Annotated in this window: 109 protein-coding genes and 2 tRNA genes (2 of these 111 running past the window's edge); 49 read left to right on the forward strand and 62 right to left on the reverse strand. The window is 59.0% G+C overall.

The genetic code is table 11. From position 1 onward, the window contains the following. Positions 1–2434, reverse strand: partial view of an autotransporter outer membrane beta-barrel domain-containing protein gene (locus tag OQ273_RS12320; protein WP_267990798.1) — the beginning only. The gene continues 2687 nt to the left of window position 1, outside the view; 2434 of the gene's 5121 nt are visible here — the first part of the coding sequence; the start codon lies at positions 2432–2434; its stop codon lies off the left edge, out of view. A gap of 665 nt (positions 2435–3099) precedes the next feature. Here OQ273_RS12320 and OQ273_RS12325 point away from each other — a divergent pair. Continuing rightward, positions 3100–4131, forward strand: a complete 1032-nt coding sequence (locus tag OQ273_RS12325) for a helix-turn-helix domain-containing protein (protein ID WP_267990799.1) — start codon at positions 3100–3102, stop codon at positions 4129–4131. 17 nt (positions 4132–4148) lie between these two features. On the opposite strand, the gene OQ273_RS12330 is transcribed toward OQ273_RS12325, so the two are convergent. Continuing rightward, positions 4149–5087, reverse strand: coding sequence for a sugar-binding transcriptional regulator (locus tag OQ273_RS12330; protein ID WP_267990800.1), 939 nt, complete (start codon positions 5085–5087; stop codon positions 4149–4151). An 89-nt stretch (positions 5088–5176) separates the two neighbouring features. Between OQ273_RS12330 and OQ273_RS12335 the strand changes: the two genes are divergently transcribed. The 4 genes from OQ273_RS12335 (at position 5177) to OQ273_RS12350 (ending at position 9848) form a co-directional block, all read left to right on the forward strand. After that, on the forward strand, positions 5177–6217 hold the full coding sequence (locus OQ273_RS12335; RefSeq protein WP_267990801.1) for a 2-hydroxyacid dehydrogenase: 1041 nt from the start codon (positions 5177–5179) through the stop codon (positions 6215–6217). Further along, positions 6211–7794 (forward strand): FGGY family carbohydrate kinase, encoded by a 1584-nt coding sequence (locus OQ273_RS12340; RefSeq protein WP_267990802.1) that lies wholly within the window; start codon positions 6211–6213, stop codon positions 7792–7794. Before OQ273_RS12335 ends, OQ273_RS12340 begins: the two co-directional genes overlap by 7 nt. Before the next feature lie 22 nt (positions 7795–7816). Further along, complete coding sequence (locus OQ273_RS12345) at positions 7817–9085, forward strand: class II aldolase/adducin family protein (RefSeq protein ID WP_267990803.1); 1269 nt, start codon at positions 7817–7819, stop codon at positions 9083–9085. Between the two features lie 151 nt (positions 9086–9236). After that, a complete protein-coding gene (locus tag OQ273_RS12350) occupies positions 9237–9848 on the forward strand; it encodes a L,D-transpeptidase (protein ID WP_267990804.1) in 612 nt (203 codons plus the stop codon). On the opposite strand, the gene OQ273_RS12355 is transcribed toward OQ273_RS12350, so the two are convergent. Further along, positions 9845–11446, reverse strand: coding sequence for a helicase HerA-like C-terminal domain-containing protein (locus OQ273_RS12355; RefSeq protein ID WP_267990805.1), 1602 nt, complete (start codon positions 11444–11446; stop codon positions 9845–9847). The genes OQ273_RS12350 and OQ273_RS12355 overlap by 4 nt on opposite strands. A gap of 178 nt (positions 11447–11624) precedes the next feature. On the opposite strand from OQ273_RS12355, the gene OQ273_RS12360 reads away from it, so the two are divergent. Then, entirely contained in the window at positions 11625–11996 is a 372-nt protein-coding gene (locus tag OQ273_RS12360) for a VOC family protein (RefSeq protein ID WP_267990806.1), read from the forward strand. A gap of 117 nt (positions 11997–12113) precedes the next feature. Continuing rightward, a complete protein-coding gene (locus tag OQ273_RS12365) occupies positions 12114–13487 on the forward strand; it encodes a TIGR03808 family TAT-translocated repetitive protein (protein WP_267990807.1) in 1374 nt (457 codons plus the stop codon). Between the two features lie 107 nt (positions 13488–13594). Here OQ273_RS12365 and OQ273_RS12370 read toward each other — a convergent pair whose 3' ends face one another. After that, positions 13595–14599: an asparaginase gene (locus OQ273_RS12370; protein ID WP_267990808.1), complete on the reverse strand. Its 1005-nt coding sequence runs from the start codon at positions 14597–14599 to the stop codon at positions 13595–13597. A 230-nt stretch (positions 14600–14829) separates the two neighbouring features. Here OQ273_RS12370 and OQ273_RS12375 point away from each other — a divergent pair, with 230 nt between their 5' ends. Beyond that, positions 14830–15603, forward strand: coding sequence for an invasion associated locus B family protein (locus OQ273_RS12375; RefSeq protein WP_267990809.1), 774 nt, complete (start codon positions 14830–14832; stop codon positions 15601–15603). Between the two features lie 44 nt (positions 15604–15647). Here the strand turns inward: OQ273_RS12375 and galE are convergent, their stop codons facing one another. The 3 genes from galE to OQ273_RS12390 all read right to left on the reverse strand — a co-directional run bounded on the left by galE (position 15648) and on the right by OQ273_RS12390 (position 19499). After that, positions 15648–16640 carry a UDP-glucose 4-epimerase GalE gene (gene galE / locus OQ273_RS12380; protein WP_267990810.1) on the reverse strand — a complete coding sequence of 331 codons (993 nt, stop codon included), beginning with the start codon at positions 16638–16640 and terminating at the stop codon, positions 15648–15650. Between the two features lie 76 nt (positions 16641–16716). Beyond that, complete coding sequence (locus OQ273_RS12385; RefSeq protein ID WP_267990811.1) at positions 16717–17883, reverse strand: acetyl-CoA acetyltransferase; 1167 nt, start codon at positions 17881–17883, stop codon at positions 16717–16719. A 188-nt stretch (positions 17884–18071) separates the two neighbouring features. Further along, on the reverse strand, positions 18072–19499 hold the full coding sequence (locus OQ273_RS12390; protein ID WP_267990812.1) for an aldehyde dehydrogenase family protein: 1428 nt from the start codon (positions 19497–19499) through the stop codon (positions 18072–18074). Between the two features lie 237 nt (positions 19500–19736). Here OQ273_RS12390 and betC point away from each other — a divergent pair, with 237 nt between their 5' ends. The 4 genes from betC to OQ273_RS12410 all read left to right on the forward strand — a co-directional run bounded on the left by betC (position 19737) and on the right by OQ273_RS12410 (position 24608). Then, a complete protein-coding gene (gene betC, locus OQ273_RS12395; protein ID WP_267990813.1) occupies positions 19737–21263 on the forward strand; it encodes a choline-sulfatase in 1527 nt (508 codons plus the stop codon). Between the two features lie 10 nt (positions 21264–21273). Further along, a complete protein-coding gene (gene betB, locus OQ273_RS12400; RefSeq protein ID WP_267990814.1) occupies positions 21274–22737 on the forward strand; it encodes a betaine-aldehyde dehydrogenase in 1464 nt (487 codons plus the stop codon). A 19-nt stretch (positions 22738–22756) separates the two neighbouring features. Next, complete coding sequence (betA, locus tag OQ273_RS12405) at positions 22757–24406, forward strand: choline dehydrogenase (protein WP_267990815.1); 1650 nt, start codon at positions 22757–22759, stop codon at positions 24404–24406. A 127-nt stretch (positions 24407–24533) separates the two neighbouring features. After that, a tRNA-Gln gene (locus tag OQ273_RS12410) sits at positions 24534–24608 on the forward strand. A 19-nt stretch (positions 24609–24627) separates the two neighbouring features. On the opposite strand, the gene OQ273_RS12415 is transcribed toward OQ273_RS12410, so the two are convergent. Both OQ273_RS12415 and OQ273_RS12420 read right to left on the reverse strand, forming a co-directional pair. After that, positions 24628–26337 (reverse strand): hypothetical protein, encoded by a 1710-nt coding sequence (locus OQ273_RS12415; RefSeq protein WP_267990816.1) that lies wholly within the window; start codon positions 26335–26337, stop codon positions 24628–24630. Positions 26338–26353: 16 nt separating this feature from the next. Then, entirely contained in the window at positions 26354–26713 is a 360-nt protein-coding gene (locus tag OQ273_RS12420) for a hypothetical protein (protein WP_267990817.1), read from the reverse strand. Between the two features lie 422 nt (positions 26714–27135). Between OQ273_RS12420 and OQ273_RS12425 the strand changes: the two genes are divergently transcribed. Then, positions 27136–27660: a hypothetical protein gene (locus tag OQ273_RS12425; RefSeq protein WP_267990818.1), complete on the forward strand. Its 525-nt coding sequence runs from the start codon at positions 27136–27138 to the stop codon at positions 27658–27660. Positions 27661–27694: 34 nt separating this feature from the next. Further along, positions 27695–29488, forward strand: coding sequence for an ATP-binding protein (locus OQ273_RS12430; RefSeq protein WP_267990819.1), 1794 nt, complete (start codon positions 27695–27697; stop codon positions 29486–29488). On the opposite strand, the gene OQ273_RS12435 is transcribed toward OQ273_RS12430, so the two are convergent. The 6 genes from OQ273_RS12435 to OQ273_RS12460 all read right to left on the reverse strand — a co-directional run bounded on the left by OQ273_RS12435 (position 29485) and on the right by OQ273_RS12460 (position 35934). Further along, the gene (locus OQ273_RS12435; RefSeq protein WP_267990820.1) at positions 29485–30096 is read right to left on the reverse strand and encodes a LuxR C-terminal-related transcriptional regulator; all 612 of its coding nucleotides are present in this window, start codon (positions 30094–30096) and stop codon (positions 29485–29487) included. The genes OQ273_RS12430 and OQ273_RS12435 overlap by 4 nt on opposite strands. Before the next feature lie 96 nt (positions 30097–30192). Next, complete coding sequence (locus OQ273_RS12440; RefSeq protein WP_267990821.1) at positions 30193–31110, reverse strand: ABC transporter permease; 918 nt, start codon at positions 31108–31110, stop codon at positions 30193–30195. Then, positions 31103–32107, reverse strand: a complete 1005-nt coding sequence (locus OQ273_RS12445) for an ABC transporter permease (RefSeq protein WP_267990822.1) — start codon at positions 32105–32107, stop codon at positions 31103–31105. Before OQ273_RS12445 ends, OQ273_RS12440 begins: the two co-directional genes overlap by 8 nt. Before the next feature lie 63 nt (positions 32108–32170). Then, positions 32171–33874, reverse strand: coding sequence for a peptide ABC transporter substrate-binding protein (locus tag OQ273_RS12450; protein ID WP_267990823.1), 1704 nt, complete (start codon positions 33872–33874; stop codon positions 32171–32173). 25 nt (positions 33875–33899) lie between these two features. Further along, complete coding sequence (locus tag OQ273_RS12455) at positions 33900–34937, reverse strand: ABC transporter ATP-binding protein (RefSeq protein WP_267990824.1); 1038 nt, start codon at positions 34935–34937, stop codon at positions 33900–33902. After that, positions 34930–35934 (reverse strand): ABC transporter ATP-binding protein, encoded by a 1005-nt coding sequence (locus OQ273_RS12460; RefSeq protein WP_267990825.1) that lies wholly within the window; start codon positions 35932–35934, stop codon positions 34930–34932. The genes OQ273_RS12455 and OQ273_RS12460 overlap by 8 nt, the downstream gene beginning before the upstream one ends. Positions 35935–36293: 359 nt before the next feature. Between OQ273_RS12460 and OQ273_RS12465 the strand changes: the two genes are divergently transcribed. The 7 genes from OQ273_RS12465 to OQ273_RS12495 all read left to right on the forward strand — a co-directional run bounded on the left by OQ273_RS12465 (position 36294) and on the right by OQ273_RS12495 (position 43207). Beyond that, positions 36294–36935: a TetR/AcrR family transcriptional regulator gene (locus OQ273_RS12465; RefSeq protein WP_267990826.1), complete on the forward strand. Its 642-nt coding sequence runs from the start codon at positions 36294–36296 to the stop codon at positions 36933–36935. A 163-nt stretch (positions 36936–37098) separates the two neighbouring features. Next, positions 37099–37175: transfer RNA gene (locus tag OQ273_RS12470), tRNA-Pro, on the forward strand. A 523-nt stretch (positions 37176–37698) separates the two neighbouring features. Then, positions 37699–38652, forward strand: a complete 954-nt coding sequence (locus OQ273_RS12475; RefSeq protein ID WP_267990827.1) for a nucleoside hydrolase — start codon at positions 37699–37701, stop codon at positions 38650–38652. 43 nt (positions 38653–38695) lie between these two features. Continuing rightward, entirely contained in the window at positions 38696–39712 is a 1017-nt protein-coding gene (locus tag OQ273_RS12480) for a BMP family lipoprotein (protein WP_267990828.1), read from the forward strand. A 29-nt stretch (positions 39713–39741) separates the two neighbouring features. Then, positions 39742–41280 (forward strand): ABC transporter ATP-binding protein, encoded by a 1539-nt coding sequence (locus tag OQ273_RS12485; RefSeq protein WP_267990829.1) that lies wholly within the window; start codon positions 39742–39744, stop codon positions 41278–41280. Further along, on the forward strand, positions 41277–42302 hold the full coding sequence (locus OQ273_RS12490; protein WP_267990830.1) for an ABC transporter permease: 1026 nt from the start codon (positions 41277–41279) through the stop codon (positions 42300–42302). The genes OQ273_RS12485 and OQ273_RS12490 overlap by 4 nt, the downstream gene beginning before the upstream one ends. An 11-nt stretch (positions 42303–42313) precedes the next feature. Next, on the forward strand, positions 42314–43207 hold the full coding sequence (locus OQ273_RS12495) for an ABC transporter permease (RefSeq protein WP_267990831.1): 894 nt from the start codon (positions 42314–42316) through the stop codon (positions 43205–43207). Positions 43208–43256: 49 nt separating this feature from the next. Here the strand turns inward: OQ273_RS12495 and OQ273_RS12500 are convergent, their stop codons facing one another. The 8 genes from OQ273_RS12500 to OQ273_RS12535 all read right to left on the reverse strand — a co-directional run bounded on the left by OQ273_RS12500 (position 43257) and on the right by OQ273_RS12535 (position 50159). Next, complete coding sequence (locus OQ273_RS12500) at positions 43257–43673, reverse strand: universal stress protein (RefSeq protein ID WP_267990832.1); 417 nt, start codon at positions 43671–43673, stop codon at positions 43257–43259. Positions 43674–43697: 24 nt separating this feature from the next. After that, positions 43698–44678: an alcohol dehydrogenase catalytic domain-containing protein gene (locus OQ273_RS12505; protein ID WP_267990833.1), complete on the reverse strand. Its 981-nt coding sequence runs from the start codon at positions 44676–44678 to the stop codon at positions 43698–43700. Beyond that, complete coding sequence (locus tag OQ273_RS12510) at positions 44675–45436, reverse strand: SDR family NAD(P)-dependent oxidoreductase (RefSeq protein ID WP_267990834.1); 762 nt, start codon at positions 45434–45436, stop codon at positions 44675–44677. Before OQ273_RS12510 ends, OQ273_RS12505 begins: the two co-directional genes overlap by 4 nt. Next, a complete protein-coding gene (hisD, locus tag OQ273_RS12515; RefSeq protein WP_267990835.1) occupies positions 45429–46736 on the reverse strand; it encodes a histidinol dehydrogenase in 1308 nt (435 codons plus the stop codon). The genes OQ273_RS12510 and hisD overlap by 8 nt, the downstream gene beginning before the upstream one ends. Before the next feature lie 12 nt (positions 46737–46748). After that, positions 46749–48077, reverse strand: coding sequence for a TRAP transporter large permease (locus OQ273_RS12520; RefSeq protein ID WP_267990836.1), 1329 nt, complete (start codon positions 48075–48077; stop codon positions 46749–46751). A 12-nt stretch (positions 48078–48089) separates the two neighbouring features. After that, positions 48090–48602, reverse strand: coding sequence for a TRAP transporter small permease (locus tag OQ273_RS12525; protein WP_267990837.1), 513 nt, complete (start codon positions 48600–48602; stop codon positions 48090–48092). A 200-nt stretch (positions 48603–48802) separates the two neighbouring features. Beyond that, entirely contained in the window at positions 48803–49951 is a 1149-nt protein-coding gene (locus OQ273_RS12530; protein ID WP_267990838.1) for a TRAP transporter substrate-binding protein, read from the reverse strand. Positions 49952–49973: 22 nt separating this feature from the next. Next, complete coding sequence (locus tag OQ273_RS12535) at positions 49974–50159, reverse strand: hypothetical protein (protein ID WP_267990839.1); 186 nt, start codon at positions 50157–50159, stop codon at positions 49974–49976. A gap of 182 nt (positions 50160–50341) precedes the next feature. Between OQ273_RS12535 and OQ273_RS12540 the strand changes: the two genes are divergently transcribed. The 5 genes from OQ273_RS12540 to OQ273_RS12560 all read left to right on the forward strand — a co-directional run bounded on the left by OQ273_RS12540 (position 50342) and on the right by OQ273_RS12560 (position 55359). Next, on the forward strand, positions 50342–51385 hold the full coding sequence (locus tag OQ273_RS12540; RefSeq protein ID WP_267990840.1) for a LacI family DNA-binding transcriptional regulator: 1044 nt from the start codon (positions 50342–50344) through the stop codon (positions 51383–51385). 135 nt (positions 51386–51520) lie between these two features. Further along, the gene (locus OQ273_RS12545; RefSeq protein ID WP_267990841.1) at positions 51521–52279 is read left to right on the forward strand and encodes a helix-turn-helix domain-containing protein; all 759 of its coding nucleotides are present in this window, start codon (positions 51521–51523) and stop codon (positions 52277–52279) included. Between the two features lie 143 nt (positions 52280–52422). Next, positions 52423–53388 carry an alpha/beta hydrolase gene (locus OQ273_RS12550; protein WP_267990842.1) on the forward strand — a complete coding sequence of 322 codons (966 nt, stop codon included), beginning with the start codon at positions 52423–52425 and terminating at the stop codon, positions 53386–53388. A 68-nt stretch (positions 53389–53456) separates the two neighbouring features. Then, entirely contained in the window at positions 53457–53966 is a 510-nt protein-coding gene (locus tag OQ273_RS12555) for a nuclear transport factor 2 family protein (protein WP_267990843.1), read from the forward strand. Between the two features lie 40 nt (positions 53967–54006). Next, positions 54007–55359 carry an adenylate/guanylate cyclase domain-containing protein gene (locus OQ273_RS12560; RefSeq protein WP_267990844.1) on the forward strand — a complete coding sequence of 451 codons (1353 nt, stop codon included), beginning with the start codon at positions 54007–54009 and terminating at the stop codon, positions 55357–55359. Between the two features lie 66 nt (positions 55360–55425). Here the strand turns inward: OQ273_RS12560 and OQ273_RS12565 are convergent, their stop codons facing one another. The 8 genes from OQ273_RS12565 to OQ273_RS12600 all read right to left on the reverse strand — a co-directional run bounded on the left by OQ273_RS12565 (position 55426) and on the right by OQ273_RS12600 (position 63306). Beyond that, positions 55426–57504: a response regulator gene (locus tag OQ273_RS12565; RefSeq protein ID WP_267990845.1), complete on the reverse strand. Its 2079-nt coding sequence runs from the start codon at positions 57502–57504 to the stop codon at positions 55426–55428. Between the two features lie 127 nt (positions 57505–57631). Then, on the reverse strand, positions 57632–58096 hold the full coding sequence (locus OQ273_RS12570) for an NUDIX hydrolase (RefSeq protein ID WP_267990846.1): 465 nt from the start codon (positions 58094–58096) through the stop codon (positions 57632–57634). Positions 58097–58228: 132 nt separating this feature from the next. Beyond that, the gene (locus OQ273_RS12575) at positions 58229–59164 is read right to left on the reverse strand and encodes a metal ABC transporter permease (RefSeq protein WP_267990847.1); all 936 of its coding nucleotides are present in this window, start codon (positions 59162–59164) and stop codon (positions 58229–58231) included. Then, positions 59164–60381, reverse strand: a complete 1218-nt coding sequence (locus OQ273_RS12580) for a metal ABC transporter permease (protein ID WP_267990848.1) — start codon at positions 60379–60381, stop codon at positions 59164–59166. Before OQ273_RS12580 ends, OQ273_RS12575 begins: the two co-directional genes overlap by 1 nt. Beyond that, positions 60378–61214: a metal ABC transporter ATP-binding protein gene (locus OQ273_RS12585; RefSeq protein ID WP_271292107.1), complete on the reverse strand. Its 837-nt coding sequence runs from the start codon at positions 61212–61214 to the stop codon at positions 60378–60380. Before OQ273_RS12585 ends, OQ273_RS12580 begins: the two co-directional genes overlap by 4 nt. Further along, positions 61214–62170: a metal ABC transporter solute-binding protein, Zn/Mn family gene (locus tag OQ273_RS12590; RefSeq protein WP_267990849.1), complete on the reverse strand. Its 957-nt coding sequence runs from the start codon at positions 62168–62170 to the stop codon at positions 61214–61216. The genes OQ273_RS12585 and OQ273_RS12590 overlap by 1 nt, the downstream gene beginning before the upstream one ends. Before the next feature lie 277 nt (positions 62171–62447). Further along, on the reverse strand, positions 62448–62942 hold the full coding sequence (locus OQ273_RS12595) for an SRPBCC family protein (protein WP_267990850.1): 495 nt from the start codon (positions 62940–62942) through the stop codon (positions 62448–62450). Beyond that, positions 62935–63306, reverse strand: a complete 372-nt coding sequence (locus OQ273_RS12600; protein WP_267990851.1) for an ArsR/SmtB family transcription factor — start codon at positions 63304–63306, stop codon at positions 62935–62937. The genes OQ273_RS12595 and OQ273_RS12600 overlap by 8 nt, the downstream gene beginning before the upstream one ends. 202 nt (positions 63307–63508) lie before the next feature. On the opposite strand from OQ273_RS12600, the gene OQ273_RS12605 reads away from it, so the two are divergent. The 3 genes from OQ273_RS12605 (at position 63509) to OQ273_RS12615 (ending at position 65146) form a co-directional block, all read left to right on the forward strand. After that, the gene (locus tag OQ273_RS12605) at positions 63509–64126 is read left to right on the forward strand and encodes a hypothetical protein (RefSeq protein WP_267990852.1); all 618 of its coding nucleotides are present in this window, start codon (positions 63509–63511) and stop codon (positions 64124–64126) included. Between the two features lie 120 nt (positions 64127–64246). Further along, entirely contained in the window at positions 64247–64432 is a 186-nt protein-coding gene (locus OQ273_RS12610) for a hypothetical protein (protein WP_267990853.1), read from the forward strand. Positions 64433–64528: 96 nt separating this feature from the next. Continuing rightward, a complete protein-coding gene (locus OQ273_RS12615; RefSeq protein WP_267990854.1) occupies positions 64529–65146 on the forward strand; it encodes a glutathione S-transferase family protein in 618 nt (205 codons plus the stop codon). Between the two features lie 6 nt (positions 65147–65152). Here OQ273_RS12615 and OQ273_RS12620 read toward each other — a convergent pair whose 3' ends face one another. From OQ273_RS12620 to OQ273_RS12630, 3 genes are all read right to left on the reverse strand, one after another. Continuing rightward, the gene (locus OQ273_RS12620) at positions 65153–65569 is read right to left on the reverse strand and encodes an Hsp20/alpha crystallin family protein (protein WP_267990855.1); all 417 of its coding nucleotides are present in this window, start codon (positions 65567–65569) and stop codon (positions 65153–65155) included. 130 nt (positions 65570–65699) lie between these two features. Continuing rightward, complete coding sequence (hpaR, locus tag OQ273_RS12625; RefSeq protein ID WP_267990856.1) at positions 65700–66158, reverse strand: homoprotocatechuate degradation operon regulator HpaR; 459 nt, start codon at positions 66156–66158, stop codon at positions 65700–65702. Positions 66159–66314: 156 nt separating this feature from the next. Further along, a complete protein-coding gene (locus tag OQ273_RS12630; RefSeq protein WP_267990857.1) occupies positions 66315–66869 on the reverse strand; it encodes a histidine phosphatase family protein in 555 nt (184 codons plus the stop codon). A gap of 78 nt (positions 66870–66947) precedes the next feature. Here OQ273_RS12630 and OQ273_RS12635 point away from each other — a divergent pair, with 78 nt between their 5' ends. Then, positions 66948–67385 (forward strand): acyl-CoA thioesterase, encoded by a 438-nt coding sequence (locus OQ273_RS12635; protein WP_267990858.1) that lies wholly within the window; start codon positions 66948–66950, stop codon positions 67383–67385. A gap of 30 nt (positions 67386–67415) precedes the next feature. On the opposite strand, the gene OQ273_RS12640 is transcribed toward OQ273_RS12635, so the two are convergent. Beyond that, the gene (locus tag OQ273_RS12640; protein WP_267990859.1) at positions 67416–68582 is read right to left on the reverse strand and encodes a YbfB/YjiJ family MFS transporter; all 1167 of its coding nucleotides are present in this window, start codon (positions 68580–68582) and stop codon (positions 67416–67418) included. A gap of 114 nt (positions 68583–68696) precedes the next feature. On the opposite strand from OQ273_RS12640, the gene OQ273_RS12645 reads away from it, so the two are divergent. The 5 genes from OQ273_RS12645 to OQ273_RS12665 all read left to right on the forward strand — a co-directional run bounded on the left by OQ273_RS12645 (position 68697) and on the right by OQ273_RS12665 (position 73645). Further along, on the forward strand, positions 68697–69569 hold the full coding sequence (locus OQ273_RS12645) for a LysR substrate-binding domain-containing protein (protein WP_267990860.1): 873 nt from the start codon (positions 68697–68699) through the stop codon (positions 69567–69569). A 71-nt stretch (positions 69570–69640) separates the two neighbouring features. Next, on the forward strand, positions 69641–70762 hold the full coding sequence (locus OQ273_RS12650) for an NAD(P)/FAD-dependent oxidoreductase (RefSeq protein ID WP_267990861.1): 1122 nt from the start codon (positions 69641–69643) through the stop codon (positions 70760–70762). A gap of 55 nt (positions 70763–70817) precedes the next feature. Beyond that, positions 70818–71720 (forward strand): 3-deoxy-8-phosphooctulonate synthase, encoded by a 903-nt coding sequence (kdsA, locus tag OQ273_RS12655; protein ID WP_267990862.1) that lies wholly within the window; start codon positions 70818–70820, stop codon positions 71718–71720. Between the two features lie 6 nt (positions 71721–71726). Next, a complete protein-coding gene (locus OQ273_RS12660) occupies positions 71727–72701 on the forward strand; it encodes a KpsF/GutQ family sugar-phosphate isomerase (protein WP_267990863.1) in 975 nt (324 codons plus the stop codon). A gap of 35 nt (positions 72702–72736) precedes the next feature. Beyond that, entirely contained in the window at positions 72737–73645 is a 909-nt protein-coding gene (locus tag OQ273_RS12665) for an MBL fold metallo-hydrolase (protein WP_267990864.1), read from the forward strand. Between the two features lie 4 nt (positions 73646–73649). Here the strand turns inward: OQ273_RS12665 and OQ273_RS12670 are convergent, their stop codons facing one another. Next, entirely contained in the window at positions 73650–74579 is a 930-nt protein-coding gene (locus OQ273_RS12670; RefSeq protein ID WP_267990865.1) for a DUF1499 domain-containing protein, read from the reverse strand. A 176-nt stretch (positions 74580–74755) separates the two neighbouring features. Here OQ273_RS12670 and OQ273_RS12675 point away from each other — a divergent pair, with 176 nt between their 5' ends. Next, positions 74756–74947 carry a hypothetical protein gene (locus OQ273_RS12675; RefSeq protein ID WP_267990866.1) on the forward strand — a complete coding sequence of 64 codons (192 nt, stop codon included), beginning with the start codon at positions 74756–74758 and terminating at the stop codon, positions 74945–74947. A 35-nt stretch (positions 74948–74982) separates the two neighbouring features. On the opposite strand, the gene OQ273_RS12680 is transcribed toward OQ273_RS12675, so the two are convergent. After that, positions 74983–76170, reverse strand: coding sequence for a phytanoyl-CoA dioxygenase family protein (locus tag OQ273_RS12680; protein ID WP_267990867.1), 1188 nt, complete (start codon positions 76168–76170; stop codon positions 74983–74985). Between the two features lie 315 nt (positions 76171–76485). On the opposite strand from OQ273_RS12680, the gene OQ273_RS12685 reads away from it, so the two are divergent. After that, complete coding sequence (locus tag OQ273_RS12685; RefSeq protein ID WP_267990868.1) at positions 76486–77295, forward strand: SDR family oxidoreductase; 810 nt, start codon at positions 76486–76488, stop codon at positions 77293–77295. Between the two features lie 55 nt (positions 77296–77350). Here the strand turns inward: OQ273_RS12685 and OQ273_RS12690 are convergent, their stop codons facing one another. The 4 genes from OQ273_RS12690 to OQ273_RS12705 all read right to left on the reverse strand — a co-directional run bounded on the left by OQ273_RS12690 (position 77351) and on the right by OQ273_RS12705 (position 80709). Further along, positions 77351–78163 carry an ABC transporter permease gene (locus tag OQ273_RS12690; protein ID WP_267990869.1) on the reverse strand — a complete coding sequence of 271 codons (813 nt, stop codon included), beginning with the start codon at positions 78161–78163 and terminating at the stop codon, positions 77351–77353. Then, positions 78156–78923, reverse strand: a complete 768-nt coding sequence (locus tag OQ273_RS12695; RefSeq protein WP_267990870.1) for an ABC transporter ATP-binding protein — start codon at positions 78921–78923, stop codon at positions 78156–78158. The genes OQ273_RS12690 and OQ273_RS12695 overlap by 8 nt, the downstream gene beginning before the upstream one ends. 71 nt (positions 78924–78994) lie before the next feature. Further along, complete coding sequence (locus tag OQ273_RS12700) at positions 78995–80014, reverse strand: ABC transporter substrate-binding protein (protein ID WP_267990871.1); 1020 nt, start codon at positions 80012–80014, stop codon at positions 78995–78997. Between the two features lie 17 nt (positions 80015–80031). Next, positions 80032–80709, reverse strand: coding sequence for a GntR family transcriptional regulator (locus OQ273_RS12705; protein WP_267990872.1), 678 nt, complete (start codon positions 80707–80709; stop codon positions 80032–80034). Between the two features lie 158 nt (positions 80710–80867). On the opposite strand from OQ273_RS12705, the gene OQ273_RS12710 reads away from it, so the two are divergent. Continuing rightward, entirely contained in the window at positions 80868–81506 is a 639-nt protein-coding gene (locus OQ273_RS12710) for a LysE family translocator (RefSeq protein WP_267990873.1), read from the forward strand. Here the strand turns inward: OQ273_RS12710 and ppdK are convergent. From ppdK to OQ273_RS12730, 4 genes are all read right to left on the reverse strand, one after another. After that, positions 81503–84175: a pyruvate, phosphate dikinase gene (ppdK, locus tag OQ273_RS12715; RefSeq protein ID WP_267990874.1), complete on the reverse strand. Its 2673-nt coding sequence runs from the start codon at positions 84173–84175 to the stop codon at positions 81503–81505. The two genes, OQ273_RS12710 and ppdK, sit on opposite strands and share 4 nt — an antisense overlap. Before the next feature lie 177 nt (positions 84176–84352). Further along, complete coding sequence (smc, locus tag OQ273_RS12720) at positions 84353–87814, reverse strand: chromosome segregation protein SMC (RefSeq protein ID WP_267990875.1); 3462 nt, start codon at positions 87812–87814, stop codon at positions 84353–84355. 91 nt (positions 87815–87905) lie between these two features. Then, positions 87906–88631, reverse strand: a complete 726-nt coding sequence (locus OQ273_RS12725; RefSeq protein WP_267990876.1) for a DsbA family protein — start codon at positions 88629–88631, stop codon at positions 87906–87908. A 109-nt stretch (positions 88632–88740) separates the two neighbouring features. Then, positions 88741–89235 carry a DUF721 domain-containing protein gene (locus tag OQ273_RS12730; protein WP_267990877.1) on the reverse strand — a complete coding sequence of 165 codons (495 nt, stop codon included), beginning with the start codon at positions 89233–89235 and terminating at the stop codon, positions 88741–88743. Positions 89236–89340: 105 nt separating this feature from the next. Between OQ273_RS12730 and mutY the strand changes: the two genes are divergently transcribed. After that, positions 89341–90444, forward strand: a complete 1104-nt coding sequence (gene mutY / locus OQ273_RS12735; RefSeq protein WP_267990878.1) for an A/G-specific adenine glycosylase — start codon at positions 89341–89343, stop codon at positions 90442–90444. Continuing rightward, on the forward strand, positions 90441–91058 hold the full coding sequence (locus tag OQ273_RS12740; RefSeq protein ID WP_267990879.1) for an HAD family hydrolase: 618 nt from the start codon (positions 90441–90443) through the stop codon (positions 91056–91058). Before mutY ends, OQ273_RS12740 begins: the two co-directional genes overlap by 4 nt. A gap of 3 nt (positions 91059–91061) precedes the next feature. On the opposite strand, the gene OQ273_RS12745 is transcribed toward OQ273_RS12740, so the two are convergent. Then, positions 91062–92198: a site-specific DNA-methyltransferase gene (locus OQ273_RS12745; protein WP_267990880.1), complete on the reverse strand. Its 1137-nt coding sequence runs from the start codon at positions 92196–92198 to the stop codon at positions 91062–91064. Positions 92199–92348: 150 nt separating this feature from the next. Between OQ273_RS12745 and OQ273_RS12750 the strand changes: the two genes are divergently transcribed. Further along, positions 92349–93038 (forward strand): HAD family hydrolase, encoded by a 690-nt coding sequence (locus tag OQ273_RS12750; RefSeq protein WP_267990881.1) that lies wholly within the window; start codon positions 92349–92351, stop codon positions 93036–93038. 16 nt (positions 93039–93054) lie between these two features. Here the strand turns inward: OQ273_RS12750 and OQ273_RS12755 are convergent, their stop codons facing one another. Continuing rightward, the gene (locus OQ273_RS12755; RefSeq protein WP_267990882.1) at positions 93055–93633 is read right to left on the reverse strand and encodes a hypothetical protein; all 579 of its coding nucleotides are present in this window, start codon (positions 93631–93633) and stop codon (positions 93055–93057) included. Between the two features lie 180 nt (positions 93634–93813). On the opposite strand from OQ273_RS12755, the gene thrC reads away from it, so the two are divergent. Genes thrC through OQ273_RS12775 form a run of 4 tightly spaced genes read left to right on the forward strand, consistent with a single transcriptional unit; the run spans position 93814 to position 100059 of the window. Further along, positions 93814–95211, forward strand: coding sequence for a threonine synthase (thrC, locus tag OQ273_RS12760; protein WP_267990883.1), 1398 nt, complete (start codon positions 93814–93816; stop codon positions 95209–95211). 14 nt (positions 95212–95225) lie between these two features. Continuing rightward, positions 95226–96521 carry a M16 family metallopeptidase gene (locus OQ273_RS12765; protein WP_267990884.1) on the forward strand — a complete coding sequence of 432 codons (1296 nt, stop codon included), beginning with the start codon at positions 95226–95228 and terminating at the stop codon, positions 96519–96521. Between the two features lie 5 nt (positions 96522–96526). Next, positions 96527–97153, forward strand: coding sequence for a GNAT family N-acetyltransferase (locus OQ273_RS12770; RefSeq protein WP_267990885.1), 627 nt, complete (start codon positions 96527–96529; stop codon positions 97151–97153). Positions 97154–97161: 8 nt separating this feature from the next. Next, a complete protein-coding gene (locus OQ273_RS12775) occupies positions 97162–100059 on the forward strand; it encodes an EAL domain-containing protein (RefSeq protein WP_425493377.1) in 2898 nt (965 codons plus the stop codon). A 23-nt stretch (positions 100060–100082) separates the two neighbouring features. Here OQ273_RS12775 and OQ273_RS12780 read toward each other — a convergent pair whose 3' ends face one another. The 3 genes from OQ273_RS12780 to OQ273_RS12790 form a co-directional block, all read right to left on the reverse strand. Further along, positions 100083–100589, reverse strand: coding sequence for an isoprenylcysteine carboxyl methyltransferase family protein (locus OQ273_RS12780; RefSeq protein ID WP_267990886.1), 507 nt, complete (start codon positions 100587–100589; stop codon positions 100083–100085). Next, entirely contained in the window at positions 100582–101637 is a 1056-nt protein-coding gene (locus OQ273_RS12785; protein ID WP_267990887.1) for a type III polyketide synthase, read from the reverse strand. Before OQ273_RS12785 ends, OQ273_RS12780 begins: the two co-directional genes overlap by 8 nt. 148 nt (positions 101638–101785) lie before the next feature. Further along, positions 101786–102397, reverse strand: a complete 612-nt coding sequence (locus OQ273_RS12790; RefSeq protein WP_267990888.1) for a YqgE/AlgH family protein — start codon at positions 102395–102397, stop codon at positions 101786–101788. 222 nt (positions 102398–102619) lie between these two features. Between OQ273_RS12790 and OQ273_RS12795 the strand changes: the two genes are divergently transcribed. Together OQ273_RS12795 and OQ273_RS12800 are read left to right on the forward strand one after the other, a co-directional pair. Beyond that, positions 102620–103456, forward strand: coding sequence for a protein-disulfide reductase DsbD domain-containing protein (locus OQ273_RS12795; RefSeq protein WP_267990889.1), 837 nt, complete (start codon positions 102620–102622; stop codon positions 103454–103456). 170 nt (positions 103457–103626) lie between these two features. Then, a complete protein-coding gene (locus OQ273_RS12800) occupies positions 103627–104112 on the forward strand; it encodes a peroxiredoxin (RefSeq protein WP_267990890.1) in 486 nt (161 codons plus the stop codon). Between the two features lie 4 nt (positions 104113–104116). Here OQ273_RS12800 and rnhA read toward each other — a convergent pair whose 3' ends face one another. From rnhA to coxB, 11 genes are all read right to left on the reverse strand, one after another. After that, entirely contained in the window at positions 104117–104554 is a 438-nt protein-coding gene (gene rnhA, locus OQ273_RS12805; protein ID WP_267990891.1) for a ribonuclease HI, read from the reverse strand. Between the two features lies 1 nt (position 104555). Next, entirely contained in the window at positions 104556–105533 is a 978-nt protein-coding gene (locus OQ273_RS12810; protein WP_267990892.1) for a homoserine kinase, read from the reverse strand. Positions 105534–105571: 38 nt separating this feature from the next. Beyond that, a complete protein-coding gene (ispH, locus tag OQ273_RS12815) occupies positions 105572–106591 on the reverse strand; it encodes a 4-hydroxy-3-methylbut-2-enyl diphosphate reductase (protein WP_267990893.1) in 1020 nt (339 codons plus the stop codon). Between the two features lie 72 nt (positions 106592–106663). After that, complete coding sequence (locus OQ273_RS12820) at positions 106664–107416, reverse strand: SURF1 family protein (protein WP_267990894.1); 753 nt, start codon at positions 107414–107416, stop codon at positions 106664–106666. Next, positions 107409–107795, reverse strand: coding sequence for a DUF983 domain-containing protein (locus OQ273_RS12825; protein WP_267990895.1), 387 nt, complete (start codon positions 107793–107795; stop codon positions 107409–107411). The genes OQ273_RS12820 and OQ273_RS12825 overlap by 8 nt, the downstream gene beginning before the upstream one ends. A 76-nt stretch (positions 107796–107871) precedes the next feature. Further along, the gene (locus OQ273_RS12830; RefSeq protein ID WP_267990896.1) at positions 107872–108750 is read right to left on the reverse strand and encodes a cytochrome c oxidase subunit 3; all 879 of its coding nucleotides are present in this window, start codon (positions 108748–108750) and stop codon (positions 107872–107874) included. A 56-nt stretch (positions 108751–108806) separates the two neighbouring features. Next, positions 108807–109409 carry a cytochrome c oxidase assembly protein gene (locus OQ273_RS12835; protein WP_267990897.1) on the reverse strand — a complete coding sequence of 201 codons (603 nt, stop codon included), beginning with the start codon at positions 109407–109409 and terminating at the stop codon, positions 108807–108809. A 10-nt stretch (positions 109410–109419) separates the two neighbouring features. Further along, entirely contained in the window at positions 109420–109572 is a 153-nt protein-coding gene (locus OQ273_RS12840; protein WP_267993176.1) for a hypothetical protein, read from the reverse strand. A 2-nt stretch (positions 109573–109574) separates the two neighbouring features. Next, a complete protein-coding gene (locus OQ273_RS12845; protein WP_267990898.1) occupies positions 109575–110510 on the reverse strand; it encodes a heme o synthase in 936 nt (311 codons plus the stop codon). Positions 110511–110576: 66 nt separating this feature from the next. After that, positions 110577–112232, reverse strand: a complete 1656-nt coding sequence (ctaD, locus tag OQ273_RS12850; RefSeq protein WP_267990899.1) for a cytochrome c oxidase subunit I — start codon at positions 112230–112232, stop codon at positions 110577–110579. A 4-nt stretch (positions 112233–112236) separates the two neighbouring features. Beyond that, positions 112237–113130, reverse strand: coding sequence for a cytochrome c oxidase subunit II (coxB, locus tag OQ273_RS12855; protein ID WP_267990900.1), 894 nt, complete (start codon positions 113128–113130; stop codon positions 112237–112239). A 374-nt stretch (positions 113131–113504) separates the two neighbouring features. On the opposite strand from coxB, the gene OQ273_RS12860 reads away from it, so the two are divergent. Beyond that, on the forward strand, positions 113505–114020 hold the full coding sequence (locus OQ273_RS12860; RefSeq protein WP_267990901.1) for an invasion associated locus B family protein: 516 nt from the start codon (positions 113505–113507) through the stop codon (positions 114018–114020). A gap of 19 nt (positions 114021–114039) precedes the next feature. On the opposite strand, the gene OQ273_RS12865 is transcribed toward OQ273_RS12860, so the two are convergent. After that, a complete protein-coding gene (locus tag OQ273_RS12865; protein ID WP_267990902.1) occupies positions 114040–114489 on the reverse strand; it encodes a DUF1801 domain-containing protein in 450 nt (149 codons plus the stop codon). A 114-nt stretch (positions 114490–114603) separates the two neighbouring features. Between OQ273_RS12865 and tldD the strand changes: the two genes are divergently transcribed. Beyond that, positions 114604–115343: the 5' portion of a metalloprotease TldD gene (tldD, locus tag OQ273_RS12870; RefSeq protein ID WP_267990903.1), read on the forward strand. 676 nt of this gene lie beyond the right edge of the window; 740 of the gene's 1416 nt are visible here — the first part of the coding sequence; its start codon is at positions 114604–114606; its stop codon lies off the right edge, out of view.

The following is a 115343-nucleotide window of genomic DNA, read 5'->3' on the forward strand; positions in this document are numbered from 1 at the left end:
CGCCGCCGCCGCCGATCGATTGGGCCAGGATGCCGGCAGCACCGGTTCCGCTCGTTGAAATAACTGTATCGGCAACCGTCACAGACACCTCACCGCTCGGGCCGCCCTGCCCGTTATCACCACCGATAGAGGTGCTGAAACTCGCCGAAGTCGGCGTTTCGCCCGATAGCAGGACACTCGCCTCGCCGCCGCCGCCGCCGATTGACTGGGCGAGCACACCGTGGGCATTGAAGCCCTTTGTTGTGATCTGCTCCTGAACGGTGATATCGACCTCTTCTGCCGTATTGCTCGTATTGTTTGCCAAACCGCCGAGCGTGACGCCAACATTGGCGGTTGTTGCCGCCGTGTAGTCGATGATGGCTCCGGAAGATCCGCCGCCGCCGCCGATCGATTGCGCCAGGATGCCGTGGGCAAATTGCCCGGATGTCTCGATGGTGGAGTAGATCCCGCTGGCGGTCACATCGTCGCTGTGTCCGGACGCCCCTCCGGGGGCCTGGCCGACGCCCAAATCTACCGACACGGCCGATCCAATGGACAGGATATTGCTGGCGTCACCGCCGCCGCCGCCGACGGACTGCATCACCAGCCCCCTTGAGCGGTCGCCCGACGTATTGATGTCAACGACGGACGAAGAACTGTTGTGCAGTGTGACTTCGGCCGCGTCGGCGACAGCGCCGTCACTGCTGCCCACTGTCTGCGAAAAGTCAGCGCTCAGAGTCGTTGTGGTGGCGGCGCGCCCACCGCCACCGCCAATGGATTGCATCACGATCCCGTCCGACGCATCGCCCCGGGTTGTAATGCTGGATGCCTTGATCGTCGCCGTCACCACGTTGCCGGATCCGCCGGTTCCGCCGGGCGCGCCGACATTGGTCACACCATCACCGGACTGCACCGAGCCGCCTCCGGCACCAATACTTTGAACCAGGACAGCGATTGCCGAGTCGCCCTGGGTCTCGATCTCAACCCCGTCGTTCAGCGTCAGGGTCGGCTTGTCGGCATCCCCTCCCGCAGAACTATCGGAGCCCAGCGTGGTCACGCTGTCGCTGGTGTTCGCCCAACCGCCACCGCCGCCGATGCTCTGCACGATCAAACCGTCCGCGCCGTCGCCGGCCGTCGTCACATTTGCATTGGCGTCGAGCGTCAGGTCAGCAGTTCCCGCATTGCCTCCGCCTTGATCGCCCGCGCTGAAGGCCGTGGTGCTGACACCGACGCTGGTGTCGAAGCCGCCGATGCTCTGCACAAGAATGCCAACGCTGTCCGTGCCCGCTGTGGTGATCGTGCCGTCATACTCTACAGAAGCAGCCCCGCCGGTTCCGGCATTGAGGTCGCCACCGTTCGAGCCAGGTGAGCCGTCCCCGTTTTCCTTTTCGCCACGCTTGCCACCGGCGGCGCCCAGACTGCGCGCCAGAAGACCGATGGCCCTGTCCGTTGCGGTCGTCACAGTCACATTGGTCAAATCGACGGTCACCGACCCGCCAGTGCCGCCGCCGCCGCCATCACCGCCAACAAGCCCGCCGCTGCTTCCACCGTCACCGCCGGCATCTCCGCCGGCCCCGCCGGCCCCGCCGATCGACTCAACCCAGATGGGGGCAGAAAGACCAGCGCCTATGGCAGTATCAACCTCAAATACGGCGCCATCGCTGAATGACAGGATCAACGAGACCGTGCCGCCGTCACCGCCCGTGCCGCCATCGCCTCCCTGGGCATTCGATCCGCTATTGCCTACCCTGCCTTTGCCTCCTTTTCCGGCATCACCGCCCTGAGAGGACAGAAAGAACAGTGCGCCGTCCGTCGCCTGCATCGCCTTGATGCCGTCGCCGCTCGCCTGAATAGTGATATCGCCGCCGCCGCCGCCATCGCCGCCATCGCCGCCGGTTGCATCCTTCGCCGGTGTGGAGGTCTCGCCGCCATCGCCGCCGGCTCCACCGATCGCTTCAACGGACAGCGTATTGTCGCCCTGAAAGATCCTGGCGTTCTCCAGCGTTACCGTTGCGCCACCACCACTGCCGCCGTCGCCGCCAGCGCCCGCGGTTTTCTTGCCGCCTTCACCGCTGTAGCCCGCGCCGCCCAGAAGATCGATTATCAGAACGTCGCCGCCTGCATTGACGGCACCGTGGGACGAACCGCCATTAAAAGACAAATCCAAAGTCGTCGCATCGGAACCGTTGTCGCCAACTTCATTCGTCCTGCCGGCACCATCAGCGGCCGTTTGAGAGAACCTCATCGACCCCGCATCCTGCGAGAGATTGAAGATGGTGACGTCGGTAATGTCGGTCACATCCAGGTCAACGCCGGACACATCGCCCTGGCAGGAAATTGTACTGCCTGAGGTTGAGCATGATGCGACAGCAGGCACGGTGGCGTAGACAAAAAAGGAGCCGGCAAGCGCCGCAATAGACGCATGCATGCGCGCGTTAAGACTGTCGAACTTCATGTAACACCCCCGCTAGGACACCGCACATTCCTGTCTGTCGAGTTGGAGGCGCACGGGTCACATCCGCATTTCCCGGCTACCCTATCCCCTTGTCCAATTGGCTCTTCGCATCTAGGTTTCGCACCGCCCGACTCCTTATTTATTAGGGGTCAGCGGCTGATTCGTGTCGATGGAGAAATGTCTCGATTTTGCTTGGATATTTGTTGCACAGAGCGGTCTTGCCTCAGTTGGCAGCAAGCAGAAACACAGCAGTACCGGCCCGGCGTTTTGCAATATCTGCAATGACAAGAACAGTAGACACTTGTTTTGCACACAAGCATGCACTTTTAGACTTTGCCAAACGGCAGGCGTTACTTAGAATGCAACTGTCGGCAGTGATTCACCTATGCGGGTACCGCCAGACACTCCGATTGGGGGCGACACGATCCGGCTGGGGAATGTGGGGACAATGAAGCCAAGAACTCGTCCGGTGCGGGCCGATGCGGTATTTCGATCTCCATTGCTTAAAGTTGATATCTTGCCGGACAGAGTCACACGCCGACCGGAACCAGAGGCAATCATCTTCCTGGCAGCAATCAGCAAGTCACAGCGTAAAGAGTGAACCTGGAAGGTATGAACCAAGCATCCTGGATGCGTTGCAGAAAAGAACCTGTTGGACATTTGATATGGAAAACGCAACTTCGCTTCCCTCCCTCCGCCTTGATGCCGAAATGGTCGGTGCCCGACACTGTTACGATGCCTGGCGCGAAACGGTGCGTTGCGTCTACGACGTCAATCCCCTGAACGATGGGACCAGCACGACCGAGCGTCTCGAAGCCTGGCTGCTGGACAATCTGATTTTTTCGGAAACGGCGTTTTCCGAGCAAACGTTCGCGCACAATGCCAGGCATGCGGAGGATTCCAACTATCTGACGCTGCAGATATACAAATCCGGCGGCTCCAAGGGCGTGTTTGGCAATAGGGATTGGCAGATGGAACCCGGTGAGGTTCATATTTACGACTTTTCCCGGGAGTTCCATTCTGTGGCGCAAAACTCAGTGGTTGCCGGCGTGACACTGCCACATTCCGCGATAGGGTACGATCCGGGAAAACACCCGGCTCATATGAGTTACGGCGCCAATTCTCCGATCGGCCAACTACTGAAAAATGCTGTGTTTTTGATGCAAAAACAGGCCCCTGACGTAAAGCCGGATGAGGCGCCCGAGCTGGCACGGGTGTTTTGCGGAATGTTAAGCGGCCTGATCCTGCCGCAAACGGAAGAAAGAGACACCAAAGCGACGAAGAGTCGGGCCGAGCGGCATGCGGACATGCGTGCTTATCTGGAGAGGAATCTTGGCGACCCAACACTTGGCATCGAGCACTTGCTGCGCACCTTTGCCGTATCGCGGCCGGCGATCTATCGCGATTTTGCCGATGTCGGCGGGGTGGCCGCCTATATCAACAAACGCCGGCTCGACCGCGCTTTTCACCAGCTTCTGTCCGCATCAGCAAAAGCTACCCGCGTGAAAGATGTTGCCAATCAGCTTGGCTTCCAGGATCCGGCCTATTTCAGCAGACTGTTTCGCCAACGCTTCGGCATCAGTCCGGTTGGCGCCCTGAATAGCCGGGGCATCTCAACGCCGTACGCTTCACAGGGCGACGCTTCGGACAATCAGTTCGCCGTGCGGGATCTGAGCAACTGGTTCAACACGATCTAGACGCAGCCGAGCAGATTTCAATTCTTCAACAGCCCCTCGGCCGTTGCCGCATCGGAAATCAACTCGGAAAGCAGTCCGGTCTTCAGGACGGCTTTGATCGCCGGAATTTTCGTCTCACCGAACGCCACGGCCGTGTTGCGTTTACCGCGCAGATCGTCGAGCCTGCAGGCCAGCATCCGCTGGCCGACATCACAATCGACCGGCTGACCTCCGGCATCGAGCAAGGTGCCGCACAAATCGGCCACGACGCCCTGCTTTCGCAGCCCGCTGATTTCCTCATCGTTCAGGAGGTTGAAAGCCGACAGAAATGAGCCGTCGTGGAGATGGCCAATGCCGATAAAGGTGCTTCCGGCCTGCCTTATCTTTTGGAAGGCAATCCGGGTGCCGGCCTGCGAAACCAGGACATCGCGATCGGCCTGGCTGTTGGCGAGGATCGGCGCGGCGATCGAATAGCCGGTTCCGCCGGTCCGGTCGGCCAGCCTCCTGATGACATCGGTTGAATGTTCGGTACGGAAAACGGAAAAATCACCGGTCAGACTGACAAATTCCGCAGCCGGAAAACTGACGCGCGGGAACGCAGCGGCCATTGCGGCCAGTGTCCGGCCGGCCCCCAGACCGAATACCACTCCCCTGTTGGCTTCAAGCTGGGCAAGAAGAGACTGCGCGGCCAGGGCAGCGACGCCGTCCGTCACGGATCTGACGTCAGACAGAACCGAAGGCACCAGACGGCAGGTTTCCAGACCGAAGGCACTGACCATGTCACGCTCAAGTTTCACCGTTGAAGCAGGACGCTCGCCGACAAACACGCGCACGGCTCCGCTCTCATGGGCCGCGCGCAGCAGGCGATGGACCGTTGCCTTTGACAGACCGCGCTGTTTGGCGATCTGCGCTTGCGTCAACCCTGCCACATAATGCAGCCAGGCCACGTCCACCGATGCGTCTTCCGGATCGTTCATCAAGGCTCCTCAGCTCAGCGCCCGCCAAAATGGCTTGAAATTTATTTCAGTCAAGATACAAATTTCAAATCGAAGTTGAAGGGGTTCTCATGTCCGATATCACAGACTTGAAGAAAGTGACGATTATCGGGGATCTTTTTATGCGGGCGGATGTTTTTGCAGATGCCTTGCGACAGCTTGACGGGGTCCGCTTCGACATCAGGACTTTCGAAACCGATTGGCCAGACAATCCGTTCGGGCCAGCCTTTGACGGCATCAGGGAATATCAGGGAAGCGCCGAAGCATCGGCTCAGCAGATCGACGATGCCGATATCTGCATCACGCATCTTGCGCCGATCTCCCGCAGCGTCTTCGAACGCTGTCCCAATTTGCGGTATATCGGCGTGTCACGAGGCGGCCCCGTCAACATTGATCTGAAAGCGGCACGCGACTTTGGCGTTACCGTCGCCAATGCCCCAGGCCGGAATGCCTCCGCGGTTGCCGAATTCACGGTTGGGGCAATCCTTTCCCAGACAAGACTGATTACCCAGGCCCATGTGGATTTGCGGCGTGGCGTTTGGCGCGGCGACCTCTACCGCGCCGACCGGACAGGCCGGGAGCTCTCGCAAATGACGGTTGGACTGATCGGCTATTCCGCCGTCGGACGACGGGTCGCCAGGCTCCTGGCGCCCTTTGGCTGCAGGATCATCTATTGCGATCCCTTCGTAGAGTTGTCGGATGACGACAGGGAGCTTGGGGTCCACAAATGCGATCTGGACGACTTGCTGAGCGATGCCGACATCGTGTCGCTTCATGCAAGGCTGACGCCGCAGACGAGGCGGATGATCGACGGCAAAACACTCAGCGCCATGAAACGGGGCGCCTACCTGATCAACACGGCCCGTGGCGAGCTGCTGGATCAGGCGGCGCTGATCGAGGCGCTTGAATCCGGGCAATTGGCAGGCGCTGCACTCGATACCTATGACCCCGAACCCCCCTTCCCGGACGATCCGCTGCTCAAGCTGACGAACATCACCTTGTCCCCGCACATCGCCGGCGCATCGGCTCTTGTGGCCGAACACACTGCACAGCGCATCGCAGCCGATGTGGGCAATTTCCTTGCTGGCAGGGAGTTGAACAATCCATGTTGAAAAGAGACACACCGGGAAACGACCCTTTGGTTCTCGCCCTTGACGGCGGTACAGGCAGCTGCCGTGCCATCCTCTTTGACCTCAAGGGCCGGGAAGTCGCAGTCGGTCAGCGGGAATGGCACCATCCGACAACGCCCGAGGCACCTGGAGGCATGGATTTCGACACGGCGACCAACGGTGTGCTGTTTGACGAGGTCTGTCGGGAGGTCGTGGCGGATATCGACGGTGCCGCAGAGCGTATCAAGGCCATTTCGACGACATCAATGCGTGAAGGCATGGTGCTGTACGATGACGATGGCGCGGTGCTTTGGGCTTGTCCGAATGTCGACGGGCGCGCCCGTGAACAGGCTGAGGAACTGGCGCAATCCGGGATGGCGGCACGCATATTCGAGACCGCCGGCGACTGGGTCTCCCTGACGTCATCCTCGCGGTTTCTCTGGATCCGGCAAAACCAGCCTGAGCTCTTCGATCGCACAAAGGTCTTCGGCCTGATCAGCGACTGGATCGCAACACGCCTGACGGGCGAATACACAACGGAGCCAAGCGCCGGCTCATCATCGGCGCTCTTTGATCTGAAGAAACGAAGCTGGTCAACCGAGCTGATTTCAGACCTCGGCCTTGATCCGGCTATTTGCCCGCGTGTCGTGGAGTCCGGCGAAATCTGCGGTGAGGTTACCGCCGAGGCTGCCGCACGAACCGGCCTTGAGGCGGGCACTCCGGTTTACGCGGGCGGCGGCGATACGCAACTCGCGCTCGTCGGCCTTGCTCAAAAACCAGGAGATGCGACACTGGTCGCCGGGTCCTTTTGGCAGATGACCGCCATAACAAACCAGCCTGTGATCGATCCCAAGCGGCGCGCCCGGACGCTCTGCCACGCCCGTCCGGGCCAATGGATGATTGAGGGGATCGGTTTTTTCACCGGCTTCAGCCTGCGTTGGTTCCGCGATGCCTTTTGCGAACTGGAAGATCGCGAGGCATCGGAAACAGGACGATCGGTTTTTGAAATCATGGAGGAAAAGGCCGGTCAGGTTCCACCGGGATGCAATGGCCTTCACGCCGTTTTCTCCTCGGTCATGCAGTCCGATAGCTGGAGCCATCCCCCACCGAGCTTTGTGGGCTTCGATGTCAATAATGCAGGTGGAAGCAACCGTGTTGCCTGTATCCGCGCTTTGATGGAAAGCGGCGCATTTGTCAGCGATTTGCATCGGGCGATCGTTTCGGAATGCACCGGGCGTGACTATCAGCGGATCATGATGACCGGCGGCAGTGCTCAGGGACAGGTATGGCCGCAAATCATTGCCGATGCGTTCAATGCGCCTGTGGATATATCAACGGTCAAGGAAACGACGGCGCTCGGCGCCGCCATTCTGGCCGCCCAGGGAGCGGGCCTCATCGCTGACGCAACCGAGATGGCCAGCGGGATCGAGCGAACGCACGAACCCGACCCGGATGCGCATTCCGTCCTTCGCGAAAAGCACGCAGAGTGGCAATCGCTGGATGCTGAGATGGTCAGTCTTGCGCTTCGGGGCCTCGCTGAACCCATGTGGCGGGCACCGGGCGGATTACCCCGGTCATGACCTCAGACGGAAGGAAGGTGCGATGAAAAGTCTTTGGCGGGACGATGAGGCGAACGGAATTCGGAGCAAGGCGGGCCCTGATGCCGCCGACAAGGCCGTGGCCGAGAGGGTCTATACTTCGCGCCTCCTTGGCAGCGAGCCCGACCTGGTTCTCCATGGCGGCGGCAACACGTCGGTCAAGGTCGAACGACAATGGCCGGATGGAACCAGGCGCCGGACGCTCCACGTCAAGGGCAGTGGCTGGGACCTGGCGACGATCGAGGCGCCGGGCCTTCCGGCGGTCGACCTGGCGCCACTTATTGAGGCCCGATACTCAGGCGGCATGAGTGATCCTCAGATGGTGGCGCTCCTTCGCGCAAGTCTTCTCGACGGCAATGCACCCAACCCTTCGGTCGAAACCTTGCTTCACGCCTTCATTCCCAAACGGTTCGTTGATCATACGCACTCGCTGCCGATCCTCGTTTTGGCAAACCAGCCTGACGCGGAGGCAATCTGCAATGCGCTTTTCGGCGACGAGGTGGCCTATGTGCCTTACGTGATGCCGGGATTTGATTTGTCGATCGCGGCCGCGGACATCGTCGACAAAAGCCCGGGATGCAAAGGCCTGTTCTTAAAGAACCATGGCCTTTTCACCTTTTCGGACGATGCGGAGGAAGCCTACCGGCTGACAATCGAATACACGACACGGGCCGAGGATCATCTGGCGGAACGCAGCGCCGTCCTGCCTGCGCCTATGCCGAATGCCGGAGGCGAGGATGATGATTTCACTGAAAGGCTGAAGCTGGCACTGGCCGAGGTCTTTGCGGACTTGCCGGAGTTCAAGACGGACTATCGGAACGATGTAAATATTCGCGTCTATACAAGTAGTGACGACCTGGACGATCTGTCACGCCGCGGTACGGTCACACCAGACCATGTCATTCGCATCAAGCCGTTCCCGCTGATTTGCGAACACGATGACACCGTGGATGTGTTGAAAAGCAGAATGGAAGCCTTCGCCCGGGACTACGAGGCTTATTTCAACCGGCATGCAGCATCGGCCGCGGAACCGAAAACCATGCTTTCCAGCGCGCCCAAAGCGGTCCTCATCAGACATGGCGGGCTTTACGGGGTCGACACGTCAGAAAAAGGCGCCGCCATTGTCGCCGATCTCATGGTGCAAACGGCACGCGCCGTCATGGCCAGCGAGCGCTATGGCCGATTCCAGCCGATTGCAGAGGACGATCTGTTCGACATGGAATACTGGACACTTGAGCAGGCCAAACTGATGAAATCGCAGAGCGCGGCCTGAGGACAGTGTAAAGCAACAGGGCCTGTCGTACTGCAACCAGAATCAGCTATGATTCAGGTGTTGTAACGGGATCGCGCTGTTGGCAGAGACTATCCAGAGCACAAAAACCGGCAGATTAACGCGGCGAGGATTTCTTCTGGGTGCCTGCGCGATGACGGCCGGTTGTATAGACCGCCAGTCGCCCGAAGGGTTTGCCATGCAGACCGCACCATCACGTCAGCTCAACTACCCGATCGAGCCCTATGACAAGATGTATGCCGGCTTTAACGAAAGCGGTTTCTACGTTCCGGGCGTTCCCTACAAACAGCTTGATCCGGGTGATCTGCGCCAGATCGTCCACGATCCGACCCTTGACCCGGTCGGCACCGTTGTCATTGATCCCAAGCGCCATCACCTCTATCTGATCCTGGAAGACCGCAGGGCCGTCCGCTACGGGATCGCCCTGGGCCCGGAGTTTCCAGCCGCCGGGCAAAGCTTCAAGGTCGGATCGCGCGAATCCTGGCCAGTGTTCTATGCTGCGGGTAAAAAGAAAGCTGACGGCAAACCGGCCAAGGATCAGCCCCCCGGCCCCGGCAACCCCTATGGCGCACGGGCGCTTTATCTAACCCAAAGCGGCGGTGCGGCAGGCATCGTCATCCACGGCACGTCCAACTGGCGGGAAATTGGCAAGACGGCCTCCACCGGCAGCATCGCGATGCTCAATCAGGACATCATCGATCTCGACCGGCGTGCAAACCCCGGGGCCGAGGTCAAACTCCTCTAAAGCCCTTTCTTGAGACTTCCCAAAATGCCGCGCACCAGGGCCCGTCCAAGTTGAGTGGCAACAGTTCGCGCAGCCGATTTCATCGCCGCTTCGGCAACGGTTTGGCGGCGTGAGCTTCTTCGCCGACGGGTCGGCTTGCGGCGGCGCGATGAGCGTTTGCGTCCGCGATCATCGTAATCATCGTCGTCATCATCATCATCGCCAAAGCCGGGCAAGGTCCAGCGGCGGCTTTCCTGCAACTCTTCCTCGTCGTCCTCTTCCTTGCGGCGCTGTTCCTCTTCCGCTTTGGCCGCATCGTCGGCGCGCTTTTTGAGGATTTCGAAAGCTGAATCGCGGTCCAGGTCCTCATCATAAAGGCCGGCCACCGGGCTGTGGCTCATCGCGTCGCGACGCTCGCCATCCGTCAAAGGTCCAAGCCGTGACGATGGCGGGCGGATAAGCGTGCGCTGGACGACGGTCGGAACACCCTTGGCCTCAAGCGTCGAGACCAGCGCCTCGCCGACGCCGAGCTGGGTGATCGCCTCGAAACAATCGAATTCAGGATTGGGCCGGAAGGTCTCGGCCGCCGTCTTGACTGCTTTTTGCTCACGCGGCGTATAGGCGCGCAGCGCATGCTGGATACGGTTGCCAAGCTGCGAAAGCACGGTTTCCGGCACATCCAGCGGATTTTGTGTCACGAAGTATACGCCCACGCCCTTAGACCGGATCAGCCGCACAACCTGTTCGACGCGTTCGATGAGGATTTTCGGCGCTTCATCGAAAAGCAGATGCGCCTCATCGAAGAAGAACACCAAGCGCGGCTTGTCGGGATCGCCCACTTCGGGCAGCTCTTCGAACAGCTCCGAAAGAAGCCACAAGAGGAATGTGCCGTAGAGGCGCGGGTTCATCATCAGCTTGTCGGCAGCCAGAACGCTGATCGCACCGCGGCCGTCCGGCGTCGTGCGCATCATGTCGCTGATCTTGAGCGCGGGCTCGCCGAAGAACTGCTCGGCGCCTTGCTGCTCAAGCACCAGAAGGTCACGCTGGATCGCGCCGATCGACTGTTTCGAGATGTTTCCGTATATCCCGGTCAGTTCCTTGCTGTGCTCGGACATGTATTTGAGCATGGCCTGCAGATCCTTCATATCAAGGAGTGCAAGGCCGTTTTCATCGGCGATCTTGAAGGCGATGTTGAGCACGCCTTCCTGGGCATCCGTCATATCCATCAGGCGGGCAAGCAGCAGCGGTCCCATCTCTGTGAGCGTCGTGCGGACACGGTGCCCTCTCTCGCCGAACAGATCCCAGAAAATGACCGGGAACTCCTGAAACTCGTAAGGGTCCAGGCCGATCGTTTTGGCGCGCTTTTCAAGGAAATCCTTGTATTCGCCAATGGCCGCAATACCGGACAGGTCACCTTTCACATCGGCGCAGAAGACCGGCACGCCGGCATTTGAAAAAGCTTCCGCCAAAATCTGTAGCGTCACCGTCTTGCCCGTGCCGGTCGCGCCGGTGATCAGGCCGTGTCTGTTGGCATAGCCCAGATCGAGATATTCGCCCTGGTTTATGGAATCGTCCGGCTTGCGGCTGGTTCCCAGATAGAGTTTGCCGTCCTGAAGCATTGGTGACCTGTTTTTTAGATTTCGACCCGTCATTTATAGGCACGCCATGGCTGACGGACAATTGCCCATATGGTGTGATAACCTATTATTTCGGCGGATATACAGGCCTGGCCCGCAATAGCCGCAGTATTGCCATCACTATAAACCGTGGTGAGGCTGAAGCACGGAGGGAAGCGATATGGAAAAGGTGCTTGGAATAGGTGGCGTGTTTTTCCGTGCGAGAGATCCTGCTTCCCTGGCACGCTGGTACGAGGAACACCTCGGAATAAACCCGGTCCCCGACAGCTATGAGGCCGAATGCTGGAGCCAAGAGAGCGGCACCACAGTTTTTGCGCCATTCGACAAGGATACGGAGTATTTCGGGCGCAACGAACAGCAATGGATGATCAATTTCCGGGTCCGTGATCTTGATGCCATGGTCTCACAGCTCGAGGCTGCCGGCATCTCCGTCGAGATCAATGCCGAAATATTCCCGAATGGCCGGTTTGCACGCATACACGACCCGGAAGGCAACCCAATTGAGCTTTGGGAACCTGCGGCGCCGAGTTAGCCGGACACTGAAGTTCTAAACCGCGGTGGCTCGGCCCCGTCAAACTGTCCATGTTCTGTTTACCCCTCCCGGTTACGCTGAGAGCGAATACAAGCACCTGCAGGACATGATGGTGTCATGACAAAAACGACACGCCGCTCATTGCTGATTGGCGCCGGCTCCGCCCTGACGGGCGTCGTGATGCCGGCCGCCGCCCGGGCCCAGGACATGCGCCTTGCGGATTTGCGCGGCTCTCTGGATGCGGTTGACCTCGGCATGCGGCCTGGCGCGGGCGACGATCAAAGCCGTGCACTCAGCGATATCCTCGACCGCGCTTCGACGGAGCGCAAGCCTGTGTTCCTTCCGCCGGGCGCATACGCGGTCTCCAACCTGAACCTTCCTGAGTTCGTGCACCTGTCGGGCGTGCCCGGCGCGACCCGGCTTGTTTACGGCGGCGCCGGTCATCTCATGATGGCGGACAATGCACAGAGTATCCGGCTAAGCGGCATGACCATCGACGGAGCCAATCGCTGGCTCGACGATTACGCGCAGGCCACCATACAGATAAGCCGGACCGGCAGTGTCGTTATTGAAGACTGTGATATTGCCGGCAGTCGAAAACATGCCCTCATGTTCGAGGCCTGTGGCGGATCGGTGATGAACTCTCGCATCTCGGGCGCCGCCCTTGCCGCCATCTACAGCGTCGAAGGCCTCGGGCTGCGCATTGCCGATAACGACATTCTGGACTGTGCCAATGGCGGTATCCTGATCCACCGCTGGACGCCCGGCTATGACGGCAGCCTGGTGACAGGAAACCGTATTGCCCGCATTGCCTCCCAGGCCGGTGGCACGGGGCAGAATGGCAATGGCATCAATGTCTATCGGGCAGACAATGTGCTGATCGCCAACAACACACTCACGGGCTGCGCTTTCTCTGCGATCCGCTCAAACAGCGGGACCGATATCCAGATTGTCGGCAACCAGTGCCACGACAGCGGCGAAACGGCGATCTACTCGGAGTTTTCGTTTCAAGGCGCAGTCATTGCCAACAATCTTGTCGACGGGGCGGCCAACGGCATATCGGTCGCCAACTTCAACGAAGGCGGCAGGCTGGCGACGATCAACGGCAATGTGATCCGCAACCTGTCGACCGAAGGCCCCTATGTGCCCGACGGGTTCGGGTTTGGCTGGGGTATCGGCGTGGAAGCCGATACCGCGGTCACCGGCAATGTTATCGACGAAGCGCCGCGCGCCGGCATCCTGATGGGCTGGGGGCCCTATCTTCGCGGGGTCGCCGCAACGGGGAATGTTGTTCGAAACAGCGCGCTCGGCGTTGCCGTCTCGGTCGTAGACGGCGTTCAGGGAATCCTGATCAATAACAATATCTTTCAAAACACACTGCGCGGAGCAGTTGTCGGGCATCGCTGGAGCGAGCGGGTAACCGGTGACCTCACGCAAGAGGGTGCCGACGCGTTCGACGAGTTGACGGTCAGCGGCAATACGGTGGTATAGGCCGCGCAGTAGCCGCGATCCGGCGATTTCTGGCGAAATACGAGATTAGAGAACAATCTCAACCTATTTAAAACTATACACTTTCACGCCGCAATAACGGCTGCACATCACGACAACGCATTTGTCACAGCAATCGTACCGACTTCGATACGGTTCCAGTTCTTCAGCGTGCGGTTAGCCTGCACAAGGAGTTTTTCGCGCACCATATCGTCGGTATCGAGAAACCGTGCCACCAGCGCCGTTACAACGGCGTCGACAGCACGCTTGGCTCCGTCATCGCATTTGACCGCGATTGATATGCCTTCTTGCGGAAGGACAGCGCAAAAGACGCCCTCGGCCCCGGTTTTGGCGAAGATTCGGCCCGGCAGCGTTTCCATGAGACGTGTGCAGGTGCGTTTGCTTCCGGCGACATAGTAGGGCCGCGCCATACAGGCATCGATCAGCCGGCGTGCCGCCCTGGCGCGGACAGGGCCGAGGCCTTGCCCTGCATTCATCTTGGCAAATCCCGCGGCAAGCGAGGTCAGGGGCACCGCATAGGTTGGTATCGAGCAGCCATCCGTTCCGCAATTGTCGACACCAAAATGATCGCTGGTCAGATCGGCCAGAATTTCCCGGATCATGATCTGAATCGGGTGGTCGTAGTTGACGTAGCCTGTTGGATCGACACCGAGATGGCAGGCGGCGCACACGAAACCGGCATGCTTTCCCGAGCAATTATTATGCAGCTGGCTGGGCTCGGAGCCGGACCTGGCAAGATCAATCATCGCGTCCTGGCTCATCGGCCAATGACAGCCGCATTCAAGCGCACTCTTGTCCTTACCGGTGGCCTTGAGCATATCGGCCGCAAGTGCCGCATGCCTGGGCTCACCGGAGTGGGAGGCGCATGCGAGCGCGAGTTCCCGATCGCCAAATCCGAGCGCATCGGCAGCGCCGCTTTCAACAAGCGCCAGTGCCTGCATCGCTTTGACCGCAGAGCGTGGAAACACAGGCTGATCGACGTTCCCGACAGAAAAGAGCGTTTTTCCATCCGCATCGACGGCAAGGGCTGAACCCCTGTGCCGGCTTTCGACACGCCCTCCCCTGGTGATTTCAACAACAACGGGATTGGTCATCAATTCGCCTCAAACTCTCATTCCATTTCCAATAGCGGGTGTTGTCTTTGCTGACAATCGCGGCTGGATGGGGGTTGTGAAACGGCTTTGGTGCCTGAACCAACGGTTTGTGCGAATGACCGGCCCTTTGGCATGGGAATCGCGTCCGGTGGATGTCTCAAGGCATCGGTAGACAACAGGCCGCGATTGAAGTGTAGTGGCAATTGCCAGTCCAACCCGGAGGAAAACGCATGTCCAGACTGATCGCCCTCTTTGGCGCTGCGGTGCTTTTTTTGAGCCCCGGCCTCGCGGCCGCGCAGCAAGCCGGCCAACCGGTCCCAGCCGCACCCACCATATCCTATGAGTATGTCCAGCAGGCAAGTTCCATGACGTTCGACGGCACGACGCTGACGCTTCGGGGCGTTGCACCGTCCACGATCTTCTTCAGCGACCGGCCCTATCGTACAGCCGGGCAGGTCTCGACTGGCCAGTTTGCCGAGCTCTGGAAGGCGCCCGGCGGGGCGTTTTCAGTCACGCCGCCCAATGCAGCCGTCTCGGTGCTCGGCAATGTCTCGGATGCGCCGGCCATCGTTGAGTTGACCAGCGCGGACATGGACGGTGTAGAACTCAAATACGGTGTGAAGATCATTTCGGGCAAACTGCCTGAGTCGGCTGACAATGTTGCCCTGTTTGTCGACCACGGCCCAAGGCCCTCCTCGGAACGCAATGTCGGCTATTACCCCTATCATCCGGTACCCGGACCCTATTGCTATCACGCACCCCAGGCGCCGGAATGCCATTATCATCCCTACCACCCTTATCACCCCTACTATCCGCCCTATCCCTATCACCCCTACTACTATCCGGGTGCAGCATTCGCGGCCGGAGCAGCGGTGGGCGCGGCAGCAGCAAACGCCAACCAACCGCAAACCTATATCTACCCGATCCCGGCAGGCCCCATCCCGGCGCACTGCTATATCAACAGCGCGCACACGCGGATGATCTGTTCGGTTCCGATCAACTAAGACGCTGTTTGTCAGTCAATGAGGGCCCGCCTGGCGGGCCCTTTTCATTTGCGGTTGCGGCGCTCCAGCGCGGCTTCCCAGCTGAGGGCATTGCCGACGATCTTTTCCAGATCGTCATATTGCGGCGTCCAGCCCAACCGATCCTTGATGAGATCGGAATTGGCAACAATACTCACTGCATCACCCGGACGCCGTTCCGCCAGTTTGACCTCGAAATCGCTGCCGCTGACCTGTTTGACCATATCGATCACCTCCAGGACAGAGCGGCCACGGCCATAACCGCAATTGGCCACCAGGTTTTCCTCAGATGATCGCAGGTGTTGAAGCGCCAGATAATGCGCCTCAACGAGATCAGTGACATGAATATAGTCGCGGATGCAGGTGCCGTCCGGCGTCCCGTAGTCAGTGCCGAAAACCTCCATGAAGGGCCTTTTGTTCAGCGCCGCCTGGGTCGCCACCTTGATCAGGTGCGTGGCGTTTGGTGTGGACTGGCCGGTCCTGCCGTTCGGATCGGCGCCTGCCACGTTGAAATAGCGCAGGCACGCATAGCGCAGCGGATGGGCCGCAGCCGCATCGCGCAGCATGATTTCGGTCATCAGCTTGGAGGTGCCATAGGGCGATTCCGGGCTGGCGGGCGCGCTTTCGGCGACCGGAGCCATGCCATCCGGTGTTCCGTAGACCGCGGCGGTCGATGAGAAGATAAAGTGCGACACGCCGGCCTTGACGCAAGCCTCCATCAGGGCGCGCGATTTGACCGTGTTGTTGAGATAATAGCCCAGCGGGTCTGTTACCGACTCGGGCACAACGATCGAACCGGCAAAATGAAAGACGGACTGGATATCGTGACGCTTCAGCAGCGGGCCGATGAAGTCCGGATCGCCAATATCGCCGATGTTGAGATTGGCTTCGGGCGGCACCGCCCAGTCGAACCCGGTCGACAGGCGATCGGCCACGACGACCTCTTCCCCGGCATCCAGCAACCGCCAGACCATGTGGCTGCCGATATAGCCGGCTCCGCCGGTTACGAGAACAGTCATCCTATCTCTCCGCTGTCATACCCCGAATCAACGCGCCTTGGTTAGCACAGGGGGTCTGCAGCGGCGAGAGACTTCTCTAGCGCACCCGTTCCATAATGGAGACGTAATTGGCGACAGCCGCACCGCCCATATTGAAGATGCCGCCGAGGGTTGCGCCATCCACCTGGATATCTCCGGCCTCGCCGCAGAGCTGCATGGCGGTCAGCGCGTGCATTGAAACGCCGGTTGCCCCGATCGGATGGCCCTTGGCCTTTAGCCCACCGGACGGGTTGACCGGCAGGCGTCCATCCTTGGCTGTCTCGCCGGACATGGCCAGGGCGCCGCCCTCACCGCGCTTGGCAAGGCCCATGGCTTCATATTCGATCAGCTCGGCAATGGTGAAACAGTCGTGCGTTTCGACGAAGGACAGATCGTCCAGCGCGACCCCGGCACTTTTGAAGGCCCGCTTCCAGCCTTCTTCACAACCTTCGAAGAGCAGGATGTCGCGCTTCGACATGGGCAGGAAATCCTGCACATGTTCGGCCGCGCGGAACATGACCGCGCGGGGCGCATGCATCGCCGTTTCAAGGTCGGTCAGCATGATGGCTGCGGCTCCGTCGGAGACCAGCGAACAGTCCGTGCGTTTCAGCGGCCCGGCAACAAAGGGGTTTTTCTCACTTTCATTGCGACAGAACTCATAGCCGAGATCCTTGCGCATCTGCGCATAGGGATTGCCAACACCGTTCTTGTGGTTTTTTGCCGCCAGCATCGCCAGCGCATCGGACTGGTCGCCGTGGCGCTGGAAATAGGCGTGGGCGATCTGGCCGAAGACGCCGGCAAAACCGGCCGGAATATCGCCGTCCTCGGGCAGATAGGAGGCTTTCTTGAGGTTCTCGCCAATTTCGGGACCGGGTGTCTTGGTCATCTGCTCGACGCCAACAACAAGGACGTTGCGCGCCTTGCCGGCCTTGATCGAATTCATGCCTTGATGGATCGCCGCCGAACCGGTCGCGCAGGCATTTTCAACCCGTGTCGCCGGCTTGAAACGGAGCCTGTCATCGGCCTGCAGTACAAGGCTGGCTGTGAAATCCTGCCTGCTGAAGCCGGCATTGAAGTGACCCAGAACGATCTCGTCGACATCCTGCGGTTCCACGCCTGCATGCTCCATCGCCTGCGAGGCCACGCCGACAATCAGGCTTTCCACCGTCTCGTCTTCGTGCTTGCCGAATTTCGAATGTGCCCAACCGGTAATACATGCCGTCATAACTTTGCCTCCGCCTTTTGCGCAGCCTCCCATAGCCTTGCGCCCTATCGATCATCTTCAGCATCAGCTGCTCAGACCGGACTGCCGGCCAGGGTGTGGCCAACAATATTGTTCAACGCTTAACAATTTCAATGGCCGAACGCAACCGGAATTGTTGCAGCGCACAGTTGATTGTGCGCCGCCAAAACTCAGTAGCCGCTGATCGCCTTGACCTCGAGGAAATCCTCAAGCCCCCAACGTCCGCCCTCGCGGCCATTGCCGGACTGTTTGTAGCCACCAAAGGGGCTGCCGGCCGGGCGTTGAGCGCCGTTGATCTGCACCATGCCGGCGCGCAGGCTTTTCGCCACGCGGCGGGCTTTCGCCTGATCCTGCGTCTGGACATAGGCGGCCAGCCCGTAGGGCGTGTCGTTGGCGATGGCGATGGCCTCTTCCTCGCTGTCGAACGGGATCATTGCGAGGACGGGACCGAACACCTCCTCACGGGCGATGGTCATATCGTTGGTGACATCGGCGAAGACCGTCGGGCGGACAAAGTATCCGCGGTTCAGCCCGTCGGGACGGCCCGGACCACCGGCGACAACCCGCGCGCCCTCATCCATAGCTTTGTTGATAAGCCCCTGCACTTTTTCAAACTGTGCTTCGCTGACCAATGGACCGATGTGGCGTCCCTCACTTTGCGGATCGCCGACTTCGACCTTGCCGGCATATTCGCCGGCCAGCGCAACGGCATCGTCATAGACGGATCGCTGAACCAGCATACGCGTCGGCGCGTTGCAGGACTGACCGGTATTGCCCATGCAACCGAAAACGCCCTGCTTGATGGCCATGTCCAGATCGGCATCCTCAAAAACGATGTTGGGCGATTTTCCACCCAGTTCGAGCGTCACACGCTTGACGGATTCGGCGGCGGCGCGAGACACAGCGGCGCCGGCCCGCGTCGAACCGGTAAAGGACATCATGTCGATATCGGGGTGCCGGGACATGGCTTCGCCGACAACTGCACCCTCGCCATTGACGAGATTGAAGACGCCCTTTGGAAAGCCTGCCTCATCCACCATTTCGGCAAAGACCATGGCCGAAAGCGGCGCGATCTCGCTTGGTTTCAGGACACAGGTGCAGCCGACGGCAAGCGCCGGAACAACCTTCAGCGCAATCTGGTTGACCGGCCAGTTCCATGGCGTAATCAGGCCGCAAACACCGATCGGCTCGTGAACGATATGCTCGCCTTCGCCGTTAAAGTCTTCCTCGAAGTGATATTCGGAGAGTGCGTTCAAAAACCCCTCAACGTGGAAGGGACCGGAACCCGCCTGAGCGCCGCGCGCCAGGTTGATCGGCGCACCCATTTCGGCTGAAACCGCCTGCGCCATATCTTCATTGCGCGCCAGCATGATATCCAGAAGCTTTTCGATCAGCGCCTTGCGCTCCTCGACGCTGGTCTTGCTGTAGGTCTCAAACGCCCGCCCCGCCGCAGCGACGGCGCGATCGACATCGGCCTGCGAGCCAAGAGAGATGACGGCACAGGCTTCTTCCGTCGCCGGGTTGATCACGTCAAACTCGTTGGGAACTGCCGGTGCAACCCATTCTCCGTCGATGTAGAAATCCGTTTTCTTCTGCATGCGCGCCTCCCGCGTTTACAACATATCGGTGCATATGGATTAACCGGTTCACCGCCAAAATCAATCGGACAAACGCCACCCGTTTTCGTGAAGGCCGAACTATTTTAATGCCGGCCGTTCGAAGGACATGGTGAATGCCGATCAGCGCTTCAGATTTTTATTGAACGGCCGACCAATAAAAAATATTATGATGCGACAGACAAACCGTGCCAGCCGGCCGGTGCGGAGAATATCGCGATGCGCGACAGGCCCAACATCCTCATCATCATGGTTGACCAGCTGAACGGAACGCTGTTCCCGGACGGCCCGGCGGACTGGCTTCATGCGCCCAATCTCAAGGCGCTGGCGGAACAGTCTGCGCGTTTTTCCAACAACTACACGGCTTCGCCGCTTTGTGCGCCCGGCCGCGCGTCTTTCATGTCAGGCCAGTTGCCGAGCCGCACGCGCGTCTATGACAACGCGGCTGAATTTGCGTCGGATGTGCCGACCTTCGCCCATCATTTGCGGACATGCGGCTACTACACCTGCCTTTCCGGCAAGATGCATTTTGTCGGCCCGGACCAGCTCCACGGCTTTGAAGACCGACTGACAACGGACATCTATCCGGCGGACTTCGGTTGGACGCCGGATTACCGCAAACCGGGGGAACGGATCGACTGGTGGTATCACAATCTCGGCTCAGTCACCGGTGCGGGCATCGCCGAAATCACCAATCAGATGGAATATGATGACGAGGTTGCGTTTCACGGGGTGCAAAAGCTCTACCAGCTTGCACGATCCGCCGAAGACGAGGAAGCGCGCCCCTGGTGTCTGACCGTCTCCTTCACCCACCCGCACGATCCTTACGTGGCTCGGAAAAAGTACTGGGACCTTTACGAGGACTGCCCTCACCTGGAGCCGGAAGTCGCACCGATCGCTTATGAGGATCAGGATCCGCACTCGCAGCGCATCTATCTCGCCAACGATTATCGCAGCTTCGACATCACAACTGAGCATGTCCGCCGGGCGCGACGCGGCTATTTCGCCAACATCTCCTATCTCGACGACAAGGTCGGTGAACTGATCGATGTGCTCGAGACGACCCGGATGCGTGACGATACGGTGGTCGTCTTCTGCTCGGACCATGGCGATATGCTCGGAGAACGCGGCCTGTGGTTCAAGATGAATTTCTACGAGGGATCGTCGCGCGTTCCGCTGATGATTGCCGGACCCGGCATCAAGGCGACGCGGATCGCCGCACCGGTCTCCAATATGGACATCACACCGTCACTCGCAGACCTAGCGGGCGCGAATATGAAGGCCGTTGCCCCATGGACTGATGGCGAGAGCCTGCTGCCGATCATTTCCGGCTCTGAGCGGACGGCTCCGGTCCACATGGAATATGCGGCTGAAGGCTCTTACGCGCCGCTCGTCTGCATCCGGGACAGCCAGTACAAATACGTTCATTGCGAACTCGACCCGCCGCAGCTCTTTGATCTCGCAGCCGACCCGCAGGAACGCACCAACCTTGCCGATGATCCCGCGCACCGCGACGTCGCGGACCGGCTGTCCGCAGCGGTGCGCAAACGGTGGAACATGAAACGTTTCGACGCGGATGTGCGCGAAAGCCAGGCGCGGCGCTGGGTGGTCTATGAGGCACTGCGCAACGGCGCTTACTACCCGTGGGACTACCAGCCACTGCAACGGGCCTCTGAACGTTACATGCGCAACCACATGGACCTCAACGATCTGGAAGACAAACAGCGCTATCCGCGCGGGGAATAGGAAAACGGCCATGAAGGCACAACCCGAGGCATCACATTTCATCAACGGCGCCTTTGTCGAGGACACAGATGGCGCGGTGATCGATTGCATTTATCCGGCCACCGGCGAGGTCATCGCGCGGCTGCATTCCGCCACGCCTGCGATCATCGAACAGGCCATTGTGTCGGCCTTGGATGGCCAGAAGATCTGGGCGGCGATGACCGGAACCGAGCGTGGACGCGTCCTGCGCCGTGCCGCCGATATGATCCGCGAGCGCAACCAGACGCTTTCCGAGCTTGAAACCTACGACACCGGCAAGCCATTGCAGGAAACGCTGGTTGCCGACGCGACATCGGGCGCCGATGCGCTTGAGTATTTCGGCGGGCTGGCAGCCGCAATCAATGGCGAACACATCGATCTCGGCGGTGATTTTGTCTATACGCGGCGCGAACCGCTTGGCCTGTGCGTCGGGATCGGCGCGTGGAACTATCCGACACAGATCGCCTGCTGGAAAGGTGCACCGGCGCTCGCCTGCGGCAATGCCATGATCTTCAAGCCGTCCGAGACAACGCCGCTCTGCGCGCTGGAAATCGCCAGCATCCTGCATGAGGCGGGCCTGCCGTCGGGCGTCTACAATGTGGTTCAGGGTTACGGCGATGTCGGTGCAACGCTGACTACGCACCCGCAGGTCGACAAGGTGTCCCTCACAGGATCCGTGCCGACGGGCCAGAAGGTCATGGCAGCCGCAGCGGCCGGTATTCGCCATGTCACCATGGAGCTTGGCGGCAAATCGCCCCTCATCGTGTTCAATGATGCCAATGTCGAGGACGCCGTCGGCGGGGCTCTACTTGGCAATTTCTATTCCAGCGGCCAGGTCTGCTCCAACGGCACGCGGGTCTTCGTACAGGAAGAGCTGATGGATGCGTTCACAGAGCGTCTGATTGCGCGCACCGAGGCCATCAGGATCGGCGATCCGCAGGACGAGGCGACACAGATGGGTCCGCTCGTCAGCGCCGCGCAGCGCGACAAGGTCATAGACTATATCGGGATTGGCGAGGCCGAGGGCGCAAACCTTGCAACAGGCGGCAAGGAATTGACCCTTCAGGGCATGGAAAACGGCTTCTTTGTCGAGCCGACGGTCTTTACCGGCGTCACCGACGACATGCGCATCGCCCGCGAGGAAATCTTCGGACCGGTGATGAGCGTCTTGACCTTCAAGGACGAGGATGAGGTCATTGCCCGCGCAAACGATACCGAATTCGGCCTTTCGGCAGGTGTCTTTACGCAGAACCTTTCGCGAGGGCACCGTGCCATCGCTCAGCTCAAGGCCGGAAGCTGCTGGATCAACACCTATAATCTGGCGCCGGTCGAGGCACCGTTCGGGGGCTACAAGAAGTCCGGCGTCGGACGCGAGAACTCACGGGCAGCCATCGAATATTACAGCCAGATCAAGAGCGTCTACGTGGCGACCGGGCCCGTCGACAGCCCCTATTAACGGCAGCGGACAGACAAAGATGCAGGCGGATTTCATCATTATCGGTTCCGGCTCCGCCGGATCGGCCATGGCAAACCGGTTGTCGGAAGACCCCGCAAACTCGGTCATCGTCATAGAATATGGCGGCAGCGATGTCGGGCCTTTTATCCAGATGCCGGCGGCGCTCTCCTACCCGATGAATATGGGTATTTACGACTGGGGTTACCGGACCGAACCGGAACCGCACCTCGGAGGGCGTGTGCTCGCCGCGCCGCGCGGCAAGGTGATCGGCGGTTCGTCCTCGATCAACGGCATGGTCTATGTGCGCGGTCACGCCGAAGACTTCGACACATGGCAAGAGCAAGGCGCGGATGGCTGGTCCTTTGCGGATGTGCTGCCGTATTTCCAGAAGATGGAAACGTCGCATGGCGGCCAGAATGGCTGGCGAGGCCATTCCGGACCGCTGCATGTAAAGAGAGGCACACGTGACAATCCTCTCTTTCAGGCGTTTATCGAGGCAGGCGCACAGGCCGGCTTTGAACTGACTGAGGACTACAACGGCGAGAAGCAGGAAGGCTTCGGCCCGATGGAGCAGACCATCTATCGCGGCAAACGCTGGTCGGCTGCAAACGCCTATCTTAAACCGGCCCTGAAACGCCCCAATCTTCGTCTGGTCAAGGGACTGGCACGCCGCATCGTCATCGAGAATGGTCAGGCCACCGGCGTGGAAATTCAGCGCAATGGCAAGCCCGAAATCGTCAAGGCCAACCGTGAGGTGATTGTCGCGGCGTCGGCATTCAATTCACCGAAACTGCTGATGCTGTCCGGAATCGGCCCTGCCGGACATCTGAAGGAACACGGCATTGAGGTTGCGGCCGACCGGCCGGGTGTCGGGCAGAACCTGCAGGATCACCTGGAGCTCTACGTGCAGCAGGAATGCACGCAGCCGATCACGCTCTATTCCAAGATGAACCTTATTTCCAAGGGACTTATCGGCGCCGAATGGCTGTTCTTCAAATCCGGCATCGGGGCGACGAACCACTTTGAAGCGGCGGCCTTCCTGCGCTCCCGCCCGGGCGTCAGATATCCCGATATACAGTATCACTTTTTGCCGGTCGCAATCCGCTATGACGGAACCGCCCCGGTGGAGGCACATGGCTTTCAGGCGCATGTCGGCCCGATGCGCTCGAAGTCTCGCGGCAATGTCAGGCTGCGGTCAGCAGACCCGGACGCCGCGCCGGTCATCCGCTTCAACTATATGAGCGATCCGTCGGACTGGGAGGATTTTCGCCACTGCATCCGCCTGACGCGGGACATCTTCTCCCAGTCAGCCTTCGATGGGTTTCGCGGCAGGGAAATCGCGCCGGGTGAGGATGCACAATCCGACGATGAGCTGGACGCGTTCATCACCGAACACGCTGAAAGCGCCTATCATCCTTGCGGCACTTGCCGCATGGGCCGCGCTGACGATCCCATGAGTGTCGTCGACCCGAGATGCCGGGTGATCGGCGTTGATGGACTGCGTGTCGCCGATTCGTCAGTCTTTCCAATGATTACCAATGGAAACCTCAACGCGCCATCGATCATGGTCGGAGAAAAGGCATCGGATCATATTCTGGAGCGACAGCCCCTGCCCCGCTCCAATCTCCAGCCGTGGATCAATCCGAACTGGGAATTGTCGGACCGGTAGGCCGATCGGCCTACCGGCATTTTCAAAACCTGGTCACTGACCCCGGAATTTGACATCTCAACGCTTGAAATTCCGGTTTGAAATGGTTAGTGCAGGGTCCGGTTGCGTCGGTTCGGTGCAACCCTGCTGGGGCGTAGCCAAGCGGTAAGGCAGCGGTTTTTGGTACCGCCATGCGCTGGTTCGAATCCAGCCGCCCCAGCCATCATCTCAAGCGGCAACTTCTATTTGGCGACGCACCGGTATCTGTTTGCGCCGACCTTCTTGATCTTTTTGTTCTTGCCGCATTTGCATTTTCCCTTCCGGATCTTGCCGCCCTTGCAGATCATTTTCGGATTGGTCCTGACCGCGGGGTTGGCGCGCGCCGGTTTCTTCTTCACCGGATTGCATACAAACCGCGACGCCTTGACCTTCTTGCGCTTGGTGTTTTTGGGGCAGATGCATTTGCCTTTCTTCACCTTGCCGCCCTTGCAGACAATCGGGTTTGTCCGTTTTGGCGCGGCACTGCTGCCGGCGGACGTACTCTGACCCGCGGTTTCTGCTTTGGCCCCGCTTTTCTTATCGGCTTTGGCGCCCGAGCCCGGGTTTGTCCGCTTGGGACAGGAGACTTTCACCTTGGCCCATTTGGAGCGGATGCCGCTCGATCCCTTGATCTGCGCCTTGAAGCTGCGCTCCATATCGTAGCCGACATTCAGCACCCTCTGGCCCACCAGCTTGTACTGGCCGTTTTTGAGGATCGTCTCGAGCTCCTTCTCATAGACGACCTTGCCGTTCTTTCGAACGATCTGATAGGTCGCCTTGCCGGGACCACTGGTGGTGAATGTGGCGGTTTCCCAGACCTTCTTCGGGCATTGACCGACATCGGCCACATTGTATTTCAGGTCGGAGAAATAGATCTCGAAGGGCACGCACTCGATATTCACCACTTTCATGCCGCTCAGGCCGCCGCCATGGACCTTGATGCGGAACTGGTTGCCGCCGGCCTTTGCCTCGACAACGTCCTGCCGGTTGATCTCCCATTGGTCCGGTCCGTGCGAGATCGGAACATGTCTTGCCTTGATCTCGACTGTTTTCAGGACCTTCGCATTGCGGATGATATCAAACTTCGCAGTTGCCGGGCGATGGTAGACAATCCGTGTCTTGATGGTTGTCTTGCGAGGACAGGCATTGCCTCCCCGCGGCTCGACATCCAGCTTGACTTCCACCGGTTCGGCGTCCGGTTCCATGGACGGATAAGGCACGCACTCCACGTTGAAGCGCACCTCCTTGTGCGCATTGACATCGCCGCCGGCAAAGTCGTCCCGCGGGCCGGATGCAGAAATGAACTCGTTGACATTGCGCTTGCGGCTGTTGGCGCTGAGGGTGAGCTGGTAAGGCCAGGTGAACTGCCTGCGCACCCTCGGACCCCGATCAAGGTACTGGTTACACGCGTTGATGATCTGATCTCCGAACGGAACCACCGCAATCCCGCTACTGGTGGTGTTCGGTATCTTGGAGGCATCGAATACGGCCTGCCCTTTGTAGCTCCACTCATTATCAACACCACCCCACCAGGATGCCAGCAGCGGATGGTTCCCGCAAACAGTGCTGTTGCACTGGCCCAGGAACATGCCGGCATTGAGGATGTAGCCGCGCCGCTCGAGGTCGATTTTGGCGTTGACCGAGAAGATGACATTACCTCCGGCGATTGAGTCCCAGCGTTCTCCGCTGGATGAAATGACGCGGATCGTATTCACATGGGAGACGTTAAAACGTTTCCCCTTGACCCTGGCATTGTCTTCAGCGAGCGATTGTCCTGCCGTCGCACCGTTCAGCAAAGCAAGGACGGCGACGTATGCAAGAAACTTTCCGCCACGCTTTGGCCAATGACCTAAGAATCCGGTTGATTCGCGGGCCGCGGCACCGCGACCCTTCAATGAGATTGTGTAACCCATCATCCGTCTCCCCGCCTCAGCCCGCTATGTCCTGGCCCTTGCAGGTGTAGACGATCCGGGTTCTCGGATTGTCGTCACCACTGCCCTGGCGCTTGATATCCACGTCAAGGACGGTCGTATCGGCATTGGGAAAATTGGGGCACTGTATCCAGGCCGTCCGGCACTTGTAGCGCACAATGACCGGCACACCTGACATATTGACGGTCTTCTTTCCGAAACGCTTAAAGCCCGAGACGCATGTCGCCTTGAAGCTGCTTGACGTAAATCCGGAGGCCTGGGCCTTGGATGGCGACAAGAGATCATCCGTCAAGGCGCCGGCAAGGCTGCCGGAAACAAAGGCGGCAGCGGCCATTGTGAGTAAGGTTTTCCTGGTCATGTTCGGTCTCCTCATCAGTTTGCCGGAAAAGGATGTCAGCGCTTGCGAGGATGAAGAATCCCCCATGTGAGGGGGTGCCGATCATGATGGAGGCCTGTAAAAATTGACCATCCAAAGATGGTGGGAACAGGCGCAATGTTAACTGAGAAACAGTCAAGGACCGGGACGATCGCGGCAATAGTATTGGCGGCATTTATAGCCACCCCGGAATTCACCAAGGCAGCACCGGACTGCAAACCCGGTCAGTACACATCGACGGGAGCTGCAACCTCGCGGGATCTGGCGGCGCGAAATGCCGTCCTGAAGCTGCGCAAGCGGGCAGCTCCGAAATATGGCGTGATCAAATCCTCGGACATTGATACCGTTTGTAAAAAGGGCGTTTTGTGGAACTGTACGGCCACGATTCAACCGAAGGGCTGTCCATGAGCGGAACAGATAATCAAATGACCGACAAGGCGGACACGACTGCGTCCGACGGCAACCCGTTTCCATTCCGGCCCTATCTTGTCAGCCATGCCTGCGGAGGTCTGACGGTTTTTCTTCTGGCCCTGTTGCTGGATAACATCCTGCTCGCCTTCGGCTTCTCCCTGTCCGCTTGGAAAGGCGCCGTCTATACGGCTTGCGTCGGCTTTATCCTCTCTGTGCTTCTTGCCCCTTTGATCTGGCGGATCGGACTTGTCACCGGCCCCCATTATATCCTCGGGGGCCTTGCCCTCTTCGTCCCGGCCACGCTTGTATCCAGCCTCGTGATCTCGCAATTCGAAAGCATCATGATCCTGTTGCCCGGAGGCGATACGATCGGCAGCGCCAGTCAGAAATGGGCCATCACGGCCTATGTGCGTATTGCCCGCGCGGCGATCCTGTTTCCCTGCTACCTCTTTGCCTTCTGGCTGGTCTATCATCGCCTTTTCGGCCTGAGCGCCTGGAGACCGGCGTCCAGCCGTTAGATACTGAACGGTGTTTTGACCTCAAACATGTGACATGACAGACAGCCTATCCAGACTTCAGCCAAGCGACGTACTTCTGGTGTCACAAGCCGCCTCGCCAGAACGGGTCAGGCAGTTGCTGCTCGTCTCGGCCATCCGGGAGGGCTGGATCGCCCTTCTGGTCAACTTCAATATGGCGATCTTCTTTGGCGTCATATTGCTTACTTCAGGCATCGACCCGCTGGATGCCATGATCTTTCTCGGTATCCAGATCGGGGCGTCCTCCTTCACAATCCTGTTGTGGATCTACCTCCTGATGCAGCCTGAGGACACGGTTATCCGGTCCGAGACGAAAATGAACCTGCTGGTTCTGCTGGGGGACAGCGTCGTCATGGCCGGCTGGGGCTGCGGCGTGCTTCTGCTTTACGGCATTGACGATTTCGACAGGACCGTAACGCTCATCCTGCTTTTGATCGCCGCCGGCATCGCATCGGCAGCTTTGTCTGCCAAGCTGATCAATGTCCTTCTCTGCGGCAGGGGTATTTTATTCCTGCCCAGCTTTATTTTCCTGATCTTGCAACAACCGCCGCTTTGGGGCCTGCATGCCGGAATTCTGGTGTTCGGATTCTTTATCTCGGTCGGCGTCGGCTATGCGGCCCATATCCAGCATCTGCGCGTTGCCAGTTTGAATATGTATCTTCGTGAAACGCACGAAGCCCTCGCGGTTTCATTGGACAACGAGAAGCAGAGCGCCAGCCGCAGCCTGGCCGATGCAGCCCTGCGCGAGCAGTTCCTGCGCTCCGTCACGCATGATCTTCGCCAACCGATCAACGCGTTGCAGCTTTTTCTTGACGAATTGTCCCGGCTCGGCATCGAACAAATCCGGAAAATCGTCGATGCGTCTACAAGCTGCGTACGATCGGCCAATACGATTATCGAAAGCGTCGCGCAACTGGCCTGGATCAACAACGGCACGCCGACACCACGACTTGCCCCTTTCCCGCTCATGCCGCTGCTTGAACAGGTCGGAGACGAAATCCGGCCGATGGCTGAAGAAAAAGGTCTCGACCTGCGCATCGTCAAGACAAGTGCAACCGCGCTTGCCGATCAGGCTTTCATGGAGCGCATCTTGCGTAACCTTGCTCATAATGGCCTGCAATATTGCGAAACCGGCAAGATCCTTGTCGGCGTTCGCCGCAGGGCAAACGGCCTCCTGGAAATCTGTGTCGGCGATACCGGTCCCGGAATTGCTGAAGAGGATGTGGAAACCGTTTTCAGGGCCTATCATCGGAGGGCAAATGCCGGCGGGCAGACCACCGGCAATATCGGCCTTGGCCTGACAATCGTACGCGACCTTGCCGAGGCAATGGGCGGCTCGGTGCGCGTTTCAAGCAAACTGCAACACGGCTCACTCTTTGGCGTGACGATCCCGGCAGGCACCTCAATACAGCAGAAAGGGCCTCAAAGGCTGGAAGGCGTGAATATTCTTGTTGTCGATGATGACGCCGACTTTGCTCGCCATCTGCGGGCGCGCCTGTCAGAGAGCGGTGCGCGGGTGACTATGATCAATGACCAGGACGCCATCCGCGACCTTATGCAGGACACCTTGCCCAATCACGACGTGGTCATTCTGGATTATGATCTGGGCGATGCCGGCACCGCTGCACAATTCCTTGCCGGCAAGGATTTATCCGAAACGCAGCGAACACTGGTTTTGACCAACAGTCCGGACATCGCACGCAGCGAACTGCGGGGTCCGGACACACCTGTAATCCTTCCAAAATCCGCCAGCGAGGCAAGGCTGATAGCGGCGATCGGAACACTGCTCGTTCGCAAAGAGCCCGTCTAGCCAAGGCCCATTTGCCGCGTGAATTCAATTGCTTCGACACGGTTACGCAATCCAAAGCGCGTGAAGATATCCTTCAGATGCGACTTTACCGTTTCCGGAGATATCTCCAGAAGCCGCCCGATCTCCTTGTTGGAAAATCCCTTGCTGACCAGCGCCAGAACCTCGACCTGACGGGGTGTCAGCCCCTTGATCTGCGGCACGGAAAACTCGCTCAACTGACCATTGCCGCCTTGGCCGGGTCCCGACAATGTCTGCCGGATAACGGAAAGCAGCTTGTCCGGCGCGGTATGTTTCTGGACAAAGTCCGAAGCACCGGCGGCAATGGCGATATCCCTGTCGGCAACACTGACCGAAGAACTCAGAACAAGGATGGGAAGGCCTGCGCTGACGGCGCGTATCTGTGCCAGGGTCTCGGTTACCTCGAAGCCGGGGATATAAAAATCCAGAATGGCGAGGCTGAAAGACGTGCCCTGCGACACGGCGCTGAGGAACTGGTCGGGACCGGTAAAGCTTTCAACGACAACCTCGTCGCCGAGCCGCGCAAGCACCAGTTCCAGCCCGGCGACAAAAAGCCGGTGATCATCGATGACCGCGATACGCTGTTCCATGGGCTCGCTTCTGATCGTACCAAAAGGCAGACGGCTGCCTCTCCAACCTTATTCTTAGAAACCCGGCTAAGGAACGGCCATCCCCCACATTGGGGGTCAGCGTCCCCTGATCCTCGGATCGAGCGCGTCGCGCAGACCGTCACCGATATAGTTGACGCTGAGCACTGTCAGAGAGATGGCAAGGCCCGGCCACAACACCCGCTCCGGGTATTGCTGCAGATAATCGGTGGAATCGAACAATAGCCTGCCCCAGGTCGGAAAGTCGGACGGAAAGCCGAGGCCAAGGAACGACAATGCGGATTCGGTGATGATCGCATTGGCGATCCCCAGTGTTGCCGACACAGTGATGGGTGACAAAACATTGGGCAGGATATGGCGCAGGATCATGCGGCGCGAGGGCGTTCCGATGGATCGGGATGCAATCACGAATTCCCGCTCTTTCAGCGCCAGGACATCGCCGCGCACGATGCGTGCCGTCTGCATCCATGATGTGATGCCGATGACGAAGACGATCAGCATGAAGATACCCGTCTCCGGTCCGAAGGCGGCGCGCAACGTGTCGCGGAAGAGCATGATGATGACAAGCAAAAGAGGGAGCAGCGGCAGTGCCAGGAACAGATCCGTCAGACGCATCAGCGGACCATCAAGGCGTTTGAAATAGCCGGCCACGACGCCGATAGCGGCGCCGAGGAACAAAGCCAGGAGCATTGCGGTAATGCCAACCGCCATGGAGACCTGCCCGCCCATCAGGACGCGGGCGAGCGTATCGCGGCCAAGCTGATCCGTACCGAAGGGATGTGCAAAGCTCGGACCCTGATTGCGGGCGCGTATGTCGATATATTGCGCGTCAATGGTCCAGATGAACGGACCGAGCGTGACGGCCAGCACCACGAAGAGGAAGAACGCCATGCCGATGACCGCGCCGCGATGGGTGCGGAACTGTTCCCACACATTGCGCCATTGCGATTGCGGCGGACGGGCGGCGGCGAGTGAATCTGGCGTCACGTCAGTCATAGCGAATCCTCGGATCCAGAATGCCGTAGAGAATATCGGCAACGAGATTGAACAGGATGATGAGCACCGCGAAGATGAAAGTCAGCGTCTGCACGGTCGGCAGGTCACCGCCCTGAATGGAAATGATCAGGAGCTGGCCGAGGCCGTTCACCTTGAAGACCTGCTCGGTGATGATGGCGCCGCCGAAGATCTGCGGCACACCGAGCGCAATGACGGTTACGACGGGGATCAGCGAGTTGCGTAATACGTGGATCATCACCACCGAACGTTCGCGAAGGCCCTTGGCCCGTGCGGTCCGGACGTAGTCCTGATTGAGATTTTCGAGCATCGAGGCGCGCATGAAACGGCTGATCTGAGCCGCATTGAAGAGCGCCAGCACCGAGACCGGCATGATCATCTGTTTGACCTGGAACCAGAAGCTCGACCAGTCGGTCACCTGGTGAGTGGTGTCGTAGATCGACGGGAACCAGCCGAGCCACACCGAAAAGATGACGATCACCAGCACCCCGGTAAAGAAGGTCGGCACGGAAAACCCGACCATGGAGATGAAGGTCCCGATCTGATCGAACCAGCTATATTGCCGGTAGGCCGAGATGATGCCGATCGGCATGGCGATGAGGACGCCGAGAATGTAGGACATGCCAACAACCCAAAGGGTTTGCGGCATGCGCTCGACGATGAGATCGACGACAGGCGAGCGGGTTTGCCAGCTCAGAACGCGCAGCCGGTCGCCCGAACCCCATCCGAACCATTGCTCGAGCATGTTGAGCGGTTCGTTGATAAAGAACTGCTTGCACCACAAGAGATAGCGAATGTAGATCGGATCGCCGAGACCAAGAGACTGGCGTATCTTCTCACGCACTTCCGGCGGGATGGTCAGAGGCAGGTTGGCTGTCGGATCGCTCGGCGCCAGATCAAGAAGCAGGAATATGATCAGGCTGATGGCGATCAGCGTCGGGATCGCCAGCAGAAGCCGGCGAATTGTATAATTGAACATCGTACCAACGTTTCAGATCGAAGGTCGGCAGCCGCCCCGGCAAGCCGGAGCGGCTACGAACGATTACTGGGTCTTGGTGCGATGCCAGTCTGCGGCATTCCAGAGTTCGGAATCCCAGACATTCATGATGACGCCGCCCAGGGCGTTGGAGTGGGCGGAGACACGGCCCCGGTCTACCAGCGGCAGGATGATGTATTCCTGCATGAGCTTGTCGTTCATGGCTTTTGCCAGTTCGGCACGGTCCTCAAGCTTGCCCGTCTGAGCCATTTTGGCGACGAGTGCGTCATACTCTTCCGTGCAGTAGCGCGGCATGTTGTTGCCCTGCCACTGGGTTTCAGGCGTCGGCGCCTGTTTGCATTCCCAGTTGGCCATATAGGCTTCCGGGTCGGTGCCGTCGAAGTTGTTGGCGTACATCTCCACGTCCGCATAGAACTTCTGGAACGTATCCGGGCTGCCCGGATCGCCGCCAAAGAAGACTGAGGCATCGATGTTGCGCAGTTCGGTTTCGATGCCGATATCGGCCCACCACTGCTTGATCAAAGCCTGGAAATCCTGACGCACGGCGTTGGTTGACGTCTGGTAGAGGATGGAAAGACGCACGCCGTCCTTGGCGCGGATACCATCGCCACCGACAACCCAGCCCGCATCGTCAAGCAGCTTCATGGCGCCTTCAACGTCCTGCGTGAGGCAGGCATCGTTGGCCGTGGACTTGTAGATTTCCGGTGCGGGCAGAACATTACAGCTTGGGCGGCCGGCCGTGCCGTACCCGATCTCCACAAGCAGATCGCGGTCGATTGCCATGGACAGAGCCTGGCGAACGGCGATATCCGACAGGAACGGATGCGGATGTTTCTTGGTCGAGCGTTCATCGCCCAATGCCGGGTTCGGATCCGTCAGGTTGATCATGATACGTTCAACCAGCGTTCCAAAAGCCGACACGACCTTGCCCTTGCCGGCAGCCTCCATGGCGGACAGGACGTCCGGGGCAAGCTGCATGTTCCAGGCATAGTCGAACTCGCCTGTTTCAAGGACCGAGCGCGCAGCCGATGCAGTATCGCCACCACCCTTGAATGTCACGCTGGCAAAAGCCGGCTTTGCCGGATCGCGATAGTTCGGATTGGCTTCCATGGAAATGACGTCGTTCGGACGGAAATCGGTCACACGGAACGGTCCGGTTCCGATCGGGCCGAAATTGGCATCGGTGCATTCCGGTGCCTTGGCGCCGAGACAGTCAGCGAACTGCGCGGCCTGAATAACCGGTGCCTGCGCGCCGACGAACGGGCCATAAGGGAATGGTTTCGGAACACCGAACTCGACGGTCACGGTGCGGTCATCGACGATCTTCACATCGGTGACGTCATTGTATTTTTCACTCTGCGCGCAACCGCCGGCAGGGTCGGCGCAATATTTCCAGGTAAAGGCAATGTCCGCAGAGGTCACAGGTGTGCCATCTGACCAGAGGAGGCCCTCCTTGAGCTTCCACGTAATCGATTTCAAATCAGACGATACGCCGCCATTGTCGACCGTTGGCACGGTATCCACCAGCCACGGCACCATATTGCCGTCCTGGTCGTAGCGGGCGAGCGGCTCGACAACCAGCGAGGCTGCCTCAAGTTCCTTCGTGCCGCCCGACAGATAAGGGTTCATGGTTGACGGAGCCTGCCAGTAGATGATCTTGACTTCGCCGTCCGAGCCGCGCTCGGCGAGCGCGGCAGGTACGATAGCCAGTGCGGCTGCCGTGCCGAGTAAAAGTGCCCTTGCTTTCATAAGTCTTCCTCCTTGTTGTTATAGGTTATGCTGGTACCCCTTCGCCGGCGGTTGGTTCCCCGGTCTTTTTGGTGTCGTTACCGACCAGATGACAGGCCGCGTAGTGGCCCGTTTCCAACTGGCGGAATTCCGGTTCGACCTCGTGGCAGATCGCCTGGGCGATCGGGCAACGGGTGCAGAAATTGCAGCCTTGCGGCGCATTGGACGGCGAAGGCACATCGCCGGTCAGGATGATGTGCTGACGTTCGGCTTCGCGAACGGGATCGGGCTCTGGCACCGCCGAAAGCAGCGCCTGGGTATAGGGATGGACCGGAGCGCTGTAGAGTGTGTCGCGCGGCGCAAGTTCGACGATCTTGCCGAGATACATGACGGCAACGCGGTCGGCGATATGGCGGACCATGGACAGATCGTGGCTGATGAAGAGATATGTGAGTCCGAACCGCTCCTGCAGGTCTTCCAGCAGGTTGACGACTTGAGCCTGAATGGAAACGTCAAGCGCGGCGATCGGCTCGTCGCAGACGATAAATTTCGGATTGAGGGCGAGAGCGCGGGCAATGCCGATGCGCTGGCGCTGTCCGCCCGAGAACTCATGCGGATAGCGGTTGGCGAAGGCGCGGTTGAGACCCACGGCGTCCATAAGCTCATAGACCCGCTCCAGCCGTTCGCTGCGCGACAAAGACATGTGTTCGACAAGCGGCTCGCCAATAATGCCGGCAACCGTCATGCGGGGATTGAGGCTGGCCTGCGGATCCTGGAAGATCATCTGCATTTTGGGCCGCAGATGGCGCAGCTTTTCCTTCTCGACATTGCTGATGTCGGTGCCGTCGACGGAGATGGAGCCGGCGGTGATATCATAGAGCCTCAACACGGCCCGGCCGGCTGTCGATTTGCCGCAACCCGATTCCCCCACAAGGCCCAGCGTCTCACTTTCGTGGATATCGAGAGAGATATCGTCAACAGCCTTGATATCGCCGACATGACGGCGAAACACGCCCGCATAGATGGGGAAATGCATCTTCAGCCCGCGCACCTGGACAAGCGGCATGGCGGCTGCATCACTCATCGCGCGGCCCTCCGCTCGCAGGGTCCCAGAAACAGGCAACATCGTGGCCATCAGCGACGGGAATGCGTTTGGGGCTGGAGACCCGACACCGGCCGAAAGCATGGCCACAACGGGCGGAATAGGTACAGTGATCGGGCGCGGAAAAGAGGATGGGCGGCTGACCTTCAATCATCCGCAGGCGTTCGGCCCGTTCGCCCCGAATGTTCGGTACGGTCTGCAGCAACGCCCTTGTATAGGGATGCTGGGGATTGCTGAACAGGTCTGCGACCGGCGCCTGCTCGACCACCTGACCGCCATACATCACGATCACACGGTCGGCGATCCCGGCAATGACGCCCAGATCATGGGTGATCCAGATGATCGCCATGCCGAGCTTGTGGCGCAGTTCCTTCATCAAATCGAGGATTTGCGCCTGGATGGTGACGTCCAATGCGGTCGTCGGTTCATCGGCAATGAGAATCTTGGGATCGCAGGAAAGCGCCATTGCGATCATCACGCGCTGGCGCATGCCGCCGGAGAACTGGTGCGGATAGTCGGAGAGCCGCTTTTCGGCATCGGCGATACCGACCAGTTCGAGAAGCTCCTTTGCCCGCCGTTTTGCCTGCGCCCGGCTCATGCCCCGGTGCTTTCGCAAGGGTTCCATCAGTTGATAGCCGACGGTAAAGACCGGATTCAGCGAGGTCATCGGGTCCTGGAAGATAAACCCGATATCCGCGCCGCGGACGGATCTCAGGTCATCTTCCTCGACCTTGAGCAGATCCATACCGCCGAAATTCACGTGCTCGCCCTCGATGACGGCCGAGGTGGAGCCGAGAAGCCCGATCAGCGACATCATGGTAACGGATTTGCCCGATCCGCTCTCGCCGACAACACCAAGGAGTTCGCCCGGCCTCAGATCAAAACTGACCGAATTGACGGCGTGTATCGTGCCCTGCCCCGTCTCGAAGACAGTTCTGAGGTCCTTGACATCAAGCACCGCCGCAGCACCATCAGACATCGGACACTCCATACGCGCGACCAGACATCCTTTACCCCCAACAAACTTACTGCCAGTCAGAATGACAATTTGGATAGATAATTGCAAACTGAAGTTGCGCGCGCCTGATAACTTTTTTTCTTACTGAGAATAAGCTGATTTTTCTCAAATTTTGCAGTATTTTAGAGGTTTTATCTTGTGTGCCCTATCATCAAATACCTGTGTTTAAAAATGCTCTCCCACCGCACCTGCAACGAACTGATTTCACCGAAACCGGTTGCAAAATCATCATATTCCACGTGTCTTCGCCGGCCGGGAAATCAAGCTGTGCTGGATGAAACGGAAAAACATCTGTAAGCAGGGCAAAACGGGAAAAGCGCATGTCATCCGAGGCACATCCCACTGATACTCAGGCCCGGGGAAGCGGCCGGAAGAACCGTGGCAACGGATCGCGGCGTGATATTCTCGACGCCGCCGCAAGGCTCTTCCAGCAAAAGGGTTATGACGCGACGTCGCTTCGCGAGCTTGCCAATGCGGTGGGCATGAAAGCCGGCAGCCTCTACTATCATTTTGCATCGAAGGAGCAGCTCGCCATCGAGGTTCTGGCAATCGGGGTCAAGGCGGTGACCGATAATGTATCGGCGCACCTCAAAGCGGCCGGACCGGGAGTGACGCCGCAACAACGGGTTTCGATCGCCATACGCGCGCATCTGGAATCGATCCTGAGCGATGGCGGCTACACCTCGGCGCATATCAGATGCTTTCCTTACACACCCGAAGCCGTGCAGTCGCAGCTGCGAACTGTTCGCCGCACCTATGAAGATATCTGGACGGGATTGATCGATGATCTTGCAGGTCTCGGCGAACGTCCGGAAGAAGCCCGTCACATACGCCTTGCGACACTTGGCGCCCTCAACTGGTCGCTGGAATGGTTCGATGCCGAGCGCGACGATATGGAAGATTATGCCAGGACGGTCGAACGCCTGATTATCGGCGCTTCGGGCAATGTAAATTCTGGCTGACGGATCAATCATCCAGGCCGGCAACACCCCTGCCTGCGCGCCAATCAACATTCCTTGAAAAACCACCGTGAAACAACGGATGCCGGCACCCCAATCTCCCCTTGACGGGAACCGGTTTCCGGATTACCTACAGCCCGCATCGGCGGCGCGAAGCCGCCCGGGTCGGAGTGTAGCGCAGCCTGGTAGCGCACCTCGTTCGGGACGAGGGGGTCGGAGGTTCAAATCCTCTCACTCCGACCAGATTTTTTCCAGACATTGCGTTGATTGAAAGAAATCGAGGAAGCCGGCTGAAAACTCGGACTGGATGTCCGCGTTGCCCGCTCATCTGTTACATTTGGATGACCTTGGGGTTATGTGAACGTCAGAGTTTAAAGCCGATCTTGATTGCACCGGTGACAGAATAAGTCAGTGGCCTTCCTGGCCAGATGACCACAATCATATTCCTGATTTGGGTTTTGTGCTTTTTGGTTGGATTGATCGCACTTTTTTCAAAGAAAAATAAAGTCGCAACACTCGTGCTCGGTTTGGGTATAACACTTACCGTCGCGTTCTACGCGGCCGTGGTTGCTTTCCTCAATACGCCACATTGAACCACACATGTAGCCGCCTGCAACAATGGCATAGTCCTCCTATTGTTGATCAAATGTCACATGCATTGACAGGTGACCACCAGAGTGCTTATCTTTCACTTTGGCGTCGTTGGTCATTACCAGGAATGCGCCATTGAGATCTTTATCGGCATAATCAGTATGGGGGTTGGGGTTTGAGTGAGAAATGCCGGATCATATTGGATGTCGACACCGGCATCGATGACGCATTGGCGATCCTTTACGCTCTCGGACGTGAGGATATTTCGCTTGAAGCGCTTACCACCACCTATGGAAATATCGACGTCGATACGGCGACCCGCAATTCGCTGCAATTGCTCGAACTTGCCGGACGCTCGGACATTCCGGTGGCTGCGGGCGTGTCGCGTCCGTTGACGCAGCCGTTCAACGGCGGCGCACCCTTTGTACACGGAGACAACGGGTTCGGTGGCATTGACATGCCTCCCGCGACCTCCAGTCCGGTCGATCTTTGGGGGCCCGACATGCTCATCGAGATGGCGCGTAAATATCCCGGCGAACTCTATTTACTGGCCGTCAGCCCTATGACCAATGTGGCGCAGGCACTGATGAAGGCGCCGGATATCGCCACCAAGTTCCGCAAGATCGTGATGATGGGCAGCACGCTCAGCCATCCGGGCATCGGCGGGGTGGTACCGCCCATGGTGGATGCGAATTTCCACAATGATCCCGAGGCCGCCCGCATCGTGCTGCAATCGGGCGCATCGCTGGTGGCTGTCGGCATGGACGTGACCATGCACGCCAAGCTGAGCGCAACGGATATCGAGGCAATCAAAAAGCGCGGCGGGCCTGCCGCCAAGGCAGCCATGGAGGCCTCGCGCTTTTATCTTGCCTCCTATGAACGCATGTATCCGGGCACCGATTATTGCGGCCTGCATGATCCGCTGGCTGTCGCCCTCGCCGAGTTGCCGGAACTTGGCACTTATGAAACCCTGTCGGCCGACATAGAATGCGCCGGCACATTGACCCGCGGGCAGATGCTCCCGGACCGGCGCCCGTCTGCGTCAAAAGACCAATTGGTCGATGTGACGACCGATGTAGACTATGACAGGTTCTCTATGCTTTTCGCTGATGCGGTGGCGGCGCATTGAATTTTCAACTCAAGCTCCAGAAAAATAACAGGGGACAAACAGAATGAACAAGCTGACAACAGGCCTGATGGCACTTGGCATGGCTTTCGCCGGAACGATCGGCACAGCCACCGCAGAAGACAAATCCATTGTCTACGTCTCACCCAATCCGATCGGCAACAACCCGTTTCTGGTGATGGGTCGTGACGGCACGAAAGCTGCGGCCGAAAAACACGGCGCAAAAGCCTCAACCATTGAAAGCGACACGCCACAGGCCATTTTGGAAAACCTTTATGCCGCGGCCAACGAGGGTGCGGATCTCATCGTTGCCCTGAGCTTTTCCGCTGTGGATCCGGTGTCCGAAGTGGCGCCGACTGCACCTGACACGCAGTTTCTGATTGTCGATGCCTGCCCGAGCGGCGAACGTCCGGATAACCTGCATTGCGCTGTCTTCCGTGAACACGAAGCATCGTTCCTGATGGGCGCAATGGCCGCCATGCAGACGGAAAGCGGCAAGCTTGGCGCCGTCAGCGCCATCGACATCCCGTTCCTGCACCGCTTTACGGACGGTTTTGCCGATGGTGCCCGGCACGTGAAGCCGGATATCGAGGTCGAAGTACGCTGGGTGGGCGGACAGAACCCCTTCTCCGATCCGGTCCGCGCGAAGGAACAAGCGCTGGCGCTGCAGGCAATCGGAGCCGATGTCATCTACGCCGCCGCGGCGGCGGGCAATTTCGGCATCTACGAAGCAGCACCCGGCGAGGGCTTCAAGATCATGGGCGTCGATGCCAATCATTGCGACCTGGCCGGCGGCACGATGTATGATGCGGCGCTCAAGCGCGTCGACCAGGCAATCATGCAGTCGGTCGACGCCATCATGGGCGGGGCCAAGCAGACCTTCGCCTCCTACGGCCTGGCGGAGAACGGCGTTGGCGGGGTTGTCCTCGATTCAGACGCCGATCTGGCAACAAGCGGATGCCTGATCGCTGATGAGGCAGAGACCGTTGCCAAGGTTCGTGCCATCGCCGACCAGATCATTTCCGGCGACATCAAGGTCAACGACCCGCTGTCGGCGAACTGATCGGTGCCTGGTATGAAAGGCGTCAACCGTTGAACGATGCCGGTACATCTCAGCCTGCGGTCTGCAGGCTGAGCGGAATATCTAAGTCCTTCGGGGATGTGAAAGCCCTTTCGGATGTCAGTTTTGACGTCCGGAAGGGTGAATTCCTTGCTATTGTCGGCGAGAACGGTGCCGGCAAGTCAACCGCGATGAGCATCCTGTTCGGCCTGCTGGAACCTGATACCGGCCATATTGAAATCGACGGCAAACCCCGAAAGCTCAAATCGGCACGGGACGCGATCGATGCCGGCTTCGGCATGGTGCATCAGCATTTCAAGCTCTATCCAGATCTGACGGTTCTCGAGAATGTCCTTGTCGGCGATGAAGGCGCAAACGGCCTCGGGCTCATCCCGTTCCGTGACCGCAGAAAGGCCTTTAAAAAACTGGTCAGCGAGTTCTCTTTTTCGCTGGACCCGGACCGCAAGGTGTCCGACCTTCCGGTCGATGCACGCCAGCAGTTGGAAATCGTCAAAATGCTCTCTCGTGGAGCGTCGACGGTCATCCTCGATGAGCCTACCGCGGTTTTGACCCCGCAGGAAAGCCTTGCTCTCTATACGATGCTCAAAAAGCTCTGCGCCCAAGGAAAGTCCGTTGTGCTGATCACCCACAAGCTGGGTGAAGTGATGGACAATTCGGAGCGCGTGTTGGTGATGCGCCAAGGCGAACTGGTTGCCGAGCGCCAGACGGCGGACACCAACCCGGATGAACTTGCCGAACTCATGGTAGGACGCCAGATCGAAGCCGTTGAAAAAGTCAGCGGCGTGCGAGCCGAAGTGGTCGCTTCACTCCAGGATGTGAGCGTTGCCGGACTGTCGGACAAACCTGCACTTGATGCGGTTTCCTTCGATTTGCGGGCAGGAGAGATTTTCGGTGTGGCCGGGGTTTCCGGAAACGGGCAGAAAGAGCTGGTCAACGCGATTGTGGGTCTCGAAACAATCTCGGGCGGCACAATTTCGTTTCAGGACCGCACAATCTCGGCAATGAGCGTGGCGCAGCGACGCGCCGCCGGTATTGGCTACATGGCCGAAGACCGTATGGCCATGGGCCTGGCCGCAAGGGGATCGGTTGCGGAAAACCTGATATCAGGACGCGAAGGCCGGCCGGAATTCTCCGCCTCCGGATTCTTGCGCGCACGCCGGATCAGGCAGTTTGCGCGCGAGCTTGTGAAGAGTTTCGACATCCGCACACCAAGTGCGCAACAGCAAGTCGGCAATCTGTCGGGAGGGAACCAGCAGAAGGTCATCGTTGCCCGCGAACTGTCAGCCAAACCGAGGTTTCTGGTGGTGGAAAACCCCTGCTGGGGCATCGATGTCGGCGCGATTTCCTTCATCCATCAGCAAATTCTCGACCTTGCCGCCGATGGTGTGGCCGTTCTTTTGATCAGCAATGATCTTGAGGAACTCTTTGCGCTCAGCGACCGGGTGGGCGTGATGTTCGAGGGCCGGATGAATCGTATCTTCGACCGCTCGGAGCTCGACGCCTTCGCCGTGGGCGCGGCCATGTCCGGCACAATGGGGGAAGCTGCATGATCCGGTCGCAACGAAATGCCGTGCTCGTGCCGCTGCTTGTCATCGGTGCAGGAATTTTGATCCTGCTGGCGCTGCCGCAGACCCGGGACGTCGTTGTCGGCTTCGTCAATGGCGCCTTTGGCGGACGCAACAATTTCAACTTCTTTTCCACGCTGAGCCGCTACTCGATCATTCTGGGCATGGCGATGGCGGTGCTTGTCTCGTTCCGTGCCGGGCTTTTGAACATCGGTGGCGAAGGCCAATTGGTACTGGGCGGGCTGACGGCAGCCATTGTCGGCGTCTATCTGCCGGGACCGCCCCTGCTCGTCGCTGTCGCGGCGGTACTGGCTGCCATGACCGCAGGCGCGTCATGGGCGGTTCTCGCCGGTGTCCTCGATCGCGTTGCAAAAGTCCCGCTGCTGATCGGCTCACTCTTGCTGAACTACCCCGCCCACTTCATTGCCTCCTATTTCGTCTCCCATCCGCTACGGGACGTCGCAAGCGGAGCAACCCAGTCGCACAAGATCATGTCAGAGGCCCGCTTGCCGAGATTTCCGGGCACAATCCTCGACTACGGCATCCTTTTGATCGGTGCGACGGCGATCCTGATCATCCTTCTGGAACGTACCTCCGTCTTCGGATACCGGGTCCGCATGCAAGGCTACAGTTTCGGCTTTGCCAGAACCTCCGGCTATCCGACCGGCAAGCTCTACTACCGGACACTGATGATCAGCGGGGCGATTGCCGGCATGACCGGATACACGGCCGTCTTCGGGCTGAACCAGCGTTACATCGACGGCATGCTGACCATTCCGCTCTATGCCTGGACGGGCGTTGCGGCCGTCCTGCTTGCCGCCATCATTCCATGGGTTACGCCGATCACCGCTTTCTTTTTCGCCATGCTCGCAACGGGCGCTGTGGGCATGGAACGGTCCGCCGACATCCCGCGCGAAATGGGCCAGATCGTACAGGCGGTCATCGTCCTGTACCTGGCGGGCGTCAGCGGCAAGATCCTGTCATCGAATGTCGGGAAGGATCATTAGGGGATCATTGGATGTTTTTTGACAGCGCCATTGCCGAATCCATTCCGCGCTTTTTCACGCCGGTTCTTCTTGCAGCCATCGGCTCCGCCCTTTGTGAGCGCGCCGGCGTCTTCAACATTGCCCTTGAAGGCATGATGCTGATCGGCGCGTTCGCCGCCGTTGTTGGCTGTTATTATGCGGGCGACTGGACCGGTGGACTTGGCCTCGCCGTCCTCGCCGGCATGGCCACAGGGCTGGTTTTTGCCTTTTTTGGCGTTCATCGCGGTGGTGACGACATCATCGTCAGTATCGGCCTCAACGTGCTGGCGGTCGGCCTGACAGCATTCCTGCTTCGTGGCCTTTTCGGTGTGCAGGGTCAGTTCGACGATCCACGCATTGTGGAGATCCCGAAGGTCGATCTCGGAACGATAGCGGACATACCGGTTCTCGGCAGCCTGGTTTCGGGCCAGTCCATCCTGGTCTGGTTTGCGGTCATCATGGTGTTTGCCACTCATTATTTCCTGAAATATCACAAGGCGGGCCTTCGTCTGCGGGCTGTGGGACAGAACGCTTCGGCCCTGCGCAGTGTCGGGATATCGCCGCAATGGGTCAAAACCGGCGCCCTGGTCGCCTGCGGCATTCTGTGCGCGTTGGGCGGGGCGCAATTGTCCATCTCCAATGTGACGCTCTTTACCGAGGGCATGAGCGCCGGGCGCGGCTGGATCGCGCTGGTCATCGTGATGATGTGCGGCGCGCGGCTGCCGTGGATCTTTCCGGCAGCGATCCTTTTCGGGCTTGTCGATGCGCTGGGCTTCCGCATTCAGGGGCTCGGCCTGCCGCAGCAGTTCACAGAGGCCCTTCCCTATGTGCTGGCGATTGTCGTCCTGATCGCAGCGTTCTCGCGCCGTGCAAAGCAGCAGCATTGAGGCAGGAAGCGCGAGACCCTCAAACGAGCAGGTGCGCTGCGTTTACATCTCAGGCGTCCGAACTGCGGCACACATGCACGGCGCAGGGCGCATGGCGCACGACGCGGGCGGCGGTTGACCCGAGGAAATAGTCGCCTAGTCCCGGCTTGTGGGAGCCGATAACGATGCAATCAATGCCGTGTTCCGTCGCATAGTCGATAATGGTCCGGTAGGTGTGACCCTTGATGAGGACCGTCTCCACGCCGGCAAGGTCTTTGGTTTTCTCCGCCAATTTTGACCGCGCCATTTCAAAACCCTCATTGACCGCCTCCGCATCCAGATAGGCGGTGACGGACCCTTGCGGCGCTTCATAGACATGCATCGCCGTCACCTGTCCGGTGTCCGCCGCCAGGGTTCTGGCAACGGCCAGCGTCTGCGGGGAGATCCCATGATCAAGCGCCATCGGAACCAGGATTTTTTGATACATTGCTTCTACCCCTGTGAGATTGCTTCAGGCCCAAGGCTTCAGGATGATCTTCGGCGAGGAAACAGCCCCTGCCCGCAGATCCTTAAAGGCCTGAAAACCTTCCGTTAGTGGCCGCTGTTCGGCCCAATCCAGCGCACCGAGCCGCCCATCAAAAATGGCGGCTGTCGTGTCGCGAAAGTCCTTGGCCGTATAAGTATAGGTGCCAATGAACGTGATCTCCTGCAGTGTGATCCGGCGGACATCGAGACCGCCCGTATCCTCGCCAAGACCGACATGAACAATTACGCCGCCGGCTTTCGCGGCCGCGCTGGCCGCCGCGCGTGTCGATACGTAGCCAACGGCGTCGACAACGACCTCATAGGCCTCGCCTGCCTGCTCGACCGCATTTTGATTACAGTGCTCGATCAGGAAGGCACGGCGGTTCGGGTTCGGCTCTGCGATGGTGATGTCCTCCACCCCCATCGCCCTAAGTGCCAGTGCCGCAGCCAAACCGATTGCCCCGCCGCCGATGACGAGCGCCTTTCGATCCATGGATGGATGCAAAGCCTCAATCGCGAGCCGGGCGGCATGCCAGCTGACAGCCAACGGTTCCGCCAGCGCTGCCTTTTCAAGCGGCACGGCATCCGGCACCGGTACAAGGTTTCGCTCCGGCATCGAAATGAACTGCGCAAAGGCCCCTTCGCGCGGCGGCATGGAGATAATCTGTCGGCTTTCGCAGATGTTTTCCCGCCCTGCCCTGCAGGCATCGCAGGCCATGCAGGTCACCAGCGGATTGACGGTTACCCGCAGCCCGTCCTTGGCCCCGCCCGTAACGATACCCGCTGCCTCATGACCAAGGATCAGCGGGGCCGGACGGCGCGCGTCGTGTCCGAGATAGGCGTGCATGTCGGAACCGCAAATGCCGACCGCCTCAACACGTATGAGAAGCTCGTCCTGCGGCGGCTCGGCATCCGGGACATCCCGATAGCCAAGTTGTTCCACCCCGTCATAAACAAGCGCTCTCATTTTGCGGTGAAGCCTCCATCAACCATCAGCACCTGTCCGGTGACATAGCAGGAGGCATCGGAGCACAAGAAAAGGACGGGACCGTCGATATCCTCAAGCCGGCCATTCCGGCCAATACAGGTCTGGGCCGCATTTCGTTCCGCCCGGGCCGGATCGTCAAAAACAGCCTTTGCGAGCTCTGTCGGGAAAAAACCCGGCCCGATGGCATTGACGTTGATGCCGTGGCTGGACCAGGCCTCGGCCATGGCGCGCGTCAGTTGGGCGATCCCGCCCTTGCTTGCGCCATAGGCGATGCCGCCGGGAAACGCCCGCGTTGACTGGAGGCTGGCAAAATTGACGATGCGCCCCCAGCCCTTAATCTTCATGGCAGGTACAAGGGCCTGGCTCAGGAAAAACGGCGCTGAAAGGTTGAGCGACAGGGTATCGTCCCAGCCCTCCACGGTCACGTCATCGGCCGCCTGCCGGGTGTTTATCCCGGCGGCGTGGATCAGGATATCGGGGCTGTCGAAGGGTGCGGAAATGTCCGCCGTGAGGGCTCCTATACGGCTCAGATCCGCAACGTCCGCTGTGACCGCAGCTGCCTGACTGCCGATTTCAGAGACAAGCGCCTGCAAAGCTTCGGTCCGCCGCGCAACACAGACGACCCGTGCTCCGGCATCGGCCAGGACAAGCGCCGTCCTGCGGCCAAGACCGGAACTGGCGCCCGTTACGCAGGCGACCTTTCCTGAAAGATCAAAGAGGTCGGGAGCTTCAGCCATCGGCGGAAAGGTCAAAATTTTCGCCGGGGAAATACTTCGCCAGCCGGACATCGGCGGCGCGGGCATGGCCTTCCATGCCTTCCAGCCGTGAAATGCGTGCGGTCGCTTCGGCAACCTGCCTGGAGCCTTCACGGGTGGCGCGCTGCCAGGTGACGATTTTCATGAACTTATGCACTGACAGGCCACCGGTATAGCTCGCGGCGCCGGAGGTCGGCAGGACATGGTTTGTGCCCGCGGCCTTGTCGCCATAGGAAACGGTTGTCTCTTCGCCGAGGAAGAGCGAGCCATAACAGCTCAGCCGCTCCAGCCACCAATCGAGATCCTGCGCCTGAACGGTCAGATGTTCCGGCGCGTATTCGTCGGATGTCGCCGCCATCTCCTCGCGGTCGGCGCACAGGATCACTTCCGCATAGTCACGCCATGCCGCCGTCGCGTTTTCACGGTTCAGATCCGGCAGTTCGTTGATGAGACCGGGGACGAAGTCCATGACCTTTTCGGCCAAGGCACGGTCGTCGGTAACCAGCCAGACGGGAGAGTTGTAGCCGTGCTCGGCCTGGCTGACGAGGTCGGTTGCCACGATATGGGGGTCGGCGGATTGATCGGCGAGGATCAGGCTGTCTGTCGGCCCGGCAATCATGTCGATGCCGACCCGGCCGAACAGGATACGCTTTGCCTCGGCGACGAACTGGTTTCCGGGCCCGACGAGGATATTGGCCTTGGGCAGACCGAACAGGCCGAACGTCATTGCCGCAACGCCCTGGACACCGCCCATGGCGAGGATCTTATCCGCGCCACAGATATGGGCGGCATAGACAATCGCCGGGGCAACACCGACACCGGGCCTTGGCGGTGAGCAGGCTGTAATATGCTTGCAACCGGCAACCTTGGCTGTTGTCACCGTCATGATGGCGCTGGCTATGTGGCTGTAACGCCCGCCGGGCACGTAACAGCCCGCCGCATCCACCGGTATGGCTTTCTGGCCCGCGATGAATCCGGGAGAAATCTCCGTCTCGACATTGGCGACGGTTGCCTTCTGCAATTCGGCGAACCTGCGAACATTGTCATGGGCAAACCGGATATCCGCCTTCAACCTTTCGGGAACCGATGCAATGGCGGCTTCGATCTCTTGCGCCGTCAGCAGCACATTGCCTTCGTAACGGTCGAATTTGGCCGCATATTCCAGCGCCTTGGCATCACCGCTGGCTTCAATATCAGTAAGGATATTGACGACCGTCTGGTGGACTTCGGACGCGTCCGACTTGGCAGTGCGTGTTGCTTTCTTCAGGTATTCGCGTGTCATCCAGTCAAAGCCCTATTTGTAGATGTCCGGCAGAAGTGTTGTCGAGATTGCGGGAATGTAAGCGATCAACAGCACGACAACAAACATGCACAAGACATATGGGACGGCGCGGGCAGCAATCTTGAGGATGGACTCCCCGGTTATCCCCGAGACCACAAAGAGATTGAGCCCCAAAGGCGGCGTGATGAAACCGACACCAAGCGCGGTGATCATCATGATGCAGAACTGGATCTCGTTCATGCCGATATTGTCGGCAAGCGGCTTCAGGATGGGTGCGAGAATGACGATGTTGGGCGTCGTCTCCATCACGCAGCCTGCGGCAATCAGGATCCCGATCATCAGCAGGATCAGAACCATCGGATCATCGGTCAACCCGGTCACCGCGCCAACGAAACCTTGCGGCACACCCATGATCGCCAACGCTTCGGCAAGCGGGGTCGAAAAGGCGATGATCGGCAGGATGACGCCGTTCACCTTGGCCGAACTCACCAGCATCGCGGGAAAATCGGCAAAGGACAGCGTGCGCAGGATGAATCCCATCGCAATCGTCACAACGACCGCCGTCGCACCCGCCTCTGTCGGCGTCAGGCGGCCGGAGAAGATACCGTAGAAAATAATGCCAGGCACAATGAAGGCGTACCAGCCGGATTTCAGCGCAACGCCGAGATTTGCCGCCCATTCGCCGAAACTCATCATGCCACCGCCCTCATAGGCATAGATGCGATTGACGATCAGATTGGTGATCAGGATTGAAAACAGGATCGCCAATCCCGGGATCAAGGCGGCGAGAAACAGCGTCGACGCCGAGATTCCCAGCACCAGGCCGATGATGATATAGGCGATCGACGGCGGTATCAGGATGCCGGTACAGGCACCCGCCGCGACGAGGGCACAAGCGTAGGGGCGCGGGTAGCCGCTTTCGACAAGACGGGCGATCGTCATGCGGCCAACCGCTGCGGCGCCGGCAGCATCGGATCCGGAAATCGCGGCAAACATGCCGCAGACCAGGACGGTTGCCGAACCGAACCCGCCCTTTGTAAAGCAGGTCAAGGCCTCCGCAACATCGAGAAATTTCCGCGATAATCCCGTCCGAACGAGAACATCCCCGGTCAGGATGAAGAGCGGCACGGCTGTCAGAGCAAACGCATCAATGCCGGTAAAGAGGCTCTCCCCGACAAGGCTCAAGGGCAGATCGCCTGACATGACGAGCATCAGGATCGCAGCGGAGCCGATGGCCGCCCATACGGGTACCGCGAGGGCGATCAGGGATACGAAGAGAATGACCGGCAGGTAAAAGTCCCAGCCAAGTTCGACGGTCTGATTAAGACTGTTCCAGAGCATTGTTCTGTTTCCTCAATCAAACAGCGTGTCGCCTTCGTAGACAGGCTGACCTGTCCGCAAAGAGCGAAAATCGCGATGGAGAGACTGGATCAACCGCCAGATGATCAGCGCAAAGCCGGTCGGCACGGCCATCAGGAACCAGACCTTGGAAATCCTCAGCCCGTCCGTGACCGATCCGAATTTTGCGGAGATGTGAACGGCCTCGTAGGACCAGTAGAGGGCGATAATCGCAACGAAGAACATCACCAGATCGCCGAAGATGTAGAGCAGCGCCCGAGGCCGCGGGCCGAGGTAGTGCATGATCACATCAATCCGGATGTGAGCGCGCTCCTTAACGGCCGCCGCCGCACCGATCCAGGCGAGGTAAATAAAGGAATATCGGACGATCTCCTCACCCCAGATCGAGGAATAGGCAAATATCTCTCGGCGCAGAACCTCGATTGCCATGGTGATGACCAGCATCACGTAGAAAACGAGAAGCAACCATCTCTCTGCATTGCGGTCAATTCGTCGGAGTATTTCCATTTTACTGCCCGTTGGAGCACCTTTGACCTCTCTTGAAGCCAGGCCTCACCCCTCTGCTCGTTTTGCCGTAAACCCAGCCCGCCGGATCGCTGGACTCTTGCGCACCACGCTGCAATTCGCTGCACGCGCGAGAGCATCTCTTCCATTGGCGTTGGGAAAGCGGGATGTCGGGCGCCAAGACCGGCGCCCGACGCCCTTATCTACGCGTCGTTAACGTAGTATTTTCCGAGTGTCCCGGCAGCTTCCTCCATCTGGCCGAAAGCTTCCATGGAACCGGCAAGCTCCAGTTTGAACGGATCCCACTCGGAGCGCTGATAACCGCCCGCTTCCTGCCACTCGCCCAACTGGTCGGCGCTGAGGCTGTGGAACTCGACACCGGCCTTGGCAAGCTCGGCCATGGCGTAGGCGCGGGCCGACGGAACCTTGGCAAGGTTCTGGTGCGCGGTCATTTCAGACCCCCACATGATGCCTTCCTGCACATCGGACGGCATGGAGTTGAACCACTCGAGATTACAGGAATAGACCTGACTGTCCGGCACGGCCTGTGTGAAAGTCACATGGCTGAGAATGTCCTTGAAGCCGAATACGTAAAGCGCGCCGACTGACGGATCGAGCGCATCGGCGACACCCTGCTTGATCGCGGACGGCGTCTCACCCCAGGCGACCGGCGTCGGGTTGGCGCCAACCATACGGTAATATTGCTGCAGCATCTTGGAGCCGGGCACACGGAATTTTACGCCATCGAGATCAGAGGGGCTCAGGACAGCCCCCGCTCCGCCCTTGCGCACGGCAACGACGCGTGGATCGATGTTGACATAAAACAGCGCTTTGAAACCGTTCGCCTCGACCTTCGGGTGCACTTCATTGTTCCAGAACTCCGACGTCACCAGATTGGTGAAGCGCTGATTGGAGCCGCACAGATAGGGCATGTTGATCAGGTCAACGGTTGAAGCAAAGGGTGCGAAGTTCGACAGCGAATGCTGCGCGGCCTGAATGGTCCCGCCCTGCACTTTCTGCACCAGGGCACCGCCCGCTCCGAGCTGCCCGCCCGGTGCAAGTTTGACATAGATCTTGCCATTGGTGGCGTTCTGGATGTTTTCCTTCAGGTCAAGCTGCATGATCGGGTAGCTTCGCGATGCACCGAGCACATAGGCCGTTGCGATCGTCATGACATGATCAGCTGCCTTTTCTCTGTCGCGTTCTTCTTTGGCTGTCTGGGCCACCGCATCGGATGACCACAGGACACCCCCCGCACCCGCAACCATTGCCGCGGTAAAACCACCGGCTGCCGTCAGTTTAAGAAAATTCCGGCGCTCGGCGGACGCGAGCTCCTTGCGGTCATCACTCATCTGGTTTCCTCCCATAGAAACACTAGCTGCCGTCTTTTACCTTTCGGGCAGCCTCCTCCTGCAAAATGCCGACGACGAACAGTATCGACGCGGCAAAAAGAACCAGCATCTCGCCGACATCCCCAAGGAATGTCTGCCCGCCAAAGGCACCCATCGCGACATTCACGAAGTAGATGACGAATACGATCAGGGAGGCATAAAGGGGCATTTTCAAGCTCGGCGTTAATCTGGATCACGGCTAATGTAAGCGCTTTCATTTGATTAATGCAAGGGCTTACATTGGATTTTTGTAAGCGCTTTCATTATCCTCTTACAAACACGCATCTTTTTTTGGATGCGTGTTGTGGATTTCCAAACTAAATTGTCGGCGAACCTGCGAACGAGGCGATATTGAACGTAACAACCGATCACGCGACCCCGACACTCGATGATGTTGCACGCGAGGCAGGTGTTTCGACCGCCACGGTTTCCCGGTGCCTGAACACGTCAGACCTTGTTTCCAAGAAGACCAGAGACAAGGTGATGAGCGCGGTGGAGCTATTGGGTTACACGCCCAATTTCGGCGCGCGCGCCATGGCGGCGAAACGGACCTTTACGATCGGCGCGATCATTCCCACAATGGAGAACGCGATTTTTGCACGGGGTCTTCAGGCGTTTCAGGAAAGGCTTCACGAGAAGGGATACACGCTTCTTGTCTCAAGCACTGCCTACCGGCCTGAACTGGAAGCCGAGCAAATCAGATCACTCGTCTCGCGTGGCGCAGACGGTCTTTTGCTCATCGGTTATGAGCGGGACGATGCGGTTTACAAGTATCTGGAGCGCCGACGCGTTCCAACGCTTGCTGCCTGGGCGTTTTCCGATGACAGCCCGTTGCCGTCAGTGGGCTTCGATAACCAAGCCTCCATGCTGGAACTCTGCAACACGGTGCTTGCCATGGGCCATACCGAGATTGCCGTCATATCCGGCATTGTGGAAGGCAATGACAGGGCGGCAAAGAGGCTCGAGGGCATCAGGGACAGCCTGCGGGCACATGGCATTGATCCTGACCGTGCTCCTGTCATCGAAACCTCCTACGAGATTGAGAACGGCGCAAAGGCGTTTGAAAAACTGATGCAGGCGCCGGCGCGCCCAACCGCTGTCATGTGCGGCAACGATGTTCTGGCCGTGGGCGCTATGCAGCGCGCGCGGGAGATGGGCATGGATGTGCCGGACGATGTCTCAATTACCGGCTTTGACGATATAGAACTCGCAACCATCGTCACACCGCAACTGACCACAGTCCATGTCCCCCACAGACAAATGGGCCGCCTCGCCGCCGATGAACTCATCCGGATGGTGGAAAAGGACAGCATCGGCGAGTCATCACAGCTGCAAAGCTCCTTGCGGCTGCGCGGTTCCTTGAAGGCGTTGGATGACTTGCCGGCCAATGGCTGATTGTGGCGCCGTCTGACCGCCGGCGATGACGTTCAGGCAGGACGAGGAAGACATGACATCGTTCAGCTTGTATGTTCGGCTTGAAAGGCTCGCGCCGGGCGATTGACCAACAGAGGATCGTAATCGGGCCGCTGAATGGCTGACCTTAAGGCGACATCGACTGTCCTTCCCGCAGGCGGCGGCGAGTTCAAGCTGGATCGGCTGACGATTGGCGTGTTCAGCAATGATCAACCCACGCATCGGTTCAGTCTGGGCAAGGACAAGGCTGAAAACATTCCACTGACAGCCAACCAGGGCTGGATTCTGCCGCCTGGAGCAACGGGAATCTGCACCTATGACGCCCCGCTGGAGGTCATGATGGTCGAGGTTGCGCCCCGGGTGCTGGCTGAGGTTGGTATGGACGACCCCACAATGATTGCACCTGTGGTCGGCAGTCTAGACACTCTCACCCTCGAGCTGGCGTTGGGGGCGGAAAACTTCAACAGGGGCGGTACGCTCTACCGGGAGACGATGCATCGTGCGCTCGCTGTTCAGCTTTCGCAAACGCTCCGCACGATCAACGATGCCGCAAGGTCGATCGAGGACATCCGCCTGCGCCGCGTGGTGGAATATATTCACGATAATTTGGCTGAAGATCTCACTTTGGAATCGATGTCCAATCTGGCGGCCATGAGCGGCTTTCATTTCAGCCGGGCCTTCAAGGCGGCAACCGGCAAAAGCCCGCTGCAATATGTGATTGCGGAGAGGATCGCCCTTGCAAAGGTGCTTTTGAAGACCACCGGCCTCTCCGTTTCAGAAATCTGCTTCAGAACCGGCTACAACGACCTGTCCCGCTTTGGACAGCATTTCAAACGCGCCACGGGTACGACCCCCGCAAATTTCCGCGCGCAGTAGATATCAAGACCAATAGAGCAGGATTCGCATAACAAAGCGCAGTTTTCGCGCGTTTGCCGTAACGCCATTTCCAGCATCCTGACTTCACGCACCGGGCAATTCCGCAGCCTAACGACCTCCCGGTGCAAATGTGGAGACTAAAGATGAAAACACTCGTCCTAGCGGCGCTGGCAACCGGCCTTATGGCAACATCCGCGCTTTCCTCAGACATCGAGACCCGCAAAGTGTCCTTCGAGAACGAAGGTGTGACACTCTCGGGCACATTGTACCTCCCATCGGAGCGTCAGTCCGGCGATAAACTCCCCGTTGTGGTGGTGACCGGCGCATGGACATCAGTCCAGGAACAAATGCCGGAAACCTATGCCCGCAAAATGGTTGAACGTGGTTTTGCGGCCTTCACCTTCGATTTCCGCGGCTGGGGCAAATCCGGTGACCTGCCGAAAAGCGTTCGCTTTGTCGAAAGCCCGGATGCCAAAACCTCCGATATCCGCGAGGCATTCGCGTTTGTCGCAACCCTTCCGGAGATCGACAGCGCACAAATCCACGGTCTTGGCATATGCGCGTCCTCCGGCTACATGGTCGACGCTGTTGCCGGCAACCCGCTGGTTCGGCGAATCGGTCTGGTCGCACCCTGGCTGCAAAACAGTGAAATCGTCGAGGCCGTTTACGGAGGCGCCGAAGGTGTCGCCGGACTGATCGATGTTTCACGCGCAGCCGCAGCCAAGGGCGGAGAGATCATTCGTGCGGCCGGCCCCGAAGGTGCGCAAGGCGTCTTGATGCCGATCGGCGGCTACTACTACGAAGCTGATCGTGGTGCGATCCCCGAATATGATGACAAATGGAACAATGCCGGCTGGGAAGGCTGGCTGACCTATCATCCCGCGGACAATCCTCAACGCCTCGATAAACCACTCGCCGTCGTGCATTCGGAGGCGGCGGCTATCCCGCAAGGCGTGCGTGCATTCCTGCAAGGTTTTGCCGGCGATGCCACAACACAGTGGCTTGAGGGCGTCAGCCAGTTCGACTTCTACGACAACCCCGAGGATGTTGAGCGGTCAGCCGATACGGTGGCGGATCATTTTCGCGCCGCTACGCAATCCAAGAACTGAACACCTTGGTTGGGCGCTGCGCGATGTTACGCGGCGCCCCGAAAACCCTGACCAAATAAGGAGTCGTTATGATGATGCCCAAACTCATCGCAACCGTTACTGCAACAACGCTTCTGAGCAGTATCGCCATGGCGGATCAGGCTAAAATCAGCCGTTCCATCACCGACATCGCTGCCGGCGCGGACCGGCACGACTGGGAGCGCGTTCGCGGCGCTTTCTCACAGACCGTGACAACAGACTATACCAGCCTCTGGGGCGGTGATTCTGTCACGCAATCCGCAGACGAGCTGGTTGCCGGCTGGAAGAGTTTCCTTCCCGGCTTCGATGTCACGCAACATATGGTCGCCAATCATACGATCACATCGATCAGTAGTTCCAGCATGTCCGCCGAGGCGGATTTCATCGCGACACACCGGATTGAAGATGATCTGTGGACCCTTGGCGGACGTTACACCTATGAGCTTGAGCAATCCGGTGAGCGTTGGCTGGTCACCTTCATGAAAATGACGGCGCTCTGGGAAACCGGAGATCGCGGATTGGTCGCCCGGGCAGGCGAACGGGCGGCGCAATCCGACTGAGGCAAGGACACCAGAGCATAAGGCGGAGAAGCGACGATCAATGAACTCGGAATCACGATCCACCGGCAGCGAGTATGGGAGGTGCGCAAGCGGGCAGCGCCGCTTGCAGCTTGCGGAAGATACCGGATTGCGGATCGCGATTTTTTGCCGATCGATCGCGGCCGCCGCAGGTTTCATCTGGTATTCGTCTTCTGTTTTTCTCACCGATCAGGAACTGCGTGGCTGGCCCCTTTTTGCATTTGCCATCTACATTCTGATCAGCATCGCCCATCTGTCCGTCATCGGCACCAGGGCGAACCGATGGTGGATGAAATACGTCCTCTACACTTTTGATATCCTGGCCGTCTGCGCCCTGTTTGTAACGATCCCCATCAGCAGTGCCGAAGATATCCCGCAGATCATCGCCTTCCGCGCATACGGAATCTACTACCTTTTCCCGGTCATTGCACTTGCGGCTCTATCGCTTTCCTGGCGGCTGGTGCTGTGGTCCGGTCTGGTGGCGGTCGCCGGCTGGTGGGCAGCATTCCTTTGGGTGGTTGCGGGAATGGACAACACGCTCTCCTGGGCCGACATGCCGGCTGACGCGACACGGACCGACTATGAAACCATCTTTTTGTCGATAGACTTCATTGGACGCGGCAACAGGCTGGAGGAAAGCGGCTTGCTGCTTGTGGCCGCAGCCACGCTTTCGGTTGCTGTCTACCGGGCGCGCCGCCTGTTCTTCGCGCAGATCGAAGCCGATGAGAAACGACAGAAGGAGCGCCTGGAACGGCAGCGGATCACCGACACGTTCGGGCAATATGTGCCAGAGGTGGTTGTCAAGCAACTGGTCAACGCCAAAGGCAAACTCCCCTACCGGCAGGCCCACGGAGCCGTTCTGGTCCTGGATATTGAAGGATTCTCCAAGAGGCTTGCCGGGGGCGCCCCTGAAGTCGCAATCCGGCAGATCGACGCATTCCTGTCCGATGCCGCCGATGAAATCGGCAAACACAACGGAACGGTGATCAGCTATACCGGTGACGGCATCCTGGCCTCCTTCAACGCGCCGCTGGAAAACGCCAGACCTGAACTGGCTGCCGCCGAAACCGCGTTTGCTTTAATCGAGACAGCCCGGGCGCACCACTTCAATATCAGGATCGGTCTCGCCGCCGGCGAACTGACCTCCGGAAGTGTCGGTTCGAAAAACCGTATGGCCTTCACCGTTTATGGTGCAGCAGTCAATCGGGCGGCGCGTTGCGAGGCGCTTTGCAAAGAGATGAAACTCAAAGTGTTGATGGATGCCAAATTCGCCCTGGCAGTGTCCGATCAAATGGATGTCCGCTCTATCGGCAGTCATGATCTGCGTGGCATTTCGAAGTCCGAACCCCTTTCCACCTTCGGCGCGTTGTCTTGAATACTCATGCCGTCAATAAAAGCCGACAACGCGGTTCCTTGAAGGCGGTGGATTAGCCAATATCGGCTAGGCTTGCCGGCGGTTCTCTCGTTCAATCATCCAGTGTTCGATTTTTTCTGCGAGCGCATCCGGTGAAATCGGTTTTGACAAATAGTCATCCATGCCGGCCTCGATGCACTGTTCCATGTCGCCCTTGATGGCGTGGGCGGTGACGCCGATGATCGGTGTATGTCCGCCTGTCTCGGCTTCGATCTGCCGAATGGCTCTGGTCGCTTCATGGCCGTTCATGACCGGCATTGAAACATCCATCAAAATCAGGGCCGGCGAAAGGTTTTTGTAGAGCGACAAGCCTTCCTTGCCATTGCCGGCAATTTTGAAGCTGTAATCCATGCCATTCAATATCTGCGTGAAGACCATCTGATTGACGTCGTTGTCCTCGCACACCAGCACGTCGAGATTTCCATCAGAAATCAGGGTGACCGGGTTTTGCTGTGGAACCGGTCGTTGCACCTCGATTTCGGCCGCAGCCATTTCAGCAGTTGGATCGATGGGCGATTGCAAGGATCGACAGTCGCCGCTCTGATTGTCCTGCAGAACCTGGACAATTGTCTCCAGAAGCAAAGACGACCTTGCCGGTTTTGTCAGATGAGCCTGGATGTCCAGGGAAGAGAATGACCTGCCTTCCTTTGTTTCGTCGACAGATGTCAGCATGATGATCGGAATATCCGACAGGTCAGGATCCGTGCGCATGGCGTGGACAACGTCACTGCCGCACATATCCGGCATTTGATAATCAAGCACGACACAATCGATCGACAGACCCCGATGGATGGCGGCATGCATCAGCGCGATGCCTTTCTGGCCGCCGCTGGCCGCGGCGCAGTCAAACTTCCAGGAGCCAATCTGTTCGGTCAGGATGGACCGATTTACCGGATTGTCGTCTATGATCAGCACCCGGGAACCGGTCACGTCAACGGGAACTCTTGTTGCTTTTTCTTCGCGATGAACCGGCAGGTCGATTTCAAACCAGAACGTCGAGCCCTCGCCAACAACACTCTCAACATTCAATGTGCCGCCCAAAAGCCGCACCAGCGAAGATGCGATCGAAAGGCCAAGGCCGGTGCCCTCATGCTTTCTGGTTGCCGAAGCATCCACCTGGCTGAACTTGTCAAAAATCCTGTCGAGGTCTTCCTTGGGAAGCCCGATGCCCGTATCCAGAACGGCAATACGCAAACCTTGCATATGGGTTGAGCGTTCAGCCGGCTTCAACGCCGTGGCATTGACATAGACATGTCCCTCATCGGTGAACTTGACGGCGTTGCCCACCAGATTGGTGATGATCTGGCGTATACGGCCGACATCGCCGACCAGCATTTGCGGCAGCTCAGGATCCACTCGAACGATCAGTTCAAGATCTTTCTCCGCCACCCGCGAGGAAACCAGCGTTGCGACGTCTTCAATGGCCTCTGCCAGATTGAACGGCGCCGGATCAAGTTCCATCCGGCCTGCATCGATTTTCGAGAAATCCAGGATGTCGTTGATGATCGTCAGCAAGGAGGCTCCGGATTTGATGATCACGTCCGTAAACATCGCCTGCTTGGCATCAAGATCCGTCTTGGCGAGCAATTCGGCCATGCCCATGACGCCGTTCATCGGCGTGCGGATTTCGTGGCTCATATTGGCAAGAAACTCGGACTTCGCCTGCTCGGCCTTCAGCGCATCTGACCTGGCTTCGGCCAGATCCCTCTCTCTTGCCCGGTCTTGCGTCACATCGCTGTAGGTGGTGACCCGCTTCCCGCCCCTGCCCGGCTTGACCGATATCTGGATGATTTTTCCGCCGGGTGTGGAGCGCTCCAGGAGTTCACCCTCATCGGGAACCTGTTCGGTGGTCGCCTGATCAAAAATTTCGGATTGCGGCGCCTTGCGCTCATCGCCGCGATCGATACCGAATTGTATGAATTTCTCGAAAGACGCGCCTTTGCGAACCAACTCAGGAGGAATTTCCAGGATATCGGCAAGTTGCGGATTGGAATAAAGGATTTCCTCATGGGTGTGTACCAGGACACCTTGAGCCATCGCATTCATGGCATCGAATATCAGTTGGATTTCGTCGCCTTTGATTTCTGCCGTTTCCGCCTCTGACATGGTGCCCGCCCACGGTTGGATATGTGCCCGTCGGATTGTGAGCCAACTGCTTTAACAATTCGCAAAGCTTTGGGTTGCAGCAAGCTGATATGCAATCAGGTGAGACCGGCAATGCAGCAATCAAAAACTATTGAAACTCGATAAGCATGTGTCCGCTGGGTTTTCTCTCGATAAATTCCTCTCTTATCCAACGAAGGATGCGCCATTGCCCGCCAAAGGCGACCATGTCAGGCGCTTCGTCGAAGCTTACCCACCGGTATGCGGTGTTTTCGTCGTTGAGGACCACGGCGGCCTTTGCATCGACAAAGGCAACAAATACCGGAGCCATCGTAATGGCGTCTCGATCGGGCTCATAGAATTGTTCACAGATATCGGCGGAATAAAACCTGTCAGGCTTGAGGCCGGTCTCCTCCCGTAATTTGTGCAAGGCAGCCTGCCAGGCAGTTTCGCCGTCTTCGAATTTACCCGCGATCTGGCACCACTCACCCGCAAGTGTCTGCGCCCGTTGCAGGAGCAAGACCTCATAGCCAATGCCTGTTTCACACAGGGCAACAAGGGACGCAATAAAGGCGCGTATCGGGACTTCCGGCATCACAAGGTCCAATTCTTTCCATGAGAAGCTACCGGCTACCGAACTCAAACCTCTGATCTATTTGAACAGCCAAGCCCACCGGTGGCCGTACCTCCAACGACAATCCCACTTTGAAAGCCCGCCGACTACGCGCTACACCGCCGCATCCTCGCGGCCGACACCGATGCGGGAGCGGTGGGGGCCGTAGAGGCAGGCGAGGCCGAGGATGACGCCGGAGACGGCGGCGATCATGCCGGCGGCGCTGACGGCGTTCTGGGCTCCGAACCATAGGGGGCCGTAGCCGGCGAATACGTAACCGAGGACTGCGGAGAGGATCGCGAAGGCGATGGACCACCAGATTTGCGTCTCGAGGCGATTGGTCATCAGCCGGGCAGCCGCGGGCGGGCAGATGAACATGGCGATCACGATGATCGAGCCGACCGCGTCAAAGGCCGCCACGGCTGCGATGGCGGCGGTGATCACCAGTCCGAAGCCAAGCGCGGTTGCCGGAATGCCGAGCGCCTGCGCGAAGCCCTCATCGAAGGTTGCGATCTTGAGCCAGCGCCAGAAGACCATTGTTAAAAGCGCCACCAGGGCGCAGGCTATGGCGATGCGGCCAAGCTCCGGCGGGAGTGTTGCCAGTGCCGCGGGGTCAAGCAGCGAGTGCCAGCCTTCGGCGCGAAACCAGATGAGCGATTCCAGATTGCCCATCAATGCATGCTCGACGTCCAAGTGAACAGACGACGTATCGGATTGTTCGAGCAACAGGACACCGCCGGCAAAGAGCGTCGTGAAAACAACACCCATCGCCGCGCCGGGTTCGATCCGGCCGAGGCGCTTGACTGCCTCAATCAGAATGACGGAGACGATCGCGGCGCCTGCAGCGCCAATCAACATCGGAATGGCTGAGACAATGCCGGTGATCAGAAAGGCAACGACGATCCCCGGCAGAACCACATGGCTGATGGCATCCCCGATCAGGGCCTGACGCCGCAGGATCAGGAAATTGCCGGGCAGCGCGCAGGCAATCGCCGCAAGGCTGCCGATCAGGATAGGCGTGAGTGAAAACTGGACAAATTCCGCACCCATCACGCCGGACCTCCCACGGCAAAGGGTTTGCCAATGCGACGGTCGAATTCGTCTATCTCGTCCGGCGTAAAGACCTCTTCAATGGGCGTCAGCCCGTCATAGCGTCCGGTCAGGCCAGCGTCCTGATGCACCTGGCGGGCAATGTCCCAGCGCCGCTCGTCGCGCGATACCTTGGCCGCCTGCGCCCTTCCCGTGTCGGTCGGCACGCCGTCTGGGCGGATCAGGCCCTCGCGCGTTAAAAGCCGCAGCGTATAGGGCTCGCGGATGGGCTCCTGCCGGGACAGTGCGAGCAGGCCCTGGCGCATATGCACGCGGCGCTGAAAGCTACGGTGACGCAGGATCGCCGCCGCAACACCGCGAACCGGCGCAAAGAGCAGCGAGAGCGCAAAAAGCGCGGCAGTCATCAGGACGATGATCGGCCCGGTCGGCGCCGCCGGGACCGATGCAGAGATCGCCGCGCCGACATAGCCGGACACGGCGCCGACGGCGCCGGCGATCCAGACCACCTTGTGCGAGCGCTCCGTCCAGAACCGCGCCGTCACCGGCGGGATGATGAGCATGGCCACAATAAGGATGAGACCGACGAGCTTCAGCCCGATGACCGTCACCGCCATCACCAGCCCCATCATGAGCAGATCAATGCGGCGCACATTGTAGCCCATCGCGGCCGCATAGTCGGCATCGAAGGCCACAAGCGTCATGGGCCGTCTCAAAAGCCAGGTTGACAGCACGGCGAGCGTGCCGCCGACTGCAATCACCAACGCATCCTGGAACAGCATTCCTGCGGTTGAGCCGAGCAGGAAACTCTCAAGGCCGGCCTGACGTCCCGAACTCATTGTCTGGATGACGGTGAGCAAGACAATGCCGAGACCGAAGAACACGCCGAGCACCGCTCCAATCGCGGCATCCTCGGCCAGCCGGGTGCGGCGGGTCATCCATTCGATCAGGAGCAGTCCCAACCAGGCCGTTATCGCGGAGCCAATCAGCAGCCCGACCAGATTGCGCCCGTCTCCGCCGAGCGCCACCATGAGGATGAAGGCAAGACCGACACCCGGCAGCGTGGCATGCGCCACGGCATCGGAAACGAGCGCGCGCTTGCGCAGAAAGAGAAAGGTGCCCGAGGCGCCAGCAGCAAAACCCAACAGCGCAGCGCCGATCGCGACAAGGGCGGCGTTGTAGCCGGCCTGCAGCAGAAGGGCGCTGAAAAAGGAGTTCACGAAACAGAATCCGCGATTGCAAGTTCATCGATATGTGTCGCCGCCAGCCGTCCGCCATAGGTCGCGTTGAGGTTTTCGGCGGTAAAGGTCGTCCCGACCGGGCCTTCGGCAATGCGACGCACATTGATGAGGAAGACATGATCAAAATAGTCGCGCACAGTCGAAAGATCGTGGTGCACGCAGACGACGGATTTGCCTTCCGATTTCAGCAGCTTCAGCACATCGATAATGGCCCGCTCCGTCGCCGCATCGACGCCTGCGAAAGGCTCATCGAGAAGATAGAGATCCGCGTCCTGCGCCAGTGCGCGGGCCAGGAACACCCTCTGCTGCTGCCCGCCGGACAATTGCCCGATCTGCCGGTTGATAAAATCTGCCATGCCGACGCGCTCAAGGCACTCGCGGGCCTTGGCTGTCATATGTCCGGAAAGCCTGCCAAGCAGACCGACTTTACGATAAAGGCCCATCCGGACAACATCGATCACCGTCGTGGGGAAATCCCAGTCGACGCTGGCGCGCTGCGGAACATATGCAATGCGGTCACGCGCCTTTTCGATCGGCGCACCATAGATCAACACTTCGCCCGACAAGGGCGGAATCACGCCAAGGGCGGCTTTCAACAAAGTGGATTTACCAGCCCCGTTGGGTCCGATGATTGCCGACATCGATCGTGAAGGAAAACACGCATCAACCGAAAACACCGCCGGCTTTTCTCCGTAGGAAACGGTCAGACCACTCACGGCAAGCGGGCTGTCCGTTTCCGGATCAGCCCTTTTGACCACCTCGCCCATCTGCGTGGCAATCGCCACCGGCGTATCGGTATTGGATGTCACCATCAGTTCAGCAACCCTTGCATTCCGCTGTCGGGCACTTCGCCGCCAAGCGCACCTGAAATCACGGTGGCGTTGTGATCGATCATACCAAGATAGGTTCCTTCATAGGTCCCGTCCTCGCCCATGGCGTCGGAGAAGAGCTCACCGCCGATGACAACCTCATGCCCCTGCGCCGCCGCGCCTTCTATCAGCGCCCGGATATTACGGTCGGAAACTGAACTTTCTACGAACACCGCACCGATATCCCGCTCCACGAGCATGTCCACCAGTTCGGAAATGCGCTGCAGACCCGCCTCGCTTTCGGTCGAGATGCCCTGAATACCCATCACTTCAAATCCGTAAGCCGAGCCGAAATAGTTGAAGGCGTCATGGGCGGACAGGAGAACCCTGCTCTCCGCCGGTACGGATGAGAGTACTTTTGTCGTATATTGCGCAAGCTCCTGCAGCTCGGCCTGATGGGCCTCCGCATTGGCGCGGAAGGCTTCTTCATTCTGCGGCGAAAGCTCGATCAGCGCATCGCGCACGTTCAACACCACGCGCGCCCAAAGGTTCGGATTCATCCAGACGTGCGGATCGAATTTACCGTCATAATCATCATGGCCCAAAAGCAGGTTACGCGGCAGGCTTTCGGCAACGGCAACGACATTGCCGCCTTCCTCAAGTCCACGCATGAAATCTTCCATCTGCGCTTCAAGATAAAGGCCGTGCCAAAGGACAAGGTCAGCATTGGCCATCGCCACGATATCCGTGCGGGTTTGGCGATAGGCGTGAGGATCGACGCCCGGCCCCATCAGCGCCCTCACCTCGACAAGGTCACCGCCGACCTGGCGCGCCGCATCGGCAATCATACCGGTGGTGGCAACGATATCGATCCGCTCTTCAGCCACAGCCCACCCTGCCGGCAACGCCATTGCTAGTGCGGTGATTGCTGCCAGAAACGTCCTTTTTGATAGATGCATCCCGTCGGTTTCCTGTCCAAAACTGGTGAATATCTCGCTTGCTTTTAAGATTAATACTGCGAAGCATTCGCAACTGTCAATGAAATTGCGAAGCATTCGCAAAAAAGATGGGTGGCGATCCGTATGGGCGGCCAGACAAACGGAACCCGTGACGTGGACGTTCATGTCACGGGGCTGAACAAGAATCCGGAGCCGCGGCTGCATCATGCTCGCCTGAAATGCAGCAAAACGCGCCCATGCCAAAGGCACGCAGGCAATCAGAGGTCGTACGCGGCGTTCAGGTTTGGAGCTCCGCGAGAAGCTGTGTGAGCAGGTCCATACCGGCGCCCCAACCCTTGTCGAGACCCTGCAATGCCTGATGGAAGCTTGCGATTTCCGCCTCACTGGCTTCGTGCGGCACCCATGTCAGGCGCATATGCGTACGGCCGCCAACCTCGTCGAATGTGACCGTCGTCAGCAGCACGCGCGGCCAGTTTTCCATCATTGGATTGGCGACCACATTCCAGGACGCATCGGAAACGGAATGCAGCCAGACCAACCGCTCAGGCTCGGTGACCTCGGTGTATTCAACTCTCTGGAAATGCGAGTTGTCACCCCATTTCATCTCGTTGAGCCAAAGCCCGCCGGGCCTCACATCGAGGTCATGGATGATCGTCTCGACATTTGGCCCGTACCAGCGCTTGAGAAGCTCCGGCTCGGTCCATGTCCTCCAAACGAGTTCACGCGGCGCATCAAACTCGCGCTCCAGCACATAGGTCGGCAATTCATCCATCCTGGGTTCCCTTCTCTTTTGTTGTTTTGAGCTCTTCAAGCAAGCCGTCCAATTCATCAAAGCTCGAAGACCAGAAGCGACTGAACTCCTCAAGCCAGCCAACGGCTGCCGCCAGAGGTTCGGCCTTCAGTCGCGCCGGTCTGCGCTGCTTGTCGATGTCGCGCTCGACGAGGCCTGCCCTTTCCAGCACCTTGAGATGTTTTGAGACTGCCGGCTGCGTCATGGCAAAAGGCGCCGCTATCTCGTTGACGGGCGCCTCCCCGGCCGCAAGGCGTGACAGGATCGCGCGTCTGGTCGGATCGGCCAACGCGGCGAACACTGCGTCAAGATCCGGGTTTTGATTTATATAACCTCTTTGTTCCATAACTTATTAGTTATATTATAACGGTTTGAACGTCAACGTCGGTCGCACCTCAAATTCCGGCAACGGTTGCGCTGCGCAATTGACGTCTTAAATAACAGTGGGCCGGCCTGTGTCGGTCCAATGGGATATCAAAAGGACACATGCGGACGAGCCGGCGTAAATGGTGTATAGCCGTTGCCGGACATGCATCAGGGAACTCGACATGCGCAACGCATCGTTCACACAGCAAAATCCGACCGAAGCGCCGGCGAGACTGTTTAACCAGATCAATTTCCTGTGGGCCGCCATCGTTGTCGTTGCGCTTTCGGCGGTCATCCTCCACCTGCAAAGCCGTGCTCAGGTTATCAAACTCCAGGAGGAAGTCTCTTCCCTGAATAGCGCGCTTGACGCCGCGACGCAGCAGACCGCCCAGCTCCAGGAAGCAGTTGCTTCGACGGAAGCGCGTACGATTGAGCAACTGGCGGAAACCGCTGATGAATTGCGCAATGAAATCGTGCGTACCGCGTCTGCGAAGCTCGATCATTCTATCGGCGAGGCGCTGAGCGAGCTGCATACCTACGGCAATGCGCAATATGTCTTTCATATGGTTGCCAATGACCGCCGGTCCTGTGTGAAAGGTGGTGTTTTCATCGGTGAGCTGTCGGACGGCTCATTGCAGGAAGCAGCGTTCAACGCCGGTGAAATGGTTGCTATAGAGCCCTCGCACACGGATATCAGGGGCATTCCCTTCTACCGCGCGAAAATCAGTGCCTCACTCATCGAAACCCGGGGCGATGCCGCCGCGTTTCGCCATGGGACCATGCGTATCGCCTGCAATTAGGATCGGCCTGTTCCAACGCAACACCCGACCTATGCGCATCGGGTAAGGGTGCCATACGCAAATCACCGTTCTTTGCCGCATTTGATTGATTAGAGTCCAATGCGGATAAGGAGAACTGTCATGGCTCACCATACATTCAGGACCGCCCGGACCATTTTCGACATCGTCGACTCGGTCCGCTCCGCGTCACGCATTGCCAATGCGCTTGAAAACGGACGCTACCCGAACCGAAGGGACCTTGAAGTCCTGGGGATAGACAAAATCTACTCGCCTAAGACATGGGACGTTCAAAATATCAGGCTCTGATGTAGGCGACCGGATGATGGGCTATGGGGGGTTTCAGTGTCGTCATGACTCGGCCGCTTGGTCCTATTATGATCCGACGAAACCAGGGAGATGACGATGGCCGAAAAGCTGATCCTTTACACGAACCCCATGTCACGCGGGCGCATTGCCCGCTGGATGCTCGAGGAAACAGGCGCCACCTACGAGACGCGCCTTCTCGACTACGGAACGACCATGAAGGCCGACGATTATCTTAAGATCAACCCGATGGGCAAGGTTCCCGCAATTGTTCACGGTGGCTCGGTCGTGACGGAATGCGCGGCCATCTGCGCCTATCTCGCCGATGCCTTTCCCGATGCCGGCCTCGCCCCGCCGGCTGACGATCGAGGCGCCTATTACCGATGGATGTTTTTTGCCGCCGGGCCGCTGGAAGCAGCAATCGCCGACAAGACCATGGGCTGGGAGGTCCCGGCCGAGCGGGAAAGGACCGTCGGCTACGGTAATTTCGCGCATGTGATGGATACGCTCGAACAAGCGGTATCAGGGCCGGGTTTTATTGCCGGCGACAGATTTTCAGCGGCCGATGTCTATGTTGGATCGCATATCATCTGGGGTCTTCAGTTCGAGACCCTTGAGCGCCGGCCTGCCTTTGAAGCCTATGCCGGCCAATTGGCTGATCGACCGGCGCTCAAGCGCGCCACCGAACTCGACGATGCGGCCATGCCGCCAGGTTAGATTGCTCTAAACCTTGCGAATGGAGATCTTCTTTTCCTCGGGCTTTTGCGCCTTGTGTTTGGCGATCTTCAATTGCAAAAGACCGTCGCTGTACTGCGCATCGATTTGATCGCCATCGGCATCCGGCGGCAGCCTGAATGTGCGCTGGAACGATCCATATTCGCGTTCGGAAAAGAAATAAGTCCGCCCGCTCTCCTCGCGCTCCGACTTCTTTTCGCCGCGAACGACAAGATTGTCGCCATCGATGGACACGTCCACATCTTCCGCCCTGACCCCGGGCAGTTCCACGGTTATCTCGTAGAAATCATCCATTGCGGATGCGTCTGACCTTGGAGCGAACCAGTCAGCCACCCGGCTGCCGAAATTGCGCAGCGGATCATAAATGCTGGGCAGCCATCCGGCTGTATGCGACTTTTCAACCATGAGCCTCACCATTAGATAATGACAATGATCATTGAGCATAGTCCAAACGGCCTGGATCAGGGTTGATTTGCGTCAACGGGGTGGGCGGCTCGTTGTGCCGTCGCCCGCTGAGAGCGGGCAGGACACATCTTTATGATTTGAGGCGCGCGAGATCGTTCAGAAGATCAAGCAGTTCGCTCAACTTCTTCTTTCCAAAAGCATTTTCCAAATCGACATAGATACTGTTGTTGATCTGAATATTATCCTCGATAAGCTGGCGCCCCTCTTCGGTAATGTAAATAACACAACGCCGGCCGTCCGTTTCGTGTGCCGCGCGTTTGACCAGCGCTTGCTCCTCCAGATATTTGAGGATTCGCGTCAGGCTGGGCAATAGAAGCGATGATTTCTCGGCAATGTCGGTGGGATCAAGCGGCCCCTCTTCTGCCAGGACACGCAGTACGCGCCATTGCTGCTCCGTCACCCCTGCATCTGCAAGCATCGGCCGGATGCGCGTCAGGACGACTTCCCGCGCCCGCAACAATGCTATCGGCAGTGCCCAAGAAGATGAGCACAGTTTTCCTTTGACCGTGGTGTCCCTGTCGCGTTCCACGTGTTCCGCCCGCTCTCGCCCGCCGTCGGTTTCCGGCCACGTTCATTACCGACCTCCATGATTCGCACTGCCAAGTGTTGAAATTATGTTTAACGTGTTAATTACAAGCGGAAAGCGTTGCGCCATTCCGGCCAGTTGAAACACCGACTCGGAGTTCTAGCGGCCGATGACACGTTGCGACCACACCCCTTTTTCCGGACTGACATGAATGGGCATTGCGTTGGGCAAAGGTATAAGGTTCGGCTCCATCACCACATATTCGGATGCCGCCTTCCAGAGCCCGCCATGGGCAACGATGAGCGTGTCGGGACCAAGGGCAACGGCCCGCGCCATGGCCGTCCAGACGCGAGCACAAAACTCGCTGAACGGTTCACCGTTGGGAGGGTCGTACTCGCCGGTCCAGTAGCGCGCCAGCCACGGGCCATGGGGCTCACCCTGATGATCGCCCAAGTGACATTCCATCAGATCGTTGTCGAACTGCACTTCCAGGCCATGATGTGCGGCGACAGCTTCCGCCGTGTGTCTTGCCCGTGACAGAGGGCTGGAGACGATACGTGCGATTGCTGCATCCTTGAGGTGCTCGGCGGCCTGTTTTGCCTGTTCGCGGCCCGTGTCATTGAGCTGTGAATCCAGTTGGCCCTGCGTGCGCCGGGTGCGGTTCCACTCTGTTTCACCATGTCGCAAAAAGTAGAATGGATGCTCAAAATCCACGTTGTTCCCCTTGGTTGTATTGGATAGATATTCAGCCGGCATGTCCCCGCCAGTTCTTAAAAAAGGAAATCTGCAAACATGCCGACCGACAAGACAATTCCCCGTAGCCGAAACTCCTATTCCATCTGGACACCTGTTTCCATCCGATTTTCGGACCAGGATCCGCTAGCGCATGTCAACAATGTTGCGATAACCGCCTTTCTGGAATCGGGCCGCGTCGGATTTTTCAATCAGGTGCTAGACAGCCCGGAGATATTGGCAAGGGGTCTGGTCCTTGCAAGACTGACCGTCGACTATCTCAATGAGATCACCTATCCGGGCACTGTCGAGGTGGGCGGCAGGTTATCCTCCATCGGAGAGCGTTCGGTCATCACGCATTACGCCGCATTCCACGGCGACACCTGCTGTGTTGTATCCGAATCCGTCAACGTGTTCTTCGATCCGGAGACCCGCCGGTCGACCATTCCACCTGAAGAGGTCAGAGCCGCTCTTGATCGCCTGCTCGCCGAACAGTGATGCCTCCCTTGGCGCTCCTGCACCCGCCCGTCAGACCGAGACCGGCTCTTTTCCTTCGGATCCTGCTGCCAGAGCAAGCGCGCAGGCCGTTACGACAAGGAGAGCGCAGGTCAAAGCAAGGGCTACGGCAAAACTGCCGGTCAGTGCGCTGACAGCACCGGCGAGGACGGGACCGACCATCTGGCCAAAGGCAAATGCGGCGGTCAGAACCCCGATATGCCGCATGACATCGGCGGGCGGCGCCACCCGGTGCGCTTCCTTCATGCCCATCATGGTGATGATCATGAATGTGCCACCGACGCAGATCCCTGCGATGATGATACTGGCGAGACCGGAGTAGGCAACCGGCAAGATCAGACCGAACGCCATAACAAGCTGACTGAGTATCCAGATCTGGCGGTTGGTGTAACGGGCCTGCAGGCGCGCGGCCAGCAAGGTGGACAAAAAGGCCGACGCGCCAAAGACCGGCCAGGCCCAACCGAACACCAAAGGCGAAGCTATGATCTCCCGCGCCATGACCGGAAGATATGTGGCTGGAACAATATAACCGAGGCCGGCCGCGCCGTAGGCCGTGATTGCCGCCCACTGCAAGGGCGCCCGGCCCTTCCCGCCCTCAGCTTGCGAATGCGGTGCAGGTTCAATCTCGCTCCCGAGGCCCAAGGACAGAGCCACGGCGGCGGTCACGCTAAAGGCGCCGAGAACAACCCAGGCCGGGGCACTTTCAACACCGCCGACCATGAATGCCATCGCTGCAAGCCCGGCCAGTGCAATACCCGCACCGACACCAGAAAAGATCCACCCCTGCGCTTTTAGCCTGCCGGTTTCAGCGAGGCGTTTTACGTAATAGCTGCTGACGAGCACGAGCGTCAGCGCGCTGAAAAAACCGGCAAGAAAGCGCAGGACCGACCACACTATGATGTCGCCCGTCAGCCCCATCCCCAAGGTGGACGCAGCAATCGCGAACAGCGACAGCCGCAGGGCCCGCTTAGGCGGCAGCCGGCGCCCGGCCGCCCACATGGCGCCGAGCCAGTATCCGAGGAAATGGATCGACGCGAGTGCGCCCCCGCTCGTCAACCCCAGCAAGCCGTCCGTCTGCATCATCGGCAGCAAAGGCGTGAAGGCAAACCGCCCAATACCCATGGCCAGCGCCAGGCAACCGAAACCGATGAGTGTAATACGCAGCGGAAAATCAGACACAGCCACACCTTTGACCACGAAACCGATCACGTCTTCTTGCCGCCAACCTAGTCAGAGGCATATATTTAAAAAAGTGAATTCTTGAGAAGTTAGCTATCTCAATTGGAGAAACCAATGAGCCCCTATGATCTGAATGCTCTGGAGATATTCAGAACGGTCGCGAATGAGGGCAGCATCTCCGCGGCGGCGCTGAAGTTGAACCGGGTGCAATCGAATGTCAGCACGCGCATCAAGCAGTTGGAGGACCGGTTGCAAAAAACCTTGTTTCTGCGTGGCAATCGCGGGCTCACGCTAACGCCGGACGGCGAGTTGCTGCTGTCCTATGCCGAGCGGTTTCGCCAACTGTCGGCGGAAACGACCGAGGCGCTTGAAGATGGCGAGCCGAGCGGGACATTCCGCATCGGCGCGATGGAGAGCACGGCCGCCGCTCGCCTGCCGCCCATTCTGTCGCGATTTGCCGCGCTCTATCCCGATGTCGAGATCGTGCTGAAGACGGATACGGCAGGCGGACTTATGGAGAGGCTGCGTAACCACGACGTCGAAATCGCCTTTACCGCCGAGCCTGTCACCGCCGATTGGGTGCGCGCGGCTCCGGTTTTTAAGGAAGAACTCGTTCTGGTCACGCCGGCGGGATTTCCCGGTCCGGACGATGCCGCCGGGATCAATGGCAGGACCGTCATCGCCTTTGAAGAGGGCTGCGCCTACCGGCGCTATCTGGAGCAATGGTTGCTCGACAACGCCGTTGTGCCGGGCTCCGTCATGGCCGTCAGTTCCTATCTGGCCATCTTTGCCAGCGTTTCCGCCGGAACCGGTTTTGCCGTCGCACCCCAAGCGGTGCTGGATATGGTGTCGGTGGGCGGAAAAATGCGGTGCTATCCCCTGCCCGGCCGGATGTCGGCAATCACGACAATGCTGGTGTCGCGCGCTGACTATCGATCGCGAAAGCTCGATTGTCTCAGACAGTTGCTTCCGGTCTATGGCAAATAGGACCAGGCTTGCCTGCCCGGCTGCCTTAAGCTACCGGTTCGAAAACACCGGCTGCAAAGAAGGTGCGTTGAATGGATCATGTGAACTGCATCGTGGCAGGCGCCGGCGTGATCGGCATCGCCACCGCACGCGCGCTCGCACTCGCCGGCCGCGACGTTGTCATCATCGAGGCTGAGGACATCATCGGCTCGCACACCAGTTCGCGTAACTCCGAGGTCATCCACGCCGGTATCTACTATGCCGAAAACTCGTTGAAGGCCAGCTTCTGCGTCTCGGGCAAAATGGCGCTATACGACTATTGCCGCGACAGGGCGATCCCGCATGAGCAAACCGGAAAACTGATTGTTGCGACACGCAACGAAGATTTGGACACACTCGCATCTATCCATCGACACGCGCTCGCCAACGGTGTCGACGACATCCGGCAGATATCCGCCGAGGAGGCAGTGGAATCCGAACCGGAACTTTCCTGCATCGCCGCGCTTCACTCACCGTCAACCGGCATTGTGGATAGCCATGCCCTCATCCTTTCCATGCTCGGCGAGGCGGAGGATCGGGGCACAATGGTTGCCTTTGGCACAAAGGTCGCCTCGGTTCGCCCTGACGGCCGACGCTTCATCGTCGCATTTGAGGGCGACGACGCGGACGCCGTATCCTGCGATATATTCATCAACGCGGCAGGTCATGGGGCCTGGGACATAGCCCGCTCCATTCCCAGACTGCCTGCCGGCATCGTCCCGCCGCATCTGCTCTCCAAGGGCAATTATTATTCTCTGAGCGGCCACCCCTGCCCTTTCCGGCAATTGATCTATCCGGTGCCCGGTGACGGTTCGCTCGGCATTCATTTCACCCGCGATCTCGCCGGACAGGCGCGCTTCGGACCAGACGTCTTCTGGATGGACGGCGAAGAGCTCGACTATACCGTGCTCGATGACAGGGCAGATGATTTTGCCGAGGCCATCCGCACCTATTGGCCAGCGCTTCCGGACAACGCGCTTGCGCCATCCTATTGTGGCATTCGGCCAAAGATGGTCGGCTCGGGCCAGCCGGCGGCCGACTTTGTGATCCGTTCACCAAAGCAAAACGGCTTCAATGGCCTGGTCCAGCTTTTCGGGATGGAGTCGCCCGGATTGACCGGCTGCCTCGTCATCGGCGAATACGTCGCCGACATGGCGCTGAAGGATTTCCGTTGACAGCCGGACAGAACCGGTCGGTATGCTTGAACCAGCGGCCTTTTTGGAATACGGCATGTCTCGCACCCTGCCGCCGCACCATGATGGGCTGACGGCGATCGGGCGACACTGGAGAGCGAGCGTGGCGAACAGCAAAACCGTCCAAGTCGGATCTGTGTCATTTTCAAACGACCGGCCCTTTGTCCTGATTGCTGGCCCTTGCGCGATTGAAAGCCGCGACCACGCATTCGCCATCGCCCAGGAACTGGTTTCGATCACCACAGACCTGAACATTCCGCTGGTTTACAAATCATCCTACGACAAGGCCAACCGTTCCTCGGTTTCCGGCAGGCGTGGCATCGGCATGGAGGCGGGACTGCAAATCCTGGCCGATATCCGCGAAACCTTCGGCTGTCCGGTGATTACCGATATTCACGAAAGCCATCAGGCCGCGGTGGTCGCCGAAGCGGCGGATATATTGCAGATACCGGCCTATCTGTGCCGGCAGACAGACCTGCTGCTGGCCGCCGGGAATACGGGCAAGGCCATCAATGTCAAAAAGGGGCAGTTCCTTGCGCCATGGGACATGGCCCATGTAGCCGAGAAGGTCGCCTCCACCGGGAATGAGAACATCCTTCTTTGCGAACGCGGGACGAGCTTTGGCTACAACACGCTGGTGACCGATTTTCGCGGCCTGCCCACCATGGCCGCCACCGGTTATCCGATCGTGTTCGATGCAACCCACTCCGTTCAGCAACCCGGCGGGCTTGGCGGCTCATCCGGCGGGCAGCGGGAATTTGCGCCCGTCCTTGCCCGCGCGGCCTTGGCGGTCGGGTGCGCAGCGCTGTTTATCGAGACCCATGACAACCCGGACACCGCGCCATCCGATGGGCCGAACATGATACCGATCGATCAAATGAAGCCCATGCTTGCCGGCTTCATGGCGATCGACGCAATCACCAAAAAACAGGATGGCTGAAGCCATATGTCTCCGGAACGCAATATCAGGCAGGAAATCCTAAAAGCCGCACGCACCTCGCTGCAGGGCATCGATACGATTGTCGAAGGCCTCAACGCAAAACTCGGTGACAGCGTGCTGGAAGCCATTGATGTCATCGCAGCCAAAAGCGGCCGGCTGATCATTACCGGCGTCGGCAAGAGCGGGCACATCGGAGCAAAGGCCGCCGCCACCTTCGCATCTACAGGAACGCCAGCCCAGTTCGTTCATTCGGCAGAAGCAAGCCACGGCGATCTCGGCATGATCACGCCTGACGATTGTGTTCTTGCAATTTCGAATTCCGGCGAAACCCGCGAGCTATCGGACGTGCTCTACCATGCACGCAGGGCCGATATCCCGTTGATCGCCCTCACCTCCAAATCCGACAGCACCCTGGCGCAGAATGCGACGGTAACCGTCGTTTTACCCCAAGCGGAAGAAGCCTGTCCTCTGGGGCTCGCGCCAACCACATCCTCCATGATGCAGCTGATGCTCTGCGATACGATGGCGATCGGGCTTTTGGTGCGCCGGGGTTTCTCAGAGAGCGATTTCAAGCATTTTCATCCGGGCGGCACGCTCGGCGCGAGCCTCACGCTGGTGCGCGATGCGATGCATGCGGGAGATGCGATGCCCATCGTGCGTACCGGGACACCACTGATCGAGGCCATCGGAACGATAAACGAAAAGGGCTTTGGCCTCGTGATCGTTGTCGACGAGGCCGAGCGGATGCGCGGCGTCATCACCGACGGCGACCTGCGGCGCAATGCCCATGTCGACGCTGTCGCGGCCCGGGTCGACGATATCATGACGGTTGGAGGTCTGACTGTCGAACCCGATATGCTGCTTGCCTCCGCGCTGAAGATGATCCAGGACCACAAAGTCGGCGCGCTTGTGGTGGAAGATGACGGGCAGGCTGTCGGTGTTATCCACGTGCTTGACATGCTGCGCATTGGCGCTGCCTGAACCCACCAGCGGCTGTAGCCTGAGGGGCCGTCACTATGGCATCACCAGATTTTGAAACAGATTTCGAACCGGCACACGGCTCAACCGTGCAGCTCGCGCCGGACATTCAGCGCATTACCGCACCCAATAGCGGCCCTTTGACCTTCCACGGCACGAACAGCTACATCGTCGGCAAGGGGTCCGTTGCGGTCATCGATCCGGGTCCGGAGATCGAGAGCCACTACCAGGCGCTTAAAGAGACGCTGACCGGCCGTGAGGTCACGCACATCATGGTCAGCCACACGCACCGGGACCATTCACCGCTCGCCCGCCGCCTGGCATCCGAGACGGGCGCGACAATCGTCGCGGAAGGCGAGCACAGGTCAGCACGTCCGCTTTTTACCGGAGAAATCAATCCGTTAAAGGAAAGCGCGGATACGGAATTTCAACCCGATGTCAAGGCCGGGGACGGCGACATTTTCCAGGGTGACGGATGGGCGCTGCGGGTCATCAACACACCGGGACATACGGCCAATCACGCGGTCTTCGGCCTTGAAGACCGCGACATCGTCTTTTCAGCCGATCATGTGATGGTGTGGGCCACCTCAATCGTTGCTCCGCCAGACGGCTCCATGGCCGATTACATGCGGTCACTCGACAAGATGCTCGAACGCGACGACAGGATGTACCTTCCCGGCCATGGCGGACCGGTGAAAGAGCCGACGAAATTCGTGCGTGCCCTGCGTACTCACAGGAAGATGCGCGAGGCAGCCGTTCTCGACCGGCTGCAAAAGGGTGATCGGCACATTGACGAGATGGTCAAGGCGATTTACCGCGATACCGATCCGAGATTGCATCGCGCTGCAGCCCTTTCGCTGCTGGCACATCTTGAAGACCTTGTCGCCAGGGGCCGCGTCGAAACCGACGGTGCTCCATCAATTGACGGCGTCTACATGCCGAACTAATGGGTCAGCGAACCGAGATTCCGACAAGCTCCATGTCGAGCTCACGCAGGAATTCGGAAATGATCCAGGCATTTGCGCCCAGATCGTGCGGGCCGAAACGTGAGACGGCACGCATATCGACGAAGGTTGTTTCAGCCTCTTCGCTCAGCCGGATACTGACATCCGAACCGAAGCCGAAAACGAGTGTGCGCGCCTCGCCCTGAAGGACGATTTGCGCCTGTTTGAGAACAACGGGGTCTTGCGGCGCGCTTTCTTCCGCAAGGATCTCGCGCAGGCTGATGATGCTGTCCGTATCGTCCGCTTCCGAGACAATAGCCGCTGCGTCACCGGGTTGCGCCGGCTCCTGCGCATCCGGCTCGGCGACATCCTCCGGCGGCTGTGGCATGCGGGTCGAGGAAATCTTGATCCCGCGGTTCTCCGCCACCAGCCGTACAGCTTCCAATACCCGGTCGAGCGCGCCCTCATACCGCCTTCCCGTGACCTGCGGATAGGCTTCGGCCTGCCCCGCATAGGGTGCGCTTTCAAACAGCTTGACGTGCGGCATCCAGTCCGGACCGTGCGTCACAGGCTCAATGAATTCGGGAACACTCGCGGTATCCGTCGCGATGTCGTAGAGCGGCGGCAACGTATAGGCCCGGTATCCGACAAGCCCGGCCGGAACAAGCACAATCAGGGCACATATGCAGCCCTTGGCGGACGCGCGTCCCCCTTCTGCACCGACCATCCACAGGCGCAAGATCCCGTAACATGCGAAGATGAATGCAAGCAGCGCCAGCCCGGTGCTGATCGCAAACAGCACCGCGAAAATATCACTCTCCATGATGGCGAAGCGGTGAAGGCCGGCGGAGATGGCGAAAAGCGCCAGGGCGAACAAGCCCAGCCGATAGGACCAGAAGGCCGTATAACACACTGGACGTTCGTAGCGAATCTTCATCTTTGGCCGTTACATCTGCATAATCGCGCACAGGAATAGCGCAACTTGCCACGGAGCGAAACAGTGCTTCGCTCAGCCATGCCGGGGCACTGAGGCAATATTACAGCACAGCGCAGAGTACGTATGAAACTCGGCAAGCAGCCGTACGACGGCCTGACCTTCCACAGGAGAAAGCCATGTGCTCGAACGCTGTCTTGAGCAATGTCCAGCGGCGCGACATCGATGCCGTCCTTCATCCCTATGCGCCTCAGCACAAGCTGCGGGAAACGGGCGCGCTCGATGACACCGGGGCGATGGTGCGAAAGGACGCTTTGCCGGGCCAGGCCGAACGGCACAGACGGCTCGGAAAAACAAGGCCCGCCGCATGAATGCAGCGGGCCTTCTGTCGTCAGGACATGCCGGTTTAAAGTCTGGCCAAGTACTCCCTCGCAGCCTTCTCGCCCATTTCATCGAACTGCTTTTGCTTGAAAGCTTCGCGTTTCTTGCGGCGCGGATCCATATAGCCGGCGCCGACGACCGTCTCGCCCTTGTCGCAGACCACGAAACGGCTGATACGCTGCGCATGCGGTGAAAGTTTTTCCCACTGTTCGTAGGGCATGGACCGCATGATGCCCTCGCTGCGGAACCAGGGTGCGTAGTATTCGACATTCGGCATTGCACGCACATCGCGCGAAAGGTTCGGCGTGCCGGCGTGCCAGGCGCGAATATCGCGGAAGACGGCGGTTCCGGCAGGTGCCGGGCAGACCGTGCTGAGTTTCATCCAATCCGGCTCGTCGGCAAGGCTGGGAATAGGCGCCCGCGACCTTTGCGTGCCGGGAATTTGACGGATCGGCCCGTTCTCGAATGTCAGATCGATCATCGGGAAGTTGATGGTCAGGACCGGAACCGGCAGATCGCGCATGGTGACATTGCCGTATGGATCGGGAATTTCCGACCACATATTGTCTGAATGCAGGCCCTGATACTCGATCGCACCCGGCATGGCGATATCGCCGCCCGCCCCGCCGACAATATAGTCGGGAGATCCGAAAATCTCGGTGAGAATCGGGGTTGTGGTGGGCAAATCGATGAGTTCACACCATTCGTCCTTGTGGAGCATCTGGCGCGAGGCCGAACCACCGCCAAAGGAATAGCGGTGCGGCAGCCCTCCTGCCCCGCCTCCGGCCGAGCAGTCAGGATCATCCGCCATCAGATCGAGAATGGCTTCGCTGGCAGCCCGCTGCATCCGCGCAAGAAGATCGGGTTCCAGGACGTCGCGCACTGCGACAAAGCCATCGCGATGTAAAAGTTCCGCGGCGCGTTTGGGATCATCCGGCGAGACGAGCTCCAGGCCCTTGATGCCGTTTTCCTTGCGCAGTTTTTCTCGCAGCGCAACAACACCCGGATCGTCATAGGAGCGTGTCCAGCCCGCGCAGGACGGATCGCCTGACACGAGGTTCATGTGTTCCGGCGTCGTCTCGATTTCAATCTCCGCCGCAGCGGATGAAAGACCAGCGGGATTGTCATTGTTGACGATGGATTTCGGTCTGTTGATAAAACCGTTTGGCGGTACCGACTCGTTCCAGCCGAGATTTTCCAGTTGGGCGTCCATGGGCGCATCTCCTCCGATATGTGATCTGGCTCGATATGCTATTCGGCACGAACCAGTTGCCCTTAAATCCGCATATTCGACCGGATCATCACAAGGCACGAGATGTTCAAATTGAACTATTTGTGTCTGCCAGGAATTACCGGCCTGGCTTCACCTCCAGAAGCTCATGGCTTGTCTTAAAACGCTTTTCGACTGCTCATCAGACCATGAAATAGTTCAATATGAACAATTCGATACTTACTACAGCGACCACCATGAGCCAATGTGCGGGCGAAAAGAACGTCATACTTGCAAGACTTGTTGAGGGAGAGATGCATGGCCGATCTGGCTGGTAAGGTTGCAATTGTCACCGGTAGCACACAGGGCCTCGGAGCGGCGATTGCCAGGCTGTTTGCCGAACGCGGCGCAAGCGGTCTCGTCACATGCGGGCGCAGCAGCGATAAGGGTCAAAAAATTGCATCGGAGATCACCGCCGAATTCGGTTGCCCGGTCCATTTTGTGCAGGCCGACCTCGCCAAAATCGAGGACTGCCGCAAAGTGGTCAAGATGGCGGATGAACAATTTGGCCGGATCGATGTTCTGGTGAATGCGGCCGCCATAACGGATCGCGGAACCATACTGGATACCTCACCGGAACTCTTTGACAGCATCATCGCAACCAATCTGAGGGCGCCGTTCTTTCTGATGCAGGATGTCGCGGCAATCATGCGCCGGGAACGCATCGAGGGATCGATCGTCAACATTGTCTCCATGTCCTCCATGGCGGGTCAGTCCTTTGTTGCGGCCTATTGTGCATCCAAGGGCGGACTTGCAACACTGACAAAGAACACAGCCTACGGGCTGCTGCCGGACCGGATCCGGGTCAACGGCCTCAATATCGGCTGGATGGCATCCGACGGTGAAGATGTCATGCAGAAAACCTATCACGGCGCCACAGACGGCTGGCTGGAGAAAGCAGCGGCCGAACAACCGTTTGGACGCCTCATTGAACCCGCTGAGGTGGCGCGCGCGGTGGCCTTTCTCGCCGGCCCGGAATCCGGCCTGATGACGGGATCGATGGTGAATTTCGACCAATCTGTCTGGGGCGCATATGATGCGCCACCGCAGCCGGGCAGCGCACTTTAGAACCCGCCCCGCGTCCATCAAGGGGAGCGGCGACAGCCCGGTGATACCACGGGGCCTAGACCCGCCACCCCAGCAGCCGCCGTTCGATCAGGCCGATCGCGGCGCTGACCAACACGCCGAGCAGAGACAGGATGACGACGCCGACAAACAGGCGTTCGAGATCGTAAAGGGAACCGGCCTCGAGGATATAGGCCCCGATCCCGTATTCCGCACCCAGCATCTCGGCTGCGACGAGCAGGATAATGGCGATGGCAAGCGAGATGCGCAATCCCGACAGGATGCCGGGCATCGCGCCGGGCAGCACGATCTTTCTGACAATCGACAGCCAGGAAAGCCCGAAACTCTGCCCCATGCGGATCAACGTCCGGTCCACATTATCGACTGCGCCATAGGTTGCCACGACCGTCGGGGTGAAAGTGCCAAAAGCAATGAGCGCATATTTCGACCCCTCGCCGATGCCGAACCAGATGACAAATAGAGGTAGCAGCGCGATCTTCGGGATCGGAAAGATGGCTGCGACCAGCGGCACCATGCCTGAGCGGATATAGGAAAACAGGCCGATCAGGATGCCGACGCTGATGCCGAGGCTGGCGCCGATCGCAGCGCCAACGGCCAATCGGCTCAAGGACGGCAGGAGGTGTTTGAACAGCAAGCCGGAGGAGTAGAGCTGTTCGAATGTCGCCAGCACATCGGATGGCTTTGGAAGCGTCAGCGCTGAGATCCAGCCCTGCCGGGTGCCCCATTCGGCGACAGCAATCAGCGCGGCAAAGGCGACAAATCCGACCCAGCGGCGCGGCCTTGGGGCAAATCCTCCACCGCGAAAATCCACCGTTTTCTGATTTGTATCCTTTGGCGCTGCTTCAGGCATTGAGCAGCTCCGCATCTGCGGCGCGCGCTTCGTCGCGCATGAGCTGCCACAGGTGCTTTTGTGTCTTGTCGAGATCGGGGTCGCCGAAATGCCGCTCTGCGAGCGGCTTGTTGATGTGGACAACTTCACGGATTTGCCCCGGACGCCGTGACAGGACTACGATCGAATGACCGAGACGGACCGCCTCGGCCAGATTGTGGGTCACATAGACGGCCGTGAAGGGTTGCCGCGTCCAAAGACCGACAAGATCGTCCATCAGCAATTCACGGGTCTGGCTGTCCAGCGCCGAAAGCGGCTCGTCCATGAGCATGACGGCGGGGTTGACCGCGAGCGCCCGGGCGATAGCGACCCTTTGCTTCATGCCCCCGGATAGCTGTTTGGGAAGGGCGTTGGCAAAATCGCTCAGATTTGTCCGCTCAAGCACGTCATCAATGATGCTTTGCGCCTTTGCACGGCGAATACCGTGATCCTCCAAAACCAATGAGATATTTCCTGACACGGTTCGCCAGGGCAGCAGTGCGAAGTCCTGGAAGATATAGGTCAAGGGATTGAGACAGCCTTCGGGTGGCTCGCCGATCTGCAGGACGCTGCCGCTCGAAGGGCGCTCAAGGCCGCCGATGAACCGCAGAAGCGTCGACTTTCCGCAGCCGGACGGACCGACGATGCAAACGATCTTGCCGTCGGGGATCTTCAGGGTGATGTTCCGCATCACCTCGAAATCGTCATAGGAATGGCTGATGCCATCCAGAAGAATATCCATTGGAAACCCCGATAGCCTGCCCGGCGTGAAGCGCCGTCTGGAACGCTCTCAGCACCGGGCACAGGCCATGGCTAGCTGATGATATTCACGTAGGACTGATCAACCACCATGTCGACGGTGACATCGTCCTTGACGTGCCCTTCCGACTTGAACCAGGTGAGCTGATCCTCGATTGACGCAAGATTGAGTGCTGCGCCCTTGTTGAGACGCATGGTGCCATTGATGATGGATGGCGCGGCCTTTTCGCGGGGGCGGTCCACATAGACATATTTGTGGATCAGATCGACCATCTGGTTCACACCCTCATCGCCACCGGTCTTATCGATCATCGCGGCCGCATAGTCATCGACACCCCTGGAGAAGCCGGCCAGGAAACTTTCGGTCAAAGCCCGCTCATTGGCGGCTTTGTCAGCCGATGTGAAGACGGTCGTCACCTGATAGTTCGGCAGGTAATCTGAAACATTGCCGATGATGTGAACCGCACCGGAGCCAGCCAGAGGTTTGGCGATATGCGGAACGATCGACCAGCCGTCCACCTGCCCGGACTTCATGGCACCGATGATTGCCCCGACTTTCTGAAGGGGCGTGAAAGACAACTCAATCCCCTCCGCTTCAGCCATTTTTGAACCCATGTAGTGGAAGGACGACCCTGCCTGGGTAACTGCAAACTTCTTGCCGTCAAGATCCTTTGGTGTCTTTACGCCGGCCTGGAAGGCCGCATCGGAGACCAGGAATTTCTGCCCGTCGATCCCGTCTTCCTCGCTGAGTGCGCCGCCGATGACTTTTACAGCGCCCTTTTGAGCAAGCGAGACAAGTCCGCCTGACATGGCAGTCACGGCGTAGTCGACGTCACCGCTTGCGATGGCAACGGCCATGGGCTGCGCCGCCTGAAAGAACTCGAACTCCACATCCAGACCGGCCTCATCGAAATAGCCCCGCTCAAAGGCGATGAAGCTTCCCGAGTGGGAGGTAAAGCGCAACGCGCCCACCTTCACTTTCTTTTTCATGGCCAGTGCCGGTGTGGCAAGCGCGGTCGCGGCGGCCGCTCCTCCCATCAGGGCAAGGGTCTTACGACGGTTCAGTTTGATCATGGTATCCTCCCGAGTGATCACTTTGTGTTTTCTGATTTAAGTTCGGCGCTGATATCTTCGATCAGCGCAGCTACGGCTGTCTCGGCATCCCTTGCCAAAACCGCCTGCAGCAATCTTTCCTGCCTGAGTTTTCTACGTTCAAAATCAAGCCGGTCTTCGCGCAGCAGCGCCAAACGAAAACGCCTGCTCTGGTCAAAGAACTTTCTTTGCAGGTCGATCATGCGGGGGCTGCCACAGGCATCAATCAGCGCCTGGGAAAACCCGCTGCATGCCTCGTCCCACTGCAGCGCAATCAGATCGTCCGGAGTTGCGGCAACAGCGTCCTCCGCCTTGCGCAGTGCATGATGGGCGGCAATCACCCTGCCCTCCCAGGCGACATCTCCGTGTTCGATCGCCAGCGCCAGGGCAACTCTTTCGATCTCGGCGCGCACCAACAGGATATCTTTGAGATCATCCGCCGTGGCCGAAGTGACCCTGAAACCGCGCTGCGCCGTGGCTTCCACCAGACCTTCTGCGCTCAGGAGCCTCAGGGTCTCGCGCATCGAATGGTTCGAGCCGCCGTAACGCTGGCGCAATGTTTCGATTTTCAGCTTCTGGTCGGGCGCGAGGGTACCGAAGGAAATATCACGCCGGAGCGCGGAGGCCAGCATATGGACGATTGTTTCGTCGTCTCGACGCTTGAGCGGAAAGATCATTCAACCACCAATAAAAATGTTGGATATTTTTATGTTCGTTGAATTTTACAGTCAATCACAATTGAGCCGGTAGATATAGTTGGTTTGGAGCGCGAGACACTTGCTTTAGCAGGTCCCAACAAGCATTTATGTCAAAAACAGAGTGAAAGTGATCTCCCATGACCTTTTCGGACCTGCTTGCGTTTTCGCTCGTTGCTCTTTTGCTCGTCATGTCGCCAGGGCCCAATGGCGTTCTCATCGCCAAAACCGTGCCGACTTCCGGCCGCAGCGCCGGTTTTGCCAATATTGCCGGGTTCGTCACCGCCTTCTATATCCACGGCGCCCTGTCGATTTTGGGCATCTCGATCCTGCTCGTGCAATCCGCGATCGCCTTTGCCATCGTGAAATATCTCGGCGCGCTCTATCTGTGCTGGATCGGCATCAAGGCGCTGCTTTCCGCCTATCGCGGCATTGAGACAGCCAGCGAGATCGCCCCCGCCAAACGGAAACGCAATCTCTCGCATGCCTTCCTTGAAGGCTTGCTGACAAATGCGCTTAATCCAAAGGTTTCAATGTTTTATCTTGCGGCGTTTCCACAATTCATCACCGCAGGGGAAACGTCCGCAGCCTCGGCCTTCATACTGGTTTTCATTCACTCCGTGATGAATGCCATATGGTTTGGCGCGATGGTGCTGCTGCTGGCCAGACTGACTGCAATGGCCCGGCAAGGCAGCTTCCAGCGATGGCTCAAGGGCGTTACCGGCGCAGTCTTCATCGCGTTCGGCCTCAAACTGGCGAGCTTCAAGCCGACCGTTTAAGCCTCGCGCTGCTTTTCAAGCGCCGCCTGTGCTGCTGCGAGGCGTGCGATGGGCACGCGAAACGGCGAGCAGGAGACGTAATCAAGGCCGAGCTTCTCGCAGAAATGGATCGACAGCGGATCGCCGCCATGTTCGCCGCAGATGCCAAGCTTGATGTCCGGCCGCGTCTTGCGGCCCTTGTCGGCGGCAATCCCGATCAGTTCGCCGACGCCCTCAATATCCAGCGAGATAAACGGGTCTTCGTCGATCACGCCCTTTTTCTGATAGGTGTCAAGAAAAGCCGAGGCATCGTCGCGTGAGATGCCGAACGTGGTTTGCGTCAGATCATTGGTGCCGAAGGAAAAGAATTCGGCCTGCTCGGCAATGCGATGGGCGCGGATCGCGGCGCGCGGCAGTTCGATCATCGTGCCAACCAGATAGTCGATCTGCTGTCCCGCCTCCTTCATGACGGCTTCGGCGACCGCATCAATGCGCGCCTTGACGAAACGCAGCTCCTCGACCATGCCGACCAGTGGCACCATGACTTCGGGCACAACGTGCTCGCCGGTATCGGCCCCGGCCTGGATGGCAGCCTCAAAAATCGCGCGGGCCTGCATCTCGGCAATCTCGGGATAGGACACCGCCAGGCGGCAGCCACGGTGGCCCAGCATCGGGTTGAATTCGTGAAGGGCGTCGGTGCGCTCGCGCAACCGGTCAACGGGCACATTCATGACCTGTGCAACCTCGGCGATTTCGTCATCGCTCTTCGGCAGAAACTCGTGCAGCGGCGGATCGAGCAACCGGATCGTGACGGGCGTTCCCTTCATGATCTCAAACAGTTCGGTGAAATCCGAACGTTGCATCGGCAAGAGCTTGTCGAGCGCGGCGCGTCTCCCCTCCTCGTTCTCCGCGAGGATCATCTCACGCATGGCGACAATACGGTCACCCTCAAAGAACATATGCTCGGTCCGGCACAGCCCGATACCCTCGGCACCGAAACTGCTGGCCGCGCGCGCATCGGCGGGTGTTTCGGCATTGGTGCGGATTTTCATCCGCCGGGCAGCATCGGCCCATTCCATGATCTTGCCGAAATCGCCCGAAAGTTCCGGCTGGAGCATCGCTACCGAGCCCTTCAGAACCTGCCCGGACGAGCCATCAACGGTGATGACGTCACCCTTCCCGAGTGGTCCGGCAACCGTGAGCAGCGTTCCGGTGCGCATATCCACGCGCAGGCTTCCGGCACCAGAGACACAGGGCGTTCCCATGCCGCGGGCGACCACGGCGGCGTGGCTGGTCATGCCACCGCGCGTCGTCAATATCCCTTCCGCCGCGTGCATGCCGTGAATATCCTCCGGGCTCGTCTCGACGCGCACGAGGATCGCCTTGCGGCCTGCCTCGGCAAGCGCCACGGCATCCTCAGAGGTAAAGACAATCTCACCCGTTGCCGCACCGGGTGACGCCGGAAGCCCGCTGCCGATGACATCGCGCGCCGCGCGCGGGTCGATGGTCGGATGCAGCAATTGGTCAAGCGAAGCCGGATCGATACGCTTGACCGCCTCCTCACGCGTGATCACACCGTTTTCGGCCAGTTCGACGGCAATTTTCAGCGCTGCCTTGGCGGTGCGCTTGCCCGATCGTGTCTGCAGCATCCACAATTTGCCGCGCTCGACCGTGAATTCGAGATCCTGCATGTCGCGGTAGTGATTTTCCAGCCGCCCGCAGATGGCGCTGAATTCACCGAAAGCATCCGGCATCAGCTTTTCCAGCGACGGCTTGTCGGAACCTGCTTCGAGGCGCGCGACTTCGGTCAGGCTCTGCGGGGTGCGGATACCGGCGACGACATCTTCGCCCTGTGCGTTGACCAGGAACTCGCCATAGAGCTGGTTTTCACCCGTTGACGGGTTTCGGGTAAAGGCAACGCCGGTCGCCGAATTCTCGCCGAGATTGCCGAAGACCATCGCCTGGACATTGACGGCGGTGCCCCAATCGACGGGTATATTGTGCAATTGCCTGTAGGTGATTGCCCGCGCGTTCATCCAGCTTGAAAAAACAGCGCCGACCGCGCCCCAAAGCTGTTTGACCGGATCCTGCGGGAACGGCTCACCCAGTTCGTCGATGATGATCTGCTTGTAGCGCAGGATGACCTGCTGCCATTCCTGTGCCGTCAGATCGGTATCGAGCTCGTGGCCGAACCGCGCCTTTTCGTCTTCCAGAATGTCCTCGAACACCTCATGGTCGAGCCCCATGACGACGTCTGCATACATCTGGATGAACCGGCGGTAGCTGTCATAGGCGAAACGCTCGTCACCGGCGTCCACCGCCATGGCTTTGACGGCATCATCGTTCAGGCCGAGATTGAGCACCGTGTCCATCATGCCCGGCATGGACGCACGGGCGCCCGAACGGATGGACAAAAGCAGAGGGTTTTGCGTGTCGCCAAAGGTCCGGCCTGTCAGCCGGCCAATATAATCAAGCGCCTTTTCCAGCTGTTGCGGCAGTTCATCGGGAAAGGTCCGGTCGTGTTTGTAGAACCAGGTGCACACCTCGGTGGTGATTGTCATGCCCGGAGGAACCGGAAGGCCGAGATTGCACATCTCAGCCAGATTGGCGCCCTTGCCGCCGAGCAGATTCTTGTCTTCGGCTCCGCCTTCGGCCTGTCCGTCGCCATATGTGTAGACCCACTTGGTCATGCTTCCCTCCAGCCGGGATTTGGGTAACGGCACCACATAGCCGAACAGATATGCAAAGCGCTATAGGCGGATATGGCAATTGCAGTATTTTATCGATTGAATTCCGAGACTTCCTTAACGGGAATGAGCGGGCCACCTGCACAGTGTCGAACAGCCCGCATCGGAGGCTGCCGGTTTTCAGCTTGCGTCGCGCATCTGTTCGGCGGTTTCAAGATCGACGGAAACCAGCTGCGATACGCCCTGCTCCGCCATGGTCACGCCGAACAGCCGGTTCATGCGGGCCATGGTGATCGGGTTGTGAGTGATGATAACGAAACGGGTGTTGGTTGAAGCCGCCATTTCATCCATCAGATTGCAGAACCGTTCGACATTGTGATCGTCGAGCGGCGCATCTACCTCGTCAAGCACACAGATCGGAGCCGGGTTTGTCAGGAACACGGCAAAGATCAGCGCCATCGCGGTCAGCGCCTGCTCGCCGCCTGAAAGCAGGGTCATCGTCTGCGGCTTCTTGCCCGGCGGACGGGCGAGGATTTCCAGACCGGCATTGAGTGGATCGTCGGACTCGATGAGCTGCAGTTCGGCCGTGCCGCCCCCGAAAAGGTGGGTGAAGAGGCGCCGGAACTGCTCGTTGACCACGTCAAACGCCTTGAGAAGGCGCTCGCGGCCCTCGCGGTTCAGGTTCTGGATCGCCTGGCGCAGCTTGCTGATCGCCTCGATCACGTCCTCACGCTCGACAACGATGGTTTCAAGTCGCTCGGCAAGCTCCTTCTGCTCTTCCTCGGCCCGAAGGTTGACGGCGCCGAGCCGCTCGCGCTCGATTTTCAGCCGCTCAAGCCTGCGGTCGACCTGTTCGGGATCGGGCAGTGCATCATCGGACTGCAGGCCACTTTGCTTGATCGCCTCATGGGGTGCGCATTTGAGCGTTTCGCGGATGCGCCCCTCCGAATCCGTGCGCCGTTCCCTGGCGGCGTTCAGGCGCTCCTCGGCGCGGCCACGCTGTTCGCGGCATTGCGACAATACCTCGATGGCCTTCGCGGCCGCCTGATCTGCTTCGCGCTGGCGCGTTTCGGCCTCCACAAGGATATCGGCCGCTTCCTTGCGCTGCTCTTCAGCCTTGGACAATTCATTCATCAGCTTGCGCCGCTGTGCGTCGATCTCGTCCGGTGCGTCGGCAATTTTCTCCGCTTCGGCGGCGGTCTCGTCCAACCGTTGGGTCAGGGTCGCGATATGGCCTTCTGCGCTGCTGGCGCGTTCAAGCCAGCTCTGCCGCTCCTGCCCGATCGCCGTCAGGCGCCGCTCGCGTGCCTCATTGTCCCGGCGCAGGCCTTCAAATGCAGCCCGTGCCTCGGCAAGCCTGCCTCGATCCGTGGCAACCTCGGACGTCAGGCTTTCGAGCCGCTTGTCGAGATCGCCTATTTCCGGCGCCGATGCCAGAGCGACCCCGGCCTCGTTCTTCTGCTCAGCAGCTTCCTGCAACTGGGCGGAAAGCTGTTTTGCCGATTCCGTCAGGACAGCCCGCCGGCTGGAAAACTGACCGGCCGCCTTCTCGGCGTCGGCATGGGCCTCGCGCGCCAGAACAAGGCTTCTTTGCGCTTCACGCAACGTGTCTCGGGTCTCGCGTTGCAAGGTCTCACGCGATTTGAGTTCCGTTTCAGCGGCCTTCAGCGCCTCTTCGGCACGGCGCAGTGCTTTGGTCGCCTCCACGGCTTCCGCATCCAGTTCCGCCAGGCGGTTTTTCTGCGCCAGGCGTTGCGCGGCGGCCGTTGGCGCATCGGCACCGGCGGTGAAACCATCCCAGCGCCAAAGGGCGCCTTCCCGGTCGACAAGGCGCTGACCCGGCAGGAGTTCGCCGCACAGCGCTTCGCCTTCCTGTGCATTGGCGACGATCCCCACCTGGGCGAGACGCCGCGCCAGAGCCGGCGGAGCCGTGACATGTTCCGAAAGGGCAATCACGCCGGGTGGAAGCTGCGGGTCGCCCTCGGAACCAACCACTCGCCAGTGCGCCGGTGCGGATCTGTCATCCGGCTGGTCAAGATCGTCGCCGAGAGCAGCCCCAAGAGCCGCCTCGAACCCGCGATCGACCTGCATACGCTCCACCACAGGCGGGAAGAGATCATTGCCGGTGCCGGCATTGAGGATCTCCGAAATGGTGCGCGCTTCCGTCTCGACGCGGTTCAGGTTGGAGCGGGCTTCCTGCACGGGCTGGCGCAACGTCACCTCGTTGCGCCGTTCGGCCTCAATCGCCTCCTCGATCTCGACAAGCGCGGTCTCCAGCCTTGAAACGCCATCCTGCGCGGCGTCGACGGCGGCTTTCTTCTCCGCCGGATCGGGCAGACCCGATATTTTTTCGGCAATACCAGCAAGCTCTTCCTCGCCCTGCGCCAATTGCCGTTCCAACCGGCCAATGCGTTCATCAGCATCGCGGATGGACCGCTCCAACTGGCTGCGGGACGCGGACGCCTCGGCACGTTCGGCCGTGACCGCTCCAAGCGCTGCTTCGCTCTCCTCGAGCTTGGCGCCGGCTTCCTTAAACGCCGTCTCCGCGCCGAGCGAAGCCGCGCCGGAGTCGGCGAGCGCTTCGCCGAGTTCTTTTTCTTCCGCGTCAAGACGTTCGAGAATGCCCGCATTATCTGCGATCATCCGCTTTTCGCGTTCCATGTCCTCGCGCAATTGCGTCAGGCGCCGTTCCACTTCGGCCTTGCGACCGGCGACGCGTTCGGCCTCTTCCTCAATCTGCGCCCGTGCGATCTGCAACCGCTGAAGGGCCGCGGCGGCCTTTGCTTCCAGTTCACGCAACGCCGGCAGTTTCTGAGCCGAAATGGCCTGGTGCTTGGCGGCCTCCATCTGTGCCTGCGCCAATTCGGCGACTTCGCTCGTCGCCTTGGACAGGGAGGATTCCGCCTCCCCTTCGGCTGTCTTGGCCTCGGTCCAGCGTATATGCAGCAGCGTTGCCTCGGCCTCGCGGATTTCAGAGGAGAGCATCTTGAAACGGTTGGCCTGACGCGACTGACGTTTCAGGCTCTCTATCTGGCTTTCCAGCTCCGAGGTGACATCGTCGAGCCGTTCAAGATTGGTCTCGGCGGCGCGCAGGCGCAATTCTGCCTCATGGCGACGCGAATGCAGGCCGGATATGCCGGCCGCCTCTTCAAGCAATTGCCGCCGCGCCTGTGGTTTTGCCTGGATCAGTTCGCCGATGCGTCCCTGTCCAACCATGGATGGAGAGCGGGCGCCGGTTGAGGCGTCCGCGAACAGCAATTGCACGTCCTTGGCACGCGCTTCCTTGCCGTTGATGCGGTAAACAGAGCCTGATTCGCGTTCGATTCGCCGCGAAACCTGTACTTCATCGCTATCGTTGAAGGCCGCCGGAGCCGACCGGTCGTGGTTGTCGAGAAACAGGCCGACTTCCGCCGTATTGCGCGCCGGACGGTTCCCCGATCCGGAGAAAATCACGTCATCCATCCCCGATGCGCGCATGTTCTTATAGGAGTTTTCGCCCATAACCCAGCGCATGGCCTCGACCAGGTTGGACTTGCCGCAGCCATTCGGACCGACGATGCCCGTCAGGCCTCTTTCGATAACAAATTCAGTGGGTTCAACGAATGACTTGAAGCCCAAAAGCCGCAGTTTAGTGAACTCCATGTCAGTTCACTCCGGCTCGCGCATCGCACGATCGCACATTGCACGCAACGGGGCGCAACGCGCCCCTGCCGCATCGAGCAGCTCGGTGCGCTTAAAGCAGGCTATCGATAAGTGCCGACATGGTTTCAACCGACATGTTCCCCGGATACCGCTTTCCGTTGATCAGAAATGTCGGCGTCGAGTTTACCCCAAATTCCTCAGCCGCCTTTTTTCTGACTGCATTCACATCGTCCACAAGGCTCTGGTTCGTCAAGCATGCCTCAAAGGACTCTTGTGTAAAACCGGCAAGCTTGGAGATGTCAAACAAGGCGCTGGCGGCATCCTGCGCGCGCGCCCACTGGGCCTGCTGCTGCATCAAAACGTCGATCATAGGGAAGAACTTGTCTTCCGGGGCACAGCGGGCAAGCATGATGGCAGCCGTGGCGCGCGGGTCGAACGGGAACTCCCTGACGACGAAATAAACCTTGCCGGTGTCGACATAGTCCGCAACGATTTTCTTGAAGGTATCGTTGTGGAAGTCGGCACAATGGGGACAGGTCATGGACATATATTCAACGATCTGTACCGGTGCATTCGGATCGCCCATGGCCATCTCTTGCATCGGGCCAGGTTTTAAAACCTCTTCCATATCCACATCGCCCGAGGGCGGCGGCAGGTCGACGGAGGCGGTCGTTACCGGATCAACCGCCGGCGTATCCTGAGCCTGCGACACCTTGCTTGCCTCCCCGCTATCGCTGCATGCGGCGACGAACACGGACAGGGCCGCGCCGGTGGCCAGCATGGAAAACCTGCGTCGGGTGATTGAAGAAGACGGCATTGAATCGACCTTTCTCGACATCCTGATCGGTTGAGCGACTATCGTCGGATAGTTACCGCCTGAATTGTGGCAGGACAACATATTTGGAGTTTTAAGGTTCACAACAGCGTTATCGGCCTTTGCTGGGGCGCCCCATGACACCGGTACCCAGACGCCTGAGTGCCTGGCGCAGGTTTTCACTCTCGATGCCGGTGATCATGTCATCGAGCTTCTCCTGACGATCCGGCGACAAGGCCCGCGGGCGTTTGTGCCTGCCTGAGCTGCTGGAAACCGGCTTTTGAACAATCTTGATCCGTTCGACGGCCGGAAAGCCGAAGACGCTGTTGAGGCGCTGGATGAGCTGATCCTGCGAATGGACCAGAAAAAGGGCCCGCGCGCCTTCGCAAGCGATGGTCAGCGTACCCGGAACAAAACTGTCGTTCTGAGCGTCACGCCGGGGCCATTTGATCTTCTCGGGCCGTGTACACTCGGCGAAATCCGGCCCCGCAATCTCGTCCCACATGCCAAGAAGCATGGTGTTGATCCCGGCCCGCTTGGCCAATACCGGATCGAGGACGCCGTTGGCGATCTCGCTGATCTGCTGAATGCCCTTGCGCCCGCTCATCGGCACCTGTCCTGTGAATTGATCTCATTCGTACCGGGCTGCGTATTGCCAAGCACGTTACGAAGCTTACAACTCGACATCGCGGGCTGCAACGACAGCGATTTCATGAACCACATCGAACAAACGATCACCAAGCCGATACTCTCCTGGTATGACAAGCACCACCGCGATCTGCCGTGGCGTGTTTCACCAGCCGAGCGAAGCCGCGGGGTAAAACCCTCCCCCTATCGCGTGTGGCTTTCGGAAATCATGCTGCAACAGACGACCGTGCAGGCAGTACGGCCCTATTTTACCTCTTTCCTCGAGCGCTGGCCGGATGTGGCGGCGCTGGCTGCGGCCAAAAATGATGACGTGATGAGTGCCTGGGCCGGCCTTGGCTATTATTCGCGCGCCCGCAATCTGAAAAAATGCGCCGAGATTGTGGTCGCACACCATGACGGACGTTTTCCCGATGATGTGATCGAGCTGAAAAAGCTCCCCGGTATCGGCGACTACACCGCCGCCGCCGTCGCAACGATTGCATTCGACCGTCACGCAGCGGTGGTGGACGGCAATATCGAACGCGTTGTCTCGCGGCTTTTCCGTCTGACAACGCCGCTGCCGGCACTCAAGCGCGATATCAAAACACGCATGTCGGACCTCACACCGGTTGAACGACCCGGCGATTTCGCCCAGGCCATGATGGATCTTGGCGCGATGGTGTGTTCGCCGAAGCGCCCTGCCTGCGGCGTGTGCCCGGTACGCGAGACATGCCTGAGCGCCGGGCGTGACGATGCCGAGGCTTTTCCGTTCAAGCCGCCGAAGAAAAAACGCCCGGTCAGGCGCGGAGCCGCATTTGTTGCGATTGGACAGGACGGCGCCGTCCTTTTGCGCCGGCGGATCGAAAGCGGGTTGCTCGGCGGCATGGCGGAAGTTCCGACAACCGGGTGGACTGCATCGGCCGATGGCGCATTGGGCACCGAGGCCGCGCCGTTTGCAGGAGACTGGACCCTCAGCGGAACCGTCCGGCACATCTTCACCCATTTCGAGCTGCACCTCGATGTCTATCGGGGGAACTTCCCGGAGCGACCGGCGTCGGACGGGAGTTGGTGGTCGCCGCGCGGTGACCTCGACAACGAAGCCCTGCCGACTGTCATGAAAAAGGCAATTGCGATTGCTATTGATCCGAACAGACAAACAGCCCGCCCCCAAAAAGGAACTATGATTTGACGCAGTCTCCCATAAAACATGTGGTCTTCGACATCGGCCGCGTACTCCTGCACTACGATCCCGAGCTTCCCTTCAGCCGGATCATTCCCGATGACGACGCCAGGCTGTGGTTTTTTGAAAATATCTGTACCCATGAATGGAACGTCGAACAGGACCGTGGCCGAAGCTGGGATGATGCCGAGGCCCTGCTGATCGAGCAGCATCCGGACCATGAAACGCATATCAGGGCCTTCCGGTCGAACTGGCACGATATGGTGCCGCACGCCTATGAAGACAGCGTCGCAATCATGCGCGGCCTGATCGAAGATGGTCATGATGTGACGATGCTGACGAATTTCGCCTCGGACACGTTCCGGGAGGTGCAAAAGCGCTTCGATTTTCTCAACGAGACCCGCGGCGTTACCGTTTCAGCCGATATCGGGGCGATCAAGCCGGACCGGGAGATTTTCGATACCCATGTCGCTGCTTTCGGACTGGAGCCCGGCGCAACCCTGTTCATCGACGACAGTCCGGCCAATGTGGACGGCGCGCAGGCAGCCGGGTGGCACGCGGTGCACTTCACCGGTGCCGACAAGCTGCGATCGGATCTTAAGACCTACGGGATCGTTGCCTGACGGCTATGCGCCGCTGCGCGCCATCTCGTCGCGCACAATGCGGCGCAGAGCATCAATCGGCTTGAGCTCGCCGGCATCCTCGAAATGCCAGAACGTCCAGCCATTGCACGCATCAAGGCCCTGAAGCTTTGCGCCCAGGCGGTGGATTGAACCGGATTCCTCGCCGCTAGACAAAGTGCCGTCGGCGCGCACCACCGCGTTGTGGCGGCCCTTGGCGCATTGAAGACGTGCTCCGGGCTTCAGCAGGCCCGAGTCGATCAGCACATTGAACGCGACGCGCGGCTCGGCCTTTTTGCCGGTCATGACCGTCAATTCGGCCTTGCCCAGTGTTTTTATGTCCGCAATGCGCGCTTCGGCGGCGTCGATATACGCCTGTTCGCGCTCGATGCCCACATAGTGGCGACCCAGGCGCTTGGCGACGGCGCCGGTGGTTCCGGAGCCGAAGAACGGATCGAGCACGACATCGCCGGGCTTTGTCGACGACAGGATGATCCGGGACAAAAGCGCCTCGGGCTTCTGGGTGGGATGAGCCTTCTTGCCATCTTCCCCTTTCAGCCGTTCGGAGCCGGCGCAAATCGGGAAGAGCCAGTCTGAGCGCATCTGCACATCGTCATTGGCCGCCTTCATCGCCTCGTAGTTGAACGTATAGCCTTTTGCTTTCTGGCCAAGGCTCGCCCAGATCATGGTTTCGTGGGCGTTCTGAAACCGCCGACCACGAAAGTTGGGCATCGGGTTGGTTTTTCGCCAGACAATATCGTTGAGGATCCAGAAGTTCAGATCCTGCAGAATCGCTCCGACACGATAGATGTTGTGATAGGAGCCGATGACCCAGATGGTTCCGGCAGGCTTGAGAACGCGCCGGCAGGCAAGCAGCCAGGCGCGGGTAAAGGCGTCATAGGCCTTGAAGGAAGCGAACTGGTCCCAGTCATTGTCGACGGCGTCCACCTTCGACTGGTCGGGCCGGTGAAGATCGCCCGCAAGCTGCAGATTGTAGGGTGGGTCGGCGAAAATCGCATCGACGGATTTTTCCGGCAGCGCTTCAAGCGCGGCAACGCAGTCGCCCTTTACGATGGTGTCGATGACCGGTCCGGATTTTGAACCAGGCGCCCGCTGGATCTCGGCGAGGGAAAGTACTGACATGGGATACCCGAATACGCTTACTCGAAAAACTCGGGCCATGGTCACCCAATATGGTTATCAAATTGACAACGACTGCCGGAAAGACGCCATTGTGCCGTCGCGGCCGATGATGTATCAGCGGGGCCACTCCCCACATTGCAGGACTTTTTCATGGCGGGCTTTGACCTCATCATTTTTGATTGCGACGGCGTTCTGGTCGATTCCGAAATCATCGCGGCGCAGCAGGAAGCAAAGCTTTTGAGCGAGGCGGGATACCCGATCGATGCCGGGGAGTTTGCCGAGCGCTTTGCCGGCATGACCTGGAAGGAAATCCTGCTCAGTGTCGAGAAAGAGGCCGGGTTGCCGCTGCAGGCAAATCTTCTGGAAAAACCCGAAAAGATACTCGACGCAAAACTCGCACGGGACGTTAAAGGCATTGCCGGCGTGCTTCCGGCGGTGGCCAGCATCGATATTGCCCGCTGCGTGTGTTCAAACTCGAAACCGCACCGCATCGAGGCCATGCTCAAACGGGCCGGTACGCTCGATCTGTTTGCTCCGCACATCTTTTCCGCGCTGATGGTCGGCGATGGCCGGCCGAAGCCTGCACCCGATGTGTTCGAACATGCCGCCGAACAAATGAATGCCGACCCGGCAAAGACATTGGTGCTTGAGGATTCCGTTCACGGGGTAACCGGAGCACGCGCGGCCGGAATGCGGGTTGTCGGTTTTACCGGCGCGTCCCACACCTATCCGGCTCACTCCGACAGGCTGACGGACGCAGGCGCCGAGACGGCAATCAACCGTTTCAGCGATCTGCCGGCTGTGGTTGAAGCTCTGGCCGAATGGTCGCCGTTGTCCTAGGCCGGGTCTGGCGGCTTTAGCCCCTGCCCTGCGGCCCTTCATCGAAGCCGATAAACACCCGGACCGAACGCGATGCAGTGATCGGAATGCTGACATCGGGCTTTGAGAACAGGAACTGTGTTGTCGGGGTTCCCTGCGGCAGCGCCGTCTCAAATTCCGTCAGTTCCGAATAAAGCACCTTGTTGGTGCCCTTCTCCACGACGGCAACGCGGATGGGCATCTTGATCGGCCCGGCCTTGCCGGCGGGCCCGGCCGCCGCACGTCCCGCAGCAACAACATTGATGGTCATCTGGTCGCCGGTGATACTGCACTGGCGTGTCGTATCGGCGATGGCCGCCTGATACTGTATTTTCGTCGGATCGTCTTCGCCGCCGCGCTCATATTTGCGGAAATAGGCGGTTCCATCGCGCAATTCGATTTTGGGACAGGTTCCCTGGACGACACGTTTACCAAGCGTCTGGTCGACACTGCCGCCCTGTTCGCTGCCGGCTCCTTGAGAGTTCTGGCCCAGTTTAAGGCCGCCCACACCGCCGGAATTACACCCGGCGACAAGGGCTGCAATCCCTGCAAACATCACAATACGAATCTTGTTCACCGCACCGACTCCCCGTCCCTCGTATCTATCCGGCATTACAGGCTAAAGACCAAGCTGGACCATATTATGGTCTTATAAATTGCGGTCTTTAACGAGTCTTTTCAATGTTCTATACCAGCGAATTATTCCATCACAACACGAACCGCAAGGTCGCGGACAAAAGCGGACAGGATTTGGCCATTGCAATACATCTCGACAAGAGGTGAAGCCCCGACACTGGGCTTCAATGATGCTCTGTTGACCGGGCTTGCCCGCGATGGTGGGCTCTATGTGCCTGAAAACTGGCCGCATTTCTCCAAAAAAGACATTCGTGCACTGCGTGGAAAATCCTATCAGGATATTGCCTTTTCGGTTCTGCAGCCCTTTGTCGACGGCGAAATCGCCAATGACGATTTCCGGCGCATGATCGACGAGGCCTATGCGACGTTCCGTCACCCGGCGGTCGTGCCGCTCGTTCAGACGGGCGCCAACAGTTTTGTCCTTGAGCTGTTCCACGGCCCGACGCTGGCCTTCAAGGACGTTGCAATGCAGTTGCTGGCCAGAATGATGGACCATGTCCTTGCCGAGCGCGGGCAGCGGGCGACCATTGTCGGCGCGACATCAGGCGATACGGGCGGCGCCGCAATCGAAGCCTTCGCCGAACGCGACCGGACGGATATTTTCATCCTGTTTCCCAATGGCCGCGTATCTCCGGTTCAGCGGCGCCAGATGACAACCTCCGGTGCATCGAATGTCCGCGCCCTGGCGATCGATGGCAATTTCGATGACTGCCAGAACCTGGTTAAAGCCATGTTCAACGATATCGGCTTTCGCGACCGGGTTCAGCTTTCCGGCGTCAACTCGATCAACTGGGGCCGGATCATGGCCCAGATCGTCTACTACTTTACCAGCGCACTTTCGCTCGGCGCGCCGGAGCGCAGGGTTTCGTTCAGTGTTCCGACCGGCAATTTCGGTGATATTTTTGCTGGATACTGCGCCATGCGCATGGGCCTGCCCATCGACAAGCTGATCATTGCGACGAATGACAATGACATTCTTGCCCGTGCGCTGCGAAATGGACGCTATGAAATGCGGGACGTCGTCGCCACGACATCGCCGTCGATGGATATCCAAATCTCCTCGAATTTCGAGCGACTGCTGTTCGATGCCTTCGGGCGCGATAGCGACAGTCTTCGGCGCTGCATGTCGAGCCTGTCGCAGTCCGGCTCGTTCACGATCGAGGAGCGCGCGCTCAAGGGTATCAAGAAAGAGTTCCGGTCGGGCAAAGCAAATCAGAAACAGGCGGCAGCCACGATCAAGTCCGTTTACGAGGAGACAGGCTACCTTCTTGACCCCCACACCGCGTGCGGCGTTCATGCATCACGCAGCTTTGAACGGCCGCGCGCGCCCATGATAACGCTTGCAACGGCCCATCCGGCGAAATTTCCCGACGCGGTAAAATCGGCCAGCGGTATTGACCCCGCCCTTCCGTCGTGGCTCTCTGATCTGATGCATCGGGAGGAGATCTATGAGACATTGCAGCCGGATCTCGACACGGTCGAGGCCTACATTGCCCGAAATGCACGCGCTGCAGGATGAGACCGGACTGAAATATGAGTGTTGAGTGTACCCGCCTTGAAAGCGGGTTGACGGTTGTCACGGAAACGATGCCGCACCTTGAGAGCGTTGCTCTCGGTGTCTGGATCAAATCAGGATCGAGAGACGAAACGGCCTCCGAGCACGGCATAGCGCATCTTCTGGAGCACATGGCGTTCAAGGGAACGGCCAAGCGCACTGCACGGCAGATCGCCGAGGAAATCGAAAATGTCGGCGGTGAAGTCAACGCCGCGACATCTGTGGAAACAACCTCTTATTACGCGCGTATCCTGAAGGATCATGTTCCACTGGCGATCGATATTCTCGCCGATATCCTCACGCACTCCGTGCTCGATGAAAACGAGCTGCTGCGGGAAAAGCACGTCATTCTTCAGGAGATCGGCGCGGCCATTGATACGCCCGACGACGTCGTCTTCGACAAGTTTTCGTCGACCGCCTTTCGCGATCAGACCATCGGTCGATCGATCCTGGGAACGCCCGAAACGGTGCAATCCTTTACGCCGGACCAGATCCGCAGCTATCTCCAGCGCAATTACACCGCCGAGAAGATGACAATCGTTGCCGCCGGCGCGGTCGACCATGACACGCTCGTGCGTCTCGTCGACGATCGGTTTTCCGATATTCTCCACACGCCCGATGGCAGCGAGGTCGAGACGACGGCCACCTATACCGGCGGCGAATACCGCGAAAAGCGTGACCTGATGGACGTTCAGTTGCTGATCGGATTCGAGGGCCGCGCCTATCATGCGCGCGACTTCTATGCCTCGCAGATCCTGGCAAATGTCCTGGGCGGCGGCATGTCATCGCGGCTCTTTCAGGAGGTTCGCGAACACCGCGGGCTCTGCTACTCGGTCTACGCCCTGCATTGGGGCTTTTCCGATACCGGTATTTTCGGCATTCACGCTGCAACCGGTCAGGAGGATGTCCCTGAACTCATTCCCGTCATCCTCAATGAGCTGCACAAGGTTGCCGAACGCGTTGATGTGTCCGAGATCGAGCGGGCGCGGGCGCAGTTCCGTGCCGGTCTCCTGATGGCCCATGAAAGCCCCGCCGCGCGGGCCAGCCAGATTGCCCGCCAGATGCTGCTCTATGGCCGCACAATTCCGAATGAAGAGCTAATGGACCGTCTTGCCGGCATCACACCGGAACGACTGACCGATCTTTCGGGCAGGCTGTTTTTCGACACGCCCATTACGCTTTCGGCTGTCGGGCCGGTGGATACGCTGATGGCCGTCGAGGACATCGCGTCGAAACTGACGACCGGGCGTGAGCGCCAGGCGGCAATCGGATAAAACACATGTCACCGCTCCGTCTCCTGTCCAGGCGCGAAACCGCGCCGCGCATTGACGGCGATAGCGTCTATCTGCGGTTTCCCGAGCGGCGCGACTATTCCATATGGGCGGATGTGCGCGGGGCAAGCCGTGGGTTCCTCGAACCGTGGGAGCCCACATGGCCACGCAACGATCTGACGAAAGCTGCATTCCATCAACGGGTCAACCGCTATGAACAGGACTTCCGCGAGAAACGCTCGGTTTCGTTTTTCCTGTTCCTCAAGAAAGACGATCGGCTGGTCGGCGGGCTCAATATCGGCAACATCCGCCGCGCAGCGGCACAGACCTGCATGATCGGCTACTGGATGTCCGAGGAGAACGCCGGAAAAGGCCTGATGCTGGACGGCCTTAACGCGGCAATTCCCTATATCTTTGATCAGTTGCAGTTGCACCGGATAGAAGCTGCTTGTATTCCGGATAACAAACGTTCGGTCAGGCTCCTTGAAAAGGCCAATTTTCGGTATGAAGGCTATCTGCGCGGTTATCTCAAGATCAACGGCATGTGGCGCGACCACCATCTCTACGCGTTGCTGGCCAGCGATCGTTCTGCAGATGGACCTTCTGCAACGTCACAAGAAAACTCCGGGTCTTAGTTGAATTCATGGACGCTCAGCCACACCGGATAACACCAAACCTGCGGCTCGCAATTCTTGCGATCGGTTCGCTGATGGTGTTGTTGCTGGCCCTCGCACCGGGGTTTACGGCTGAAACAGTCAAGATTTCCCGCGACGACACCGCCCTGGACCTGACCGCAACGACCGACTTTCATGCCCAGCGTGGCAGCGCCTTCCAGACATCCACCGCGCCCGACGCGGACGGGATCGTCCGACGTATCGAGGTGCGCGCCAGTTCCGACGGGCACAGCGGTGACTGGGCCGAGTTCTCGCTCGCCAACGTATCAGACGAGCAGCTTGACCGGCTGATCGTCGCGCCGCATTTCAGGCTGGCCAATTCCGGCCTGTTCTGGCCTGACCTCGGTTCGGAGCGCATCGTCTCCATCACGCCGAGCGAGGGATTTGCGCTTGATCGCGTCCCTAGCGACGAGGCGGATGTGTTTCATATCACGCTGAACCCCGGATCGATCATCACCTTTGTTGCCGAGCTTTCTTCGCCTGATCTGCCGCAGCTTTATCTGTGGGAACCGGAAGCCTACAAGGACACCGTCAACTCCTTCACGCTCTACAAGGGCATTGTGCTCGGCATTGCCGGGCTGCTGGCGGTGTTCCTGACTATTCTTTTCGTGGTCAAGGGAACCTCCGTCCTGCCGGCAACGGCGGCTCTCGCCTGGGCGGTGCTGGCCTATATCTGCGTTGATTTCGGGTTTTTGTCGCAGCTCGTACAAACAACCCCGACGGATGAACGCATCTGGCGAGCAGGAACCGAGATCACGCTTGCGGCGGGTCTGGTGATCTTCCTGTTCACCTATCTCAACCTCAATCGCTGGCACACCAATTTGAGTTTTGCGACGCTTGCATGGATCGTCGGCCTTGGCATCCTCTCGGCCTTTGCGGTCTATGATCCGGTGATAGCGACCGGCATTGCACGCTTTTCGTTTGCAGCAACGGTCATCGCCGGAACCGGCCTGATTGCCTATCTCGGGCTCAGCCGCTTCGACCGTGCGATCATGCTCATTCCAACCTGGGTGCTGATCATCTGCTGGCTGTTCGGCGCATGGCTCACAGTTACCGGCCAGGTTTCCAACGACATCGTACAACCGGCGCTCGGCGGCGGTCTTGTCCTGATCGTGCTGCTGATCGGCTTTACCGTCATGCAACACGCCTTTGCGGGCGGCGGCGCACAGCAGGGCCTGTTCAGCGATCTGGAGCGCCAGTCGCTGGCGCTGACGGGATCGGGCGATATCGTCTGGGACTGGGACGTCTCGCGCGACCGTATCGTGACGATGCCCGATGTCAGCCGGCAACTCGGACTCTCGCCCGGCAGCCTTTTCGGTCCTGCCCGCAACTGGCTGCCGCGCATTCATCCCGACGACAGGGACCGGTTCCGCTCGACACTTGACGTGGTTCTGGAGCACCGCCGCGGCAGGCTGAACCACCAGTTCCGCATCCGGGCCGAGGATGGCCACTACCACTGGCTGGCCCTGCGTGCCCGGCCGGTTGTCGGCTCCGACGGCGAGGTTATTCGCTGTGTCGGCACGTTGATCGACGTGACCGAGCAAAAGAGTTCCGAGGAGCGGCTGCTGCACGACGCCGTGCACGACAATCTGACGGGCCTGCCCAACCGCGAACTTTTTATCGACCGGCTGGATGCAATTATCGCGCTTGCCAGCGCCGAGGACACGGTCCGTCCGACGATCTTTGCCATCGACATAGACCGGTTCAAGCAGGTCAATGACGAGCTCGGCATCTCGGCGGGCGACACCATCCTCTTGACCATCGCCCGGCGTCTGAAGCGGCTGTTAAAGCCACAGGACACGCTGGCGCGCATCAGCGGTGATCAGTTTGGGCTGATCCTGCTTTCCGAACAGGAACCGCAGAAAGTCGCGGCCTTTTCCGAAAGCATCAGCAAGGCGATCATGGTGCCGATCAATTTCGGTCAGAAGGAAATCATCCTGACCGGGTCGATCGGGCTCGTAACCTGGGTCGACGAGATGGCCTCGCCTCTGGAACTGGTCAAGGATGCGGAACTGGCCATGTACCAGGCCAAGCGTGTCGGCGGAAACCGGATCGAACCGTACAGGCCGGCCTTCCGCTCCGTCGGTGCGGACAAGCTGCAGATCGAATCGGATTTGCGCCGGGCCCTGGAGCGCCACGAGCTGACGATGGTCTACCAGCCGATTGTCGACATCGAGAGCGCCGAAATTGCAGGCTTCGAGGCCCTCATGCGCTGGGACCATCCGCGCAAGGGCAACATCGCGCCGTCCGAGTTCATACCGGTTGCCGAAAGCTCCGACCTGATCATGGAACTGGGCATGTATGCGCTGCAGCAGTCATGCGAGGACATCGCATCCTGGTACCGGGCGCTCGGCCAGATCCCCATCTTCATGTCGGTCAATCTTTCAAGCGCGCAGCTCCTGCGCAACGACCTTTACAACGAGATCCGTTCGGTGCTGACCAAGACCGGATGCAAACCGCCCATGCTCAAGCTGGAGCTGACGGAATCGGTGGTCATGCACAATCCGGAACAAGCTGCGCGTGTTCTGGCACGGCTGAAGGATCTGGGGCTACAGCTCGCTCTGGACGATTTCGGAACGGGGCATTCTTCCCTCTCCTACCTCACCCGCTTTCCGTTCGACACGATCAAGATCGATCAGTCGCTGGTACGCGCCACAAATGACAAGCAGGTGGTTCTCCTGCGCTCGATCATCGCCATGGCCCGTGACCTTGAAATGGATATCGTTGCCGAAGGCATCGAGACAGAGGAGGATGCGGAGGAACTCGCGGAGCTGGGCTGTGACTATGCACAGAGCTTCCTGTTCGGCCCGCCGATCAGCGCCAATTCGGTGCTCAAACTGCTCAGAGAGCATTTCCCGGTCATGTAGGACGCGCGCCGGTGCGCGTCTGCTCACCGGTACTTCGCCAGCGCGGCTTCTTCCTCGCCGATACGCACAACCAGCATTGCCGCATTCAAAGCCGAAAAGACGGCAGCGACCGTCGGCAGGCCAAGGATCATCGGCACGACAAGGACCTCGGCGACAACCAGCAGGTAGTTCGGGTGCCTTATCCAGGCGAAAGGCCCCCTGGTTACCAGCGGTTCAGGCAGGACGATGATCCGGGTCGTCCACCGTTCGCCCAGGCTGTAGATAATCCAAACGCGCAGCATCTGCAGCACGATGAAAGCCGTCAACCAAGGCAGTGAAAGCGATTGTCCTATCCCGAACCAGATCAGCGTGACGAGCCACGCGCTGTGAAGCGCGACCATAAAGGGATAGTGCCCTGCGCCGTACTCGCTTGCCCCTTTGGCGAGCAAACGCCCGGTGTTTCGCCTCGACAGGGCCAGTTCGCTCAGGCGCTGAACCACCAGAAAGGCCAGCAGGACCAAGGCGGGAATGGACACCGAAATATCAAACATGCGCGACCGGAAGGAAAGAAGCGGTAAAGCCGGGACCGAAGGCTCCCATCAACATATCCCCCTTATGATCTGTTTCCAGCACCTGCTTGAGGACAAACAGCACCGTCGGAGCCGACATGTTGCCGAAATCACGCAGGACCTGACGCTCGATCCCGAGGCTGTCCGGCTGCAAATCCAGTGACTGCTCAATCGCCTGCAACACTTTTGTGCCGCCCGGATGGAAGACGAAGCGGTCGATCTGATCGGCATCCTTGCCGATATCTGCCAAAGCGCCGGTCACGGCGGCCTGGAGATGGGTTCTGGTGAAGTCCGGGATGGCCTTGTCGAAGACGACACCAAGAGAATTGTCGTCGACCTCCCACCCCATGATGGACAGCGTGTCGGGCCAGATCTTCTGCGTCCCGGTGCCGATGACGACATTGCGCGCGTTTCGGCTCTCCTTCCCCGTGGTCAGACACACTGCGGCAGCACCGTCGCCGAACAGCGCCGCACCGATAATGTCCGCCTTCCTCGGGACGCCGCTACAGAAGGAAACCGAGCAGGCTTCAACGGCGACCATCAGGACTTTCGCAGCCTCACGCGCAGCTGCCAGATCGCGCGCGATTGCCATGCCGGAAACCCCGCCCGCACATCCAAGACCAAAGACCGGGACGCGCATGACATCATCACGAAAACCCATCTTTGAAAGCGCTCGTGCTTCCAATGACGGCGTTGCGATGCCGGTCGAGGAAACCGTTACCACGACATCGACGTCCTCGGCCGTCCACTGCGCATCGTCCAGCGCCGCTTTTGCCGCTTTGACGAAAAGTGCCGTGCTGCCGGTCAGATAGGCGTCGTTTCGCTCGGACATGGACTTCGGTGTCTCGAACCAAGTTGTATCCGCCACCGTGTAACGTGTATCGATCCCTGCATTTTCAAATGCTTTCGACATGCGTTCGAACTGGCTGAATTTGGAACCGAGGGTGCGGCGTGCCCAGTCCAGGACGATGGTTTGCGGTATTTTTTCGCCAGGAACAGCGGTGGATATGCCGACCAGTTTTACGCTCAAGGGACATCTCCACGATTGGGCGGTTCACAACTCCCCGTTCCATATAGAAAAGATGCGCCGTCAGCCGACATGGTCAAGCGTAAACTTTGATGACGTTCTGTTGAAGCGGTCGGCCAGCTTGTAATGGATGGACCGGGTCACAGGCGATCTAAGCCTGTCCGCACTCACTCGACAGCATGGCCGGATCAATACCGATGGAAGCGAAGGCGCGTTCGTATTTTGTGTCCAGATCCTCGCCGAAAATAATGTCATTGACGGCCGGGCATGTCAGCCAGCCATTGGCGCTGACCTCGTTTTCCAGCTGACCAGCGCCCCAGCCGGAATAGCCGAGCATCATGGTCGCCTTATCCGGGCCCTTGCCCTTTGTGATGGCGCGCAGGATATCGACCGTTGCCGTCAGTGACAGATCTTCGGAGATGGGGAGTGTTGCCTCACTGTGATAGTCGTCAGAATGAAGGACAAAGCCCCTGCCCGTCTCCACCGGACCACCGGCCTGCACACTCAACTCCATGGCCGATTGCGGCAGGACGGCCGTATCGTCGTCGTCGATCAGTTCCAGCTGAACCATGAGTTCACCGAAACTGATGGACTGAGGCCGGTTAAGAATAAAGCCGACCGCGCCGTTGCTGTTGTGTGCACAAATATAAATGACCGTACGGGAGAAATTGCTGTCTGACAGACCCGGCATGGCGAGCAGGAACTGTCCGTCGAAACAGCCGCGTTCTGCATCACCCAGGAGACTTTCGTGAAGAATGTCCATGCGGACAGCTTACCGCAATTGTGATGTAAAATGAAACCGCGGCATTGATCCTTTGTGTCACATCTTGGACAGCGATTGCCGATCGCCGGAACCTGTTGCTTGCGTCCAGCGCAGTGATCATGCGGGGGGCCATTGCGCGCATCCCTGCCGATCACCTTAAAATGAACATTTGAACCACGCTCGTGACTGGTTTCGGCAAGCCGCCCTGTCTAAATTGCCGATATGAACACGCATTATCTCAAGACGCGGACGGCAGGCCTCGGAGCTGCTTTTGGCGCGCTCATCGTTCTTCTTGCATTGTCTTTGACTGCGGAGGCTGCATCCAGCAACTGGGTCGAGACGGAAGGCGGGCGTATCCGCGTATCCGCGCTTGAACCGGCCGCAGACGGCACCATCAAGGCGGCACTCGACATCGAACTCCTGCCGGGATGGAAAACCTATTGGCGCGATCCGGGTGAAGCCGGTGTGCCACCGTCTTTTCGCGTCGACCGCAGCAGCAATGTTCAATCTGCGGAAATCCACTTTCCAGCACCCGAGCGCATTGAAGATGCCTATTCGATATGGGCGGGCTACGACTATCCTGTGGTTCTGCCGATCACCTTGAAGCAGGAAACCCCCGGCACGACGAGCGTACTGGAGGCCGACATCTTCCTCGGAATTTGTGAATCGGTCTGCATCCCCCTTCAAACCAGCTTCACCTTGACCCTTGATCCGGACGAGCCAGCCAACGCGTTCGAAAAACGGATGGTTGCGCGAGCGTTCCGGTCATTGCCGGAAGTGCCGGGAGACGACTTCAAGGTGCACGAAACCGTCGACAGCGGCGACACATTAACTCTCGCCGTTGCCTTGCCCGAGGACGCCGATGGCGGGGAAATCTTTGTGACCGGACCGCCCGGCTGGCGCTTCGAAACGCCACGCAGCAAAGGCGTTTCGGGCAATACGGCCACGTTCGAGGTGCCCCATTCCGGACCCAACGAGGCCGGGCTTTCCGGAGAGACAATCCATGTCGTCGTCAAGTCGGCCGGCCGGGCAATGACAACCGACATCGTCATTGACTAGAGCAAATCCGAAGATCGACACGGGCGGCCTGCGGTAAAACGCACTGGACATCAAACCGCGCTCGACTATCTTTCCGTCTGTCCCGACACGTCCGGCACCGTGCCGGTCAAACGATAGAGGCGGGACGAATTTCAATCAGGCGCAACGCCAGTATTATAAGGGATATGGACGTGACGATCTCAGTCGGCGACAAACTACCAGAAATTGCAATCAAGGAAGCAACTTCGGACGGCATGAACGAGGTTTCGACCGGTGATATCTTCTCCGGCAAGAAGGTGGTGCTGTTTGCCGTGCCGGGCGCATTTACCGGCACATGCAGCACTGTCCATGTACCCGGATATCTGCAGAACCGCGATGCCTTGTTGGCAAAGGGGGTCGATGAGATCGCCGTGCTTTCCGTCAATGACGGGTTTGTCATGGACGCCTGGGCAAAAGCCACCGGCGGGGAAGGCAAGATTCGCTTCCTTGCCGACTGGGACGGTGCCTTTACGAAGGCTGTCGGACAGGACATCGATCTTTCCGCCGGAACGCTTGGGGTCCGATCAAAGCGTTATGCCATGATTGTTGAAGACGGCACAGTATCAGCGCTCTATGTCGAGCCGTCGCCCGGCGAAGTCACGACGTCCGGTGCGGAGGCCATCCTGGATAATCTGTAAAGGATCAGGATTTGTAGGGTTCCATGGCGCGGCGGGCGAGTTCGTCCGCCCGCTCGTTCTCAGGATGGCCGGCGTGACCCTTGACCCAATGCCAGGTGACCTTGTGCCGATTACGGGCCTCTTCCAGCGCCTGCCATAGTTCAACGTTCTTAACCGGCTTTTTTGCGGCGGTCTTCCAGCCGTTGCGCTTCCAACCCTCGATCCAGCCGCCGATTCCGTCCTTGACGTAGGAGGAGTCCGTATAGAGGTCGACCCGACAAGGTTCTTTCAGGGCGTTGAGCGCTTCGATGGCAGCCTTGAGCTCCATCCGATTGTTGGTTGTATCGGCTTCACCGCCGGACATTTCCTTCTCCAGCCCCTTAAAGCGAAGAATGGCCCCCCAGCCACCCGGACCGGGATTGCCCGAGCAGGCACCGTCGGTGAAAATCTCCACATGTTTCAATTCAGCCAGCCTCGCCCATTCGAAGGCCGTATTCGCCGGCCGAACCGATTTTGCGATGAAAGCGCAGATAGCGCAGATATTCCCGCGGGTCTTTCTTCACCACCATGGCGCCGTCGGGAACGGTCAGCCAGTCGTAGAGGCGGGTGAGGAAAAACCGCAAGGCAGCGCCGTGGGCGAGCAAGGGCAGCGCGTCGGCTTCCGCTCCGCTTAAGGGCCGCACCGACTGATAGCCGTCCAGAAGCGCCATGCCCTTGGTCACGTTGAACGCGCCATCGCGCTCGAAGCACCAGGCGTTGAGGCAAATGGCGATGTCATAGGCAAACAGATCGTTGCAGGCGAAATAGAAATCGATGACGCCGGAAAGCTCCTCGCCCAGGAAGAAGACATTATCCGGAAACAGATCCGCATGAATGACGCCGGAAGGCAGACCCTGCGGCCAGTTTCCCTCCAGGTGGTCAAGGTCGGTCTGGATCTCGGCGCCAAGGCCCGCTTCCACCTCGTCGGCGCGTGATGCGGACTGGTCCCATAGCGCGCGCCAGGCTCCGACCGACAACGCGTTGGCGCGGTTGCGCTGGAATCCCCTGCCGCTGACGTGCAAAACGGCGGCGGCCTTGCCGACTTCGCGGCAATGCATCGGTGTCGGCTTGCGTGGCCACATGCCTTCAAGAAATGATATGACCGCCGCTGGCCGGCCGGCCAGCGTGCCAAGGACGATCCCGTCGCGGCGGTGCACCGGCAAAGGGCATGTCAGGCCGTTTTGAGCCAGATGCTCCATCAGCCCCAGAAAAAAAGGCAGGTCGTTGCGGTCAACACGTTTCTCGTAGAGCGTGAGAATGTAAGAACCCGCCGATGTGTGCACGAGGAAGTTGGAATTCTCGACACCTTCGGCAATGCCCTTGTAGGACAGCAATTCACCAATATCGTATGGCTCGAGGAAATCGCGCAGTTCCGTCTCGGTGATATCGGTATAGACGGCCAATTTCCAGCCTCTCAGGTTCGCTCTTGCGTCGCTTGCTTCTAACGACCCGTCTCGCCGTTGACAAATGCCATATCGGCAGGCGTCAGCTCAACCTCACGAAGGTCCCGCATCACCAGGAAATTCTCGTCTTCAACCGTTGTTTCGGCCAGTTCGATGGTGACGTCGAACCGCTCGCCGAACGCATCGATGATTTCGTCCACGATGATCTCCGGTGCGGACGCGCCGGCGGACAGGCCGAGGATTTGCGGTGGTTCGGCGTCGATGTCGGACCACGGAATTTCACCGGCCCGTTGAACCAGCAGCGACTTGTCGGCACCGGCCTTGAGTGCCACCTCGACAAGGCGCTTGGAGTTGGAGGAGTTCGGCGCTCCGACGACGAGGAAGAAATCACAGCCGGGCGCGGCGGCCCGTACCGACTCTTGCCGGTTGGTCGTGGCATAGCAGATGGATTCAGCCGCCGGCGCCGTCAGATTGGGGAACCGGTCCTTCAGCGTCTTAATGATGTCCGCCGTGTCTTCAACCGACAGCGTTGTCTGGGTAACAAATCCGAGATTGTCCGGATCTTCCGGGCTGAAGGATTGTGCGCCTTCCACGGTTTCGACAAGGCTTACTGCGTCCGGCGGCAGCTGTCCCATGGTTCCGATGACTTCGGGATGTCCGGCATGTCCAACGAGGATAACATGCCGGCCACGGCGCTGATGAAGCATCGCCTGTTTGTGGACCTTCGATACCAGCGGGCATGTCGCGTCGAGATAAAAGAGGTTACGAGCCGCAGCGTCCTGCGGAACGGATTTGGGCACGCCATGGGCCGAGAAGATGACTGGCTGCTTGTGATGTTCGGGCGGAATCTCATCGAGTTCCTCGACGAAGATCGCACCACGTTCGCGCAACCCCTCCACGACGTAACGATTGTGGACGATCTCATGGCGTACATAGACCGGCGCACCGTATTTCTTGAGCGCAAGCACAACGATCTGGATTGCGCGGTCTACGCCGGCGCAAAACCCGCGCGGGCCGCAAAGACGAATGGTCAGGGATGGTTTGTCCGAAGCTGTCATGACTTCCACCGAAATAGCTCGCCGATTGTGTAGAACAAGTGCCTGTGCATTGAAACCCTATGACCGGTGACTTTAGGGGGTGCGGCGCGAACGCCAGATGAAATATCCCGCAACGACCGCCAGGGCCGCTGCCAGCCCGAACCATGTGACCGCATATTGAAGGTGATTGTTGGGCAGAGACACGCGCGTGACGCCGGGGACCGGTCCCGGTGTGACGGCCCCGCTTCCGCCGGAAACGTCCACAAAGAACGGAATAAGCGCCGCCTCGTCCAGGTCCATATTCGCCGCCATAGCCGAATGGTCTTTCCAATACCAGGTGCTGTTTTGCGGCTCATTGTCCGGCACCAGCGATCCCGGTTTCTGCGCCAGCGGATTACGCGCGACGCCGATCAGTTCCACCATTCCATCCGGCGCGGTCCAGGGCCGGTTCGACGGATCCTTGAAATCGTAGGGCACAAACCCGCGATTGACGATGAGAACACGTCCGTCGGCCAGTTCGACAGGCGTATAAAGATACCAGCCGGACTGTCCCTCATGGGTCGCCAGATAATGTTGCTCGGCGGCATGGTCGAAGACACCCTCAAAGCGCACGGGCATGTAAGCAACATCACCGGATGCCCGCCATTCGGAAATGATATCGTCCACCGGCGCCGGCGCTTCGTTCATCCGGTTTTCTATCGTCGCGATAAGGCTCTCTTTCCATTGAAGCCGGTTAACCTGCCAGTTGCCGAGCATGAGGAGGAACGCCAATGCCGGCAGTACGAAGGCCAGCAACAGCACGAGACTGCGGCGCGACATGCCTGGCTGACGGGACTGTTCAGCCATTATCCAACTCGCCCTCATGGGCATTGTGCTTGAACTGAAGATTGATCAAGACGCCCTTGAGCGCACGCAATAGCCAAAGGCACAGCGCAAGGCTCAACGGTATCCAAACCAACAGATGCAGCCAGAGCGGCGGGCCATAGCTAACCTCCAGCCACAGCGCCAGTCCGACGACCAGGAAGCCGATCAGGAGGATCACAAAAACGGCCGGACCATCTCCGGCATCGGCAAAGTCGTAGTCCAGACCGCAAACGCTGCAGGACTGCGCCAATTGAAGATAACCTGAAAACAGCCGGCCTTCGCCGCAGCGCGGACAGCGCCCGTTAAAACCCGATGCGTAGGGATCGACCGGCGGATAATGCGCCTCGTCCTTGTCACTCATTAACCAGGCTCCAATGAAACGGGGGCGCGTGCCAACCGGTTCGCGCCCCCTTTCCTCAATCGGTTTTTGTGTCTCGTCAGTGCGCGTAGATTGCCGCGCCCCAAGAAGCCCACACATAGATGCTGAAGAAAAGGAACAGCCAGACAACGTCGACGAAGTGCCAATACCAGGCCGCTGCCTCAAAGCCGAAATGCTTCTTCGGCGTGAAGTCGCCCGAGGCTGCCCTGATCAGGCAGACAATCAGGAAGATCGTTCCGACCAGAACGTGGAAACCGTGGAAACCGGTCGCCATGAAGAAGGTCGCACCGTAGATCGATTCCTTGAAAGCGAATGGCGCCACGGCGTATTCGTAGGCCTGCACGCAGGTGAACAACACGCCGAGCAGTACCGTCAGCACCAGGCCCTGGATCAAGCCCTTCCGGTTGCCGTGGAGCAGCGCATGGTGCGCCCAGGTCACCGTGGTTCCGGACAAGAGCAGGATGATGGTGTTGTAAAGCGGCAGGTGCATCGGATCGAGCACCTCGATGCCGACCGGAGGCCACTGCCCGCCCGTGTGCTCGACACGCGCCACCTGCGCCGCCTCGCCGGCATAGATGGCGGCATCGAAGAAAGCCCAGAACCAGGCAACAAAGAACATCACCTCGGAGGCGATGAACATGATCATGCCGTAGCGCAGATGCAGCGAAACCACCGGCGTATGGTGGCCTTCATGGCTCTCCTTGATGCAGTCCGACCACCAGCCGAACATGGTATAGAGCACAATGAGCAGGCCGATAAAGAAAAGCCAGGGACTGGCCAGCTCCATACCGAATATGTCGAGTGAACCGCCGGCCAGATCACGCATGTAAATGATGCCGCCGATCGCCATGATCAATGCACCGATCGAACCGATGAACGGCCAAGGACTGGGATCGATTATGTGATAATCGTGGTTCTTTTGATGCGCGTCAGCCATTTAAAATCCCCGGTTTGCCTTTTTTTCGCGGCTGCGTCTCCACAGCAAAGTTTCAATTAGCTGCCTTTTTCCTCGTCCTCAAGCACCGTGGCGCTCGCCACCGGCTCCTCCTTGTCGAGGGGGAAGAATGTATAGGACAGCGTTATAGCGGTGATGTTGCGCGTCTCCGGCGCGTTGACGATCTCGGGATCGACAAAAAACATGACAGGCATCTCCAGGCTGTCGCCGGATGCCAACTCGGTCTCGGTAAAGCAGAAACACTCGATCTTGTTGAAATAGGCGCCGGCCGATTGCGGTGTGACATTGAAGGTCGCCTGACCAGAAGATGTCGACATGCCGGTATTGATGGCCAGATATGACGCCTGTTTCGTCTCACCGATACGCAGTTCCACTTCGCGCTGAAGCGGCTTGAAATCCCAGTTCAGATCGCCGGATGTGTTTGCATCAAAGCGCACCGTGATCTTGCGGTCGAGGATCTCATCGGAATACTGCTCGGCGCGCTGAATGGTTCCGCCATATCCGGTCACCTGGCAGAAGAGTTCATAAAGCGGAACGGCGGCATAGGACATGCCGGCCATGCCCAGTACCACGCCCAGGCAAATGCCGACTACGCGTGTATTGCTTACGGGCTTCTTCTTGCTTTTTGGCTGCTCGCTCAAAATCGCCTCCTCAAAATGCCCGGTCCAGGATCGCCGGACCGAATTTGACGATCGTCGCGATATAAAAAATCACCACCAGTGCCGCGAGGGCAAAAGCAAGTGCGATAGAGCGAAGCCGACGCGCGCGTTTCTGTCTGTCCGTCAGTTCTATCCGCTCGACCATGCTCATGCTCCAATGCTCACAATGAAGCCGTCGACCAGAAGGGTCGCGAACAGACCGAAGAGATAGATCAGCGAAAAGCCGAACATCGACTTTGCCGCCTTCATCGATGTGTCCTCAGGCGGCATGCGCAATACCCTGAATGCGTACCACACGAAGCCAAGTCCGAGCCCCATCGCCAGAACACCGTATACGAGTCCGGCAAAGCCCATCCAGTATGGCAGCACACCGACCAGCGCGGTCGCAATGGCATAGATGAATACCTGCCGCTTGGTGGACTCGACACCCGCAACATTCGGCATCATCGGCACGCCCGCTTTGCCATAGTCTCCCTGCTTGAAAAGAGCCAGGGCCCAAAAATGCGGCGGCGTCCAAAGGAAGATCATGAGGAAGAGCACAAAGCTTTCCCATGAAACGGTGCCGGTGACACAGGCCCAGCCGATCATCGGCGGCAAGGCGCCCGCGGCACCGCCGATCACGATATTCTGGGGCGTCGAACGCTTCAGCCACATCGTGTAGATGGCGACGTAGAAAAATATGGTGAAAGCCAAGAGCCCGGCCGACAGCCAGTTCACGAGCAATCCGAGCGTGAAGATCGAGAAGGCGGACAGGACAAGACCGAACGTCAACGCCTCGCCTGGCAGGATGCGTCCGGACGGGATCGGCCGCGACGCGGTGCGCGACATGACCGCATCGATATCGGCATCGAACCACATGTTCAGGGCACCGGAAGCACCCGCCCCGACGGCGATGCATAAAATAGCCACCGCGCCGATGAAGGGATGAACATCTCCGGGCGCAATCAGCAGGCCGACAAGGGCTGTGAACACGACAAGCGACATGACGCGCGGCTTGAGCAACGCAAAATAATCGCCAGGACCTGCCTCGGAGAGACCGATCTCGCCCGCGTTCAGCGCTTCATGTTCACCGGTTATTGCCATTTCGCGTTCAAACGTCCGTTCAAAATACCGCCGGAAGCCGCCACAGCGGCTCCGGCCTGCTTTCGTCTACTTAATGCGGGGAAGCTGTTCCCACTGGTGGAACGGAGGCGGAGAGCTCAGCTTCCATTCCAGAGTGGTTGCGCCCTCGCCCCATGGATTGTCACCTGCTTCACGCTTTTTGGCGAAGGCTTCCCATACACCGTAAAGGAAGATCAAAACACCGATCGCGGACAGATAGGAACCGTAGGAAGACACCGCATTCCAGCCGGCATAGGCATCGGGATAGTCGATGTAGCGGCGCGGCATTCCGGCGAGGCCGAGGAAGTGCTGCGGGAAGAACACCAGGTTCACGCCGACAAACATCACCCAGAAATGTGCCTTGGCGACAAACGAATTGTACATGTAGCCGGTCATCTTCGGGAACCAGTAGTACCAGGCTGCAAAGATGCCGAAGACGGCGCCGAGCGACAGCACATAGTGGAAGTGCGCAACGACATAGTAGGTGTCGTGCATGGCGCGGTCGAGACCGGCATTCGCCAGTTGCACGCCTGTGACACCGCCGACGGTGAACAGGAAGATGAAGCCGAGCGCCCATAACATCGGTGTGCGGAAGGTCATTGATCCGCCCCACATGGTGGCGATCCACGAGAAGATCTTGACGCCGGTGGGCACCGCGATCACCATCGTTGCGAAGACGAAATAACGCTGCGCGTCGAGCGACAGGCCGACCGTGTACATGTGGTGCGCCCAAACGATGAAGCCGACGGCGCCGATTGCCACCATGGCATAGGCCATGCCGAGATAGCCGAAGACGGGCTTGCGCGAGAAGGTCGCAACGATATGGCTGACAATGCCGAACGCCGGAAGGATGAGGATATACACCTCAGGGTGTCCGAAGAACCAGAACAGATGCTGGAAGAGGATCGGGTCACCCCCGCCTTCAGGCGAGAAGAACGACGTGCCGAAATTGCGGTCGGTCAACAGCATGGTGATACCGCCCGCCAGAACAGGCAGTGACAAAAGCAGCAGGAATGCGGTGATCAGCACGGACCACGCAAACAGCGGCATCTTGTGCAGCGTCATGCCCGGCGCACGCATGTTGAAGATCGTCGTGATGAAGTTGATCGCACCGAGGATCGACGACGCACCGGCTATGTGAAGCGACAGGATCGCGAAATCCATCGCCGGCCCCGGCTGTCCGGTCGTCGATAAGGGCGGGTAGATCGTCCAGCCCCCGCCAACGCCGTAGGCACCTGCAGGCCCTTCCACGAACATGGAAAGCAGGAGCAGGATGAAGGCAGGCGGCAGCAGCCAGAAGGAGATATTGTTCATCCGCGGGAACGCCATGTCGGGCGCGCCGATCATGATCGGCACCATCCAGTTGGCAAATCCGCCGATCAACGCCGGCATGACCATGAAAAAGATCATGATCAGGCCGTGAGCGGTGGTGAACACATTGTACATGTGCTTGCCACCATCAATCGCCGCGTCTCCGTCAAAGCCGTAGACCATGGCGGCCAGACCATGGAAGATCTGGATGCCCGGTTCCTGCAGTTCCCAGCGCATGAAAACCGACAAAGCACCACCGATGATCCCGGCGATAATGGCGAAGATCAGGTAGAGTGTGCCGATGTCCTTGTGGTTCGTTGAAAAGAGCCAACGGCGGACAAAACCCACCGGTTTGTGATCGTGAGCGTCATGTGCTGCTGTAGCGCCGGCCATCGGGTTACTCCTTGATCTTCTTTGCTTCGTTGGCAGCAAGCTCAACGGTCTTATCGGCTTCCTCAAGCGAAGCCATCAATTGTGCGTTGGCAGCTTCGACATCATCGGCGGCGGCTGCCAGCCAGGTGCCGTACTGTTCAACCGAAACCACGCGTACGCCGATCGGCATATAAGCATGATCCTTGCCGCAAAGCTCCGAACACTGTCCGTAATAGAGGCCTTCCTTGTCGGCCTTGAACCACGTCTCGTTCAGCCGTCCGGGGATGGCGTCCATCTTCACGCCAAAGGCAGGCATGGCGAAGGAGTGGATAACATCACCGGCGGTAACGAGCAGCCGGACGGTCATGCCGACCGGCACGACCACTTCATTGTCCACGGCGAGAAGGCGGGGATATTCCGAAACGTTTTCCTTGCCGTATTCCGCACGGTCGGTTTCAGCCAGCATGATGGAATCGAAGGATACCTCTTCTTCCACCTGGTATTCGTAACCCCAATACCACTGGTATCCGGTCGCCTTGATCGTGAGCTGCGGCTCTTCCGGTGGTGAGTACTGGGCATTGAGAAGCTGGAATGAGGGGATCGCCAGGCACAGCAAGATGATCACCGGTCCGGCAGTCCAGATAACCTCGATCGTCGTGTTGTGGCTGGTCTTTGACGGTGTCGGATTGGCTCCCGCCCGGAAACGCACAATCACAATCACCAGCAGCGCCAGAACCAGAAGCGTGATCGGCACGATGAACCAAAGCGTGTAATTGTTGAACCAGTTAATTTCCCGCATGATATCGGTTACGCCGGGCTGGAAGCCCAGTTGCCAATCAACCGGCTGCGCGGCATTGACTTGCGTTGCCAGAAGCAGCGGGGCGATCAGCGCCCAAACTGCGAGGAGCGGATTTCTCACGACTATTCTCCCTCACCAACGCCCGAAACTTTTTTTGCCGGGCGCAATATCCCTTTAATTGACTGCGCTTAAAATCATAAATTAGAGGCAATCGCAACTGGCTGACAGGTCTGAAAGTGCGACAATTTAGGCTATTGAACCGGCTAAGGAACAATGCGGCCTTGCTAAATGTCGCATACACATGCAAAAAAATCCCGCAATTTTGTTCGGTTTACCGTGGATGTCCCTGAAAAAATAAGCAAACACGGCGCGATTGTCGCCGCAATTTGCGCCTAGGGACGCCTGCCCGGGCGGCCGATGATATTGAAGACTTTTCAATGAATGGTCTGTGCCTGCAAGATAGACTGACTGATTCGGGTAGCGCTGGAGCCGATATGCTGCATTTTGTGACGAAGATACTTACGGCACTCGCCGTCGGAGCGGCAACGCTTGCTGCAACCGTGCCGGCGAGCGCGCAGCAGCCTGGAACCGTGAAAGCCAATCACGGGGCCTGGTCCATCGTCTGCGATCAGCCGCCGGGCGCAACTGGCGAGCAATGCGCTCTCATGCAGAACGTCATTGCGGAGGACCGGCCGGAGATCGGCCTTTCCGTCGTTGTTCTGAAAACCGCCGACCAGAAGGCCAAGGTGCTTCGGGTTCTCGCACCGCTTGGCGTTCTGCTGCCCAACGGGCTCGGTCTTAATGTCGATGGCAAGGATATTGGCAGAGCCTATTTCGTGCGTTGCTTCACGGATGGCTGTTATGCCGAGGTCATTTTGGAAGAGGCGCTTCTCAATACGCTGAAATCCGGCGGCACCGCGACCTTCATCGTCTTTCAGACACCGGAAGAAGGCATCGGCATTCCCGTGGACCTTTCCGGCTTTACAGACGGGTTCGCCGCCCTGCCCTGACGGATCGCACAAAACTGCCCTAGGCTGAGTATTTGTCCTGCATGAACCGGTAAGAGTGTGCGACGAGCGTGCGCAGGACATTCATGTCGATCTCTTCCAGCCGCTTCACATAGAGGCAGGATTTGCCGGTCTTGTATTTGCCTAGCTCGGCCAAAAGCTCTCCATATTGGGAAAAACCCGGCATGATGTAGATGCTGATGGCCGATTTTCGCGGCGAGAATCCGGTTATCATCCATTCGCCGGTTTTCCCGCTGGCATAGGTGTAAGTGTAGCGGCCAAAGCCGATGATGGAGCTTCCCCACATCACCGGCTCCTCACCGCTGATCTTCTTCATCATCGCAATCAGCACCTCGGCATCGCTGCGTTTTTCAACGTCGTCGATGGCGCCGATAAACGCTCCCACATCAGCCAATCCAGGTTTCGTCTTAACCTCAACCGTCTTTGCATCACGGAATTTTACGGAAGCCATTTGCCCTGTCCAAAGCCTGAGTGACATTGCGCGGTGGATATGCACAACGGATAACTTATATGATTGAGCGACCGCCGTTAACACCGGCCTGCCCAACCCAATCTGGATGACATGATGAACACCGACCTTCTCAAGACCTTTGATTGTGCGGAGGACCGCATATCGCGCATTGTCGCCGACAGTCTGAAGAGCGCCGATGACGGCGAGCTCTTCGTGGAATATGCGCTGGTCGAATCGCTGACCTTCGATGACGGGCGGCTGAAATCCGGAAACTTTTCCTGCGATCAGGGCTTCGGGCTGCGGTCGGTGGCCGAAGATGCCGTTGGTTACGCGCATTCGGGCGAGTTGTCGGAAGCGGCGCTGCTTCGCGCCAGCGATGCTGTCTCGGCCGTGACGCACGGCTATAGCGGCACCTATGCGGATGCACCGGCGAGAACCAACAAGCGCCTTTACAGCGACATCAACCCCATCGGTTCGCCATCTTTTGCCGAAAAGGTGACGCTGCTTCAGGAGGTCGACGATTATCTGAGGAAGAAGGATCCGAAAGTGCGGCAGGTCACCGCTTCTCTGGCCGCGGGCTGGCAGGTTGTGAATATACTACGTGCGGACGGCCAGGTGCTCAGGGATATCCGCCCGCTGACGCGTTTCAATGTGAGCGTCGTCGTCGGCGACGGCGACCGGCAGGAAAGCGGCTCGCAGGGCCTCGGCGGACGCCACAGTTTCGGGGATTTTCTGACGGAACAAAGCTGGCAGAGCGCCGCAGACAATGCGTTGCGGCAGGCGCTCATTAACCTGGAGGCAATCCCCGCTCCCGCTGGCACGTTCGACGTCGTGCTGGCATCAGGCTGGCCTGG

Source organism: Hoeflea prorocentri, assembly GCF_027944115.1.
In the GTDB taxonomy this organism is placed as follows: domain Bacteria; phylum Pseudomonadota; class Alphaproteobacteria; order Rhizobiales; family Rhizobiaceae; genus Hoeflea_A; species Hoeflea_A prorocentri.

What these genes read in the sequence shown, in the direction of transcription:
- OQ273_RS12325 (WP_267990799.1), top strand. Translation starts at nt 3,100, where the DNA reads ATGGAAAACGCAACTTCGCTTCCCTCCCTCCGCCTTGATGCCGAAATG.
- OQ273_RS12330 (WP_267990800.1), bottom strand. Translation starts at nt 5,087, where the DNA reads ATGAACGATCCGGAAGACGCATCGGTGGACGTGGCCTGGCTGCATTAT.
- OQ273_RS12335 (WP_267990801.1), top strand. Translation starts at nt 5,177, where the DNA reads ATGTCCGATATCACAGACTTGAAGAAAGTGACGATTATCGGGGATCTT.
- OQ273_RS12340 (WP_267990802.1), top strand. Translation starts at nt 6,211, where the DNA reads ATGTTGAAAAGAGACACACCGGGAAACGACCCTTTGGTTCTCGCCCTT.
- OQ273_RS12345 (WP_267990803.1), top strand. Translation starts at nt 7,817, where the DNA reads ATGAAAAGTCTTTGGCGGGACGATGAGGCGAACGGAATTCGGAGCAAG.
- OQ273_RS12350 (WP_267990804.1), top strand. Translation starts at nt 9,237, where the DNA reads ATGACGGCCGGTTGTATAGACCGCCAGTCGCCCGAAGGGTTTGCCATG.
- OQ273_RS12355 (WP_267990805.1), bottom strand. Translation starts at nt 11,446, where the DNA reads ATGCTTCAGGACGGCAAACTCTATCTGGGAACCAGCCGCAAGCCGGAC.
- OQ273_RS12360 (WP_267990806.1), top strand. Translation starts at nt 11,625, where the DNA reads ATGGAAAAGGTGCTTGGAATAGGTGGCGTGTTTTTCCGTGCGAGAGAT.
- OQ273_RS12365 (WP_267990807.1), top strand. Translation starts at nt 12,114, where the DNA reads ATGACAAAAACGACACGCCGCTCATTGCTGATTGGCGCCGGCTCCGCC.
- OQ273_RS12370 (WP_267990808.1), bottom strand. Translation starts at nt 14,599, where the DNA reads ATGACCAATCCCGTTGTTGTTGAAATCACCAGGGGAGGGCGTGTCGAA.
- OQ273_RS12375 (WP_267990809.1), top strand. Translation starts at nt 14,830, where the DNA reads ATGTCCAGACTGATCGCCCTCTTTGGCGCTGCGGTGCTTTTTTTGAGC.
- galE (WP_267990810.1), bottom strand. Translation starts at nt 16,640, where the DNA reads ATGACTGTTCTCGTAACCGGCGGAGCCGGCTATATCGGCAGCCACATG.
- OQ273_RS12385 (WP_267990811.1), bottom strand. Translation starts at nt 17,883, where the DNA reads ATGACGGCATGTATTACCGGTTGGGCACATTCGAAATTCGGCAAGCAC.
- OQ273_RS12390 (WP_267990812.1), bottom strand. Translation starts at nt 19,499, where the DNA reads ATGCAGAAGAAAACGGATTTCTACATCGACGGAGAATGGGTTGCACCG.
- betC (WP_267990813.1), top strand. Translation starts at nt 19,737, where the DNA reads ATGCGCGACAGGCCCAACATCCTCATCATCATGGTTGACCAGCTGAAC.
- betB (WP_267990814.1), top strand. Translation starts at nt 21,274, where the DNA reads ATGAAGGCACAACCCGAGGCATCACATTTCATCAACGGCGCCTTTGTC.
- betA (WP_267990815.1), top strand. Translation starts at nt 22,757, where the DNA reads ATGCAGGCGGATTTCATCATTATCGGTTCCGGCTCCGCCGGATCGGCC.
- OQ273_RS12415 (WP_267990816.1), bottom strand. Translation starts at nt 26,337, where the DNA reads ATGGGTTACACAATCTCATTGAAGGGTCGCGGTGCCGCGGCCCGCGAA.
- OQ273_RS12420 (WP_267990817.1), bottom strand. Translation starts at nt 26,713, where the DNA reads ATGACCAGGAAAACCTTACTCACAATGGCCGCTGCCGCCTTTGTTTCC.
- OQ273_RS12425 (WP_267990818.1), top strand. Translation starts at nt 27,136, where the DNA reads ATGAGCGGAACAGATAATCAAATGACCGACAAGGCGGACACGACTGCG.
- OQ273_RS12430 (WP_267990819.1), top strand. Translation starts at nt 27,695, where the DNA reads ATGACAGACAGCCTATCCAGACTTCAGCCAAGCGACGTACTTCTGGTG.
- OQ273_RS12435 (WP_267990820.1), bottom strand. Translation starts at nt 30,096, where the DNA reads ATGGAACAGCGTATCGCGGTCATCGATGATCACCGGCTTTTTGTCGCC.
- OQ273_RS12440 (WP_267990821.1), bottom strand. Translation starts at nt 31,110, where the DNA reads ATGACTGACGTGACGCCAGATTCACTCGCCGCCGCCCGTCCGCCGCAA.
- OQ273_RS12445 (WP_267990822.1), bottom strand. Translation starts at nt 32,107, where the DNA reads ATGTTCAATTATACAATTCGCCGGCTTCTGCTGGCGATCCCGACGCTG.
- OQ273_RS12450 (WP_267990823.1), bottom strand. Translation starts at nt 33,874, where the DNA reads ATGAAAGCAAGGGCACTTTTACTCGGCACGGCAGCCGCACTGGCTATC.
- OQ273_RS12455 (WP_267990824.1), bottom strand. Translation starts at nt 34,937, where the DNA reads ATGAGTGATGCAGCCGCCATGCCGCTTGTCCAGGTGCGCGGGCTGAAG.
- OQ273_RS12460 (WP_267990825.1), bottom strand. Translation starts at nt 35,934, where the DNA reads ATGTCTGATGGTGCTGCGGCGGTGCTTGATGTCAAGGACCTCAGAACT.
- OQ273_RS12465 (WP_267990826.1), top strand. Translation starts at nt 36,294, where the DNA reads ATGTCATCCGAGGCACATCCCACTGATACTCAGGCCCGGGGAAGCGGC.
- OQ273_RS12480 (WP_267990828.1), top strand. Translation starts at nt 38,696, where the DNA reads ATGAACAAGCTGACAACAGGCCTGATGGCACTTGGCATGGCTTTCGCC.
- OQ273_RS12490 (WP_267990830.1), top strand. Translation starts at nt 41,277, where the DNA reads ATGATCCGGTCGCAACGAAATGCCGTGCTCGTGCCGCTGCTTGTCATC.
- OQ273_RS12495 (WP_267990831.1), top strand. Translation starts at nt 42,314, where the DNA reads ATGTTTTTTGACAGCGCCATTGCCGAATCCATTCCGCGCTTTTTCACG.
- OQ273_RS12500 (WP_267990832.1), bottom strand. Translation starts at nt 43,673, where the DNA reads ATGTATCAAAAAATCCTGGTTCCGATGGCGCTTGATCATGGGATCTCC.
- OQ273_RS12505 (WP_267990833.1), bottom strand. Translation starts at nt 44,678, where the DNA reads ATGAGAGCGCTTGTTTATGACGGGGTGGAACAACTTGGCTATCGGGAT.
- OQ273_RS12510 (WP_267990834.1), bottom strand. Translation starts at nt 45,436, where the DNA reads ATGGCTGAAGCTCCCGACCTCTTTGATCTTTCAGGAAAGGTCGCCTGC.
- hisD (WP_267990835.1), bottom strand. Translation starts at nt 46,736, where the DNA reads ATGACACGCGAATACCTGAAGAAAGCAACACGCACTGCCAAGTCGGAC.
- OQ273_RS12520 (WP_267990836.1), bottom strand. Translation starts at nt 48,077, where the DNA reads ATGCTCTGGAACAGTCTTAATCAGACCGTCGAACTTGGCTGGGACTTT.
- OQ273_RS12525 (WP_267990837.1), bottom strand. Translation starts at nt 48,602, where the DNA reads ATGGAAATACTCCGACGAATTGACCGCAATGCAGAGAGATGGTTGCTT.
- OQ273_RS12530 (WP_267990838.1), bottom strand. Translation starts at nt 49,951, where the DNA reads ATGAGTGATGACCGCAAGGAGCTCGCGTCCGCCGAGCGCCGGAATTTT.
- OQ273_RS12535 (WP_267990839.1), bottom strand. Translation starts at nt 50,159, where the DNA reads ATGCCCCTTTATGCCTCCCTGATCGTATTCGTCATCTACTTCGTGAAT.
- OQ273_RS12545 (WP_267990841.1), top strand. Translation starts at nt 51,521, where the DNA reads ATGGCTGACCTTAAGGCGACATCGACTGTCCTTCCCGCAGGCGGCGGC.
- OQ273_RS12550 (WP_267990842.1), top strand. Translation starts at nt 52,423, where the DNA reads ATGAAAACACTCGTCCTAGCGGCGCTGGCAACCGGCCTTATGGCAACA.
- OQ273_RS12555 (WP_267990843.1), top strand. Translation starts at nt 53,457, where the DNA reads ATGATGATGCCCAAACTCATCGCAACCGTTACTGCAACAACGCTTCTG.
- OQ273_RS12560 (WP_267990844.1), top strand. Translation starts at nt 54,007, where the DNA reads ATGAACTCGGAATCACGATCCACCGGCAGCGAGTATGGGAGGTGCGCA.
- OQ273_RS12565 (WP_267990845.1), bottom strand. Translation starts at nt 57,504, where the DNA reads ATGTCAGAGGCGGAAACGGCAGAAATCAAAGGCGACGAAATCCAACTG.
- OQ273_RS12570 (WP_267990846.1), bottom strand. Translation starts at nt 58,096, where the DNA reads ATGCCGGAAGTCCCGATACGCGCCTTTATTGCGTCCCTTGTTGCCCTG.
- OQ273_RS12575 (WP_267990847.1), bottom strand. Translation starts at nt 59,164, where the DNA reads ATGGGTGCGGAATTTGTCCAGTTTTCACTCACGCCTATCCTGATCGGC.
- OQ273_RS12585 (WP_271292107.1), bottom strand. Translation starts at nt 61,214, where the DNA reads ATGGTGACATCCAATACCGATACGCCGGTGGCGATTGCCACGCAGATG.
- OQ273_RS12590 (WP_267990849.1), bottom strand. Translation starts at nt 62,170, where the DNA reads ATGCATCTATCAAAAAGGACGTTTCTGGCAGCAATCACCGCACTAGCA.
- OQ273_RS12595 (WP_267990850.1), bottom strand. Translation starts at nt 62,942, where the DNA reads ATGGATGAATTGCCGACCTATGTGCTGGAGCGCGAGTTTGATGCGCCG.
- OQ273_RS12600 (WP_267990851.1), bottom strand. Translation starts at nt 63,306, where the DNA reads ATGGAACAAAGAGGTTATATAAATCAAAACCCGGATCTTGACGCAGTG.
- OQ273_RS12605 (WP_267990852.1), top strand. Translation starts at nt 63,509, where the DNA reads ATGCGCAACGCATCGTTCACACAGCAAAATCCGACCGAAGCGCCGGCG.
- OQ273_RS12610 (WP_267990853.1), top strand. Translation starts at nt 64,247, where the DNA reads ATGGCTCACCATACATTCAGGACCGCCCGGACCATTTTCGACATCGTC.
- OQ273_RS12615 (WP_267990854.1), top strand. Translation starts at nt 64,529, where the DNA reads ATGGCCGAAAAGCTGATCCTTTACACGAACCCCATGTCACGCGGGCGC.
- OQ273_RS12620 (WP_267990855.1), bottom strand. Translation starts at nt 65,569, where the DNA reads ATGGTTGAAAAGTCGCATACAGCCGGATGGCTGCCCAGCATTTATGAT.
- OQ273_RS12635 (WP_267990858.1), top strand. Translation starts at nt 66,948, where the DNA reads ATGCCGACCGACAAGACAATTCCCCGTAGCCGAAACTCCTATTCCATC.
- OQ273_RS12645 (WP_267990860.1), top strand. Translation starts at nt 68,697, where the DNA reads ATGAGCCCCTATGATCTGAATGCTCTGGAGATATTCAGAACGGTCGCG.
- OQ273_RS12650 (WP_267990861.1), top strand. Translation starts at nt 69,641, where the DNA reads ATGGATCATGTGAACTGCATCGTGGCAGGCGCCGGCGTGATCGGCATC.
- kdsA (WP_267990862.1), top strand. Translation starts at nt 70,818, where the DNA reads ATGTCTCGCACCCTGCCGCCGCACCATGATGGGCTGACGGCGATCGGG.
- OQ273_RS12660 (WP_267990863.1), top strand. Translation starts at nt 71,727, where the DNA reads ATGTCTCCGGAACGCAATATCAGGCAGGAAATCCTAAAAGCCGCACGC.
- OQ273_RS12665 (WP_267990864.1), top strand. Translation starts at nt 72,737, where the DNA reads ATGGCATCACCAGATTTTGAAACAGATTTCGAACCGGCACACGGCTCA.
- OQ273_RS12670 (WP_267990865.1), bottom strand. Translation starts at nt 74,579, where the DNA reads ATGAAGATTCGCTACGAACGTCCAGTGTGTTATACGGCCTTCTGGTCC.
- OQ273_RS12675 (WP_267990866.1), top strand. Translation starts at nt 74,756, where the DNA reads ATGTGCTCGAACGCTGTCTTGAGCAATGTCCAGCGGCGCGACATCGAT.
- OQ273_RS12680 (WP_267990867.1), bottom strand. Translation starts at nt 76,170, where the DNA reads ATGGACGCCCAACTGGAAAATCTCGGCTGGAACGAGTCGGTACCGCCA.
- OQ273_RS12685 (WP_267990868.1), top strand. Translation starts at nt 76,486, where the DNA reads ATGGCCGATCTGGCTGGTAAGGTTGCAATTGTCACCGGTAGCACACAG.
- OQ273_RS12690 (WP_267990869.1), bottom strand. Translation starts at nt 78,163, where the DNA reads ATGCCTGAAGCAGCGCCAAAGGATACAAATCAGAAAACGGTGGATTTT.
- OQ273_RS12695 (WP_267990870.1), bottom strand. Translation starts at nt 78,923, where the DNA reads ATGGATATTCTTCTGGATGGCATCAGCCATTCCTATGACGATTTCGAG.
- OQ273_RS12700 (WP_267990871.1), bottom strand. Translation starts at nt 80,014, where the DNA reads ATGATCAAACTGAACCGTCGTAAGACCCTTGCCCTGATGGGAGGAGCG.
- OQ273_RS12705 (WP_267990872.1), bottom strand. Translation starts at nt 80,709, where the DNA reads ATGATCTTTCCGCTCAAGCGTCGAGACGACGAAACAATCGTCCATATG.
- OQ273_RS12710 (WP_267990873.1), top strand. Translation starts at nt 80,868, where the DNA reads ATGACCTTTTCGGACCTGCTTGCGTTTTCGCTCGTTGCTCTTTTGCTC.
- ppdK (WP_267990874.1), bottom strand. Translation starts at nt 84,175, where the DNA reads ATGACCAAGTGGGTCTACACATATGGCGACGGACAGGCCGAAGGCGGA.
- smc (WP_267990875.1), bottom strand. Translation starts at nt 87,814, where the DNA reads ATGGAGTTCACTAAACTGCGGCTTTTGGGCTTCAAGTCATTCGTTGAA.
- OQ273_RS12725 (WP_267990876.1), bottom strand. Translation starts at nt 88,631, where the DNA reads ATGCCGTCTTCTTCAATCACCCGACGCAGGTTTTCCATGCTGGCCACC.
- OQ273_RS12730 (WP_267990877.1), bottom strand. Translation starts at nt 89,235, where the DNA reads ATGAGCGGGCGCAAGGGCATTCAGCAGATCAGCGAGATCGCCAACGGC.
- mutY (WP_267990878.1), top strand. Translation starts at nt 89,341, where the DNA reads ATGAACCACATCGAACAAACGATCACCAAGCCGATACTCTCCTGGTAT.
- OQ273_RS12745 (WP_267990880.1), bottom strand. Translation starts at nt 92,198, where the DNA reads ATGTCAGTACTTTCCCTCGCCGAGATCCAGCGGGCGCCTGGTTCAAAA.
- OQ273_RS12750 (WP_267990881.1), top strand. Translation starts at nt 92,349, where the DNA reads ATGGCGGGCTTTGACCTCATCATTTTTGATTGCGACGGCGTTCTGGTC.
- OQ273_RS12765 (WP_267990884.1), top strand. Translation starts at nt 95,226, where the DNA reads ATGAGTGTTGAGTGTACCCGCCTTGAAAGCGGGTTGACGGTTGTCACG.
- OQ273_RS12770 (WP_267990885.1), top strand. Translation starts at nt 96,527, where the DNA reads ATGTCACCGCTCCGTCTCCTGTCCAGGCGCGAAACCGCGCCGCGCATT.
- OQ273_RS12775 (WP_425493377.1), top strand. Translation starts at nt 97,162, where the DNA reads ATGGACGCTCAGCCACACCGGATAACACCAAACCTGCGGCTCGCAATT.
- OQ273_RS12780 (WP_267990886.1), bottom strand. Translation starts at nt 100,589, where the DNA reads ATGTTTGATATTTCGGTGTCCATTCCCGCCTTGGTCCTGCTGGCCTTT.
- OQ273_RS12790 (WP_267990888.1), bottom strand. Translation starts at nt 102,397, where the DNA reads ATGGACATTCTTCACGAAAGTCTCCTGGGTGATGCAGAACGCGGCTGT.
- OQ273_RS12795 (WP_267990889.1), top strand. Translation starts at nt 102,620, where the DNA reads ATGAACACGCATTATCTCAAGACGCGGACGGCAGGCCTCGGAGCTGCT.
- ispH (WP_267990893.1), bottom strand. Translation starts at nt 106,591, where the DNA reads ATGACAGCTTCGGACAAACCATCCCTGACCATTCGTCTTTGCGGCCCG.
- OQ273_RS12820 (WP_267990894.1), bottom strand. Translation starts at nt 107,416, where the DNA reads ATGGCTGAACAGTCCCGTCAGCCAGGCATGTCGCGCCGCAGTCTCGTG.
- OQ273_RS12825 (WP_267990895.1), bottom strand. Translation starts at nt 107,795, where the DNA reads ATGAGTGACAAGGACGAGGCGCATTATCCGCCGGTCGATCCCTACGCA.
- OQ273_RS12830 (WP_267990896.1), bottom strand. Translation starts at nt 108,750, where the DNA reads ATGGCTGACGCGCATCAAAAGAACCACGATTATCACATAATCGATCCC.
- OQ273_RS12840 (WP_267993176.1), bottom strand. Translation starts at nt 109,572, where the DNA reads ATGGTCGAGCGGATAGAACTGACGGACAGACAGAAACGCGCGCGTCGG.
- OQ273_RS12845 (WP_267990898.1), bottom strand. Translation starts at nt 110,510, where the DNA reads ATGGCAATAACCGGTGAACATGAAGCGCTGAACGCGGGCGAGATCGGT.
- ctaD (WP_267990899.1), bottom strand. Translation starts at nt 112,232, where the DNA reads ATGGCCGGCGCTACAGCAGCACATGACGCTCACGATCACAAACCGGTG.
- OQ273_RS12860 (WP_267990901.1), top strand. Translation starts at nt 113,505, where the DNA reads ATGCTGCATTTTGTGACGAAGATACTTACGGCACTCGCCGTCGGAGCG.
- OQ273_RS12865 (WP_267990902.1), bottom strand. Translation starts at nt 114,489, where the DNA reads ATGGCTTCCGTAAAATTCCGTGATGCAAAGACGGTTGAGGTTAAGACG.